General features: G+C 56.3%; 100 protein-coding genes and 1 riboswitch (2 of these 101 only partly in view). Of the genes, 57 read left to right on the top strand and 43 right to left on the bottom strand.

The annotated features are described in order from the left end of the window. Both rapA and ACMGG1_RS20860 read right to left on the bottom strand, forming a co-directional pair. Positions 1-1,342, bottom strand: the 5' portion of a protein-coding gene (rapA, locus tag ACMGG1_RS20865; protein ID WP_201895748.1) for an RNA polymerase-associated protein RapA. It extends 1,565 nt beyond the left edge of the window; only the first 1,342 of its 2,907 coding nucleotides appear in the window; the start codon lies at positions 1,340-1,342; its stop codon lies beyond the left edge, outside the window. Between the two features lie 268 nt (positions 1,343-1,610). Further along, the gene (locus tag ACMGG1_RS20860) at positions 1,611-3,974 is read right to left on the bottom strand and encodes a DNA polymerase II (RefSeq protein ID WP_414161462.1); all 2,364 of its coding nucleotides are present in this window, start codon (positions 3,972-3,974) and stop codon (positions 1,611-1,613) included. Positions 3,975-4,306: 332 nt separating this feature from the next. Between ACMGG1_RS20860 and ACMGG1_RS20855 the strand changes: the two genes are divergently transcribed. Then, entirely contained in the window at positions 4,307-5,074 is a 768-nt protein-coding gene (locus tag ACMGG1_RS20855) for a DedA family protein (RefSeq protein ID WP_187962274.1), read from the top strand. Positions 5,075-5,221: 147 nt separating this feature from the next. Here ACMGG1_RS20855 and ilvN (ACMGG1_RS20850) read toward each other — a convergent pair whose 3' ends face one another. From ilvN (ACMGG1_RS20850) to sgrR, 7 genes are all read right to left on the bottom strand, one after another. Then, positions 5,222-5,515 carry an acetolactate synthase small subunit gene (ilvN, locus tag ACMGG1_RS20850; protein ID WP_116691300.1) on the bottom strand — a complete coding sequence of 98 codons (294 nt, stop codon included), beginning with the start codon at positions 5,513-5,515 and terminating at the stop codon, positions 5,222-5,224. Positions 5,516-5,518: 3 nt separating this feature from the next. Continuing rightward, positions 5,519-7,213 (bottom strand): acetolactate synthase large subunit, encoded by a 1,695-nt coding sequence (ilvB, locus tag ACMGG1_RS20845; RefSeq protein WP_410529148.1) that lies wholly within the window; start codon positions 7,211-7,213, stop codon positions 5,519-5,521. Between the two features lie 111 nt (positions 7,214-7,324). Then, the gene (ivbL, locus tag ACMGG1_RS20840) at positions 7,325-7,438 is read right to left on the bottom strand and encodes an ilvB operon leader peptide IvbL (RefSeq protein WP_218167600.1); all 114 of its coding nucleotides are present in this window, start codon (positions 7,436-7,438) and stop codon (positions 7,325-7,327) included. An 88-nt stretch (positions 7,439-7,526) separates the two neighbouring features. Further along, on the bottom strand, positions 7,527-8,231 hold the full coding sequence (gene thiQ, locus ACMGG1_RS20835) for a thiamine ABC transporter ATP-binding protein ThiQ (RefSeq protein WP_041415214.1): 705 nt from the start codon (positions 8,229-8,231) through the stop codon (positions 7,527-7,529). Between the two features lie 114 nt (positions 8,232-8,345). Continuing rightward, positions 8,346-9,950 (bottom strand): thiamine/thiamine pyrophosphate ABC transporter permease ThiP, encoded by a 1,605-nt coding sequence (gene thiP, locus ACMGG1_RS20830; protein WP_201895746.1) that lies wholly within the window; start codon positions 9,948-9,950, stop codon positions 8,346-8,348. Continuing rightward, a complete protein-coding gene (gene thiB, locus ACMGG1_RS20825; RefSeq protein WP_201895745.1) occupies positions 9,926-10,912 on the bottom strand; it encodes a thiamine ABC transporter substrate binding subunit in 987 nt (328 codons plus the stop codon). Before thiB ends, thiP begins: the two co-directional genes overlap by 25 nt. Positions 10,913-10,970: 58 nt before the next feature. Then, positions 10,971-11,096: riboswitch (TPP riboswitch) on the bottom strand. A gap of 37 nt (positions 11,097-11,133) precedes the next feature. Further along, positions 11,134-12,795, bottom strand: a complete 1,662-nt coding sequence (gene sgrR / locus ACMGG1_RS20820) for an HTH-type transcriptional regulator SgrR (RefSeq protein ID WP_414160993.1) — start codon at positions 12,793-12,795, stop codon at positions 11,134-11,136. 90 nt (positions 12,796-12,885) lie between these two features. On the opposite strand from sgrR, the gene sgrT reads away from it, so the two are divergent. The 3 genes from sgrT to ACMGG1_RS20805 all read left to right on the top strand — a co-directional run bounded on the left by sgrT (position 12,886) and on the right by ACMGG1_RS20805 (position 16,038). Next, entirely contained in the window at positions 12,886-13,059 is a 174-nt protein-coding gene (gene sgrT / locus ACMGG1_RS20815; RefSeq protein ID WP_020825191.1) for a glucose uptake inhibitor SgrT, read from the top strand. Positions 13,060-13,218: 159 nt separating this feature from the next. Next, positions 13,219-14,424, top strand: coding sequence for a sugar efflux transporter (locus tag ACMGG1_RS20810; RefSeq protein WP_128865013.1), 1,206 nt, complete (start codon positions 13,219-13,221; stop codon positions 14,422-14,424). A gap of 141 nt (positions 14,425-14,565) precedes the next feature. Further along, complete coding sequence (locus tag ACMGG1_RS20805; RefSeq protein WP_020825193.1) at positions 14,566-16,038, top strand: DASS family sodium-coupled anion symporter; 1,473 nt, start codon at positions 14,566-14,568, stop codon at positions 16,036-16,038. Between the two features lie 134 nt (positions 16,039-16,172). Here the strand turns inward: ACMGG1_RS20805 and leuD are convergent, their stop codons facing one another. The 5 genes from leuD to leuL form a co-directional block, all read right to left on the bottom strand. Then, entirely contained in the window at positions 16,173-16,775 is a 603-nt protein-coding gene (gene leuD / locus ACMGG1_RS20800) for a 3-isopropylmalate dehydratase small subunit (RefSeq protein WP_020825194.1), read from the bottom strand. Positions 16,776-16,784: 9 nt separating this feature from the next. Beyond that, positions 16,785-18,185 (bottom strand): 3-isopropylmalate dehydratase large subunit, encoded by a 1,401-nt coding sequence (gene leuC, locus ACMGG1_RS20795; RefSeq protein WP_046374527.1) that lies wholly within the window; start codon positions 18,183-18,185, stop codon positions 16,785-16,787. A gap of 1 nt (position 18,186) precedes the next feature. Continuing rightward, entirely contained in the window at positions 18,187-19,278 is a 1,092-nt protein-coding gene (gene leuB, locus ACMGG1_RS20790; protein WP_041414192.1) for a 3-isopropylmalate dehydrogenase, read from the bottom strand. A gap of 2 nt (positions 19,279-19,280) precedes the next feature. Beyond that, a complete protein-coding gene (gene leuA, locus ACMGG1_RS20785) occupies positions 19,281-20,855 on the bottom strand; it encodes a 2-isopropylmalate synthase (RefSeq protein ID WP_020825197.1) in 1,575 nt (524 codons plus the stop codon). 89 nt (positions 20,856-20,944) lie between these two features. Continuing rightward, the gene (gene leuL / locus ACMGG1_RS20780) at positions 20,945-21,028 is read right to left on the bottom strand and encodes a leu operon leader peptide (RefSeq protein WP_104410921.1); all 84 of its coding nucleotides are present in this window, start codon (positions 21,026-21,028) and stop codon (positions 20,945-20,947) included. A 681-nt stretch (positions 21,029-21,709) separates the two neighbouring features. Between leuL and leuO the strand changes: the two genes are divergently transcribed. The 5 genes from leuO to cra all read left to right on the top strand — a co-directional run bounded on the left by leuO (position 21,710) and on the right by cra (position 28,680). Beyond that, positions 21,710-22,657, top strand: coding sequence for a transcriptional regulator LeuO (gene leuO / locus ACMGG1_RS20775; RefSeq protein ID WP_414160992.1), 948 nt, complete (start codon positions 21,710-21,712; stop codon positions 22,655-22,657). 464 nt (positions 22,658-23,121) lie between these two features. Further along, positions 23,122-24,924, top strand: a complete 1,803-nt coding sequence (locus ACMGG1_RS20770; protein ID WP_217331533.1) for an AMP-dependent synthetase/ligase — start codon at positions 23,122-23,124, stop codon at positions 24,922-24,924. 322 nt (positions 24,925-25,246) lie between these two features. Further along, a complete protein-coding gene (gene ilvI / locus ACMGG1_RS20765; protein ID WP_041414196.1) occupies positions 25,247-26,965 on the top strand; it encodes an acetolactate synthase 3 large subunit in 1,719 nt (572 codons plus the stop codon). Between the two features lie 2 nt (positions 26,966-26,967). Next, positions 26,968-27,459 (top strand): acetolactate synthase small subunit, encoded by a 492-nt coding sequence (gene ilvN, locus ACMGG1_RS20760; protein WP_004932806.1) that lies wholly within the window; start codon positions 26,968-26,970, stop codon positions 27,457-27,459. 216 nt (positions 27,460-27,675) lie between these two features. Then, entirely contained in the window at positions 27,676-28,680 is a 1,005-nt protein-coding gene (gene cra / locus ACMGG1_RS20755) for a catabolite repressor/activator (protein ID WP_020825201.1), read from the top strand. A 46-nt stretch (positions 28,681-28,726) separates the two neighbouring features. Here the strand turns inward: cra and ACMGG1_RS20750 are convergent, their stop codons facing one another. Continuing rightward, positions 28,727-29,167 (bottom strand): L-alanine exporter AlaE, encoded by a 441-nt coding sequence (locus tag ACMGG1_RS20750; protein ID WP_044554167.1) that lies wholly within the window; start codon positions 29,165-29,167, stop codon positions 28,727-28,729. Positions 29,168-30,036: 869 nt separating this feature from the next. On the opposite strand from ACMGG1_RS20750, the gene mraZ reads away from it, so the two are divergent. The 16 genes from mraZ to lpxC all read left to right on the top strand — a co-directional run bounded on the left by mraZ (position 30,037) and on the right by lpxC (position 47,887). Further along, the gene (gene mraZ, locus ACMGG1_RS20745) at positions 30,037-30,495 is read left to right on the top strand and encodes a division/cell wall cluster transcriptional repressor MraZ (RefSeq protein ID WP_041414198.1); all 459 of its coding nucleotides are present in this window, start codon (positions 30,037-30,039) and stop codon (positions 30,493-30,495) included. A 2-nt stretch (positions 30,496-30,497) separates the two neighbouring features. Then, positions 30,498-31,439 carry a 16S rRNA (cytosine(1402)-N(4))-methyltransferase RsmH gene (rsmH, locus tag ACMGG1_RS20740; protein WP_020825204.1) on the top strand — a complete coding sequence of 314 codons (942 nt, stop codon included), beginning with the start codon at positions 30,498-30,500 and terminating at the stop codon, positions 31,437-31,439. Then, complete coding sequence (gene ftsL, locus ACMGG1_RS20735; RefSeq protein ID WP_012005204.1) at positions 31,436-31,756, top strand: cell division protein FtsL; 321 nt, start codon at positions 31,436-31,438, stop codon at positions 31,754-31,756. The genes rsmH and ftsL overlap by 4 nt, the downstream gene beginning before the upstream one ends. A 42-nt stretch (positions 31,757-31,798) precedes the next feature. Next, positions 31,799-33,562 carry a peptidoglycan glycosyltransferase FtsI gene (locus ACMGG1_RS20730; protein ID WP_122077173.1) on the top strand — a complete coding sequence of 588 codons (1,764 nt, stop codon included), beginning with the start codon at positions 31,799-31,801 and terminating at the stop codon, positions 33,560-33,562. Beyond that, positions 33,549-35,036 (top strand): UDP-N-acetylmuramoyl-L-alanyl-D-glutamate--2,6-diaminopimelate ligase, encoded by a 1,488-nt coding sequence (gene murE, locus ACMGG1_RS20725; RefSeq protein WP_122077178.1) that lies wholly within the window; start codon positions 33,549-33,551, stop codon positions 35,034-35,036. Before ACMGG1_RS20730 ends, murE begins: the two co-directional genes overlap by 14 nt. After that, positions 35,033-36,394: a UDP-N-acetylmuramoyl-tripeptide--D-alanyl-D-alanine ligase gene (gene murF / locus ACMGG1_RS20720; RefSeq protein WP_414160991.1), complete on the top strand. Its 1,362-nt coding sequence runs from the start codon at positions 35,033-35,035 to the stop codon at positions 36,392-36,394. The genes murE and murF overlap by 4 nt, the downstream gene beginning before the upstream one ends. Continuing rightward, positions 36,388-37,470 (top strand): phospho-N-acetylmuramoyl-pentapeptide-transferase, encoded by a 1,083-nt coding sequence (mraY, locus tag ACMGG1_RS20715; RefSeq protein WP_414160990.1) that lies wholly within the window; start codon positions 36,388-36,390, stop codon positions 37,468-37,470. The genes murF and mraY overlap by 7 nt, the downstream gene beginning before the upstream one ends. Before the next feature lie 2 nt (positions 37,471-37,472). After that, a complete protein-coding gene (gene murD / locus ACMGG1_RS20710) occupies positions 37,473-38,792 on the top strand; it encodes a UDP-N-acetylmuramoyl-L-alanine--D-glutamate ligase (protein ID WP_414160989.1) in 1,320 nt (439 codons plus the stop codon). A gap of 2 nt (positions 38,793-38,794) precedes the next feature. Further along, positions 38,795-39,991: a cell division protein FtsW gene (gene ftsW, locus ACMGG1_RS20705; RefSeq protein WP_122080578.1), complete on the top strand. Its 1,197-nt coding sequence runs from the start codon at positions 38,795-38,797 to the stop codon at positions 39,989-39,991. Between the two features lie 3 nt (positions 39,992-39,994). Then, a complete protein-coding gene (gene murG / locus ACMGG1_RS20700) occupies positions 39,995-41,059 on the top strand; it encodes an undecaprenyldiphospho-muramoylpentapeptide beta-N-acetylglucosaminyltransferase (protein WP_046374518.1) in 1,065 nt (354 codons plus the stop codon). 83 nt (positions 41,060-41,142) lie between these two features. Then, positions 41,143-42,621, top strand: a complete 1,479-nt coding sequence (gene murC / locus ACMGG1_RS20695; RefSeq protein ID WP_337047773.1) for a UDP-N-acetylmuramate--L-alanine ligase — start codon at positions 41,143-41,145, stop codon at positions 42,619-42,621. Then, entirely contained in the window at positions 42,611-43,531 is a 921-nt protein-coding gene (locus ACMGG1_RS20690; RefSeq protein WP_046374517.1) for a D-alanine--D-alanine ligase, read from the top strand. The genes murC and ACMGG1_RS20690 overlap by 11 nt, the downstream gene beginning before the upstream one ends. A gap of 1 nt (position 43,532) precedes the next feature. After that, positions 43,533-44,384, top strand: a complete 852-nt coding sequence (gene ftsQ, locus ACMGG1_RS20685) for a cell division protein FtsQ (RefSeq protein WP_020825213.1) — start codon at positions 43,533-43,535, stop codon at positions 44,382-44,384. Beyond that, entirely contained in the window at positions 44,381-45,637 is a 1,257-nt protein-coding gene (gene ftsA / locus ACMGG1_RS20680) for a cell division protein FtsA (protein ID WP_004950148.1), read from the top strand. Before ftsQ ends, ftsA begins: the two co-directional genes overlap by 4 nt. A 74-nt stretch (positions 45,638-45,711) precedes the next feature. Then, positions 45,712-46,866: a cell division protein FtsZ gene (gene ftsZ / locus ACMGG1_RS20675; RefSeq protein ID WP_004950150.1), complete on the top strand. Its 1,155-nt coding sequence runs from the start codon at positions 45,712-45,714 to the stop codon at positions 46,864-46,866. Between the two features lie 103 nt (positions 46,867-46,969). Beyond that, complete coding sequence (gene lpxC / locus ACMGG1_RS20670; protein ID WP_037426060.1) at positions 46,970-47,887, top strand: UDP-3-O-acyl-N-acetylglucosamine deacetylase; 918 nt, start codon at positions 46,970-46,972, stop codon at positions 47,885-47,887. Positions 47,888-47,901: 14 nt separating this feature from the next. Here the strand turns inward: lpxC and ACMGG1_RS20665 are convergent, their stop codons facing one another. Further along, positions 47,902-48,426, bottom strand: coding sequence for a DUF721 domain-containing protein (locus ACMGG1_RS20665; RefSeq protein WP_020825215.1), 525 nt, complete (start codon positions 48,424-48,426; stop codon positions 47,902-47,904). A 26-nt stretch (positions 48,427-48,452) separates the two neighbouring features. Here ACMGG1_RS20665 and secM point away from each other — a divergent pair, with 26 nt between their 5' ends. The 3 genes from secM (at position 48,453) to mutT (ending at position 52,293) form a co-directional block, all read left to right on the top strand. Further along, the gene (gene secM, locus ACMGG1_RS20660; protein ID WP_046374516.1) at positions 48,453-48,986 is read left to right on the top strand and encodes a secA translation cis-regulator SecM; all 534 of its coding nucleotides are present in this window, start codon (positions 48,453-48,455) and stop codon (positions 48,984-48,986) included. A gap of 89 nt (positions 48,987-49,075) precedes the next feature. Then, a complete protein-coding gene (secA, locus tag ACMGG1_RS20655; RefSeq protein WP_414160988.1) occupies positions 49,076-51,787 on the top strand; it encodes a preprotein translocase subunit SecA in 2,712 nt (903 codons plus the stop codon). A gap of 101 nt (positions 51,788-51,888) precedes the next feature. Then, positions 51,889-52,293: an 8-oxo-dGTP diphosphatase MutT gene (gene mutT, locus ACMGG1_RS20650; protein ID WP_020825218.1), complete on the top strand. Its 405-nt coding sequence runs from the start codon at positions 51,889-51,891 to the stop codon at positions 52,291-52,293. A gap of 41 nt (positions 52,294-52,334) precedes the next feature. Here mutT and yacG read toward each other — a convergent pair whose 3' ends face one another. Genes yacG through coaE form a run of 3 tightly spaced genes read right to left on the bottom strand, consistent with a single transcriptional unit; the run spans position 52,335 to position 53,949 of the window. Further along, a complete protein-coding gene (yacG, locus tag ACMGG1_RS20645; protein ID WP_020825219.1) occupies positions 52,335-52,526 on the bottom strand; it encodes a DNA gyrase inhibitor YacG in 192 nt (63 codons plus the stop codon). 50 nt (positions 52,527-52,576) lie between these two features. Beyond that, positions 52,577-53,329, bottom strand: a complete 753-nt coding sequence (zapD, locus tag ACMGG1_RS20640) for a cell division protein ZapD (RefSeq protein WP_020825220.1) — start codon at positions 53,327-53,329, stop codon at positions 52,577-52,579. Positions 53,330-53,334: 5 nt separating this feature from the next. Further along, positions 53,335-53,949 (bottom strand): dephospho-CoA kinase, encoded by a 615-nt coding sequence (gene coaE / locus ACMGG1_RS20635; RefSeq protein WP_262255804.1) that lies wholly within the window; start codon positions 53,947-53,949, stop codon positions 53,335-53,337. A 458-nt stretch (positions 53,950-54,407) separates the two neighbouring features. Here coaE and ACMGG1_RS20630 point away from each other — a divergent pair, with 458 nt between their 5' ends. Then, a complete protein-coding gene (locus ACMGG1_RS20630; RefSeq protein ID WP_020825222.1) occupies positions 54,408-55,451 on the top strand; it encodes a GMP reductase in 1,044 nt (347 codons plus the stop codon). Positions 55,452-55,516: 65 nt separating this feature from the next. Here ACMGG1_RS20630 and hofC read toward each other — a convergent pair whose 3' ends face one another. From hofC to nadC, 4 genes are all read right to left on the bottom strand, one after another. Next, positions 55,517-56,716 (bottom strand): protein transport protein HofC, encoded by a 1,200-nt coding sequence (hofC, locus tag ACMGG1_RS20625; protein ID WP_217331536.1) that lies wholly within the window; start codon positions 56,714-56,716, stop codon positions 55,517-55,519. Beyond that, complete coding sequence (gene gspE, locus ACMGG1_RS20620) at positions 56,713-58,161, bottom strand: type II secretion system protein GspE (protein WP_414160987.1); 1,449 nt, start codon at positions 58,159-58,161, stop codon at positions 56,713-56,715. The genes hofC and gspE overlap by 4 nt, the downstream gene beginning before the upstream one ends. Next, the gene (ppdD, locus tag ACMGG1_RS20615) at positions 58,158-58,607 is read right to left on the bottom strand and encodes a prepilin peptidase-dependent pilin (RefSeq protein WP_020825225.1); all 450 of its coding nucleotides are present in this window, start codon (positions 58,605-58,607) and stop codon (positions 58,158-58,160) included. The genes gspE and ppdD overlap by 4 nt, the downstream gene beginning before the upstream one ends. Before the next feature lie 199 nt (positions 58,608-58,806). Next, positions 58,807-59,697, bottom strand: a complete 891-nt coding sequence (gene nadC, locus ACMGG1_RS20610; protein WP_020825226.1) for a carboxylating nicotinate-nucleotide diphosphorylase — start codon at positions 59,695-59,697, stop codon at positions 58,807-58,809. Between the two features lie 85 nt (positions 59,698-59,782). Here nadC and ampD point away from each other — a divergent pair, with 85 nt between their 5' ends. Both ampD and ampE read left to right on the top strand, forming a co-directional pair. Beyond that, a complete protein-coding gene (gene ampD / locus ACMGG1_RS20605; protein WP_409324909.1) occupies positions 59,783-60,379 on the top strand; it encodes a 1,6-anhydro-N-acetylmuramyl-L-alanine amidase AmpD in 597 nt (198 codons plus the stop codon). After that, positions 60,379-61,233 (top strand): beta-lactamase regulator AmpE, encoded by an 855-nt coding sequence (ampE, locus tag ACMGG1_RS20600; RefSeq protein WP_020825228.1) that lies wholly within the window; start codon positions 60,379-60,381, stop codon positions 61,231-61,233. Before ampD ends, ampE begins: the two co-directional genes overlap by 1 nt. A 70-nt stretch (positions 61,234-61,303) precedes the next feature. Here ampE and hemL read toward each other — a convergent pair whose 3' ends face one another. Continuing rightward, a complete protein-coding gene (hemL, locus tag ACMGG1_RS20595; RefSeq protein ID WP_116691284.1) occupies positions 61,304-62,593 on the bottom strand; it encodes a glutamate-1-semialdehyde 2,1-aminomutase in 1,290 nt (429 codons plus the stop codon). A gap of 179 nt (positions 62,594-62,772) precedes the next feature. On the opposite strand from hemL, the gene clcA reads away from it, so the two are divergent. Both clcA and erpA read left to right on the top strand, forming a co-directional pair. Further along, complete coding sequence (gene clcA, locus ACMGG1_RS20590) at positions 62,773-64,212, top strand: H(+)/Cl(-) exchange transporter ClcA (protein ID WP_414160986.1); 1,440 nt, start codon at positions 62,773-62,775, stop codon at positions 64,210-64,212. 89 nt (positions 64,213-64,301) lie between these two features. Further along, on the top strand, positions 64,302-64,646 hold the full coding sequence (erpA, locus tag ACMGG1_RS20585; protein WP_004950184.1) for an iron-sulfur cluster insertion protein ErpA: 345 nt from the start codon (positions 64,302-64,304) through the stop codon (positions 64,644-64,646). A 58-nt stretch (positions 64,647-64,704) separates the two neighbouring features. Here erpA and ACMGG1_RS20580 read toward each other — a convergent pair whose 3' ends face one another. The 4 genes from ACMGG1_RS20580 to mtnN form a co-directional block, all read right to left on the bottom strand. Then, positions 64,705-64,953, bottom strand: coding sequence for a hypothetical protein (locus ACMGG1_RS20580; protein WP_115060077.1), 249 nt, complete (start codon positions 64,951-64,953; stop codon positions 64,705-64,707). A gap of 226 nt (positions 64,954-65,179) precedes the next feature. Continuing rightward, positions 65,180-65,794, bottom strand: coding sequence for a TRIC cation channel family protein (locus ACMGG1_RS20575; protein ID WP_020825232.1), 615 nt, complete (start codon positions 65,792-65,794; stop codon positions 65,180-65,182). Further along, complete coding sequence (gene btuF / locus ACMGG1_RS20570; protein ID WP_129983319.1) at positions 65,794-66,600, bottom strand: vitamin B12 ABC transporter substrate-binding protein BtuF; 807 nt, start codon at positions 66,598-66,600, stop codon at positions 65,794-65,796. The genes ACMGG1_RS20575 and btuF overlap by 1 nt, the downstream gene beginning before the upstream one ends. A 1-nt stretch (position 66,601) precedes the next feature. Continuing rightward, complete coding sequence (mtnN, locus tag ACMGG1_RS20565) at positions 66,602-67,303, bottom strand: 5'-methylthioadenosine/S-adenosylhomocysteine nucleosidase (RefSeq protein ID WP_020825234.1); 702 nt, start codon at positions 67,301-67,303, stop codon at positions 66,602-66,604. Between the two features lie 129 nt (positions 67,304-67,432). Between mtnN and dgt the strand changes: the two genes are divergently transcribed. After that, entirely contained in the window at positions 67,433-68,950 is a 1,518-nt protein-coding gene (gene dgt, locus ACMGG1_RS20560) for a dGTPase (protein ID WP_020825235.1), read from the top strand. Between the two features lie 190 nt (positions 68,951-69,140). Then, entirely contained in the window at positions 69,141-70,580 is a 1,440-nt protein-coding gene (gene degP / locus ACMGG1_RS20555; RefSeq protein WP_020825236.1) for a serine endoprotease DegP, read from the top strand. Positions 70,581-70,639: 59 nt separating this feature from the next. Here the strand turns inward: degP and barA are convergent, their stop codons facing one another. Then, complete coding sequence (barA, locus tag ACMGG1_RS20550) at positions 70,640-73,372, bottom strand: two-component sensor histidine kinase BarA (protein WP_115060073.1); 2,733 nt, start codon at positions 73,370-73,372, stop codon at positions 70,640-70,642. 68 nt (positions 73,373-73,440) lie between these two features. On the opposite strand from barA, the gene rlmD reads away from it, so the two are divergent. The 8 genes from rlmD (at position 73,441) to ACMGG1_RS20510 (ending at position 84,600) form a co-directional block, all read left to right on the top strand. Further along, positions 73,441-74,790 carry a 23S rRNA (uracil(1939)-C(5))-methyltransferase RlmD gene (gene rlmD, locus ACMGG1_RS20545; RefSeq protein ID WP_414160985.1) on the top strand — a complete coding sequence of 450 codons (1,350 nt, stop codon included), beginning with the start codon at positions 73,441-73,443 and terminating at the stop codon, positions 74,788-74,790. A gap of 9 nt (positions 74,791-74,799) precedes the next feature. Further along, positions 74,800-77,031: a GTP diphosphokinase gene (gene relA, locus ACMGG1_RS20540; RefSeq protein ID WP_020825239.1), complete on the top strand. Its 2,232-nt coding sequence runs from the start codon at positions 74,800-74,802 to the stop codon at positions 77,029-77,031. A gap of 155 nt (positions 77,032-77,186) precedes the next feature. After that, positions 77,187-77,981, top strand: a complete 795-nt coding sequence (gene mazG, locus ACMGG1_RS20535) for a nucleoside triphosphate pyrophosphohydrolase (protein ID WP_414160984.1) — start codon at positions 77,187-77,189, stop codon at positions 77,979-77,981. Positions 77,982-78,356: 375 nt separating this feature from the next. Continuing rightward, positions 78,357-79,994, top strand: coding sequence for a glutamine hydrolyzing CTP synthase (pyrG, locus tag ACMGG1_RS20530; RefSeq protein ID WP_020825241.1), 1,638 nt, complete (start codon positions 78,357-78,359; stop codon positions 79,992-79,994). A 203-nt stretch (positions 79,995-80,197) separates the two neighbouring features. Next, positions 80,198-81,493, top strand: coding sequence for a phosphopyruvate hydratase (eno, locus tag ACMGG1_RS20525; protein ID WP_020825242.1), 1,296 nt, complete (start codon positions 80,198-80,200; stop codon positions 81,491-81,493). 297 nt (positions 81,494-81,790) lie between these two features. Continuing rightward, positions 81,791-82,981, top strand: coding sequence for an FAD/NAD(P)-binding oxidoreductase (locus ACMGG1_RS20520; protein WP_414160983.1), 1,191 nt, complete (start codon positions 81,791-81,793; stop codon positions 82,979-82,981). 10 nt (positions 82,982-82,991) lie between these two features. Beyond that, the gene (locus ACMGG1_RS20515) at positions 82,992-83,363 is read left to right on the top strand and encodes a hypothetical protein (RefSeq protein WP_020825244.1); all 372 of its coding nucleotides are present in this window, start codon (positions 82,992-82,994) and stop codon (positions 83,361-83,363) included. 46 nt (positions 83,364-83,409) lie between these two features. Next, on the top strand, positions 83,410-84,600 hold the full coding sequence (locus ACMGG1_RS20510; protein WP_400827671.1) for a methionine gamma-lyase: 1,191 nt from the start codon (positions 83,410-83,412) through the stop codon (positions 84,598-84,600). A 35-nt stretch (positions 84,601-84,635) separates the two neighbouring features. On the opposite strand, the gene hutH (ACMGG1_RS20505) is transcribed toward ACMGG1_RS20510, so the two are convergent. The 8 genes from hutH (ACMGG1_RS20505) to ACMGG1_RS20470 form a co-directional block, all read right to left on the bottom strand. After that, positions 84,636-86,159 (bottom strand): histidine ammonia-lyase, encoded by a 1,524-nt coding sequence (gene hutH / locus ACMGG1_RS20505; RefSeq protein WP_414161461.1) that lies wholly within the window; start codon positions 86,157-86,159, stop codon positions 84,636-84,638. Between the two features lie 10 nt (positions 86,160-86,169). Further along, positions 86,170-87,027, bottom strand: coding sequence for a quaternary amine ABC transporter ATP-binding protein (locus ACMGG1_RS20500; RefSeq protein WP_128864993.1), 858 nt, complete (start codon positions 87,025-87,027; stop codon positions 86,170-86,172). 5 nt (positions 87,028-87,032) lie between these two features. Further along, the gene (locus tag ACMGG1_RS20495; protein WP_048762945.1) at positions 87,033-87,878 is read right to left on the bottom strand and encodes an ABC transporter permease; all 846 of its coding nucleotides are present in this window, start codon (positions 87,876-87,878) and stop codon (positions 87,033-87,035) included. Positions 87,879-87,945: 67 nt separating this feature from the next. Next, the gene (locus ACMGG1_RS20490; protein ID WP_048762946.1) at positions 87,946-88,911 is read right to left on the bottom strand and encodes an ABC transporter substrate-binding protein; all 966 of its coding nucleotides are present in this window, start codon (positions 88,909-88,911) and stop codon (positions 87,946-87,948) included. A gap of 52 nt (positions 88,912-88,963) precedes the next feature. Then, positions 88,964-90,355: an amino acid permease gene (locus ACMGG1_RS20485; RefSeq protein WP_142815880.1), complete on the bottom strand. Its 1,392-nt coding sequence runs from the start codon at positions 90,353-90,355 to the stop codon at positions 88,964-88,966. 100 nt (positions 90,356-90,455) lie between these two features. Further along, a complete protein-coding gene (gene hutH / locus ACMGG1_RS20480; protein ID WP_128864992.1) occupies positions 90,456-91,991 on the bottom strand; it encodes a histidine ammonia-lyase in 1,536 nt (511 codons plus the stop codon). Next, the gene (gene hutU / locus ACMGG1_RS20475; protein ID WP_044554208.1) at positions 91,988-93,679 is read right to left on the bottom strand and encodes a urocanate hydratase; all 1,692 of its coding nucleotides are present in this window, start codon (positions 93,677-93,679) and stop codon (positions 91,988-91,990) included. Before hutU ends, hutH (ACMGG1_RS20480) begins: the two co-directional genes overlap by 4 nt. A 463-nt stretch (positions 93,680-94,142) precedes the next feature. Beyond that, positions 94,143-95,489, bottom strand: a complete 1,347-nt coding sequence (locus ACMGG1_RS20470) for an MFS transporter (RefSeq protein ID WP_414160982.1) — start codon at positions 95,487-95,489, stop codon at positions 94,143-94,145. Between the two features lie 321 nt (positions 95,490-95,810). Between ACMGG1_RS20470 and queE the strand changes: the two genes are divergently transcribed. Further along, a complete protein-coding gene (gene queE, locus ACMGG1_RS20465) occupies positions 95,811-96,482 on the top strand; it encodes a 7-carboxy-7-deazaguanine synthase QueE (protein ID WP_115060067.1) in 672 nt (223 codons plus the stop codon). Between the two features lie 29 nt (positions 96,483-96,511). Here queE and queD read toward each other — a convergent pair whose 3' ends face one another. Continuing rightward, entirely contained in the window at positions 96,512-96,871 is a 360-nt protein-coding gene (queD, locus tag ACMGG1_RS20460; RefSeq protein WP_262244749.1) for a 6-carboxytetrahydropterin synthase QueD, read from the bottom strand. 437 nt (positions 96,872-97,308) lie between these two features. Here queD and cysJ point away from each other — a divergent pair, with 437 nt between their 5' ends. The 3 genes from cysJ (at position 97,309) to ACMGG1_RS20445 (ending at position 101,628) form a co-directional block, all read left to right on the top strand. Continuing rightward, the gene (cysJ, locus tag ACMGG1_RS20455; RefSeq protein WP_414160981.1) at positions 97,309-99,108 is read left to right on the top strand and encodes an NADPH-dependent assimilatory sulfite reductase flavoprotein subunit; all 1,800 of its coding nucleotides are present in this window, start codon (positions 97,309-97,311) and stop codon (positions 99,106-99,108) included. Continuing rightward, positions 99,108-100,823 (top strand): assimilatory sulfite reductase (NADPH) hemoprotein subunit, encoded by a 1,716-nt coding sequence (gene cysI, locus ACMGG1_RS20450; protein ID WP_046374493.1) that lies wholly within the window; start codon positions 99,108-99,110, stop codon positions 100,821-100,823. The genes cysJ and cysI overlap by 1 nt, the downstream gene beginning before the upstream one ends. A gap of 70 nt (positions 100,824-100,893) precedes the next feature. Beyond that, the gene (locus tag ACMGG1_RS20445) at positions 100,894-101,628 is read left to right on the top strand and encodes a phosphoadenylyl-sulfate reductase (RefSeq protein WP_020825257.1); all 735 of its coding nucleotides are present in this window, start codon (positions 100,894-100,896) and stop codon (positions 101,626-101,628) included. A 61-nt stretch (positions 101,629-101,689) separates the two neighbouring features. On the opposite strand, the gene ACMGG1_RS20440 is transcribed toward ACMGG1_RS20445, so the two are convergent. Further along, the gene (locus ACMGG1_RS20440; protein ID WP_130016198.1) at positions 101,690-102,766 is read right to left on the bottom strand and encodes an aminopeptidase; all 1,077 of its coding nucleotides are present in this window, start codon (positions 102,764-102,766) and stop codon (positions 101,690-101,692) included. Positions 102,767-103,026: 260 nt separating this feature from the next. Between ACMGG1_RS20440 and cysG the strand changes: the two genes are divergently transcribed. The 5 genes from cysG to ACMGG1_RS20415 all read left to right on the top strand — a co-directional run bounded on the left by cysG (position 103,027) and on the right by ACMGG1_RS20415 (position 107,848). Continuing rightward, positions 103,027-104,457 (top strand): siroheme synthase CysG, encoded by a 1,431-nt coding sequence (cysG, locus tag ACMGG1_RS20435; RefSeq protein WP_130016199.1) that lies wholly within the window; start codon positions 103,027-103,029, stop codon positions 104,455-104,457. Between the two features lie 9 nt (positions 104,458-104,466). Beyond that, the gene (gene cysD, locus ACMGG1_RS20430; RefSeq protein ID WP_020825260.1) at positions 104,467-105,375 is read left to right on the top strand and encodes a sulfate adenylyltransferase subunit CysD; all 909 of its coding nucleotides are present in this window, start codon (positions 104,467-104,469) and stop codon (positions 105,373-105,375) included. Between the two features lie 11 nt (positions 105,376-105,386). Continuing rightward, a complete protein-coding gene (cysN, locus tag ACMGG1_RS20425; RefSeq protein ID WP_020825261.1) occupies positions 105,387-106,814 on the top strand; it encodes a sulfate adenylyltransferase subunit CysN in 1,428 nt (475 codons plus the stop codon). 1 nt (position 106,815) lies between these two features. Next, positions 106,816-107,445 (top strand): adenylyl-sulfate kinase, encoded by a 630-nt coding sequence (gene cysC / locus ACMGG1_RS20420; protein ID WP_122077254.1) that lies wholly within the window; start codon positions 106,816-106,818, stop codon positions 107,443-107,445. Positions 107,446-107,530: 85 nt separating this feature from the next. Continuing rightward, a complete protein-coding gene (locus tag ACMGG1_RS20415) occupies positions 107,531-107,848 on the top strand; it encodes a DUF3561 family protein (RefSeq protein WP_020825263.1) in 318 nt (105 codons plus the stop codon). A 52-nt stretch (positions 107,849-107,900) separates the two neighbouring features. Here the strand turns inward: ACMGG1_RS20415 and ACMGG1_RS20410 are convergent, their stop codons facing one another. From ACMGG1_RS20410 to ACMGG1_RS20400, 3 genes are all read right to left on the bottom strand, one after another. After that, entirely contained in the window at positions 107,901-108,623 is a 723-nt protein-coding gene (locus ACMGG1_RS20410) for an amino acid ABC transporter ATP-binding protein (protein ID WP_046374489.1), read from the bottom strand. Beyond that, positions 108,607-109,326, bottom strand: a complete 720-nt coding sequence (locus tag ACMGG1_RS20405) for an amino acid ABC transporter permease (protein WP_044554269.1) — start codon at positions 109,324-109,326, stop codon at positions 108,607-108,609. The genes ACMGG1_RS20410 and ACMGG1_RS20405 overlap by 17 nt, the downstream gene beginning before the upstream one ends. Before the next feature lie 101 nt (positions 109,327-109,427). Beyond that, a complete protein-coding gene (locus ACMGG1_RS20400) occupies positions 109,428-110,198 on the bottom strand; it encodes a basic amino acid ABC transporter substrate-binding protein (protein ID WP_122077257.1) in 771 nt (256 codons plus the stop codon). Positions 110,199-110,604: 406 nt separating this feature from the next. Between ACMGG1_RS20400 and ftsB the strand changes: the two genes are divergently transcribed. From ftsB to truD, 4 genes are read left to right on the top strand one after another with little or no spacing between them, the layout of a single operon-like run. Next, positions 110,605-110,925 (top strand): cell division protein FtsB, encoded by a 321-nt coding sequence (ftsB, locus tag ACMGG1_RS20395; protein ID WP_020825266.1) that lies wholly within the window; start codon positions 110,605-110,607, stop codon positions 110,923-110,925. A 3-nt stretch (positions 110,926-110,928) separates the two neighbouring features. Then, positions 110,929-111,636, top strand: a complete 708-nt coding sequence (gene ispD, locus ACMGG1_RS20390) for a 2-C-methyl-D-erythritol 4-phosphate cytidylyltransferase (protein ID WP_142815876.1) — start codon at positions 110,929-110,931, stop codon at positions 111,634-111,636. 10 nt (positions 111,637-111,646) lie between these two features. Further along, positions 111,647-112,120, top strand: a complete 474-nt coding sequence (ispF, locus tag ACMGG1_RS20385) for a 2-C-methyl-D-erythritol 2,4-cyclodiphosphate synthase (RefSeq protein WP_122077260.1) — start codon at positions 111,647-111,649, stop codon at positions 112,118-112,120. Positions 112,121-112,124: 4 nt separating this feature from the next. Next, on the top strand, positions 112,125-113,171 hold the full coding sequence (gene truD / locus ACMGG1_RS20380; protein ID WP_414160980.1) for a tRNA pseudouridine(13) synthase TruD: 1,047 nt from the start codon (positions 112,125-112,127) through the stop codon (positions 113,169-113,171). A 202-nt stretch (positions 113,172-113,373) separates the two neighbouring features. Here truD and ACMGG1_RS20375 read toward each other — a convergent pair whose 3' ends face one another. Beyond that, complete coding sequence (locus ACMGG1_RS20375) at positions 113,374-114,654, bottom strand: acyltransferase family protein (RefSeq protein WP_414160979.1); 1,281 nt, start codon at positions 114,652-114,654, stop codon at positions 113,374-113,376. 107 nt (positions 114,655-114,761) lie between these two features. Between ACMGG1_RS20375 and surE the strand changes: the two genes are divergently transcribed. Next, on the top strand, positions 114,762-115,343 hold the 5' portion of the coding sequence (gene surE / locus ACMGG1_RS20370) for a 5'/3'-nucleotidase SurE (protein ID WP_046374485.1). The gene runs 180 nt beyond the window's last position; the window shows 582 of its 762 coding nt (coding positions 1-582); its start codon is at positions 114,762-114,764; its stop codon lies off the right edge, out of view.

Here is a 115,343-nt window from a genome sequence, read left to right as displayed (position 1 = left end):
TGGCGGTCTGGTACTGGGTCGGCAACGGCAGTTTGATCTGGTGCAGGTTGCGGTGTGGGAAGCCTTTGACGCCGTTGCGCGTGTTACGGAACAGTACGCGGCTGGTGCCGTGGCGGTCCATCAGCATGGTGACCAGTTCCTGACGCGCCTGCTCGCTGTTTTCACCGTCGCTGTTGGCGGCTTTCAGCAGCGGTTCAATGTCTTGTTCGTCGATCAGCTCGCCGAGCAGGTTCAGCTTGTCGTCGGCCAGGCGCTCACCGCTGAGTAACAGGGTAACGGCATCGGCCACCGGGCGATATTTTTGCTGTTCGGCAACAAAATCGTGGTAGTCGTGGAAACGGTTCGGATCCAGCAGGCGCAGACGGGCGAAGTGGCTTTGTTGGCCAAGTTGCTCTGGCGTTGCGGTCAGCAGCAGCACGCCGGGAATGTGTTCTGCCAGTTGTTCGATCACCTGGTATTCACGGCTCGGCGCATCTTCGCTCCAGGCCAGATGGTGCGCTTCATCCACCACCAACAGATCCCACTGGGCATCGGCCAGTTCTTCCAGGCGCTGCTTGTTGCGGCGTACGAAGTCCAGCGAGCAGATCACCAGCTGTTCGGTTTCAAACGGGTTGCTGCTGTCGAGTTTGGCCTCTGAGTAACGGCTGTCGTCAAACAGAGAGAAATACAGGTTGAAGCGGCGCATCATTTCGACCAGCCACTGGTGCTGCAGGGTTTCCGGCACCACGATCAATACGCGCTCGGCGCGACCTGCCAGCAACTGCTGGTGGATAATCATCCCGGCTTCGATGGTTTTACCCAATCCAACTTCGTCCGCCAACAAAACGCGCGGCGCATGACGCTGGCCGACTTCATAGGCGATATGCAACTGGTGCGGGATCAGGCTGGCACGCATGCCACGCAGGCCGGCGAACGGCAGGCGATACTGCTCGCTCTGGTATTTACGCGCGCGAAAACGCAGGGCGAAACGGTCCATACGGTCGATCTGGCCGGCAAACAGGCGGTCCTGCGGTTTGCTGAAGGTCAATTTGCTGTCCAGCAGCACTTCGCGCATCGCCACACCGCTCTCCTGGGTATCCAGGCGGGTGCCGATATAGGTCAGCAGACCGTTATCCTCTTTGACCTCTTCGACCTGCAGTTCCCACCCTTCGTGGTTGCTGATGGTGTCGCCCGGGTTGAACATCACGCGGGTGATTGGCGAGTCATTTCTGGCGTAGAGGCGGTTTTCACCGGTTGCGGGGAAAAGCAGGGTAATCATGCGCGCATCCAGCGCCACGACGGTTCCCAGTCCTAATTCGCTTTCCGTATCGCTGATCCAGCGTTGACCAAGTGTAAAAGGCATATATTGTCGGCTCGATTCTTTTAAGTAAGTCTTGTTACCGGGCGGAGAGGGCCGCGGCACCCGTATCAAACGTCTGCTAATCCCGATTTATTTTAATATGGCGGGCAATAGCTATTCATCCCATGCATACATCGTCAGACGACATGGGGGGTGTGTGGGTCCAGAATTTGGGAAGGGCGCTATGGTAATGGAAGGCGGCGCGTTCGTCACCTGCAAAACCCGATGATTTTTCTTAACCCTTCACCAAACCCTGCTGGCGGGCGGAATGTTAAAACAGTCCCATCTGCCCGGTCACCAGCGTGGTAAAATCGTCATGCAAAAATGGCAGTATAGCGTCTGCTACCGGCTGCAGCTGGCGCTCCAGATAATGGGGATAATCAATCGCCGACTGCTGGGTCTCCAGCGGCTCCGGCCCGGCCACGGTCATGACATAGCTGATCCAGCCGCCGTTTTGGTATTGCAACGGTCGTCCCTGCTGACGATTATAGTCGTCGGCGATACGTGCTGCGCGCACATGCGGTGGAACGTTGCGCTGATAGTCGTCCAGCTTTCTGCGCAGACGCTTGCGGTAGACCAGCCGATCGTCGAAATCACCGTTAAGCGTTTGACTAACGTATTCACGCACAAAATCCTGGTAGGGCTGGCGTTTAAAAATGCGTTGATACAGCAGGCGCTGAAACTGCTGTGCCAGCGGTGTCCAGTCGGTGCGCACCGTTTCCAATCCCTTGTAGACCATCTCTTCGCTGCCGTCCGGCTGGGCGATCAGCCCGGCGTAACGTTTTTTGCTGCCCTGCTCGGCGCCGCGAATGGTGGGCATCAGGAAACGTGAATAATGGGTTTCAAACTCCAGTTCCAGCGCATTCTCCAGCCCGTACTCTTGCTGCAAATGCTGTTGCCACCATTGGTTCACCTGTTGCACCAGCTTTCGGCCTATTTGCGCCGCTTGCTGCTCGTCATGCGGTTGTTTGAGCCAAACGAAGGTCGAGTCGGTATCGCCGTAGATCACCTGATACCCCTGCGCCTCGATCAGCTCGCGCGTTTGCCGCATGATTTCATGGCCGCGCAGGGTGATCGACGAGGCTAATCGGGGATCGAAAAAACGACAGCCGCTCGATCCTAATACGCCATACAGCGCGTTCATGATGATCTTTAAGGCCTGCGACAAGGCTTTGTTCTGCTGACGTTTCGCCGCTTCACGGCCTTGCCAGATCTGCTCGACGATCGCCGGCAAACAGTGCTTGCTGCGTGAAAAACGCGCGTGGCGAAAACCGGGCACCGAGTCCGCATCGCCTGGGTTTCGCATGCCTTCGACCAAGCCGACCGGATCGATCAGGAAGGTGCGGATGATTGAGGGATACAGGCTCTTGTAATCCAGCACCAGCACCGAGTCATACAGGCCGGGTTGCGAATCCATCACAAAACCGCCGGGGCTGTGTTCCTCGGGCTGTTCACCCAGGTTGGGGGCCACAAAGCCCAGCCGGTGCATGCGCGGCATATACAGATTGCTGAAGGCGGCCACCGAACCGCCGCTGCGGTCGGCTGCCAGCCCGGTAACCGTGGCGCGTTCCAGCAGGAAGGTCAGCAACTCGGTTTTGGCAAAAATTCGCGTAACCAGTTCGCAGTCTTTCAGGTTGTAACGCGCCAGCGCGGGCTTGTCTTCGGCAAAGCGCCGGTCGATTTCTGCCATGCGCTGGTAAGGGTTATCGATAGACTTGCCTTCTCCCAGCAGCGTTTGCGACACGTGTTCCAGGCTGAACGACGGAAAGTTCCAGGTGGCGGATTTCAGCGCTTCAATGCCGTCGATAATCAGGCGACCGGCAGCGGAAGCGAAAAAGTGATTCTGTTTGAAACCGTGTTCGCGCCACTCCAGCAGGTTGCCGCCACGGCCCAGTCGCAGCGGGATCTGATAGCGTTCGGCGTGTTTTTGCAGCACGCGCAAATCGAACTGCACCAGGTTCCAGCCAATAATGGCGTCGGGATCGTGCCGCTCAAGCCATTGGTTCAGCCGTTCCAGCATTTGCGGACGGCTGACGCAGTACTCCAACTCAAAATCCAGTGGTTCATTGCCGCCGTTGGCGGGCCCAAGCATGTAAACCTGGCGCTGGCCGCAGCCTTCCAGGGCAATCGAGTACAGCTCGCCGTGGGCGGTGGTTTCAATGTCCAGGGAGACCAGCTTCAAGGTTGGGCGGTATTCCGGCGCCGGTTTCATTTGGCCGCCCTGCAGCGGGCCGTTGCCGTTGGCCTGGCCGCTGAACCACACCGGTGCGGTGATGAAACGCTCCATCAGGTAGCGTTCCGGTGGACGGATATCGGCCTCGTAGACATTGACGCCACCGTCTTTCAGCAACTTTTCCAGCTTGATCAATTGGCGATGCTGCCGGCAGTAAAGCCCCACCACCGGGCGATGGTGAAAGTCAGTCAACGGCAGGGGTTTCAGCTCCAGTTGCCGCTCCTCACGCAGCAGCAGTTCAGCGCACTGGCGCTGTTCGGCCGGGATAAAGGCTACGGAGATCTGCGGCGCCAGACGAAGTTGCTGCGGTCCATTGTCGGTCGCCAGCCAAAACTCCACCTCGGTGCCGGCAGGCGTATCACGCCAGTGGCGGGTGAGCAGAAAGCCCTGTTGGAGTGACATCATATACCCTTCGTATTTCAAGCTGCGGCGTTGTTGGCTGCGTGCGTTCACCCCAGTCACTTACTTGGGTAAGCTCCTGGGGACTCTCGCTCTTGCCGCCTAGCCGCAACTTGAAATCCATTGGGTATTCCCCTGATGCTCAAGGCGTGGTGTCGTTGGCTGTTTGCGAAAGCTTTGGTTCTGGTAGATAAATTATAGTATGGGTTTTTATACAGTAATTGTCCATGGCCGCACAGTTCTGCCAAAAAAGCATACAATTCACAGGTTGACTCGCTCCCGGCCGCACCGGACAATCCCACGCCCACGCGCTTTGGATAACGAACAGAGGTTTAATGGAAGCCTATTTACAGCACTTGATCACCCAGTCATTGGCTTTCACTCTGATGGTGGTCATGTTTGTCGCGTTTCTGGAATCGCTGGCGCTGGTGGGGCTGTTGCTGCCCGGCACGGTCATGATGGCCAGTATCGGTGCGTTGATCGGCAGCGGTCAGGTAGATTTCTATTATGCCTGGGCTGCGGGCATCGTGGGTTGCCTGTTGGGTGACTGGATTTCTTACTTTATCGGCCGCGCCTTCAAGGGGCCGCTGCACCGCTGGTCATTCTTGAAGAAGAACAAAGCGATGCTGGACAAGACCGAGCACGCGTTGCATCAACACAGTATGGCGACCATCCTGATTGGGCGCTTTGTTGGCCCAACGCGCCCGCTGGTGCCGATGGTGGCCGGCATGCTCGATTTGCCGCCGTATAAATTCGCGTTGCCTAACATCATCGGCTGTATTGCCTGGCCACCAGTCTATTTCTTCCCCGGTATTTTGGCCGGCGTAGCCATCGATATCCCTGCCAGCGCCAACAGTGCGTTATTTAAGTGGTTGCTGTTTGCGGTAGTGGTATTGATTTGGTTGGCCGCCTGGCTGAGCTGGCGATGGTGGCGCGAAGGCAAACGCAGCGCCGACCGGCTTGGCAAGTGGCTGTCACCGGTACGTCTGCGGATGGCCTGCGTCCTGAGCTGGGGATTGGCGATCGGCACCTTTTATTATCTGCACCAGCAACCGCTGATGCCGGTTTATCGTCACCTGCTGTGGAAGGTGTTGGCTGGCTGATATCCCCGTTGTCTTTCAAGCGGCAGCGTTGTTGGCTGCGTCCCTAAACCCCAGTTACTTACCTAAGTAAGCGCCTGGGGATTCAGGCTCTTGCCGCCTAGCTGTCACGTGAAATCCATAGTGGATAGGGTTTGGTGTTCTGCCACCTTACTGGAAGAAGGCTTCCAGCTGTTCAAACACCCGCACGTCTTCGCTGTGGCGTTTTACCTGCAGCACATCTTCGAGTTTTTCTACCTGGCTGATCATCTGCATCAGCCGTTGATCGTCCGCCACCAATAGCCAGATGCGGCTTTGTTTACCGTCTTTCAGCGGCAGGCAAAGAATGCCCTCCACGTTGAAGGCGCGGCGGGCAAACAGGCCGCAGACGTGCGACATCACGCCAGGGTGGTTACGTACCGCCAGTTCCAGGATCACCTGTGGGTTATTGCGTTGTTCTGACATGGCTTATTCTCCAATCATGTCGATGTTGGCAGCGCCCGGCGGCACCATCGGGAAAACTTTTTCATTAATATCAATCAGCGCATGGATCAGGCAAGGCCCTGGACGTTGGATCGCTTCGGCCAGTGCCGCCTGCGGATCTTCTGCGGCATTCAAATCGCAGGTGTCCATCCCGAAACCGGCGGCAATCTTGATAAAGTCGGTGCGCTTGGGATAGGCGGCGGCGAAAATGCGCTGCTGGTAGAACAGCGTTTGCTGCTGGTGCACCAGCCCCAACGCCTGGTTGTTCATCAGGATAATTTTCACGTCCAGGTCATGTTCGACGGCGGTCGCCATTTCCTGAATGTTCATCATCAGGCTGCCGTCACCGGAGAAACACAGCACCTTGCGCTGCGGTTCGGCCAGGGCAGCGCCGATCGCCGCCGGCAGGCCGAAGCCCATGGTGCCCAGCCCGCCGGAGGTCAGCCACTGGCGCGGTCGGCTCAGCGGATAGGCTTGTGCTACCCACATCTGATGCTGGCCCACGTCGGTGGTAATGATGGCGTTTTCGTCCACGCAGCGCGCGGCAGCCAGCACCAGCCCGTAGTGGCTCAGCGGATCTTCGGCGTTAGGCATGCTGAACGGGAACTCGCGCTTGAGATCATTGACGGTACTCAGCCATTCGCTGCGTGGCTGCGCTTCGATTTGAGGCAGCAGTTGTTGCAATACCTGGCCTACGTCGGCGTGAATGGCAATATTGGCCTGCTTTACCTTGCCCAGTTCGGCGCGATCGATGTCCACGTGAATGATGCTGGCGTTTGGACAGAATTGCTCGGTCTTGCCAATCGCCCGATCGTCAAAGCGCGCGCCCAGCACGATCAGTAAATCAGCCTCTTGCAGAATAAAGTTGGTACTGCGCGCCGCATGCATACCCAGCATGCCCAGCGACAACGGATGCTGCACCGGCATGGCGCCCAATGCCATCAGCGTCATGGTGGTGGGCAGGTTGGCGCGTTCAGCGAGCTCAATCGCCTGCTGATAGGCGTTGGCGCAGATGATGCCGCCGCCCAGATACAACACCGGGCGTTTGGCCTGATTGATCATCGCGGCGGCCTGCGCCACGGCGGTAGCTTCAAAGGTTGGCGCCGCATCGGGAACGGCGATCGGCGGCAGTTGGTCCAGGCTGATAACCGCCGTTTGAACATCTTTCGGTACGTCGATCCACACCGGGCCAGGGCGGCCGGATTCAGCGATGCGGAATGCGTCACAGATCACCTGTGGCAGTTCGCGGATATCGCGGACCAAATGGTTGTGCTTAGTGATTGGAATCGAGATGCCGTAGGTGTCCACTTCCTGGAAGGCGTCGGTGCCAATCATCGAAGAGGGAACCTGGCCGGTGATGCACACCAGCGGGATAGAATCGAGTTTGGCGTCGGCGATGGCGGTGACCAGATTGGTCGCGCCCGGGCCGCTCGAGGCGATACAAACCGCCGCTTTCCCGTTAGCGCGTGCCATACCCTGCGCCATAAAACCCGCCCCCTGTTCGTGGCGAGCCAGTACGTGATGAATACGGGTGCTTTGGCTCAGCGCGTCATACAGCGGCAGTGCCGCGCCGCCGGGAATGCCGGCGACGGTGGTGATGCCATGACGCTCCAGCAGATGAACGATCAACTCTGCGCCGGTGAAGCGGTTACCTTGATGTGGCGTGCCCGAAATTGCCATGTTCCTATCCTTTCTCAAGGCCGGTTTGCTTTTCTGGGCAGGGGGCTAAAACTAAAAACCCCGCCCGGTTTGCGCCGGCGGGGTTTGGGAATCGATGCGTTGATTCGGACCCTACGGCGCATTGCCGACGACCACCACCACACGCACGACGACCACCGCGGCTGGTAGCGCGGTAATTAGTAGGGTCGAAGTCAGCGAGGATGCGATCACAGGGAACCTTATCATCAGTAAAAAAAGTCAGGTTTTTATAAAACCACAGGCGAAAAATTCGCACAACTGGTTTATTTGCACAGCATAAAAAACGGGCGGAAGATCACGGTTTGTGTGAAATGCCCAGCACCTTGGCTTCCGGCGCGCTGCCGTCCAGCAGCGCCTGCGTCGGGCCGTCGTAAAAAATACGGCCGTCCACCACCAGCAGGGTCCGTGGCGCGATGCGTGCGGCGTCATCCAGGTTGTGCGATACCATCAACAGCGTCAGGTTTCGCTGGTCGCAAACTTCCTGCAGCAGTTGCAGCATCTCGTTGCGTAAAGCCGGATCGAGCGCTGAAAAAGGTTCGTCGAGTAACAGGATGGGCCGCTGGCGGATCAGGCAACGCGCCAGGGCGGCACGCTGGCGTTGGCCACCGGAAAGTTGTGACGGCAGGCGGGGCAAATGTTCTTCCAGCCCTACTTGCCGGGCAATTTGCGCCAACTGCCGCTTCTGCTCCTCATTCAGCCGCAGGCCGGGATCCAGGCCTAAACCGATGTTCTGCGCCACCGTCAGGTGGGCGAACAGGTTATTTTCCTGAAACAGCATCGAGACCGGGCGCTTGGCTGGCGGCGTGCCGGTGTGGTCGCTACCGTTGAGCAGCAACCTGCCGCTGGCGGACGGCAGAAAACCGGCGATCAGGCTGAGCAGAGTGCTCTTCCCCGCCCCGCTGGGGCCCAGCACCGCGACGCGTTCGCCCGGTTGAATACGCAGGTCGAAGCGCATTGGCAGGTGTTCATACAGGTAGGTCAGTTTTTCAAGCTTTAGCATATGTCCTTCATCTTTCACGTTGCCGCTGTGTTGGCTTTCTTCACTTATCCCAGTCACTTAGGGAACTAAGCTCCTGGGAATGCGCTCAGTCGCCGCCTTGCTGCAGCTTGAAATCTATCGGTCAGAGCGGCCCGGTAAGCGTTCGATCAGGGTAAACAGCAGGAAGCACAATAACAGCAACAGCAGCGCGGTGACCGCGCCGTCATTACTGCGGTAGGCGCCGATCTGCTGGTACAGGTAAAAAGGCAGGGTGCGGAAATGTTCGTTGCCAAACAGTGCCACCACGCCGAAATCGCCGATCGACAGTACGCAGGCGAAGGCCAGCGCCTGGGCCAACGGGCGGCGCAGCGCTTTCAGCTCAATCCAGCGTAGCCGCTGCCAGCCCTGAATATCCAGCGACAGGCACAGCGGATTATAACGTTCGGCCAGGTCGCGCATGGGGTTTTCCAACACTTTTAGCGCATAGGGCACGGCCATCAACGCATTGGTGAGGATCACCAGCGCGTACGGCGACTGCGGCAGCCCGACAGTGTCGCTCAACAGCAGGAAGAAACCGGTGGCCAGCACAATGCCCGGCATCGCCAGGATCACCATACCGCTCAACTCCAGCGCGTGCCCCCAACGCAGTCTCTGTTGCAGCTTCAGCTCACGGCTGCTCCACAGCAGCATCATGGTCAGCACGACACAAAGTACGCCCGCCCCCAGAGCGATGCGCAACGAAGTGAACAATGCCTGCCACAACACCTGTTGCTGCAGGACGCTAACCATCGTTTGATTGGCGCCGTCGGCGATCACCGCCAGCAGTGGGGGCAACAGCAGCAGCAACGCAGCGGCAATCAGCAAAAAGTCACTGATGCGTCGCCACAGGCTGTCTTCCGGATTACGCCAGATAGTGGCATGGGTATTGCCGACCGGCAGCGCCTGGCTCAGGCGCTGGCTGAAGATCACCAGCCCCAGGCAGCATGCCAGTTGGATCAGCGCCAGCAGCGCGGCGCGGCTGAGATCGTAGTCGTAACTGAGCGCCTGATAGATGGCCAGTTCGATGGTGGTTGCCTGCGGCCCACCTCCCAGCGACAGTACGGTGGCGAAGCTGGCGAAGCACAGCATAAAGATCAGCGCGCCGCTCGGCAGGATTTGACGGCGCAGCGCCGGCCACTCGACAAAGCGAAACTGCTGCCAACCGCTCATGCCGAGCTGGGCTGCCAATTGGCGCTGTTCAACCGGGATGTTTTCCAGCGCCTGCAGCAACAGACGTGTCGCCAACGGCAGGTTGAAGAACATGTGCGCCAGCAGGATGCCCTGCAGACCATAAGGCGTGAAACTGTAGTTAATGCCCAGCCAGCCACACAGCATTGCCAACCAGCCCTGGCGGCCATATATGCTGAGCAGGCCGAATACCGCCACCAGCACCGGCAGCACCAGCGTCATGGCGCAGAGCCGCAGCAGTAACTGACGACCGGGGAAACGGCGGCGATAGAGCGCCCGAGCCAGCAGTAGCGCGGGTAGCACCGAGATCAGCGCGGACAGCAGGGCCTGCCAAAACGTGAAGCGCACTACGTGCCACAGGTAGCTGTCTTGCCATATACCACGCCAATCGCTGTCCGGCGCGTGCCGCCACAGCGACCCCATCGCCAGCACGGCGATGGTCAGGATCAGGCCGGCGGCCAGCAGCCCCGGCCATAGCCAACGCGGGATCAGTGGCTGACGGCGGTTTGCCATGCCCGGATCCAGTTGCTGCGTTGTTTGGCTACATCTTCTGCGCTGTACTGCAGTGCGGTCTGCGGGACGGTCATTTGGTCAAATCCGGCCGGCAGTGAGGTCTTGATCACCGGGTACATCCAGTTGCCGGTAGGAATGGCGTTTTGGAACGCCGGGGATACCATAAATTGCATAAAGCGTTCCGCCAACTCAGGTTGCTTGCTGGCCTTGAGTTTGCCCGCCACTTCCACCTGCAGATAATGGCCTTCACTGAAGTTGGCCGCGGCGTAGCTGTCTTTTTTTTCTTCAATCAGATGGTAGGCTGGGGAGGTGGTGTAGCTAAGCACCAAATCGCCTTCGCCTTTCAGGAACAGGCCATAGGCTTCGCTCCAGCCCTTGGTCACGGTGACGGTTTTCTTCGCCAGCTTCTGCCAGGCTGCCGGTGCCTGATCGCCATACACTTTCTGCATCCACAGCAGCAGACCCAAACCTGGGGTACTGGTACGCGGATCCTCATAGATCACTTTCCAGTTCTGGCTGCTGTCGACCAGCTCATGCAGGCTTTTGGGCGGGTTTTTCAGCTTTTCTTTGTTGTAAACGAAGGCAAAGTAGCCGTAGTCATAGGGGACGAAGGTTTTGTCTTGCCAGCCGCCCGGTACGTTCAATTTGCTGCTGTCGACGTCGCTTGGCGCGAATAGCCCGGTTTGCTGCGCCGCCTGCAGCAGGTTGTTGTCCAGCCCCAGCACCACGTCGGCGGCGCTGTTTTTGCCTTCCATGCGCAGGCGGTTAAGCAGTGAGACACCGTCTTCCAGCGCGACAAATTTCAGCTCGCATTCGCATTGGGCCTCAAAGGCTTTTTTGACCGACGGGCCAGGGCCCCAGTCAGCGGCGAAGGAATCGTAGGTGTAGACCGTCAGCGTGGGCTTGGCGAACACCGGTGCGGCGCACAGCAACAGTAACAAGGGCAGGCTTTTTTTGACCACTTTGCACTCCTGAAAATTTAGGGGGGCAAGGGTATCTGAGGGGGCAAGCGGCTGATGCCGGATCGCTGGGCTCAAATCCCTCCGCCGGTATTGACCGGATCAGGTTCGACGGGTTTGTTCTCAGCAAAACCGGCCGCTTGCGTTTTCATTACGCTGCTGTCGTTTTGCACCCCGTTGAGACGGCGCCATTGTAAAGACTAACGGGCGCCGGTGAAAGGTGCTTATGCTTCCGGCGGCGCAAACCAGGCGGATTTGAAATCGAACCAACCCAGAGTGTTCATTCGCACGCCGCGCATGCTGCGCTGGCCATGCAGTTGCAGCCAGTGGTGGAACAGAGGATGCAATTGATGGCCGCTGACCAGACGTTGGCAAAAATCCGCCAGCGGCAGGGCATTGGCGCGCCACAGCGCCGCATCTTCGGACAAGTCCTCACTCATGCAGTGCTGCATCAGCGGCAGTTCATACAGGGTGGCGAACAGTGAGAACTCCAGCGGCAGGTAAAAGTTGGCGCTGCCGAGCCACAAATCGGTGCTCGCGTCGCCTTTATGCCAGGTAGCGTAATCGACAATCTGAATATTCAGCTTAATGCCGTGCTGCGCCAGCAGCGGCTCGATGGCCTGCTGAATGGCGTGGAACTCCGAGTGTTCGCTGTAGTAGGTCAGGGTCAGTTCGGTCAATCCGGCCGGTTTGGGCTGCAATGCCAGCGCGCGATTGTGGTGCCAGCGCGGCAGAATGCCGTAGGCCGGTGACCAATAGCGTTGATAAACAGGGCCGGCGTTGCTCAGGAGCGAAATAGGGTTGATCAGTTCGCATAACCAGCTGCGGATGACCGGATCGGCCGCCAGCGGGGAGCGCTGATCGAATAGCAGAAAATAGCAGCCTTCTTCCAGTCGACTTTCCAGCTCGTTTTTCCCGGTATCGTCCGCCTGGAGCTGTACGCCGGAGTGTACCAGTTCTTCGGTCACCTCTGGCAGCACCCAGATATTGACCTCGTCGATCAGTGCGCGATAGCCAAAGTAATCATCAAAGGCGTGAATTTTCATCTGGCTGCGGTGATTGCGCACCACGCTATAGGGGCCGGTACCGACCGGATGGCGCGAGAACTCCGGCAGGCTTTGCCACTCGCGCGGCAATATCATGGCGTGCACGCTGCCCAGCAGCCACGGCAGCCAGTAATCGGGGCTGTGCAGATGCACGTCAATCACGTAGGGCGTCGGCGACGTCACGCGTTCGATATGGGAGAACAGCGGTTGTGGCATCAACCGGCTGAGCGAACTGATGACATCTTCCATTTCCAGCTCGCGCCCATGGTGGAAATGAATGGCCGGGCGTAAATAAAAGCGCCAATGCAACGGCGTTAAAGCTTGCCAGTGATGAGAAAGATCGGATTCCAGTTCCCCGTTTTCCTCATTTATCCGCGTCAGGCCGCTGAAAATTTGTCTCGCCAAATGGGTTTCCGAGCGCCGCAGCGCCGAGCCCGGCAACAGATTGTACAGTTGCCGGTAATAGAGCACGCGCAGGATGTGTTTACCCTGACGAAAGCTGCGGCCCAGTTGGGACAGCAGCATCTGCCGCACCACATTTTTATCGCCGACCAGTTGCACCAGCTGATCGATACGATCCTGCTCCAGCAACTCCTCGGCACGCTGTTGCTGCAACGCCAGACCGGTATAGTGAAAGGTCAGTTGCGAACGCTTGCCGCGCCCCGATTCTGCCTGCCAGGTCAGCCAGCCCTGCTGCTGCATGGCGCCCAGTAGTGATCGCACGTGGCGACGCGAGCAGCTGAGCACTTCGGCCAGCTCCTGTAACGTGGTTTCGGTCGGTTCGCCATGGCAGCGCTGCCACAGGCGAATGAACTGCTGTTGCAATCTGGAAGTGGGCATAAAAGAGGAAGGCTCCGGCGGTAACCCATCAATTTATCTTTCCCTATATTACGCCGATAATTTTCCTCAATGAAAGGGGGAGGGCGACGGATGAAAGTTTTCTTGTCAAAACAGTTCTATCAGCGCTACTTCAGCGCAGTACGCCGGCAGCATGCTGACTGGTTGGGACTGGTACCTGAACAGGCGCGGCTGGAGATGTTGGCTCACCTGACCCAATGGGATATCGCGTCAATGACGGACAAGCAATACCGCGAGCACCTCTGAGGCTTCGGTAGCGAAAGTGTTTCTGAGTAATGGTGCTGTTCACCAGCCAGTGGGGTTATACCCACTGGTTTTTTTATTGTGGGCTGCGGGGATATTGTTGCAATTTTTTCCCCTTGGCCTAAGGTTCTGTCTTCCGCATTAAGGGCCTGAGACGAAGATATGAAACGACTGCATTGGCTGCCACGCCGCTTTAATCCCGTCTTTGCCGCTTTCCTGCTGATTGCTTTCCTTTCCGGTATTGCCGGAGCGCTATTGGCGCCGACCCTGAGCCTGTTTTTAACCACCGAGGTTAAGGTCCGGCCGCTGTGGGTGGGGCTGTTCTATACCGTTAACGCCATTGTCGGCATCGCGGTCAGTTTTCTGCTGGCCAAACGTTCGGACACGCGCGGCGATCGACGCAAGCTGATCCTGGTGTGCTGCCTGATGGCGGTCGGCAACTGCCTGCTTTTTGCCTTCAACCGTGACTATTTGACGCTGATTACGGCCGGGGTGCTGCTGTCGGCGATTGCCAACACCGCCATGCCACAGATTTTCGCACTGGCGCGGGAATATGCTGACAGCTCGGCACGTGAAGTGGTGATGTTCAGTTCGGTCATGCGTGCGCAGCTGTCGTTGGCCTGGGTGATTGGCCCGCCGCTTTCGTTTACGCTGGCGCTGAATTACGGCTTTACGGTGATGTTCGTTATTGCCGCGGCGACCTTTGCAATTTGTGCATTGCTGGTGTGGTTTACGCTGCCTTCGGTGCCGCGTGTCGCGCCGGTAGAACCTGCCGATACGCTAATCGCAGCCCCTTCGGCACCGATTGCCCCAGTCAGCGCCTGGCGGAACCCGGATGTCAGGCGGTTGTTTATCGCCTCGGTGCTGATGTGGACCTGCAATACCATGTACATCATAGACATGCCGTTGTATATCACCGCCGATCTGGGCCTGCCGGAGAACCTGGCGGGGCTGCTGATGGGCACGGCGGCCGGGCTGGAGATCCCGGCGATGCTGCTGGCCGGTTATTACGTCAAGCGCTTCGGCAAACGCAATATGATGCTGTTCGCCGTGGTGGCAGGCATCCTGTTTTATGCCGGGCTGGTGGTGTTCAAGTTCAAGCTGGCGCTGATGGTATTACAGCTGTTCAATGCCATCTTTATCGGCATCATCGCCGGTATCGGCATGCTCTATTTCCAGGACCTGATGCCAGGGCGGCCCGGTGCGGCGACAACGCTGTTTACCAACAGTATTTCTACCGGGGTGATCCTGGCCGGGGTGCTGCAGGGCGCGTTGGTGGAAAACCTGGGCCATTACGCGGTGTATTGGTTGGCGGCACTGCTGGCGGTGGCGGCGTTATGGATGAGCGCCCGCGTGCGAGAAGTGTGAGTGTAAACGTCGTCAATATTGACGCATGTCATTGAGAACATTACGCCAACGGCCCAAGCTAAACGAAACCGGAGCCCGATCGCTGTGCTCCCGCCCATCTTGCTGCTGAGATGCCGATCCGTTTAGAAAAGTGGGTATGTTATGGATAAACTAACACCGCTCAAACCTGTCCCTTCCCTGTGTGCCGTCGTCGTCGCTCTGCTTATCTGGTTTGTGATCCCGGTTCCCGAAGGGGTTGCGCCCAATGCCTGGCATCTGCTGGCGCTGTTTATCGGCACTATCATCGCCATCATTGGCAAGGCAATGCCGATTGGTGCGGTTTCGATAGTGGCCATCGCACTGGTGGCCGTAACCGGTGTCACTAACCCCGGCAAACCGGGCGCGGCGCTCAATGATGCGCTCAGCGGGTTCTCCAACCAGCTGATTTGGCTGATCGGTTTTTCGATCATGATCTCGCTTAGTCTGAACAAAACCGGGCTGGGCGCGCGCATTGGCTACTACTTTATTTCGTTGTTCGGTAAGAAGACGTTGGGGATCGCCTATGCATTGACGCTGGCGGAAACCACCCTGGCGCCGGTCACCCCAAGCAATACCGCCCGAGGCGGCGGGATTATCCACCCGATCATGAAGTCAATCGCCGACAGCTTCGGCTCGCGGCCCGATCTGAACACCTCCGGTAAAATTGGCCGCTATCTGTCGCTGGTGAATTACAACATCAACCCCATCACGTCGGCGATGTTTATCACCGCGACTGCGCCTAACCCGCTGATCGTCAGCCTGATCGCCAAGGGTACGCACGGCAACTTTGAGCTCTCCTGGTCAATGTGGGCAATTGCCGCTCTGGTGCCGGGCGTGTGTTCGTTGATCGTTATGCCGCTGGTCATTTATCTGTTGTATCCACCGGAGGTGAAAAGCACCCCGGACGCGCCGCGCTTCGCTCGCGACAAGTTACAGGCTTTGGGGCCAATCACATTGCCGGAGAAAATTACTCTGGCAGTGTTTGCCCTGCTGCTGGTGCTGTGGGCGGGTATCCCGGCGATGATCTTCGGCCCGGCGCTGGCGGTTAACCCCACCACGGCCGCGCTGATTGGTCTGGCGGTGCTGTTGGCGACCGGCGTGCTGAGTTGGGAAGACGTTTTGAAGCACAAAGGGGCCTGGGATACGGTGGTGTGGTTCTCTGCGCTGGTGATGATGGCCAGTTTCCTCGGCAAGTTGGGGTTGATTAGTTGGCTGTCGCAGACCGTGGGCAGCGGTATTGATCATATGGGGATGAGCTGGGTGGGCGGCACCGTGCTGTTAACCATCATCTATCTGTATTCGCACTACTTCTTTGCCAGCACCACCGCACACGTCACCGCCATGTTTGCCGCCTTCTTTGCCGCCGGCGTTGCGCTCGGGGCGCCACCGGCGCTGTTGGGCCTGATCCTGGCGTTTTCGTCTTCTCTGATGATGTCACTGACCCACTATGGTACCGGGACGGCGCCGATCATTTTCGGTTCCGGCTATGTGACGCTGGGCGAATGGTGGAAAGCCGGTTTTGTGATGAGCGTGATTAACCTGCTGATTTGGATGTTAATTGGCGGGGCCTGGTGGAAGTGGCTGGGTTATTGGTGATACCCGTCATACTTGAAGCTGCTGCGGTGTTGGCTGCGTAAGCGCACCCCTGTCACTTAGTTCGCTAAGCTCCAGGGGATTTACTTACTTGCCGCCTTGCCGCAGCTCCAATTATTTAGGGTATTAGCCGCTGATCAGTTCAGAAACGCGGGCTGCTGCGCCTCGTAGCGAGAAATATCCGCTTCGTGTTGCAGCGTCAGGCCGATGCTGTCCAATCCGTTAATCATGCAGTGGCGGCGGAAGCTGTCGATCTCAAACGGGTAGCTTTTGCCGCCGGCATTGACCGTCTGGTTCTCCAAATCGACCACGAATTCGACCCCTTCGTTGTCGGCAACCAGCTTGAACAGTTCATCAACCTGTTGTTCGCTCAAAGTAACCGGCAGCAGCTGGTTGTTGAACGAGTTGCCGTAGAAGATATCGGCGAAGCTGGGCGCTATCACCACTTTGAAACCGTAATCGGTCAGTGCCCACGGAGCGTGCTCGCGTGAGGAGCCACAGCCAAAGTTTTCGCGCGCCAGCAGGATGCTGGCACCCTTGTAGCGCGGCTTGTTCAGCACGAACTCAGGGTTTGGCTGCTGGCCGGCGTCATCGAGGAAGCGCCAGTCGTTAAACAGGTGCTGGCCGAAGCCGGTACGCGTCACTTTCTGTAAAAACTGTTTTGGAATGATGGCGTCGGTGTCGACGTTAGCCGCGTCCAGAGGCACGACCAAACCAATATGTTGAGTAAATTTAGACACGTTAGCCCCTTAGTGAATATCACGGATATCGGCGAAATGACCGGCAACGGCCGCCGCCGCCGCCATCGCCGGGCTGACCAGGTGAGTACGTCCACCGCGGCCCTGACGCCCTTCGAAGTTACGGTTGCTGGTGGATGCGCAGCGCTCACCGGGGTTCAGACGATCGTTGTTCATCGCCAGGCACATTGAGCAGCCCGGCAGACGCCATTCGAATCCGGCTTCAATAAAGATTTGATCCAGGCCTTCCGCTTCCGCTTGAGCTTTCACCGGGCCGGAGCCCGGCACCACGATCGCCTGTACGCCATTGGCAACCTTGCGGCCTTTGGCGATTGCCGCAGCCGCACGCAAATCTTCGATACGTGAGTTGGTACAAGAGCCGATAAACACTTTGTCGATCGGCACTTCGGTCAGCTTGATGCCCGGTTTGAGGTCCATATAGGCCAACGCTTTTTCTGCCGAGGCACGTTCAACCGGATCGCTGAACGATTCCGGCGCCGGGATTGCCTGATTAACGGCAATAACCTGTCCTGGGTTGGTACCCCAGGTAACCTGTGGCGCGATGTCTTCGGCGCGCAGGGTCACTACGGTATCAAATTTGGCGTCGTCATCTGACTTCATGGTGCGCCAGTAGGCGACGGCCTGTTCCCAGTTGTTACCGGTTGGGGCAAACTGACGGCCTTTCAGGTATTCAAAGGTGGTGTCGTCCGGAGCCACTAACCCGGCTTTGGCGCCCATTTCGATCGCCATGTTGCACAGGGTCATACGGCCTTCCATGCTCAGCGCTTCAATCGCTTTGCCACAGAATTCCACGACGTGACCGGTACCGCCGGCGCTGCCGGTTTTGCCGATGATCGCCAGCACGATGTCCTTGGCAGTAATGCCTTCGGCGGCATCACCGGTGACTTCAATCTTCATGGTTTTGGCGCGACCCTGTTTCAGGGTTTGGGTAGCCAGCACATGTTCCACTTCCGAGGTACCGATACCGAAGGCCAGTGAACCGAAGGCTCCATGCGTCGCGGTATGAGAGTCGCCGCAGACGATGGTCATGCCCGGCAGCGTCATGCCCTGCTCAGGGCCGATGACATGTACGATGCCCTGGAAAGGGTGGTTCAGGTCATACAGCGAGACGCCGAATTCAGCACAGTTCTTGATCAGCTCCTGCATTTGAATACGCGCCATCTCACCGCTGGCGTTGATGTCTTTGGTTTGGGTCGAGACGTTGTGGTCCATAGTGGCGAAGGTTTTGCCAGGTTGGCGCACCTTGCGGCCCATGGCGCGCAGACCGTCAAAGGCCTGTGGCGAAGTGACTTCGTGCACCAGATGGCGGTCGATATACAACAGCGGCGTTTCGTTCGGCGCTTCGTACACCACGTGGGCATCGTACAGCTTCTGATATAAGGTCTTGGCCATGTTATGCCCCCTGAGCTACAAAGCGGGCGATGATGTCACCCATTTCATCGGTGCTGATGGCTTTACCGGTACCGGCCAGATCGGCGGTGCGGTAACCCTGTTCCAGCGCCTGGTTGATTGCGCGTTCTACGGCATCCGCTGCTTCAGTGGCACCCAGGCTGTAACGCAGCAGCAGGGTGGCGGACAGGATCTGGGCGATTGGGTTGGCGATGCCTTTACCCGCGATGTCCGGTGCAGAACCGCCTGCGGGCTCGTATAAACCGAAGCCTTGCTCGTTCAGGCTGGCGGACGGCAGCATGCCCATCGACCCGGTAATCATTGCGCACTCGTCGGACAGGATATCGCCGAACAGGTTGGAACACAGCAGCACGTCGAACTGCGACGGGTCTTTGATCAACTGCATGGTGGCGTTGTCGATATACATATGCGACAGCGACACATCTGGGTAATCCTTGGCGACCTGATTGACCACTTCGCGCCACAGAATCGAGCTCTGCAATACGTTGGCTTTATCAATCGAGGTTACTTTATTGCGGCGCTTGCGGGCAGATTCGAAGGCGATGCGCGCAATGCGTTCGATCTCGAAGCGATGATAGACCTCGGTGTCAAAAGCGCGCTCCTGCATGCCCTGGCCTTCACGACCTTTCGGCTGGCCGAAGTAGATGCCACCGGTCAGTTCACGCACGCACAGAATATCGAAACCGCGGGCGGCGATGTCGGCCCGCAGCGGGCAGAACTCTTCCAACCCTTGATACAGGCGAGCAGGGCGCAGGTTGCTGAACAGTTTGAAGTGCTTGCGCAAGGGCAGCAAGGCACCGCGTTCAGGTTGTTCTGCCGGCGGCAAGTGTTCCCATTTCGGGCCACCTACTGAACCGAACAGGATGGCGTCGGCTTGCTCGCAACCGGCGAGGGTTGCCTGTGGCAGCGGACTGCCATGACGATCGATGGCAATACCACCGACGTCGTACTCGGCTTCGGTGATGCGGATATCAAAGCGCTGACGCACTGCGTTCAACACTTTACGCGCTTGGGCCATTACTTCCGGGCCGATTCCGTCTCCGGGCAAGACGGCAATGTGGTAGGTCTTCGTCATGTTCACACCGTTTCCTGATTATTTTGATGTTTGTTTTGCTGCAGACGCTGCTTTTCTTTTTCTACCTGCTGGGAGCGCCAAATATTATTCAGTACGTGAACCATCGCCTTGGCGGAGGATTCCACGATGTCGGTCGCCAGACCTACGCCATGGAAGCGGCGGCCGTTGTACGACACCACGATATCAACCTGGCCCAGCGCATCGCGCCCCTGGCCCTTGGCGGTTAATTGATATTTCACCAGTTCGATCGGGTAACCGGTAATACGGTTGATTGCCTGATAAACCGCATCAACCGGGCCATTGCCGGTGGCAGCTTCGGCTTTCTCTTCTTCGCCGCAGACCAATTTCACCGAGGCGGTGGCCATAATGCTGCTGCCCGACTGCACGCTGAAGTAATCCAGGCTGAAGTGCTCTGGCTCTTCCTGCTGCTTATTAATGAAGGCCAGCGCCTCCAGGTCGTAATCGAACACCTGGCCTTTTTTGTCGGCCAGCTTCAGGAAGGCAGCGTACAGATTGTCCAGGTTGTAGTCCTGTTCCTTATAGCCCATCTCTTCCATACGGTGTTTCACCGCAGCGCGACCGGAACGGGAAGTCAGGTTCAACTGTACATCCTTCAGACCTATGGTCTGCGGGGACATGATTTCGTAGTTTTCGCGATTTTTCAGCACGCCGTCTTGGTGAATACCGGAGGAGTGGGCGAAAGCATTGGAGCCGACGATCGCTTTGTTGGCCGGGATCGGCATGTTGCACAGCTGGCTGACAATCTGGCTGGTACGGAAGATTTCCTGATGATTGATGTTGGTGTGCACGTTCATGATGTCCTGGCGCACTTTGATCGCCATGATCACTTCTTCCAGCGAGGTGTTGCCTGCGCGTTCACCGATACCGTTCAAGGTCCCTTCAACCTGGCGGGCGCCAGCCTGTACTGCGGCGATGGAGTTGCCGACCGCCATGCCCAGATCGTCGTGGCAGTGAACGGAGATAATGGCTTTATCGATATTCGGTACGCGGTCATACAGGGTGGTGATAATACCGCCAAACTGGTTCGGGGTGGTGTAGCCCACGGTGTCCGGGATATTGATGGTGGTCGCGCCGGCATTGATAGCGGCTTCCACCACGCGACACAGGTTATCGATTGGCGTACGGCCGGCGTCTTCACAGGAGAATTCTACGTCGTCAGTGTAGTTACGGGCGCGTTTCACTGAGCGTATTGCCATCTCCAGCACTTCGTCGAACGAGCGCTTCAGTTTTGATTCAATATGCAGGGTCGAGGTGGCCAGGAACACGTGAATGCGGAACGCTTCGGCGACGCGCAATGCTTCGGCCGCGACGTCGATGTCTTTATCTACGCAACGAGCCAGGCCACAGACACGGCTGTTTTTAATCTGGCGAGCGATGGTTTGCACGGATTCGAAATCACCCGGTGAGGAGACAGGGAAGCCTACTTCCATGACGTCGACACCCATTCTCTCCAGCGCCATCGCTATCTGAATCTTCTCTTTCACGCTCAGGCTGGCCTGCAGCGCTTGCTCGCCATCACGCAAAGTTGTATCGAAAATAATGACTTGTTGGCTCATCGGGTGGTTCCTTATCGTGTTTATTTCACGCTAAGCGGGTAAAAAAAAACCCGCGCAGTAGCGCGGGTTTGTTATGAGGGTGGGCTGAATCAGCTCTGAACTCCGTCCACCGGCATACCGCGCAAACAAGATGCGTTAAGTAGTAGGCCTAGTAGACGGTAAGTGTGGTTCATGGCGGTTCAACTCTCTAAAATAATGTCGTTGCCTAATTTGATACGTTATTGGCTTAACTATGTCAACACATGATTGAAAATGAGGGTACTCCTTTAGTGCCCGATTAACGCACCCTGAGAAACAGACGATAGTTCGGAGAAAAATGACATTGTCAGAGAAAAGTTGAGGGCGGGTTTGCGGCCCAGTTAGCATAAACGAAATGAATATATATCCTCGCAATTGCTTCTGAGGGACAGTGCGTTAAAATTAAAGATGCAAAACAACGGGAGCCGTGCTAGCCAGAATTGAAGGTGGTGTTTTTGTATTGCTGGTATCAATGCTTTGCAGTGGTTTATGTTTTTTGTGAATTAGCCATAAGACTAAAGTGGCCGGTAAGTAACGGTTGTTTGATTGGGTGATGTGTTTTTAATGCGGTTTATCAGAGGAAGATGGATAATGATTTGTTACTGTAGGTTATTAAAAATAACAATTGCCGGATTTCTACCGGTAGGTGAATGATAAAGCTGTTGCAAACCGGATTTTGGCTTTTAACCATGCTTATAAACAGGACGATGCTTTAGCCCGATTTTAAATGAATGGGGCGAGAGATAACTAATTCTTCTCGGTGTGATTAATACCACAATTTTGTTGTTTTAATTATGCCTGGTGAATTATCTACACAGGACTTAGTGGAGTGGGATATGTCGGAATGTAATTCAGAAATTATTATTGATAAGGATGCCGCTGATATTCATTTACGCAGTGTCGACCTGAACTTGCTCACCGTATTCGATGCCGTGATGCAGATGCAAAACATTACCCGGGCGGCGGCCTTTTTGGGAATGTCACAACCGGCAGTCAGCAATGCGGTCGCGCGGTTGAAATTGATGTTTAACGACGAGCTGTTCGTGCGCTGTGGACGTGGTATTCAACCGACGGCGCGAGCTCGTCAGCTGTTTGGGCCCGTCAGACAGGCTTTGCAGTTGGTGCAAAATGAGCTGCCTGGCGCGGAGTTCGAACCCTTCACCAGTGAACGCGTTTTCTCCATCGCCATCTCCAGCCCGCTTGATCTGCGACTGGGTGCCGGAATAATCAATCATTTGAAGAAAATTGCCCCGCAAACTCACTTAAAAATCAAATCCTATATAAGCAATAATATCGACAATCAATTACGCTATCAGGAGGTCGAGTTTGTGATTGGCTATGCCCGCTTTGATCCAACAGAGTTTAAAAGTGTGGCTATTTTTGACGATGAGTTAGTGTTGGTTACCGCAAGAAAACATCCCAGAATTGAAAAAGACATTACGCCTGAACAGATTATGGCTGAGCAGCATGCTGTAGTTTCGCTGGAGAGTTTTTACTCTTTTAGCCAACCTTACTATATAGAAGAGGCAATGCAGCGCCTCGTGGCTCAGCAATGCACAGATTTATACAGCGTATTGAACATGGTTTCCAATACTCACATGATTGCTATTGTTCCGGCATGGTTGGCCCGGCAACAGTCGGAAGCATTACAATTGCAGTTTGTCCCATTGCCATGGAATGAAAACAAAGTTACCTGCTACCTCTCTTGGCATGAATCGGCAGAGCGCGACAAGGGGCATCAATGGATGAAAGCCCAGCTTGGCCGGTCTGATATGCCGGAGTAAATCAGTCTATTATTACCCCCATGGTGGTAATGTCCCATTGGGGGGTAATATGTACTGGCGATTTATTAAGAATTATCTTGGTGTTCTCTAAGGGGTTTCTTTATTTAAGCGTTCTGGATTGGTTCATTTAGAATAAGTTAGACAGTTTCATTAAAAAATATCGATATAAAATTATATACTGAAATGTTATTTATATTTGGTTTTTATCTCTGTTCCAGGGGCGGGCCTTTCGGTCTAGCATTTTGTGGCCTGGATAAAACCTTTTCCTCCCCTTTTTGTCCAACGGTGAGACGCGGTGTAATCAACCTGAGTTTTGGCTCACACTTCTACGCTGAAATCTCTTTTCCCGCCGCTATAGACTAGGTAGACTGCGCGAAAAAAAGTAAACACGTGTAAGCTGAGTTGTGAGGAGAGGTTATCCCACACTACGCTAACTGTTTGATTCATTTCAGGCTTAGAGCGCTATGATCAATAATCTGCTGCAATACCATTTGACTCACCGTATACAGCACCAAATTACTCACCGTGCCGATCGCACTGCTTTTCGCCAATGGTCTCCCCAGGGGGAGACCCAAATGACCTGGAAGCAGGTCGATACGCATATCAATCTCATCGCCAGTGCGCTGTTGGCATTGGGTGCCGACGTGCAGGAACGTATCGCGATTTTTGCCAATAACTGCATGGCCTGGTCGCTGGCGGATTTGGCCATTCTGCAATTACGGGGTGTGAGCGTGCCGCTGTATGCCACCAACACGCCGGCCCAGGCGGCTTTTATCATCAATGACGCCGATATCCGTATTCTGTTTGTCGGCGAGCAGGCTCAATTGGATGCCGCCATCGCGCTGCGCGGTGTATGTCCGCAGTTGAGCCACATTATTGTATTTGATGACAGCGTCGACCTGCATGGCTGTGAGATTGCCCAACACCTGAGCACCTTTGAACGTGAAGTTGACGTAGCGGCGTTCTCATCCCAATTGCAGCAACGCATAGCCGATTGCGATCTGCGGGATCTCTTCACGCTGATCTATACCTCCGGCACCACCGGCGAGCCCAAGGGCGTGATGCTGGATTATCGCAATCTGGCTGCGCAGCTTTATCTGCATGATGAGCGGCTGACGGTGAATGAAGAGGATGTGTCTCTCAGCTTCCTGCCGATGTCACACGTGTTTGAACGGGCCTGGAGCTTCTTCATCATGCACTCTGGCGCGCAAAACGTGTTCTTGCCGAATACCGATTGGGTGCGCGAAGCCATGGCGGCGGTGCGTCCGACGCTGATGTGCGCGGTGCCGCGCTTTTACGAAAAAATCTTCAGCGCAGTACATGAAAAGGTCGCGCGTGCGCCTTGGCTGCGTCGGGCATTGTTCCATTGGGCGATTGTCTGCGGTGAGCGCAAGTTCCTGCAGGAGCGCGCCGGTAAGCCATTGGGCAAGCTATTCGATCTTTCTCATCGCTGGGCCGATAAACTGGTGCTGAGCAAGCTGCGCGGTATCCTCGGCGGGCGTGTACGCTTCTTGCCGGCCGCGGGCGCCAAACTGGACGACAATGTCATCCTGTTTTTCCAGGCTATGGGCGTTAACATCAAATACGGCTATGGCATGACCGAAACCTGCGCCACCGTTTCCTGTTGGGAAGAGGGCAATTTCCGCTTTGGCTCGATTGGCAAGCCCTTGCCGGGGGTTGAAGTGCGTATCGGCGAGGAGAATGAAATTCAGGTGCGTGGGCCAGTGGTGATGCGTGGCTATTTCAATAAACCGCTGGAAACCGCCGCTTCCTTTACCGAGGATGGCTGGTTGAAGACCGGCGATGCCGGCGCCATGGATGAAGGCGGCAACCTGTTTATCACCGAACGCCTGAAGGATTTGATGAAAACCTCTGGCGGCAAGTACATAGCTCCGCAGATGTTGGAAGGCACGCTGGCGCAGGATCGCTTTATCGAGCAGGTGGCGATCATCGCCGATGCGCGTAAATTTGTTTCCGCCCTGATCGTGCCCAGCTTTGAATCTCTGGAAGAGTATGCGAAATCCATCAATCTGAAGTATCAGGATCGGATCGAGCTGTTGCGTCACAGCCATATTCTGGAAATGTTTGAAAGCCGCCTGCGTGAGATGCAAAAAGAGTTGTCGCGCTTTGAACAGGTAAAAAGATTTACCTTGTTGCCTGCCGCCTTCTCGATGGAGTTGGGCGAGCTGACGCCAACGTTGAAGCTGCGCCGTAAGGTCATTTCACAGCGCTATCAGCGTGAAATTGACTCCATGTACCAGGATTAGGTCAGAGATTGTCGCCGGACGGATTGTTCGGCGAAAAAAACAGCATAATTCTTGCCTGATATAGTTCTGTAATTCCTCGCCTGATTGAAACAATGCCTAGCCCGAGCCGCTGGCGGCTAGTGCATTGTTTCTGTAAACCCCAGATCTCCAGCCGCTTGGCAATAACCATTCCATTGCCAAGCCTTTTTGCTGTTTGCCTGCCCAATATTCTGACGTTATGTTAATCAGTTAGAACCAATCCACAAAAACTTTGGGGCAATGCCCCACAGCAGGCGCTACGTTCCGGCGCCAGACAAGAATAAGTAAGCCTGGAGGCAAACCCATGGAGATGTTGTCAGGAGCCGAGATGGTCGTCCGATCGTTGATCGATCAGGGCGTTAAGCACGTATTCGGATATCCGGGCGGGGCGGTACTCGATATTTACGATGCCCTGCATACGGTCGGAGGCATCGATCACATATTGGTGCGCCATGAGCAGGGCGCAGTGCATATGGCCGATGGCTATGCGCGCGCCACCGGTGAAGTCGGGGTGGTTCTGGTGACCTCAGGGCCGGGAGCGACCAATGCGATCACCGGCATTGCGACAGCCTATATGGACTCCATCCCGATGGTGGTGCTTTCCGGACAGGTTCCCAGCTCGCTGATTGGTTACGATGCCTTCCAGGAGTGCGACATGGTCGGGATTTCTCGCCCGGTGGTCAAACACAGTTTCCTGGTGAAGCGCACCGAAGATATTCCCGGCATTTTGAAGAAAGCCTTCTACCTGGCTTCTACCGGCCGCCCAGGTCCGGTGGTGATTGATCTGCCGAAAGACATCGTTGGCCCGGCAGTAAGAATGCCTTATGCCTACCCGCAGGAAGTGAGCATGCGCTCCTATAACCCGACGGTGCAGGGCCACCGCGGGCAGATTAAACGCGCATTGCAAACTATCCTTTCGGCCAAGAAGCCCGTTATGTACGTCGGCGGTGGCGCGATTAATTCGGCCTGTGACGGTGAACTGCTGGAGCTGGCGGAAAAACTGAATTTACCGGTTACCTGCACCCTGATGGGATTGGGCGCGTTTCCCGGCACGCACCGCCAGAGCGTCGGCATGCTCGGTATGCACGGGACTTACGAAGCCAACAAAACCATGCATCACTCTGACGTGATCTTTGCCGTCGGCGTGCGCTTTGACGACCGTACCACCAACAACCTGGCGAAATATTGCCCGGATGCCACCGTACTGCATATCGATATCGACCCTACCTCAATCTCCAAGACGGTTGATGCCGATATCCCGATCGTCGGTGATGCCAAGCAGGTGTTGACCCAGATGCTGGAATTGTTGGCGCAGGAAGACAAAACGCAGGATCACGATGCGCTGCGTGATTGGTGGCAGTCTATTGAACAGTGGCGTGCGCGCGACTGCCTGGGCTACGACAAGAACAGCGGCACCATCAAGCCGCAGGCCGTGATTGAAACCCTGCATCGGCTGACCAAGGGCGACGCTTACGTTACCTCCGATGTTGGCCAGCACCAGATGTTCGCTGCACTCTACTACCCGTTCGACAAGCCACGCCGTTGGATCAACTCTGGCGGGCTGGGCACCATGGGCTTTGGTTTGCCTGCCGCGCTGGGCGTCAAGCTGGCATTGCCTGATGAAACCGTGGTGTGCGTGACCGGCGACGGCAGTATCCAGATGAATATCCAGGAGCTTTCCACCGCATTGCAGTACAACCTGCCGGTGATCGTAGTGAACCTTAATAACCGCTATCTGGGGATGGTGAAGCAGTGGCAGGACATGATCTACTCAGGCCGTCACTCCCAGTCCTATATGGATTCCCTACCGGACTTCGTCAAGCTGGCGGAGGCTTACGGTCATGTGGGCATCGCCATTCGTACGCCGGATGAACTGGAAAGCAAACTGGCGCAGGCGCTGGCCGAAAAAGAGCGCCTGGTATTTGTCGATGTGACCGTCGATGAGACCGAACATGTTTACCCAATGCAGATCCGCGGTGGAAGCATGGACGAAATGTGGTTAAGCAAAACGGAGAGGACCTGATCATGCGCCGAATTTTATCTGTCTTGCTGGAAAACGAATCCGGTGCGTTATCGCGTGTGGTGGGTTTGTTCTCTCAGCGTGGTTACAACATCGAAAGCCTGACGGTCGCGCCGACCGACGACCCTACGCTGTCGCGTATGACGATCCAAACCGTCGGCGATGAGAAGGTGCTGGAGCAGATCGAAAAGCAATTGCATAAGCTGGTGGACGTGCTGCGCGTCAGTGAATTGGTGCAGGGCGCACACGTCGAGCGAGAAATCATGCTGGTGAAGCTGCAGGCCAGCGGTTACGGGCGTGAGGAAGTGAAGCGTTGTGCCGATATTTTCCGCGGCCAGATCGTTGACGTTACCGCTACGCTGTACACCGTTCAACTGGCCGGCACCAGCGATAAGCTGGATGCGTTCCTGAGTGCGGTGCGTGAAGTGGCCGAAATTGTTGAAGTGGCGCGTTCCGGTGTGGTCGGCGTATCGCGCGGCGATAAAATCATGCGCTGAGGGATGAGATTGGCGTAATCTGAGGGCGCGGCCAGGCTGCGCCCTTTGTTTTTCGGCGTTTTTTGCCCGTTTGCTGGCACCTTTCGGCAAAAGCGGTTGCTAGGCAGAGTTTTCTGCTGTTAGATCGCAGAGGCTGGATTGAATAACCGCACAGGATGCGATGGTTAATCCGGGCATGGTTTTCACTTCTATTTTCAGCGTCATTAAGGGGTTAACGTGAAACTGGATGAAATCGCGCGTCTCGCGGGCGTTTCGCGCACTACGGCCAGTTATGTCATCAACGGCAAGGCGAAGCAGTATCGTGTCAGCGATAAAACCGTCGAGAAAGTGATGGCCGTGGTCAGGGAGCACAACTATCACCCAAATGCCGTCGCGGCAGGGCTGCGCGCCGGGCGAACGCGCTCTATCGGTCTGGTGATCCCGGATCTGGAAAACACCAGCTACACCCGGATTGCCAACTATCTGGAGCGTCAGGCGCGCCAACGCGGCTACCAGCTGTTGATTGCCTGTTCGGAAGATCAGCCTGATAACGAAATGCGCTGCATCGAACATCTGCTGCAACGTCAGGTCGATGCACTCATCGTTTCCACCGCTTTGCCGCCAGAGCATCCATTCTATCAGCGCTGGGCCAACGATCCGCTGCCGATTATTGCCCTGGACCGTGCGCTGGATCGCGAGCATTTCATCAGCGTGGTGGGTGCCGACCAGGAGGACTCCTTCGCGCTGGCGCAGGAACTGCGTACCTTCCCGGCTGAGTCTGTGCTGTATCTGGGCGCGTTGCCGGAGCTTTCCGTCAGCTTCCTGCGTGAACAGGGCTTCCGTCAGGCCTGGCAGGATGACGAGCGTCATGTCGATTATCTGTATGCCAATAGCTATGAGCGAGAGGCTGCGGGCGTGCTGTTTGCCGAATGGCTGAAAACCCATCCGATGCCACAGGCATTGTTCACTACCTCATTCTCATTGTTGCAAGGGGTGATGGACGTGACCTTGAAGCAGCGTGGCCGCTTACCGACCGATCTGGCGATCGCCACCTTCGGCGACCATGAGCTGCTGGACTTCCTTGAGTGCCCGGTGCTGGCGGTTGCGCAGCGTCACCGTGACGTGGCCGAACGCGTATTGGAGCTGGTGCTGGCCAGTCTGGATGAGCCGCGTAAACCTAAACCGGGTCTGACGCGTATTCGCCGCAATCTGTTCCGCCGCGGCAGTCTGAGCCGAAAATAATCCTATAGCAGGGGCGCTTAACTGCGCTCCTGTTTCAAACTCCCCGTTATACGTAGCCTGTTACCCTGAACAGCCTTCTGCAGTATTCGAGAAAATACCCGTACACCACACCCATCGCCATCGATACCACAGCATTGCTGGCCACGGCCGTTATGATCTGCTGCCCGTCGGCACCGACGCTCCACAGGATCGCGGCATAAACCGGCGATTGGAAACTGACATAGGCCAGCAGATCGGCAAGGTTACGCAATAAAAAGGGGTATCGATCAGAACGCCTGGCGATGCGGATGAACAGGTCCCGATAGCGCCCATAGGGCCAGGCGATCAGGATATTCACCGGAATCGACAGCAAGCGGGACGAGAGCGATTGTTGAAAGCTCATGCCGGAGACCAGAATTTCTATCGCCATACCGGCGATAAAGCAATACACCACCAGAGCAAAGGTATCGGCGGCGGCACTGCGCCAGTGAGTGGCAGGCGAGAGCATGGTGCAATCTCCGGAATATTGGTTAATGTTCTGTTAAATTTATTTTTTATAGTTGTTAATTCTGGTTTTTTCTTTCATTTGTAGTTTACATTGCCAGTTGGTGTTGGATAAGTAGCTTAATATTTTTATTTGGCGGCGTTGGGTGGTTTTTGTGCTGAGGACAGACGACAGAATGTGGCGCGAAGGGATTAAAAATGGACTATTCCTAACTATTCAATTAAAACAATGGGTTGCATAATTTCTGACGATAAAGCTGTTTTCCACAGCAAAAATTGTGGTCATTAAACATGTAAGGAAATGAAACCATAATTGTAAACAGGTATTTTGGGAGTAATCTTACTAAATTGATTTGAATCGAAATTAACTCGCCTCGTAATATCCGAGTAATTTATTTTTCCATCTGGCTTATCAGCGGCACTTTAATTGAAGTAAAATAGCGGCCGACTTGAGGATGAATAACCGTTGTACGTTATTAACTCAATAGCTTACGCCGTATTTCGTTTGTAGGGCGAGTTAACGCCGAGCCTTGTCTGGCGCGGCTCGCGCTCGGTTACTGCGATGTGATTGCCGAGCTGAAAAATGAGACATCGATTGCAGAAGGAAGTATTGACTTAATTAATCGCCAATTTGTCAGGTTTTTAATCAGGTTCTTTCCGCTTAGAAAATTCTCCCCGTTTATCATGATGTTAATTTTTAATCATCTAATAAATAGCGTTCCTTTCGCGAGTCAGCTCCCAAAATGACCGAAGAAATATTGCCAAAGCGCTGGCGCTCTGGCTTGACAAGGTTTTCATACCCTCCGTAAACTCCATTATGTGGGAATTTGTGGGGTAAAGTGGTGAAAACGGTCGTGAAGGGGTAACTCAGGTATGTTCCGTGGAGCAACGATGGTTAACCTCGACAGCAAAGGGCGGCTTGCCGTACCCACCCGATATCGGGATTTGCTGAACGAGCAATCGCAAGGCCAAATGGTTTGCACCATTGACCTCCACCAGCCCTGCCTGCTGCTCTACCCACTGCCCGAATGGGAAGTTATTGAACAAAAGTTATCCCGTCTGTCGAGTATGAATCCCGCCGAGCGTCGCGTTCAGCGCCTGCTGTTGGGTCATGCCAGTGAGTGTCAGATGGACAGCGCCGGCCGTTTGCTGTTAGCCACTACGCTACGTCAGCACGCCGGGCTTACCAAAGAAGTGATGCTGGTCGGGCAGTTCAACAAGTTTGAACTGTGGGATGAACAGACCTGGTATCAACAAGTCAAGGATGATATTGACGCAGAACAGTCGACTCAGGAACCGTTGTCTGAGCGGCTACAGGACTTGTCGCTATAAGCATGTTGGAAAACTATAAACACACTACCGTACTGTTGGATGAGGCGGTTAACGGCCTCAACATTCGCAGTAACGGCATCTATATCGACGGTACTTTTGGCCGCGGTGGCCATTCGCGTCTGATTCTGTCCCAGCTTGGGCCGGAAGGACGTTTGTTGGCAATTGACCGCGACCCACAGGCGATTGCAGCCGCCAAGTCTATTGATGACCCTCGTTTTAGCATCGTACACGGCCCATTTTCAGAGTTGTCGCACTATGTGCGGGAACGCGAATTAGTAGGGAAGATTGATGGCATCTTGCTCGATCTGGGGGTTTCTTCACCGCAGTTGGATGACGCGGAACGCGGTTTCTCCTTCATGCGGGACGGTCCACTGGACATGCGCATGGACTCCTCAAGCGGTCAGTCAGCCTCCGAGTGGCTGATGAAAGCGGAAGCAGACGACATCGCCTGGGTGCTGAAAACCTTCGGCGAAGAGCGTTTTGCCAAGCGTATCGCTCGCGCCATCGTAGAAAGAAATCTCGTCGAGCCGATGACCCGTACCAAAGAGCTGGCGGACTTGATCGCCAACGCCAGCCCGTTCCGGGATAAGCACAAGCACCCGGCAACCCGCAGCTTCCAGGCGATCCGTATCTACATCAACAGCGAATTGGAAGAGATCGAACGTGCGCTGGACGGCGCGCTGGAAGTGCTGGCCCCGCAGGGCCGTCTGTCGATCATCAGTTTCCACTCGCTGGAAGACCGCATTGTTAAACGCTTCATGCGTCACCATAGCCGCGGCGCTCAGGTGCCGGCTGGTATCCCGCTGACGGAAGAGCAACTGCGCAGTATGGGCGGACGCACGCTGAAAGCGCTGGGCAAGATGATGCCTGGGGATGCTGAGGTGGCGGAAAACCCACGTGCACGTAGCTCAGTGCTGCGTATTGCCGAGAGGATGCCGGTGTGATTGGCAACGAACGCCACGGTCTGGTCGGCGTGATTGGCGGCGATTTGCTGCGTAACGCCAAGATCCCACTGATTTTGCTGATTGCTTCGTTGGTGTCTGCGGTTTTCGTCGTGACCACCGCGCACCGCACCCGCTTGCTGACTGCCGAGCGCGAGCAGTTGGTTCTTGAGAGAGACGCCCTGGACATTGAGTGGCGCAACCTGATTCTTGAAGAGAATGCCCTTGGGGATCACAGTCGGGTAGAACGCATCGCAACGGAAAAACTGCAGATGCAACATGTTGATCCATCTCAGGAAAATATCATCGTTAAACAATGAATGGTTTAACTGAAATCATTACACGGAGTAGAAAGGGAACGCATGAAAGCAGCACGCCCCGGTAAGTTGAAACGCCAGGAAGATCAGGCCAGCTTTGTAAGCTGGCGTTTTGCGTTGCTGTGCGGCTGTATTTTGCTGGCGTTGGTAGGGCTGATGCTGCGGGTGGCTTATCTGCAGGTGATTAACCCGGACCGCTTGGTAAAAGAAGGCGACATGCGCTCACTGCGCGTGCAGGAAGTACCGACTGCGCGCGGCATGATCAGCGATCGTTCAGGTCGGCCGCTGGCGGTAAGTGTGCCGGTGAATGCAATCTGGGCGGATCCGAAAGAGCTGAATGAGCGCGGTGGTATCACGCTGGATAGCCGCTGGAAAGCGTTATCCGATGCGCTGAATGTTCCGCTGGATCAGCTTTCTACCCGCATCAACGCCAACCCTAAAGGGCGCTTTGTCTATCTGGCGCGCCAGGTGAATCCGGCGATCGGCGACTACATTCGCAAGTTGAAACTGCCGGGTATTTACCTGCGTCAGGAATCCCGTCGCTACTATCCTTCCGGCCAGGTGACTTCGCACATCATTGGCGTGACCAACATTGACGGTCAGGGGATTGAAGGCGTCGAGAAGAGCTTTGACCGCTGGCTGACCGGGCAACCGGGCGAGAGAACCGTGCGTAAAGACCGCTTTGGCCGGGTCATCGAGGATATTTCTTCGGTGGACAGTCAGGCGGCGCATAACCTGGTGCTGAGCGTCGATGAGCGTCTGCAGGCATTGGTTTACCGCGAACTCAACAACGCCGTGGCCTTCAACAAGGCTGAATCCGGTACTGCGGTGCTGGTGGATGTGAATACCGGCGAAGTGTTGGCGATGGCCAACAGCCCGTCTTACAACCCGAACAATATGGCCGGTACGCCGAAAGAAACCATGCGTAACCGTGCTATCACCGATATTTTTGAGCCTGGTTCCACCGTAAAACCTATGGTGGTCATGACGGCATTGCAGCACGGCATTGTGAAAGAAAATAGCGTGCTGAATACCGTCCCTTACCGTATCAACGGCAAGGAAATCAGGGACGTTGCGCGTTACGCGGAACTCTCCCTGACCGGGATCTTGCAGAAGTCGAGTAACGTCGGCGTTTCACGGCTGGCGTTATCGATGCCGTCCTCAGCGTTAGTAGATACTTACTCTCGTTTTGGATTGGGAAAAGCGACCAATTTGGGGCTGGTCGGAGAAAGCAGTGGCATATACCCAAAAAAACAACGGTGGTCTGACATAGAGAGGGCCACCTTCTCTTTCGGCTATGGGCTAATGGTAACCCCGTTACAGTTAGCGCGAGTCTACGCAACGATCGGCAGTCTGGGCGTTTATCGCCCGCTGTCGATTACTAAAGTTGACCCACCGGTTGCCGGTGAGCGCGTCTTCCCCGAACCTCTGGTGCGCACCGTTGTGCACATGATGGAAAGCGTTGCCTTACCGGGCGGCGGTGGGGTGAAGGCGGCCATCAAGGGCTACCGCATAGCCATCAAAACCGGTACCGCCAAAAAAGTGGGCCCGGACGGCAAATACGTCAACAGATACATCGCTTATACCGCCGGCGTGGCGCCGGCCAGTAATCCTCGTTTTGCTCTGGTGGTGGTAATCAACGACCCGCAGGGTGGGAAATACTACGGTGGTGCGATCTCCGCGCCGGTGTTTGGCGCCATCATGGGCGGCGTATTGCGCACCATGAACGTTGAACCGGATGCGTTGCCTACCGTTGAGAAAAGCGATTTTGTAACTAACAGAAAAGAGGGTTCAGGTGGCAGATCGTAATTTGCGCGATTTACTCGCTCCGTGGGTGCCAACGGCTCCCGGGCGCGCGCTGCGGGAAATGACATTAGACAGCCGTATTGCGGCTGCCGGGGATCTGTTTGTCGCCGTTGTCGGCCATCAAACGGATGGACGCCGCTATATTCCGCAGGCCATCGCGCAGGGCGTTGCCGCTGTGATTGCCGAAGCTGAAGGCCAGGCCGAAGACGGCGCTATCACCCAAATGCACGGCGTGCCGGTGATTTACCTGAGCCAGCTCAACCAGCGCCTTTCCGCACTGGCCGGGCGTTTTTACCATGAACCGGCGGAACGTCTGCGTCTGGTCGGCGTTACGGGTACCAACGGCAAAACCACCACCACTCAGCTGCTGGCGCAGTGGGGCCAACTGCTGGGTGAAACCAGCGCCGTAATGGGCACCGTCGGCAATGGTTTGCTGGGCCAGGTTTGCCCAACAGAGAATACCACCGGCTCTGCGGTAGATGTTCAACACGTATTAAACGAGCTGGTCGATCGCGGCGCCACCTTCGCGGCGATGGAAGTTTCCTCCCACGGCCTGGTGCAAAACCGCGTGGCGGCGCTGCCGTTTGCCGCTGCGGTGTTCACTAACCTGAGCCGCGATCATCTGGATTACCACGGTGATATGGCCAATTACGAAGCGGCCAAGTGGTCGCTGTTCGCCAGTCACGAAGTGGGCCAGGCGATTATCAATGCCGATGACGAAGTCGGCCAGCGCTGGCTGAGTCAATTGCCGGATGCGGTTGCTGTCACCATGCAGGGCAACCTGCAGCCTGGCTGCCACGGTCGCTGGCTGAAAACCACCGCGGTTAACTATCACGATAACGGCGCTACTATTCGCTTCAGCTCAAGCTGGGGCGATGGTGAGATTGAAAGCCGCCTGATGGGGGCGTTTAACGTCAGTAACTTGCTGTTGGCGTTGGCGACCCTGCTGTCGTTGGGGTATCCACTGGATGAACTGGTGGCCACCGGTAATCAACTGCAACCCGTGTGTGGCCGCATGGAAGTTTTCAACGCGCCGGGTAAACCGACGGTGGTGGTCGATTACGCCCACACCCCGGATGCGCTGGAAAAAGCGTTGGAAGCCGCGCGCCTGCACTGCCAGGGGCAATTATGGTGCGTGTTTGGCTGCGGCGGCGATCGCGACAAGGGCAAGCGTCCACTGATGGGCGGCATCGCCGAACAGTTCGCCGATCGCGTCGTTGTTACCGACGATAACCCTCGTACTGAAGAACCGCAGGCGATCATCGCCGATATCCTGACTGGCTTGCTGGATGCCGGACGCGCTCTGGTGATCCACGGTCGTGCGGAAGCCGTAACCAGCGCCATCATGCAGGCGAAAGAACAAGACGTGGTGCTGGTGGCCGGTAAGGGTCACGAGGATTACCAACTGGTGGGGAATCGCCGTCTGGATTACTCCGATCGCACCACCGTCGCGCGTTTGCTGGGGGTAGTAGCATGATCCCTGTCTCCCTTCAGGCACTGGCCGACGTATTGAGCGCTGAACTGATCGGCGCCGATTGCCAAATCGTTGAGGTGACGACAGATACCCGTCAGGTAACCGCCGGTTGCCTGTTTGTGGCATTGAAAGGTGAGCGTTTCGACGCTCACGATTTTGCTGTTGATGCAGTAGCCGCAGGCGCCGGGGCGCTGCTGGTAAGTAAGCGCTTATTGGTGGATGTTCCGCAACTGGTGGTGAAAGACACCCGTCTGGCGTTAGGCCAACTTGCTGCCTGGGTACGCAAGCAGGTACCGGCCCGAGTCGTGGCGTTAACCGGCTCATCGGGCAAGACTTCGGTGAAAGAGATGGCCGCCGCTATCCTGCGTGAGTGCGGCGAAGTGCTTTATACCGCCGGCAATTTCAATAATGACATCGGCGTGCCTTTGACGCTGCTGCGTTTGCAGCCGCAGCACGACTTTGCGGTGATTGAGCTGGGCGCTAACCACATTGGCGAAATCGCTTATACCACCGCATTAACTTGTCCGCAGACCGCCCTGGTAAATAATCTGGCGGCCGCTCACCTGGAAGGCTTTGGTTCTTTGGCCGGTGTTGCCCAGGCGAAGGGCGAAATTTTTACCGGTTTGCCGGCTGACGGCGTGGCGATCATCAACGCCGACAACAACGATTGGCCGCATTGGCAGAGCATGCTGGAGGGGAAAACCGTTTGGCGATTCTCTCCGCAGGCGGCAGAAGGCGTCGATTTCTTCGCCAGCGATGTACAGGTCAACGGTGACGGCACACAGTTTACGCTGCACAGCCCGTTCGGCACTGCGCCTATCGCGCTGCCCCTTCCGGGGCGTCATAACGTCGCCAACGCGTTGGCGGCAACGGCACTGGCAATGTCGGCCGGAGCATCGCTCGAGGCCGTGTGTCAGGGGCTCAAACAACTGCAGGCGGTGCCGGGACGTTTGTTCCCGATTGCCCTGTCTGCCGGCAAGCTACTGTTGGATGACAGCTACAACGCCAACGTTGGCTCAATGACGGCCGCTGCACAGGTACTGGCGGAAATGCCGGGTTACCGCGTGATGGTGGTGGGCGACATGGCAGAGCTGGGGGCGGAAGCCGAAGAGTGTCACCGTCAGGTGGGCGAAGCGGCTCGGCTGGCGAGAGTCGATAAGGTGCTGGGCGTGGGGCCATTGAGCCAAACGCTGATTGCCGCCGCCGGTAACGGCGAACATTTTCAGGATAAGGCAGCGGTGACCGCGCGCGTGGCGGAGTTACTGTCGGAACATGCGGTAATTACCGTGTTAATCAAGGGTTCACGTAGTGCCGCAATGGAGCAGGTAGTACGCGCGTTACAGGAGAAAGCACCATGTTAGTTTGGCTGGCCGAGCATTTGGTCAAATATTATTCCGGCTTCAACGTCTTTTCCTACCTGACGTTCCGAGCCATTGTCAGCCTGCTGACCGCGCTGTTCCTTTCCTTGTGGATGGGGCCGCGGGTGATCAAACGCCTGCAGGAGATGTCCTTCGGCCAGGTGGTGCGTAACGACGGTCCAGAGTCGCATTTCAGCAAGCGCGGCACGCCGACCATGGGCGGCATCATGATCCTGACCTCCATCACCGTTTCGGTGCTGATGTGGGCCTATCCGTCCAACCCTTATGTTTGGTGCGTACTGTTCGTGCTGCTGGGTTACGGCATCGTCGGTTTCGTTGACGACTACCGCAAGGTGGTGCGTAAAGACACCAAAGGGCTGATCGCCCGCTGGAAATACTTCTGGCAGTCGGTGATTGCGCTGGTGGTTGCTTTCGCCATGTATGCCGTAGGTAAAGACACGCCAGCCACCGAGCTGGTTGTGCCGTTCTTTAAGGACATCATGCCTCAGCTTGGCCTGTTGTACGTGCTGCTGGCTTACTTTGTCATCGTGGGGACCAGCAACGCGGTCAACCTGACCGACGGGCTGGACGGCCTGGCGATTATGCCGACGGTGTTCGTGGCTGCCGGTTTTGCACTGGTAGCCTGGGCAACCGGTAACATGAACTTCGCCAACTACCTGCACATTCCATATTTGCGTCACGCCGGTGAACTGGTGATCGTCTGTACCGCCATTGTCGGCGCCGGCCTGGGCTTTTTGTGGTTCAACACCTATCCGGCCCAGGTCTTCATGGGCGACGTGGGTTCGTTGGCGCTGGGCGGCGCGTTGGGCACCATTGCGGTGCTGCTGCGCCAAGAGTTTTTACTGTTGATTATGGGCGGCGTGTTCGTGGTTGAAACGCTGTCGGTGATTTTGCAGGTGGGGTCGTTCAAGCTGCGCGGGCAACGTATTTTCCGCATGGCGCCGATTCACCACCACTATGAATTGAAAGGCTGGCCGGAACCACGCGTGATCGTGCGCTTCTGGATTATTTCGCTGATGCTGGTGCTGATTGGCCTGGCGACGCTGAAGGTGCGGTAACTATGGCGGATTATCAGGGTAAGAAAGTGGTCATCATCGGGCTGGGCCTCACCGGCCTGTCCTGTGTTGATTTCTTTATGGCGCGCGGCGTAACGCCACGCGTTATGGATACCCGCATTTTACCTCCAGGGCTGGACAAGCTGCCTGAAAGCGTTGAGCGTCACCTGGGTGATTTGAATCAGGATTGGCTGTTGGCGGCGGATTTGATCGTCGCCAGCCCGGGCATGGCATTGGCGACCCCGGCATTGAGCGCTGCTGCAGAGGCGGGCGTAGAGATTGTCGGCGATATCGAATTGTTCTGCCGTGAAGCCCAGGCACCGATCGTGGCGATTACCGGTTCCAACGGTAAAAGCACCGTCACCACCCTGGTGGGTGAAATGGCAAAAGCCGCAGGTTGGGCGGTGGGCGTCGGTGGCAATATCGGCCTGCCTGCGTTGAGCCTGCTGCGTCAGGAATGCCAACTGTACGTGCTGGAGCTGTCGAGCTTCCAACTGGAAACCACTTACAGCCTGCACGCGGCTGCGGCGACCATTTTGAACGTCACCGAAGATCATATGGATCGCTATCCGTTTGGGCTGCAGCAATACCGTGCCGCCAAGCTGAAGGTCTATGAAAATGCCAGCCTGTGCGTGGTCAATGCCGACGACGCATTGACGATGCCGATTCGCGGGGCGGATCAGCGTTGCATCAGCTTTGGCGCCGATGTAGGTGACTATCACCTGAACCGCCAACTGGGCGAGACCTGGTTGCGCGTGCGCGGCGAGAAAATCCTGAACACCCGCGAAATGAAGCTGACTGGCCGCCATAACTACACCAATGCGTTGGCGGCGCTGGCACTGGCCGATGCGGTGAACATCCCGCGCGCTTCCAGCCTGAAAGCGTTGACCACCTATACCGGTTTGGTGCACCGCTTCCAATTGGCCTGGGAACATAACGGCGTTCGCTGGATTAACGATTCTAAAGCCACCAACGTTGGCAGTACCGAAGCGGCGTTGAATGGTCTGCAGGTGGACGGCACCTTGCACCTGCTGTTGGGCGGCGACGGTAAATCTGCCGATTTCTCCCCGCTGGCGCGCTACCTGCAAGGCGATAACGTTCGCCTTTACTGCTTCGGCCGTGATGGCGAACAGTTGGCTCAGCTACGGCCGGAGGTCGCTACGCTGACCGAGACTATGGAACAGGCGATGCAGACGATAGCCGGCCGGGTGCAACCTGGCGATATGGTGCTGCTGTCACCCGCCTGTGCCAGCCTGGATCAGTTCCGCAATTTTGAAGTACGCGGCGACGAGTTTACTCGTTTGGCACAGGAGCTTGGCGGATGAGACTGCGCTTGCCGAACTTCGGGCTGACAGAGCTCTTTAAAAACTGGGTGGCGGGATCGCGAGATAACGATTCGGTCAATATGGTGCTGTACGACCGTACCCTGCTGTGGCTGACCTTTGGGTTGGCCATTATCGGTTTTGTGATGGTGACTTCGGCTTCGATGCCGATCGGTCAGCGCCTGGCGGACGATCCGTTCTTGTTTGCCAAGCGTGATGCGTTGTACCTCGGGCTGGCGTTCGGTCTGTCGATGGTAACCTTGCGCATTCCGATGGAAGTCTGGCAGCGCTACAGCAACATCATGCTGCTGTTGTCGATTGTGATGCTGTTGATCGTATTGGTGGTCGGCAGCTCGGTAAACGGGGCATCGCGCTGGATCTCGCTGGGGCCGCTGCGTATTCAGCCGGCAGAGCTGTCCAAGCTGTCGCTGTTCTGTTACCTGGCGAGTTATCTGGTGCGCAAAGTAGAAGAGGTGCGCAGCAACTTCTGGGGCTTCTGCAAGCCGATGGGCGTTATGGTGGTGTTGGCCGTGCTGCTGCTGGCTCAGCCGGACCTCGGTACCGTGGTGGTGCTGTTTATCACCACGCTGGCAATGCTGTTCCTGGCCGGCGCGAAAATGTGGCAATTCCTGGCGATTATCGGATCCGGAGCCTTCGCGGTAGTGCTGTTGATCATCGCCGAACCTTACCGTATGCGCCGTGTGACTTCGTTCTGGAATCCGTGGGCCGATCCGTTCGGCAGCGGCTACCAGCTGACCCAGTCGCTGATGGCCTTTGGCCGTGGTGAATTCTGGGGACAAGGGCTGGGTAATTCGGTGCAGAAACTCGAGTATTTGCCGGAAGCGCACACCGACTTTATCTTCTCGATTTTAGGCGAAGAGCTGGGCTATATCGGTGTGGTTTTTGCATTGTTAATGGTATTCTGCGTCGCTTTTCGTGCTATGTCGATTGGCCGCCGTGCGCTGGAGATTGATCAGCGCTTTTCTGGCTTCTTGGCCTGCTCAATTGGCGTGTGGTTTAGCTTCCAGGCGCTGGTCAACGTCGGTGCCGCTGCCGGAATGCTTCCCACTAAAGGCTTAACGTTACCGCTGATAAGCTATGGCGGTTCGAGCCTGTTGATTATGTCGACGGCGATCGTGCTGTTGCTGCGTATTGATTATGAAACGCGTCTGGCTAAAGCCCAGGCGTTTGTGAAGAGGTAAGGGATGAGCGGGAAACCTAAGCGTTTAATGGTGATGGCGGGCGGTACCGGCGGACACGTGTTCCCGGGACTGGCGGTCGCACATCATCTGATGGCGCAGGGCTGGCAGGTGCGCTGGCTTGGAACCGCAGACCGAATGGAAGCCGATCTGGTGCCAAAGCACGGGATCGAGATTGATTTCATCCGTATTTCCGGCCTGCGTGGCAAAGGGCTGAAGGCCCAACTGAGCGCGCCGCTGCGTATCTGGCAAGCCGTACGTCAGGCGAAGGCGATTATGCGTAGCTACCAACCGGACGTGGTGCTGGGAATGGGGGGGTACGTTTCTGGTCCTGGCGGTTTGGCCGCATGGCTGTGCGGCATCCCGGTGGTGCTGCATGAACAAAACGGCATTGCCGGGCTGACCAACCGTTGGTTGGCGCGCATTGCCAAGAAGGTCCTGCAGGCCTTCCCTGGCGCGTTCCCCAATGCGGACGTGGTGGGCAACCCGGTACGCACTGACGTATTGGCGCTGCCGCTGCCGGCAGAGCGATTGACGGGGCGTGAAGGGCCCATTCGCGTACTGGTGATTGGCGGCAGTCAGGGTGCCCGGGTGCTGAATCAGACAGTTCCTGAAGTCGCGGCGAGATTGGGCGATAGAATTACGCTCTGGCATCAGGTAGGCAAAGGTGCGCTGGAAAATGTGTTGCGCGACTACGAGAGGGTAGGGCAGACGCAACACAAAGTGACCGAGTTTATTGATGACATGGCGGCGGCGTACGCTTGGGCTGATGTCGTGGTGTGCCGCTCCGGCGCGCTAACGGTCAGCGAGATCGCCGCTGCGGGCCTTCCTGCGATCTTCGTGCCTTTCATGCACAAAGACCGCCAACAGTATTGGAATGCTCGCCCGCTGGAAGAAGCCGGTGCGGCGAAGATTATCGAGCAACCGCAGTTTAACGCCGATGTGGTGGCGGAGCTGCTGGCTGGCTGGGATCGTCCTACGCTGCTGGCCATGGCCGAAAAGGCCCGTGCCGTAGCCATTCCTGATGCTACCGAACGCGTAGCTGCGGAGCTGGTGCGCGTCGCCAAATAATATGCAGGGGTCCGGTTCGCCGGGCCTGAATTAAAGAATGTCATGTAGGGGCCCGGCATGCCGGACCTGGATTAGAGAGAGTGATGAATACACAACAACTGGCGAAACTACGTACTATCGTGCCCGAGATGCGACGCGTCCGGCACATTCACTTTGTCGGCATCGGTGGCGCCGGCATGGGTGGTATCGCCGAAGTGTTGGCCAATGAAGGTTATCAAATCAGCGGTTCTGACCTGGCACCGAATCCGGTAACCCAGCAGCTGAGCGCGCTCGGGGCGACGATTTACTTCCATCACCGTCCGGAGAACGTACTGGATGCCAGCGTAGTCGTGGTTTCTACCGCGATTTCTGCCGACAACCCGGAAATTGTCGCCGCTCGTGAAGCGCGTATTCCGGTAATCCGCCGCGCAGAGATGTTGGCCGAACTGATGCGTTTTCGTCACGGCATCGCCGTTGCCGGTACGCATGGCAAGACCACGACCACGGCAATGGTGTCGAGCATTTATGCCGAAGCCGGTCTGGACCCGACCTTTGTTAACGGCGGGCTGGTGAAAGCGGCAGGAACTCATGCGCGTTTGGGCTCCAGCCGTTACCTGATTGCGGAAGCGGATGAGAGCGATGCTTCTTTCTTGCATCTGCAACCGATGGTGGCGATTGTCACCAATATCGAAGCCGACCATATGGAGACCTACCAGGGCGACTTCGAAAACCTGAAGCAGACGTTTATTAACTTTTTGCACAACCTGCCGTTCTACGGCCGTGCGGTGATGTGTATTGACGATCCGGTGGTGCGTGAATTGCTGCCACGCGTGGGTCGCCATATCACCACTTACGGTTTCAGCGACGATGCCGACGTTCGCATCGAGAGCTACCGTCAGGTTGGAGCCCAGGGCCACTTCACCCTGAGCCGCCAGGACAAGCCGCTGATGACGGTGACGCTGAATGCGCCGGGTCGTCACAACGCGTTGAACGCGGCGGCGGCAGTGGCGGTGGCAACGGAAGAGGGCATTGACGACGCAGATATCCTGCGTGCGTTGGCCAGCTTCCAGGGGACCGGTCGCCGCTTTGATTTCCTCGGCGAATTCCCGCTGGAGCCGGTAAATGGCAAAAGCGGCAGTGCGATGCTGGTGGACGATTATGGCCACCACCCGACCGAGGTCGACGCGACGCTGAAAGCCGCACGTGCAGGCTGGCCGGACAAGCGTCTGGTGATGATTTTCCAGCCGCACCGTTACACGCGTACTCGCGATCTGTATGACGACTTTGCCAATGTGCTGTCGCAGGTGGACGTGCTGCTGATGCTGGACGTTTACTCTGCCGGTGAAACGGCAATTCCAGGGGCGGACAGCCGCTCGCTGTGCCGTACCATCCGCAGCCGCGGCAAGCTGGATCCGATTCTGGTGTCTGATGCGGATACCGTGCCGGAAACCCTGGCAGGGTTGCTGCAAGCGGACGATTTAGTGCTGGTGCAGGGCGCAGGCAACGTGGGGAAAGTCGCACGCAAACTGGCTGAGCTGAAGCTGCAGCCACTGAAAAAAGAGGAGGAACATCATGGCCGATAAAGTTGCCGTACTGCTGGGTGGCACCTCCGCTGAACGTGAAGTGTCATTGCAATCCGGTGCCGCCGTGCTGGCCGGGCTGCGTGAAGCCGGTATCGACGCTCACGGCATCGATATCCGTGATTTCCCGGTCACCCAGTTGAAAGAACATGGGTTTACCAAAGTATTTATCGCGCTGCATGGCCGAGGCGGTGAAGACGGCACCCTGCAAGGCATGCTGGAGTTCCTCGAACTGCCTTATACAGGCAGTGGCGTGATGGCTTCGGCACTGACCATGGACAAGTGGCGCACCAAAATGGTGTGGCAGTCGATGGGCCTGCCGGTGGCGCCTTATGTTGCGCTGAACCGTCAGCAATATGCCGGTGCAGAAAAAGAGGCGCTGATCGCGCGCGTAGAGGCCTTGGGCCTGCCGCTGATCGTCAAGCCGAGCCGTGAAGGCTCCAGCGTTGGTATGAGCAAAGTTACCGAGCGTGGCGCTCTTGAGGCGGCTCTGGAAGAAGGTTTCCGTCATGACGACGACGTGCTGGTCGAGAAGTGGCTGAGCGGTCCGGAATACACGGTAGCGATGCTGGGTGATCGGGTATTGCCTTCCATCCGCATTCAACCGGCCGGCGTGTTTTACGATTACCAGGCCAAGTACATCTCGGACGATACCCAGTATTTCTGTCCGAGCGGCCTGGGTGCGGAACAGGAAGCCGAAATGGCGTCTCTGGCGTTACGCGCCTATCGTGGGCTGGACTGCAGCGGCTGGGGCCGCGTTGATGTGATGCAGGATAGCGATGGCAGCTTCTATCTGCTTGAGGTGAATACCTCGCCGGGCATGACCAGTCATAGCCTGGTGCCGATGGCAGCGCGCCAGTCTGGTTTAAGCTTCTCGCAGCTGGTAGCGAGAATTTTGGAATTGGCCGACTGATATGTCGCAAGCTGCCCTGAATGCGCGTGAACGCGAGGTGGACAACAACCCGCGACGCAGCAATGGAACCCAGTTGGCGGGAATGATTTTCCTGCTGATGGTGTTGGGAACGGTCCTGTGGAGTGGGTGGGCGGTGATTGGCTGGATGAAAGACGCCAGCCGCCTGCCGCTGTCACGACTGGTGGTGACCGGTGAACGTCACTACACCACCAACGACGATATTCGTCAGGCTATCCTGGCGCTGGGATCGCCGGGGACGTTCATGACGCAGGATGTGGATATCATCCAGCAGCAGATTGAACGCCTGCCGTGGATCAAGCAGGCCAGCGTGCGCAAGCAGTGGCCGGATGAGCTGAAGATCCACCTGGTGGAATATGTCCCGGTGGCGCGATGGAATGATTTGCACATGGTAGATGCCGAAGGCAAATCCTTCAGCGTGCCTGCAGAACGAATTGGCAAACAGAAGTTGCCGTTGCTGTATGGTCCGGAAGGGAGCGAACAGGATGTTCTTGAAGGTTACCGGACCATGAGCAGCATGTTAGCGGCCAGCAAATATACGCTGAAAATGGCGGCCATGAGCGCCCGCCATTCCTGGCAGCTGGCTTTGGATAATGATGTTCGGCTGGAGCTGGGACGCGACGATCGCACCGGACGCCTGCAGCGCTTTATCGAGCTTTACCCGGTATTGCAGCAGCAGGGACAGGCAGAAAGCAAGCGAGTCAGTTATGTCGACTTACGCTATGAGGCCGGTGCATCGGTAGGTTGGGCCCCCGTGTTTATCGACCCGCAGGCTGCAGGCGATCGGCAGAACAGTAATCAGCAACAGAATCAGGCACAGGCAAAACAACAATGATCAAGTCGACGGACAGAAAACTGGTAGTTGGACTGGAGATCGGTACTGCAAAAGTCTCCGCATTGGTAGGGGAAGTTCTGCCCGATGGCATGGTCAACATTATCGGGGTGGGCAGTTGCCCGTCTCGCGGTATGGATAAGGGTGGCGTTAACGACCTGGAGTCGGTAGTGAAGTGCGTACAGCGCGCTATCGATCAGGCCGAACTGATGGCGGATTGTCAGATTTCTTCGGTTTACCTCGCATTATCGGGTAAACACATCAGCTGCCAGAACGAAATAGGGATGGTTCCTATTTCCGAAGAGGAAGTGACACAGGAAGATGTGGAGAACGTGGTGCATACCGCTAAATCGGTACGCGTCCGTGATGAACACCGCATCCTGCACGTCATCCCTCAGGAATACGCCATCGATTATCAGGAAGGCATCAAAAACCCGGTTGGGTTGTCCGGCGTGCGTATGCAAGCCAAGGTGCACCTGATCACCTGCCATAACGATATGGCTAAGAACATCGTTAAGGCAGTAGAACGTTGTGGTCTGAAAGTTGACCAACTTATTTTCGCCGGTCTGGCCGCCAGCTATGCGGTACTGACCGAAGATGAGCGCGAGCTCGGCGTTTGTGTAGTGGATATCGGCGGCGGCACCATGGATATGGCGGTGTACACCGGCGGTGCGCTGCGCCACACCAAAGTGATCCCTTACGCCGGGAACGTGGTCACCAGCGATATCGCTTACGCCTTCGGCACGCCGCCGACAGACGCGGAAGCGATCAAAGTTCGACACGGCTGTGCGCTTGGGTCGATTGTTAGCAAGGATGAAAGTGTAGAGGTGCCAAGCGTTGGAGGACGTCCTCCTCGGAGTCTGCAAAGACAGACACTGGCTGAAGTGATTGAGCCACGCTACACCGAACTGTTGAATCTGGTTAACGATGAAATTTTGCAATTGCAGGAGCAACTGCGTCAGCAAGGGGTGAAGCATCATCTGGCAGCGGGTATTGTGCTGACCGGTGGTGCCGCCCAGATTGATGGCCTGGCAGCCTGTGCGCAACGGGTGTTCCACACCCAGGTACGCATCGGCCAACCCTTGAACATCACGGGTCTGACGGATTATGCGCAGGAGCCTTACTACTCTACGGCGGTAGGTCTGCTGCACTATGGAAAAGAGTCTCACCTGAGCGGTGAGGCAGAAGTAGAAAAACGCGCCTCGGTGGGCAATTGGTTTAAACGTATCAATAGCTGGCTGAGAAAAGAGTTTTAATGTTTCAACAAAGAGATCATGCTGAGTAATCTTTTTATGATCTCGCAGCGACAGGCACAAAACGGAGAGAAACTATGTTTGAACCAATGGAACTAACCAATGACGCGGTGATTAAAGTCATCGGCGTCGGCGGTGGCGGTGGCAACGCCGTTGAACACATGGTGCGCGAGCGCATCGAAGGTGTTGAATTCTTTGCCGTGAATACAGACGCTCAGGCGCTTCGTAAAACGGCAGTTGGCCAAACCATCCAGATCGGTAGCGGTATTACCAAAGGTCTGGGTGCAGGCGCGAACCCTGAAGTGGGTCGCAATTCAGCGGAAGAAGACCGTGAAGCCCTGCGCGCCGCACTGGATGGTGCAGACATGGTCTTCATTGCAGCCGGCATGGGCGGCGGTACCGGTACCGGTGCAGCGCCAGTCGTCGCTGAAGTTGCTAAAGACCTGGGTATTCTGACAGTGGCCGTGGTGACCAAGCCTTTCAATTTTGAAGGCAAGAAACGCATGGCGTTCGCTGAGCAGGGTATCGCAGAATTGTCCAAACATGTGGACTCACTGATCACTATCCCGAACGACAAGCTGTTGAAAGTTCTGGGTCGCGGTATTTCTCTGTTGGACGCGTTTGGTGCGGCTAACGACGTGCTGAAAGGCGCGGTACAGGGTATTGCCGAACTGATCACCCGTCCGGGCCTGATGAACGTCGACTTCGCCGACGTGCGCACCGTAATGTCCGAAATGGGCTACGCGATGATGGGTTCCGGCGTTGCCTGTGGTGAAGACCGTGCTGAAGAAGCTGCGGAAATGGCGATCTCCAGCCCACTGCTGGAAGATATCGACCTGTCCGGCGCTCGCGGCGTGCTGGTCAACATCACCGCCGGCTTCGACCTGCGCTTGGATGAGTTCGAAACCGTGGGTAACACCATTCGTGCTTTCGCTTCCGACAACGCGACCGTGGTAATTGGTACGTCGCTGGATCCGGAAATGAACGACGAACTGCGTGTAACCGTGGTTGCGACCGGTATCGGTATGGACAAACGTCCGGAAATCACTCTGGTCACCAATAAACAGGCCAGCCAGCCAGTGATGGATCATCGCTACCAGCAGCACGGCATGTCGCCGCTGCCGCAGGAAGTGAAACCTGCTGCCAAGGTGGTTAACGATCCGACTGCGCAGCCTAATAAAGAGCCCGACTATCTTGATATTCCAGCCTTCCTGCGCAAGCAGGCAGACTAAGAATATCCTGAGAATTTGGAATCTCCGCTCTTTGTGCTAAACTGTCCCGCCAGCCATGCTGTATGCTTGGCTGGTAGGATTGATAACATTGCGAGATAAAACGATGATCAAACAAAGGACATTAAAACGTATTGTTCAGGCGACTGGTGTCGGTTTACATACCGGCAAGAAAGTCACGCTGACAATGCGACCCGCGGCGGCTAATACCGGGGTCATCTATCGTCGCACTGACTTGAATCCACCGGTTGATTTTCCGGCTGATGCAAAATCCGTGCGTGATACCATGCTCTGTACCTGCCTGGTCAATGAGCATGACGTGCGTATTTCTACCGTTGAGCATCTTAATGCCGCGCTGGCTGGGTTGGGCATCGACAACATCGTTATCGAAGTTGACGCTGCTGAAATCCCTATCATGGACGGCAGTGCCAGTCCGTTCGTCTTCCTGTTGCTGGATGCCGGCATTGAAGAACTGAACTCTGCGAAGAAATTCCTGCGTCTGAAAGACACCGTGCGTGTTGAAGATGGCGACAAGTGGGCCGAGCTGTCCCCGCATAACGGGTTCCGCCTGGACTTCACCATCGACTTCAACCACCCGGCGATCGACGCCAGTACGCAACGCTACCGCCTTGATTTCTCTGCCGACTCGTTCGTGCGTCAAATCAGCCGTGCGCGTACTTTCGGCTTCATGCGTGATATCGAATATTTACAGTCCCGTGGCCTGGCCCTGGGCGGCAGCTTTGACTGCGCTATCGTGGTAGATGATTACCGCGTGCTGAACGAAGACGGCCTGCGCTTCGAAGACGAATTCGTGCGTCACAAAATGCTGGACGCCATCGGCGACCTGTTCATGTGCGGCCATAATATCATTGGCGCGTTTACCGCGTACAAGTCTGGTCATGCGCTGAACAACAAGCTGCTTCAAGCAGTTCTGGCGAAACAGGAAGCGTGGGAATACGTCACCTTCCAGGACGAAGCCGAAATGCCACTGGCATTCAAAGCTCCGTCAACCGTATTGGCATAAGTCGATACCGCTGATTACTTATCACGACTGGTAGCGTTGGCACTCTCTCCGGCCAACGACGCCAGTCGTTCTAATATCTTGCGCAGTTTTTCCGGGCTCCGGCTCGCTAATACCCTTAATTCCCCAGCACTTTCCTGACTCAGATGACGCATAGGCACGCTTGACTGCGTATTTCCTGCCGTTTTTGCGGCGTCCTGCACCAGGTTGTTCCCTTTTGCCATCAAGGCCGGATTAATCCTGATGTCGATCGACGACAATGATGGTAGAATTTGCGCTCGTAGTGCTGATAATAAAGCCGGTTGTTCGTAACGTAGACGCATCATCCAGCTGGCATTTGCCGTTTCTAGCACTAAAATACCCTGTCGGAAATTTGCGACGCGGCACCAAGGATGCAGTTGAACGGGCAACAGGCCTTTAACTGCACGGTTAAGCTTAAGCAACGCGACTGCGCGTTGTTGGACGTTATGCAGTGGCCCTTTGTCTTCTGCAGACGCGTCGTCGAACAGGGAATCTAATAATTGTGGACGGCTATCGCGCATAATGGGCTCCGGCGGATTATAAACTCGTGATCGGTATTCTAAATCGTTGGCGACAATTTGGCAGACGTTATTTCTGGCCCCATCTCCTTTTAGGGATGGTTGCGGCCACGCTTGGCGTACCTACCAATCTGACCGGCAACCCCGATCAAGCCGCTCTGCCGAGCACCTCGTCCAGCCTGAACCGGCAAAACTCTGCCAGTGGCGCCTTCAATAGCCTGGCGTTACTGCAAGAAGCGCACCGTCGTCCGACCTTTAGCGTCGACTATTGGCACCAGCATGCGCTTCGTACCGTCATTCGTCACCTCTCTTTTGCGCTTGCGCCGCAGGCCGTTTACGCGCGGGTGCAGGAAAGCGAAGCGGAGGTGACCGAACCCCCATTGCAGGTAGCGCAACTGGCGCTGCTTTCTACCCTTAATGCGCTGCTGACGCACGAGCCGAAGCCGCCGACCATCATTCGCACCACTCACCACGCCGTGCTGCCCGCTGTTGCGCAGCATCAGGCCGGGTTGTGGCTTGCGCAAGTGCAGGGCATTCGCGCCGGACCTGCAGCCTTAAGCTGATTTCTTGCCCCTCGGGCGACAAAAAAACCTAAAAAATAACATCAAGTTGACTGCCTGTGTTGGCCGTCATGACAGAGATATCAAACATCATGTTAGTGAAATTATTGACCAAAGTTTTTGGTAGCCGTAACGATCGTACGCTGCGCCGCATGCGCAAATCGGTTGAGCTGATCAACCAGATGGAACCGGACATGGAAAAACTGTCCGATGACGAACTGAAAGCCAAGACCAACGAGTTCCGCGCGCGCCTGGAAAAGGGTGAAGTGCTGGAAAACCTGTTGCCTGAGGCCTTCGCGGTAGTGCGTGAGGCGAGCAAGCGCGTCTTCGGCATGCGTCACTTCGACGTGCAGCTGCTGGGCGGCATGGTGCTGAATGACCGCTGTATCGCAGAGATGCGCACCGGTGAAGGTAAAACCCTGACCGCAACCCTGCCAGCCTATCTGAACGCCCTGAGCGGTCGTGGCGTGCACGTGGTAACCGTCAACGACTATCTGGCACAGCGTGACGCCGAGAACAACCGCCCGCTGTTTGAGTTCCTCGGCTTGAGCATCGGCATCAACCTGCCGGGCATGCCGGCACCGGCCAAGCGTGAAGCCTATGCCGCGGACATTACCTACGGCACCAACAACGAATACGGTTTCGACTATCTGCGCGACAACATGGCGTTCAGTCCGGAAGAGCGCGTTCAGCGCAAACTGCACTATGCACTGGTGGATGAGGTTGACTCCATCCTGATCGATGAAGCGCGTACACCGTTGATCATCTCTGGCCCGGCTGAAGACAGCTCCGAGATGTACATCAAGGTTAACAAGCTGATCCCTAAACTGATCCGTCAGGAAAAAGAAGATTCGGATTCCTTCCAGGGCGAAGGCCACTTCTCGGTTGACGAAAAGGCGCGCCAGGTGCACCTGACCGAACGCGGCCTGATCCTGATCGAAGAAATGCTGATGGAAGCCGGCATCATGGACGAAGGGGAGTCACTGTACTCACCGACCAACATCATGCTGATGCACCACGTGACCGCGGCTCTGCGTGCCCATGTGCTGTTTACCCGTGACGTTGACTACATCGTAAAAGACGGTGAAGTCATCATCGTCGACGAACACACCGGCCGTACCATGCACGGCCGTCGCTGGTCCGATGGCCTGCACCAGGCGGTGGAAGCCAAAGAAGGCGTGGAAATCCAGAACGAAAACCAGACCCTGGCCTCCATCACCTTCCAGAACTACTTCCGCCTGTACGAGAAGCTGGCTGGGATGACCGGTACCGCCGACACCGAAGCTTTTGAATTCAGCTCGATCTACAAGCTGGATACCATTGTGGTGCCGACCAACCGTCCAATGCTGCGTAAAGACATGCCGGATCTGGTCTACATGACCGAGCATGAGAAGATTGGCGCCATCATTGAAGATATTCGTGAGCGTACCGCTAACGGCCAGCCGGTTCTGGTCGGTACGATTTCAATCGAGAAATCCGAAGTGGTTTCGCGTGAGCTGGAGAAAGCCGGTATCGCCCATAAGGTGTTGAACGCCAAGTTCCACGCCATGGAAGCGGACATCGTTGCTCAGGCCGGCCAGACCTCTGCGGTTACCATCGCTACCAACATGGCCGGTCGTGGTACCGACATCGTGTTGGGCGGCAGCTGGCAGGCAGAGATTGCCCAGTTGGAAGATCCAACCGAAGAGCAAATCGCGGCGATTAAAGACGCCTGGAAAATCCGTCACGATGCTGTACTGGCAGCCGGTGGCCTGCACATCATTGGTACCGAGCGTCATGAATCACGCCGTATCGATAACCAGTTGCGCGGCCGTTCCGGTCGTCAGGGGGATGCCGGTTCATCCCGCTTCTACCTGTCGATGGAAGATGCCCTGATGCGTATTTTCGCCTCCGATCGCGTTTCCAACATGATGCGTAAATTGGGGATGAAAGAAGGTGAGGCCATTGAGCACCCATGGGTCACCAAAGCGATTGCCAACGCCCAGCGTAAAGTAGAAAGCCGCAACTTCGACATTCGTAAGCAACTGCTGGAATACGATGACGTGGCCAACGATCAGCGCCGCGCGATCTACAGCCAGCGTAACGAACTGCTGGACGTGTCTGACGTTAGCGAAACCATTGCCAACATCCGTGAAGACGTGTTCAAAACCACTATCGACGGCTACATTCAACCGCAGTCGCTGGAAGAAGAGTGGGATATTCAGGGGCTGACCGAACGTCTGAAAAACGATTTCGATCTGGATATGCCTATCGCCGAATGGTTGGATAAAGAGCCTGAGCTGCACGAAGAAACGCTGCGTGAGCGTATTCTGGAAAAAGCCAAGGAAGAGTACCAGCGTAAAGAAGAAGTGGTTGGCACCGAGATGATGCGCAACTTCGAGAAAGGCGTGATGCTGCAGACGCTGGATTCCCTGTGGAAAGAGCATCTGGCGGCCATGGACTACCTGCGTCAGGGTATCCATCTGCGCGGTTATGCGCAGAAAGATCCTAAGCAGGAGTACAAGCGCGAGTCCTTCAACATGTTCGCTACCATGCTGGAATCACTGAAGCATGAAGTGATCAGCGTGCTGAGCAAGGTTCAGGTGCGGATGCCGGAAGAGGTTGAAGCCTTGGAACTGCAGCGTCGTGAAGAAGCCGAGCGTCTGGCCAAACAGCAGCAGCTGAGCCACTATGAAGAAAACGCGCTGGTGACTGAAGATCCTAATGCACCGACCATCGCAGAACGTAAAGTGGGTCGTAACGATCCGTGCCCATGCGGTTCCGGTAAAAAATACAAACAGTGTCACGGTCGTCTGCAGAACTAAGCCGACACTGTTTAACGAATAAAACCCAGGGGTTCAGCGTGCTGAGCCCCTGTTTTTTGGGGCTGCATTCCGCGTTCCAACGACTCAATCAGGAGGATGCGATGAAACATCTGAATATCGCCGTCGGCATCATTCGTAATGCCCAGCAGGAAATCTTCATTACCCGCCGCGCGGCCGATTCGCATATGGCCGGTTTCTGGGAGTTTCCCGGCGGCAAAATTGAACAGGGGGAGACGCCGGAACAGGCGCTTAGCCGTGAATTATTGGAAGAGACCGGCATTGAAGCCCAGCGTGCGGAGTTGTTGGACGTGCTTGAGCATCAGTTTAGCGATCGCATCGTCACGTTGAATTTCTATCTGGTGGAAGCCTGGGCCGGTGAACCCTTCGGTCGCGAAGGCCAGCCTATGCGCTGGGTAAAGCAGGCTGACCTGCGGGAAGAAGAGTTCCCTCAGGCCAATATCAGCATTATCAAACTGCTGGTGGAGCAGGCTAACGCCGCGCAGTAATACAACCGGCCTGGCGGCTGCCGGGCCGATCAGAACGACGATCAGCGATCGTCTGCTTCACTCCACTCTTCGCTTTCGGAAAGATCGCTGTTGCTTGGAATGCGCTTCTCTTCATCGGCCCATTCGCCCAGATCAATCAACTGACAGCGTTTGCTGCAAAACGGACGAAATGGGCTCACCTCTCCCCAAACCACACCTTTGCCACAGGTTGGGCATTTCACTACGGTAGTCATATCTATTCCTTACTCCCTTCCAACGCGTGAAAGGTCTTGATGTCATTGGGTCAGCAACAGGCCAACTCAAAGGTTAGTCGTTCCGGCACCACGCCGAGCTCACTGTCCAGCGGCAGAAAGCGAATCGCATAGCGCGTCTTATGGCCGGAAATTTGTGGGTAAAGCTGGTGCGCCAGATTGATGCGTAAGCGCAGCAGATCCGCCCCCTCGGCGTTATCCTGGAAAAAACCGTTCAGGCTGATCTGATTGCGAAATGGCCCGGCCTGACGGATCAGATCCAGCACCATAGTCAGTGCCTGGTTTAATGGTTCCAGCGTTTGCAACCATTCGGCTACGTCGTTATCTCGCTCTTGCTGTGGTGCATGCATCCACATGTGCAGCGTCGGCAAGTCAAAGCTGCAGCACCCACCGGGGATGCTCAGGCGTTGCCGTACCAGACTAATCAACCGATCTTCGCGCAGCGCCTGACCCAGTCGCGGCGCAGACATCAGTGCGGCACCACGTTGCTTCAACTGGTTGCGTAACTGATCCACCAGCGACATATCGACGCCCGGAACATCGGCCCACGCCAGCAATTTTTGCTGCTGACGTTCCAGCTCTTTCAGTAGCTCGGTACGTACTTCACCGCGCTCCAGCACGTCCAGCAGATCGGCGATGGTGCGGAAAAAGGTCAGGGCGATGGCCGTTTCGCTTAAGGCTCGCTGGCCATGCAGCTGTTGCAGCAAAAATTCCATGCGCAGCCAGGTGCGCATTTTTTCATTCAACGGATGTTCAAAAAGAACGCTTGGGGAAACATCACTCATTCAGTTTAATCCTGTCGGGTCGCTGATGCCGCCAGCTCAAGGTAACGGCAATGCAGTGCGGCAACCAATGGCTCTATCCCCTGAGCGGTGCCGCTATTATCAATGATGTCGTCTGCAGCGGCCAGGCGCTGCTCACGCGTGACCTGTGCGGACAGTATGTTCTGTGCCTGCTGACGGCTGATGCCGTCGCGGGCGATGGTTCTGGCCAACTGAGTCTCGCTGTCGACGTCAACCACCAGCACGCGATCGGCGCGCGCCTGCAGGTTGTTCTCGACCAGCAATGGCACCACCCAGAGAGCGTAGGGGCTGGTGACTTGCGCCAGTTGACGTTGAGTTTCCTGATGAATCAGCGGGTGCAGCAGTTGGTTTAGCCAACGCTTTTCATCAGGGTTACTGAAGATACACTGACGTAAGGCGGCACGGTTCAGTGAACCGTCCGGCTGCAACATTTCATTACCAAAACGTTCGGCGATGGCAGCCAGTGCCGGGGTTCCTGGCTCGACAACCTGTCGGGCGATAATGTCAGCATCGACCACCGTCACGCCGTGGCGAGCGAAGGCGTCTGCCACGGTGGACTTACCGCTGCCGATACCCCCTGTCAACGCAACAATGTAGGCCATGGTAGGGAATGCACCTGAGGTTCATAAAAAAATAATAGACGAATCATAAAGCGATCGCACAGAAGTGCAAGTAAGCCGGCGGCGCTTGCCGTGCCGCTTAGGCTGTACGGTGATAAAAAGCGCAGCCGGAAAGGGAAAATGAGCGGGAGGTCACACTGCGGTGTCGCAGGTAAATTTGTCGGATTGTAGCGCAAAAAAAGGAGAATTCGCAGTCTTGTCCGGCGATTATTAGCGCGTATGATAGCGTCACTGGAACTGGCATTAATCTATACCCGTCATTCTTCAAGCTGCAGGTGTGTTGACTGCGCGCGTTCACCCGAATCACTTACATAAGTAAGCTCATCGGGACTCTCGCCCTTGTCGCCTTCCTGCAACTCGAATTATTTAGGGTATACCCCGTCGCTTTTCAAGCCATTGCGTTTTGCGATCCGTCGCCATAAACCAGGAAATCATAAGTCATGCGTATTGAAGAAGATTTGAAGTTAGGCTTTAAAGATGTGCTGATTCGCCCAAAGCGTTCCACGCTGAAAAGCCGCTCAGAAGTTGAACTGGAACGTCAGTTTACCTTCAAACATTCTGGCTGTAGCTGGTCTGGTGTGCCGATCATTGCCGCCAACATGGACTCGGTCGGTACCTTCAGCATGGCAGAGGCCTTGGCTTCCTTCGATGTTCTCACCGCCGTACACAAACACTACACCGTAGAGCAGTGGGCCGCCTTTGTGCAGCGCGTACCGGCATCGGTGCTGCGCCACGTGATGGTTTCAACCGGCACGTCCGACGCTGACTTTGTGAAAATGCAACAGATCCTGGCGCTATCACCCGAGCTGAAGTTTATCTGTATCGACGTAGCCAATGGTTATTCCGAGCATTTTGTCGCTTTCCTGCAGAAAGCGCGTGAAGCCTGTCCAAAACATGTTATCTGTGCCGGTAACGTCGTCACCGGAGAAATGGTGGAAGAACTTATCCTGTCCGGCGCCGACATTGTTAAAGTCGGTATTGGTCCAGGCTCTGTCTGCACGACCCGCGTGAAAACCGGCGTCGGTTATCCGCAGTTGTCTGCGGTGATCGAATGCGCTGATGCGGCGCATGGCCTCGGCGGCCAAATCGTTAGCGATGGCGGTTGTTCGGTGCCGGGCGACGTAGCGAAAGCCTTTGGCGGCGGTGCTGATTTTGTCATGCTGGGCGGCATGCTGGCCGGCCACGACGAGTGCGAAGGCACCATTGTGGAAGAGAACGGTGAGAAATTTATGCTGTTCTACGGCATGAGCTCCGAGTCGGCGATGAAACGCCACGTCGGCGGCGTTGCCCAGTACCGTGCGGCCGAAGGGAAAACTGTCAAACTGCCGTTGCGTGGCGAAGTTGAGTTCACCGTCCGCGACATTCTTGGCGGCCTGCGTTCCGCTTGCACCTACGTCGGCGCGGAACGTCTGAAAGAGCTGACCAAGCGCACCACCTTTATCCGCGTTGCAGAGCAGGAAAACCGCGTCTTCGGCAGCAAGTAAGCGGCGCGTATCGATACCAGCAATTTGTGGGCGCAGTTCAATGCTGCGCCCAATCACTGACGGACTTACCCCAAAACATTCCCCAACTGAAATATCGGCAGATACATGGCGATCACCAATGTGCCGACGATCCCGCCTACCACCAGCATTAACAGGGGCTCCAGCGTTTGCGCCAGGGTATCGGCCAGCTCAAAGGTTTGCTGTTCATGCCACGCGGCCAGTTTGCCCAATAGGGTATCTAACGAACCGGATTCTTCGCCCACGCGTACCAGTTGCTGGCACAGCGTTGGGAAAAGCGCCTGCTGTTCCAGGGCGCGATGAAAAGTCTGCCCTTGCGAAATCTGTTGCCTGATGTTGTCAATTGCCTGGCGATAAAACAGGTTATCCACCGACAGCGCCGCCGCAGCCAACCCGTCAACCAGGCTGAGCCCAGCTTGCTGAGTCATGGCCAGAATACGGAATATTTGGCTCAGGCAGCCGCCTTTAATCAAGTGCGCAATCAGTGGCAGACGCAACAGCGCCGCCTGTTCGCGCCTGCGCCATTGAGGCTGCGGATGCAGACGACGAAGATAGGTGTATGACATACAGACCAGAATCGCCGTTAGCCAGGGACCGCTGTCGATCAGCAGGGTGGAAAGGTTCAGCAATCCTTGGGTAAACCACGGCAGCGGCGCATTGAATGACTGATAGACGCCGGCAAATTCCGGCAACACCATCACCAGCATCAAAATGCTTACCAACAGCGCCACCGCGCAGATAAACAAAGGGTAACGCAGCGCCTTGATGACTTTCTTTTGCAGTTTTTGCTGTGCTTCCTGTTGTTGGGCCAGTTGCAGGCAGCATTCGTCCAGGTGACCGGTCAGCTCGCCAATGGCGATTAGCTGGCGGTAGATCAAAGGAAACACGGCATGTTGCTCAGCGATAACTTCAGAAAATGGCTGGCCCTGGCGTACCTGTTCACTCACTTCCCGCAGCAGGCAGCGCCAGGCAGCTGACGGGTGCTCTGCCGCCAGCAATTGTAACCCGCTGACCAGCGGCAATCCGGCCTGTAGCAATGTTGCCAACTGGCGGGTGAACTGAATCAGGGGTTCACCGCGCCATTGACCCGGTGAAATACGTTTCCCGCTGTTGATCTGGCAGGGTTGCAGTCCTTGTTCGATCAACCACTGGCTGACCTCATTCTTCTTACCGCTCATCAGCTCACCCTCACGCAGTTGTCCGTGCGGGTCAATGGCCTGCCAGAGGAAAAGGCGCAGCGTTTTCACTGAGCGCCTCCGCCGTCGGCAATCACACCTACAATGCGGTATACCTCCTCCAGCGAGGTGACGCCCTGGGCGACCAGCGTTAGTCCGGCTTGCAGCAGCGTGGTCTGCCCCTGCTGCCGGGCGATTTCAGCCAACATGTTGGGGGCGGCCCCCTCCAGCAGGCCGGCTTGCACCTCTGGGGTAATGGTCAACAGTTCATATACCCCGGTGCGGCCATAGTAGCCGCTGAAGCAGTGCTCGCAGCCATCGGCCTTCCAGGGCAGCAGAGGTGTTGCCCAAATGGCTGCGGGAAAACGTACGGGCAGGCTTTGTTGATAGCGGCAGTGGCTGCATAACTTTCGCACCAGACGTTGTGCGATCACCAGCTTCAGACAGGCGGCAATCAGGTAGCCCGGGATGCCCATATGAGTCAGGCGCGTCAGGGTTTCGCTGGTGGAATTGGTGTGCAAGGTGGAAAGCACCAGGTGGCCGGTTTGAGCGGCTTTTACTGCGATCTCAGCCGTTTCCCGATCGCGGATCTCACCGATCATGATGACGTCCGGATCCTGTCGCAGCAAGGCGCGTAATACGCGGGAGAAATCCAGTTCCGTTTTGGCGTTGGTCTGCGTCTGATTGATACCGAACAGGGGAATTTCAATCGGATCCTCGACGCTGCATAAATTACTCTGCGCGTCATTCAACTGACGCAGACCGCCGTATAGCGTGACGGTTTTGCCGCTGCCGGTGGGGCCGGTGACCAGGATCATGCCCTGCGGGCAGGATAAGGCAGAGGAAAACTGCACCAGTGCTGTCGGATCCATACCCAACCGATTCAACGGCAGCTCCTGGCGTTCAGTTTGCAAAATTCGCAGCACCACTTTTTCGCCGTGCAGGGTGGGCAGGGTGGCGATACGCATGGAGTAGCTAGCGTTATCCAACCGGACGCTGAGCTGACCATCCTGCGGCAGGCGGCGCTCGGCGATGTCCAACTGCCCCATGATTTTCAGTCGAGCCGTGAGGCGAGCCGCGAGCGTGAATGGCGGTGAGGTTATCACCTGCAACACGCCGTCGATGCGTAGCCGGATACGGAGAGTCTGCTGGTAAGGTTCGAAATGAATGTCCGAGGCTCGTCGCTGAATGGCGATGCGGAGCGTCTGATTGATAAACTGCACCACGGGTGCGTCACTGTCGTCGTTTAATGATGCCGCGTCGAATTGCTCTTCCGAAGTGGGCTGCTCGAGCCTATCGCCCTGCATTTGCCGCCTGTTCAGTTCCAATTCCAGCCTGGCTGCCGGCCACTGTTCCAGATGAATGCGTTTGCCGGTGGCAAAACGCAGGGCTGATAATAGCGCTTGTGGTGCCTCCGTCGTCAGGGCCACGTTCAGGCACTGGTCATCCTCACTAAGAGCCAATGCCTGGTAGCGTTGGCATAGCGTATGGATTTCATCGCTGATTGCCGTACTCATGATGTCGGCGCCGCGGCGGTAGTGTCAAAACGGAAAACTTCCTGACAGGTTTCCTGCAGATTGCTGTTTTCGCTGGTGCACAGGCGTGTCCAACGCGTCAGGCCGCTGGCATTTTGGGTTGGCGTCAGTGCGACCGTCAATCCCTGCAGCGTTTGCGAGCCGGTCAGCGAGATCACGCCCTGGCTGACCTGAACCGCGCTGACGTAACGTGAGGCGTCGCCGGTAGGGATGCCTTTGCTACCGGCGTTACAGCCGGTCGGCGTGCCGCTGTCGAGCACGCACAGTTCAACGGCCAGCTTATACGGCGTCATGGCTTGCAGCATGTCGGTCATCGCTGCCTTTTGGATATAGCGCTGATAGGCAGGAATACCTATGGCGCTCAGTATGGCGATAATGGCGATCACCACCATCAGTTCTATCAGGGTAAAACCGCGCTGCGTTTCCATCCGTTGCTTCCTCCATGTCAATGTGGAGGCCAGAGTAATCAGGCCAGCGGGACGCTTCGAGCGGGTGATGGCTGTTTTTAGGCGCAGTTCCACAGCATTCGATCGAGGTTGCAGCAGAGGGGAAAAGAGATGGGGCGAGCTTCGCAGTTTTGATGAAAGAACACCTCCCCGGTAGTTCAGGGAGGTGCGGAGAGAGGGGTTATTTGAAGCGCATGGACAGATCGAGGGCGGTCACATGTTTGGTCAGCGCGCCTACAGAAATATAGTCCACGCCGGTTTCGGCGAAGGTACGCAGGGTTTCGCTGGTCACGTTGCCGGACACTTCCAGCTGTGCACGGCCCTGAGTTTGCGTCACGGCGGCGCGCATCATGTCGACGCTGAAATTGTCCAGCATGATAATGTCTGCACCGGCGTCCAGCGCCTGCTGCAGTTCATCCAGCGATTCGACTTCCACTTCGACCGGCACCTCGGCATGCAGCCAGAATGCTTTTTCGACCGCTTTTTTAATCGAGCCGGAGGCAATGATGTGGTTTTCCTTGATCAGGAAGGCGTCGGACAGCCCGAGACGGTGGTTGCTGCCGCCGCCGCACAATACGGCATATTTCAGCGCGGTGCGCAGCCCTGGCAGGGTCTTGCGGGTATCGAGCAGGCGGGTTTTCGTCCCCTGCAACAGTGCCACATAGCGGCTGACTTCGGTTGCTACGCCGGAAAGCGTCTGCACAAAGTTCAGCGCAGTGCGCTCACCGGTAAGCAGCACCCGTGCCGGGCCGGTCAGTTTGCAAAGCGCTTGGTCTGGCACCAGGCTATCACCGTCCGCCACCAGCCAATCCACTTTCACCTGGTTGCCCAACTGGATAAAGACTTCATTCAGCCAGCGTTTTCCGCAAAAAATACCGGGTTCGCGGGTGATGATCGTGGCTTCGGCCTGGGTATCGGCCGGCAACAATTGCGCGGTAATATCGCGTTCGGCATCGACTTCGCCTCCCAGGTCTTCACGCAGCGCCTGGGCAACGGCATAGGGGATATCGCTTTCAATTCGTTCAAGAAGCTCGGTGCGGCGAGTGTCGGCACTGTAGCGGCGTGTCGGCATAGAAAACTCCGAAATGGACGGTAAGATCGTAGGGGGAACATGCTACTCTGTTGCCGTGACAAGTACCACCGCCCAGAGGTGTCTGATGCAGTTAGAACAAGGCTGGATTGTCGGGGTAACCCGGGTTGTCTCGCCGCATTGCGATCTTCGCCCGAATGAGGAGGCGCCTTCGCTGCTGGTGATCCACAATATCAGCCTGCCGCCCGGCGAGTTCGGCGGCCCCTATATCGATCGGCTGTTTACCGGTACTCTTGATCCTGCGGATCACCCCTATTTTTCTGATATTCATCAACTACGCGTTTCGGCGCACGGCCTGATCCGTCGCGACGGTGAAATCATTCAGTATGTGCCCTTTGACCGACGAGCCTGGCACGCGGGCGTATCGTCGTATCAGGGACGAGAGCGCTGTAACGATTTTTCGATCGGCATTGAACTGGAAGGTACCGATCATGTGGCGTTCACGCCGCAGCAATACCAAAGTCTGAACGCGGTGACCGCGCTGCTGATCCGGCATTATCCGACGTTGGCGGCGCATATCACCGGGCACAGTGACATTGCCCCAGGCCGTAAAACCGATCCCGGCCCGGCGTTTGATTGGGATTTATATCTGGCATCTCTGGAACAACCTGGCGGGCCAGATGACGCTATGCTTGGAACAATGGAAAGGGAGAGGAGTCGCTAATGACGCTGTTTACGCTGTTACTGGTTCTGGCGTGGGAACGTTTATTCAAGCTGGGTGAGCATTGGCAGTTGGATCATCGCCTTGAGGTGGTATTTCAACGGCTGCATCGGTTTTCACTGGCGCAAACGCTGCTGATGACGCTGGCCTGGATGGTGGTGGTGGCAGGGATTTTATGGCTGTCCCAGGGACTGTTTTTCGGCGTAGTGACGCTGTTGCTGTGGATCGTCATTGATTTGCTGTGTGTCGGCGCAGGGATCAAGCGTAAACACTATCGGGCCTATCTGAAGGCCGCTCGGCAGGGGGATGCCCATGCCAGCGATCAAATGGCGGAAGAACTGGCGTTGATCCACGGTTTGCCGGTGGATTGCAGCGAAGAGTTGCGCTTGCGTGAACTGCAAAATGCGCTGCTGTGGATTAACTTCCGTTATTATCTGGCGCCGCTGTTTTGGTTTGTGGTCTGCGGGCCTTACGGGCCGATCGCGCTGGCAGGCTACTCTTTCCTGCGCGCTTACCAGACCTGGTTGGCACGCCATAACACGCCGCTGGAGCGTTCGCAGTCAGGCATCGATCATCTGCTGAACTGGCTGGACTGGATCCCGGTGCGTCTGGCCGGCGTGGCTTACGCGTTGTTTGGTCACGGTGAAAGAGCGTTACCGGCGTGGTTTGCGTCTCTGGGCGATCGTCACTCTTCGTCGTATCAGGTGCTGACGCGGTTGGCGCAGTTTTCACTGGCGCGCGATCCCCATATGGATCCGGTGCAGACGCCAAGGGCAGCGGTCAGCCTGGCGCGTAAGGTGACGATGATTATCGTGGTGGTGGTGGCGCTGCTGACCATTTACGGAGCCTTGCTCTAAAGCCAGAGCGGGGGGCACGATGGAAATAAAAACGGGCGCCAGGCGCCCGTTTTTATTGGCTTGATGCGTCTTACAGTTTGGCGAAGCAGCGACGTGCGGCATCGATGGTGCGCTGAATGTCTTCCTTGCTGTGCGCAACGGACATAAAGCCGGCCTCAAAGGCAGAAGGCGCCAGATACACCCCTTCCTCCAGCATCAGGTGGAAGAAGCGCTTAAAGCGTTCTACGTCGCACTGCATCACGTCCTGGTAGCAGGTCACTGCCGGTGCATCGGTAAAGAACAGGCCAAACATCCCGCCAACGTGGTTAACCACCAGCGCGATGTTTTCTTCTTCAGCCGCGTGCAGCAGGCCAGCCGCCAGCATATCGGTCAGTTCGGTCAGGGTCTGGTGGATACCGACCTGAGAGACTTCGGTCAGACAGGCGTAGCCGGCCGCCATCGCAATCGGGTTGCCTGACAGGGTGCCCGCCTGATAGACCGGCCCGGTTGGCGCCAGCGCATCCATCACTTCACGGCGGCCCCCAAAGGCGCCGACAGGCATGCCGCCGCCGATGATTTTACCCAAACAGGTCAGGTCCGGCACCACGCCATAATGAGCCTGAGCCCCGGCCAGCGCCACGCGGAAGCCGGTCATGACTTCGTCGATAATCAACAATGCACCGTACTTGTCGCACAGTGCACGCAGGCCCGGCAGGAACTCCGGCAGTGGCGGAACGCAGTTCATGTTGCCGGCGACCGGCTCGACGATGATGCAGGCGATCTCGGAAGGATATTGTTCAAATGCAGCCTGCACCGAATCCAGATCGTTAAAGGTACAGGTCAGGGTATGCTTGGCGAAATCGGCCGGTACGCCCGGGGAGTTAGGCTGGCCCAGGGTCAGCGCGCCGGAGCCGGCTTTGACCAGCAGGCAGTCGGCGTGGCCGTGGTAGCAGCCTTCAAATTTGATGATTTTGTCGCGGTTGGTGTAACCGCGTGCCAGACGGATGGCGCTCATAGTGGCTTCGGTTCCCGAGTTCACCATCCGCACCATGTCCATGGTCGGCACCAGTTCGGTAACCAGCTCCGCCATTTTAACTTCCATCTCGGTCGGCGCGCCAAAGCTCAGGCCGCGCTGCGCCGCTTCAATGACCGCATTGCGGATCGCCGGGTGGTTGTGTCCCAGCACCATCGGGCCCCAGGAACCGACGTAGTCGATATAACCTTTGCCGTCGACGTCGAACAGGTAAGCCCCGTCCGCCCGTTCGATAAACAGCGGCACACCGCCAACGCCGTTGAATGCACGCACCGGAGAGTTAACCCCGCCTGGGATTACCTGTTTTGCCTCGGCATACAGACTTTCGGACTTGCTGTTTAAGCTCATAGAACGGCTCCTGGATTCTCTTTTGAATGATTTGACCGCGCTATTCTAGTGAAGTGTTCGTCGATATGAAACGATCACAGTCAGATACCTATTTAGAGGGGCGATCGATTAGCGGGTGGGTTAGAATAATCAACTAGCCTATTTGTATTACATTTAATTCCATTAATGAATAACCCATTATGACTGAATTACAGCAACAGCCGCGGGTGGCGCAGGCCCCACGTCTAAAACGCAGTGACGCAGTGCGCGAGCTTTTACGTCGGGATAAAACGCCGGTGGCGATCCTGTTTATGGCGGCGCTGGTGGGCACCCTGGCGGGGCTGCTCGGGGTGGCCTTTGATAAGGCGGTAGATTGGGTGCAGCAGCAGCGCTTTTCCGCGCTGGCGCAGGTCGCCGATTATTGGATCCTGGTTTGGCCGCTGGCCTTTATTCTTTCCGCCGCGCTGGCGATGTTGGGATATTACCTGGTACGTCGCTTTGCTCCTGAGGCAGGGGGATCGGGCATACCGGAGATCGAAGGGGCATTGGAAGAGCTGCGTCCGGTGCGCTGGTGGCGGGTGATCCCGGTAAAATTTATCGGCGGTATGGGCACCTTGGGCGCGGGTATGGTGCTGGGCCGCGAAGGGCCTACGGTGCAGATGGGCGGCAACGTCGGGCGCATGGTGCTGGATATCTTCCGCATGCGCGGTGCCGAAGCGCGCCATTCTTTGTTGGCAACCGGTGCAGCCGCCGGCCTGTCTGCGGCCTTTAACGCCCCGCTGGCGGGCATTTTGTTTATCATTGAAGAGATGCGGCCGCAGTTCCGCTACAACCTGATTTCGATTAAAGCGGTGTTTATCGGCGTCATCATGTCGAGCGTGGTGTTCCAGCTGTTCAACGGGGAAGGTTCGGTGATTGCGGTGGGCAAGCTTTCCTCGGCGCCGATCAATACCCTTTGGCTGTATTTGGTGCTGGGGGCAATATTTGGTGCGGTGGGGGTGATGTTCAACGCGTTGGTCTTCCGCACTCAGGATATGTTCGCTCGCCTGCACGGCGGAAAAATGCGCAAAATTTTGCTGATGGGCGGTTTGCTCGGCGGTATTTGCGGCATTCTGGGGCTGATCCAGCCCGAAGCCGCTGGCGGCGGTTTTGGCCTGATCCCGATCGCCGCAGCGGGCAACTATAGCGTCGGCATGCTGATGTTTATTTTTATCACCCGGGTGATCACCACGCTGCTGTGTTTCGGTTCCGGCGCACCGGGCGGCATTTTTGCGCCAATGCTGGCGTTGGGTACGCTGTTTGGCACCGCCTTTGGCCTGGCCGGCGGGCATTTGTTCCCCGAGTACGGCATCGAAGCCGGCACCTTCGCTATTGCCGGCATGGGCGCCCTGTTTGCTGCCACGGTGCGTGCGCCGTTGACCGGGATCGTGCTGGTGCTGGAGATGACCGACAATTACCAGCTCATCCTGCCAATGATAATTACCTGTCTGGGTGCTACGCTGGTGGCGCAGTTCCTCGGGGGCAAGCCGTTGTATTCCTCCATATTGGCCCGCACCTTACAACGGCAGGAAGCGTCGCAGGCCAGCGAGGCGGCCGATAAAACAGGTAAAGAAAATACAACAAATGCGGTGAATACTTGAACGCAACACTCAGGTATTGGATAATCATTAACATTAATCCGGCCGCCATTGTAGCGACCTGATGCAGAACAATGTTGGGAGTAAAGAGTATGAGTGATGAAACAGCACTGCCCCTGCAATTTACCGAGGCAGCAGCAAGCAAGGTTAAAGTCCTGATTGCTGATGAAGAAAATCCGAATCTGAAGTTGCGGGTTTACATTACCGGTGGCGGTTGCAGCGGATTCCAATACGGCTTCACTTTTGACGACAAGGTCAACGATGGTGATATGACTATCGAGAAGCAGGGCGTCGCGCTGGTGGTTGACCCGATGAGCCTGCAGTATCTGGTGGGCGGCTCGGTCGACTATACCGAAGGCCTGGAAGGCTCGCGCTTCGTGGTGACTAACCCGAACGCCAAAACCACCTGCGGCTGTGGATCTTCCTTCAGCGTCTGATCCTGCGTGCAGCAGTACTAAACCCGCCAACCTCACCGGTTTGCGGGTTTTTTTATGGCTACCATTCTACGGTGACCAATTCTCGATAGGTTTCACTGCCGCTTTCGTTTTGTAACCTGCTACGGGTTACCTTAGGTTGGGCGTCGGTCGCATTGCCGCATTTCACCTGAGGGACTGTGTCGCTGACATCTACGCTGCACATAGGCATTAAGGTCAGGCTGACGCCGATTTTGCCGCTGGTGGTACCGGCGTAAGCGAGAGAGCTGCACAGCAGTACGCTGAACAATAAGATAATATTTTTCATCATTAGGACAAAGCCATCCGTAAGCAATCACATAATGGCTTATCGGCAAAAAGTTAATAAAATTTAACAGGGCGGAAGAATGGTTAACTTGAACTTAAAAAGTTTATTACATTGTTTTCCCTGATTTTTTCAGACGCAGATAATAACATTTGTTTATTAATTGGTCGAATATTCTGCTCTAGGGAGTGGGGGCGTGATAAGACTCCGCCCGGTATCGGGCGGAGTGGGATTAGCGCTCGAGGATAAATGCGGGCAGTTTCAGGTGCCAGCGAATGGCCGCCAGCCTGATGGCTAGCGTGATGACCATGCCAAGCATCATCGCCTGCTGCAGCGGCATACCGAAAGTGGCGAAGGCCGTGGCATGTACGATGCCGCCGATAATACAGGCAGTAGCGTAAATTTCGGTTCGCAGGATCATGGGGATTTCACGCGCCAGCACATCGCGGATAATGCCGCCGCCAACGCCGGTGATCACGCCCATACAGATTGCCACTAATGGGCTGGCATCGGCGGCAAAGGCTTTATTTACCCCGATGCCGACGAACACCGCCAGCCCGACGGCATCCAGCACCGGCAAGATCCATTTAGGCAAGCGGCGCGGTTGGCGCACCAGCAGCAGCGTCAGTACGCAGGTGATCATCGCCACCACCAGATCGGTTGGATCCTTTACCCAAAATACCGGCCCGTTAGCCAATGCCATGTCGCGAATGGTGCCGCCACCGACCGCAGTGACCACGCCAAGCACCAGCACGCCAAAGGGATCCATCCGCAGCTTGCCCGCCAGCAATACGCCGGAAATGGCGAAAACCGCCGTACCCAGGATATCCAACCAAAACACCAGCATTAACGGATCTCCGCCAGTTGGCTGCACAGCTGTTGCGCAGCCAGCATGATGCGGGGGCCGGCGCGGTTGAACCAGTCGCCATTGAGCGCAATCACCGGTACCTGCAGTTGCGGCGCCCAGAAGGCTTTTACGCTGGCAATCTCTTTTTGGTCGCCGGTAATAACGATGGCCTGGGGTTGACGCGCCAACACCTGCTCACGACTGATTTGCGGCCATGGCATGCGGCTGTCGGCAAAGATGTTTTCCGCACCGCACAGCGACAACACCTGGCTTTGCAGGGTGGCACCGGAAGTGGTGAACAAGGGCTGGGTGCCGAATTGCAGCAGGACCCGTCTTGGCTGAGTGTGAGGATATTTGTTTTTCAGGTCGGCAATTTGCTGACGAAGAGCCTCTGCGGCCAGATGCGCCTGTTCAGGATGCGGGCTGTATTGGGCCAGTTGATCCAGCGAGCGGGGGATATCATCCAGAGTAGTGGCGTCGGCATAGAAAATCGGAATGCCGAATGCGGCAAGCTGATCCAGCACTCGCTGCGGATTGCCACCGCGCCAGGCGAGGATCAGATCCGGCTTTAGCGCCAGTACCCGCTCCAGATTGATGCCTTGCCAGGAGGCGACCTGCTCGAGTTTCTTGGCTGCTGGCGGATAATCTGAATAGGCGCTCACCGCCAGCAGCGTGTCGCCCATGCCGGCGGCATAGGCAAGTTCGGTGGTATTGGGTGCCAGGCTGATCACGCGCTGGGCAGCGCCGACAGGCAGCGCCACCCATAATGCCAGCAGCCACAACAGGGCTGAAAAGCGTCGCGTCACATTAACCGCGCTTAGCCAGGGTCTGCAGCATGGCGTTAACCATCAGCGTGGATTGCTGAGCGGCCACCACCAGGAACTCGTCGAAGCTCATGTGCGATTCACTGTCGGCAACGTCAGAGATTGCGCGTACCACGACAAACGGGGTGCCGAACAGGTGGCAAACGTGGCCCACGGCCGCCGCTTCCATTTCTACTGCCGCCACGCTCGGGAAAGTCGCGCGAATGCGGGCCAAAGGCTCTGCGCCGTTAATGAAGGCATCGCCGCTGCAGATCAGGCCGCGTACGGCGTTCAGATCCAGTTGCTTGATGCAGCTTTCTGCCAGGGCAATCAGCGCGTCGTCCGCGACAAACGCCGCCGGGCAGCCGGCCATTTGGCCTGGTTCGTAACCGAAAGCGGTCACGTCGGCATCGTGATAACGCACTTCTTCGGACACCACGATATCGCCGACCTTCAGCGTGCTGGCCAGGCCACCGGCAGAACCGGTGTTGATCACCACGTCCGGCTTGCAGTGTTCCAGCAGCAGGGTGGTCCCCATGGCCGCAGAAACCTTACCGATGCCGGACTTCAGCAACGCCACGTCAACGCCGCCGATCTGGCCGGTATAGATTTCACAGCCCGCGCGTTGAATGGTCTGACGGTTTTCGATTTGATCGCGCAGCAGGGTGACTTCCTGCTCCATTGCGCCGATGATGCCTACTTTCATAAATAACACTCGCTGATTGGGTGTGGGAATTGCGCCATAGTCTATCATGGCTCTCATAGAGAGATAATGCGTTGCATATGCCGTCGGGAATTGTTATCACGGGGGCTGGGCGCAACGGCGGAGAAACAGATGTCCGGGATCGACTTTAAGCAGAAAATCAGCTTCCAACGGCCCTTCAGCAACCCCATTGAAGCCGAAGAAGAATACGACATAGTGCGGCAGTTCGAGAGCGATCGCGGGCGTATTGTCAATTCCGCCGCCATTCGCCGTCTGCAGCAAAAAACCCAGGTGTTCCCGCTCGAACGCAACGCCGCGGTGCGCAGCCGCCTGACGCACTCCATGGAAGTGCAACAGGTAGGGCGGCATATCGCCAAAGAGATCCTTAATCGTTTCAAACAGGCAGGGCGGATCGACGAGCTCGGCCTGACCAAACTGCTCGATCCTTTTGAAAGCATTGTCGAAATGGCCTGCTTGATGCACGACATCGGTAATCCGCCTTTTGGCCATTTTGGCGAGTCGGCAATTAACGACTGGTTTGCGCAGCGGCTGGATCCTGCCAGCTGCGGCAGTGAGCCCGCCAGTAACGATCGCTGCCAGGTCAGCGTATTGCGTCTGCACGAAGGTGAGAGCGATCTTAACCGCCTGCGCAGCCGCATTCGTCACGATCTCAGCCACTTCGAAGGTAATGCCCAGGCCATCCGGTTGGTGTATACCCTGCTCAAGCTTAACCTGACCTATGCACAGGTGGGCTGTATCCTGAAATATACCCGCCCGGCCTACTGGGCCAGCGATATTCCAGCCAGCCACAACTACCTGATGAAAAAACCGGGCTTTTATCTGGCGGAAGAGGCATTTGTCGATCGGTTGCGGCGTGAGTTGAATATGGGCGAGTTCGACCGTTTCCCTCTGACCTATATTATGGAAGCCGCTGATGATATTTCGTACTGCGTGGCGGATTTGGAAGACGCGGTGGAAAAAAACATTTTCACCGTCGAACAGCTTTACCAGCATTTAACTCAGGAGTGGGGTGAGGTAACGCCGGGCGATCTGTTTGATAAAACCGTGGCCAGTGCTTTTCGCAAGATCGATCGCGGGGGGGCGCGTCGCAGCACCGAAGATCAATTCTTCATGTATTTACGAGTTTTCACCGTGGCGCGTTTGGTCCCGCATGCGGCGCAGCGTTTTATTGATAATCTGGATGCGGTTTTCCAGGGAAACTTTAATCAGGCGCTGTTGGAAGATTCCAGCCCGGCTTACCAACTGCTGAAAATATTCAAGAATGTGGCCTTCAAACACGTCTTCAACCATCCTGAAGTCGAACAGCTGGAGCTGCAGGGCTACCGGGTGATCAGCGGCCTGCTGGATATCTATAGCCCGTTGCTGGCAATGTCTTTGGCGGACTTTACCCGGCTGGTACAGGAAGACAGCCATCGTGCTTATCCGATAGAAACGCGCCTGTTTCACAAGCTTTCGACCAAACATCGTCTGGCGTATATCGAAGCGATTGAAGGTTTGCAGCACCTGTCACCCGAGCAATTGGCGATCCGGGAGTATTATTTCCGCGCGCGTTTGCTGCAGGATTATATCAGCGGCATGACCGATCTTTATGCCTATGACGAATACCGCAGATTAATGGCAGCGGAATAATTCATTCCGCTAATAAATATTATTTTAAGCAGTTTGCTTGGCGCCGTGAGCTTATTTGGAGTTTTGTAAAGACGGACAATATTTGTTTACTATTACCAATAATCTGCGCCGGAACTTCGGGTTATTAATAGGCTCTCACTATGCACAAAGACCCTAATACTTTCTGATCGACTTTAGAAGAGACACACAGATGAAAAAAACCGCATTAGTTCTGAGCGCATTGGCATTCAGTATTGGTATGGCGATGGGCCCGATGACGGCCGTCGCCGCAGAAACCGCGTCTTCCAGCACCCAGCAATTGCCAAGCCTGGCACCGATGCTGGAAAAAGTGATGCCTTCCGTGGTGAGCATTAATGTTGAAGGCAGCACCACGGTCAATACGCCGAAAATGCCGCAGCAGTTCCAACAGTTCTTTGGTGAGGATTCACCGTTCTGCCAGGACGGTTCGCCATTCCAGGGCTCGCCGATGTGCCAGGGCGGCGCTGGCGCTGAACCGGGGGCGCCTGATCAGGGCACACAGCAAAAATTCCAGGCGCTGGGCGCCGGGGTAGTGATTGACGCGGCCAAGGGCTACGTCGTCACCAACAACCACGTGGTGGATAACGCCAACAAAATCCAGGTTCAACTGAGCGACGGTCGCAAATTTGACGCCAAGGTGATCGGCAAGGATCCGCGTTCCGATATTGCGTTGATCCAACTGAAAGACTTCAAGAACCTGACGGCGATCAAGATGGCGGACTCCGAGCAACTGCGAGTCGGTGATTACACCGTGGCGATCGGCAACCCCTATGGACTGGGTGAAACAGCCACTTCCGGTATCGTTTCTGCACTGGGCCGCAGTGGGTTGAATATCGAAAACTACGAGAACTTTATCCAGACCGATGCGGCGATTAACCGCGGTAACTCGGGTGGCGCCTTGGTGAACCTTAACGGCGAGCTGATCGGCATTAACACCGCGATCCTGGCGCCGGACGGCGGCAACATCGGTATCGGTTTCGCTATCCCGAGCAACATGGTGAAAAACCTGACCGCGCAAATGGTCGAGTACGGTCAGGTCAAACGCGGTGAATTGGGCATTATGGGTACCGAACTGAACTCTGAACTGGCGAAAGCGATGAAAGTGGACGCGCAGCGCGGGGCATTCGTCAGCCAGGTGATGCCGAAGTCTTCTGCCGCCAAAGCGGGTATCAAGGCCGGTGACGTGATTGTCACCATGAACGGTAAAGCGATTTCCAGCTTTGCGTCGTTCCGCGCGGAGATCGGCACTCTGCCGGTAGGCAGCAAAATGTCGCTGGGCATTCTGCGCGACGGCAAGCCTGTTACCGTGGACGTTACGCTGGAACAAAGCGCCCAGACTCAGGTTGAGTCCGGCAATATTTACACCGGTATTGAAGGTGCCGAACTGAGCAATGGCCAGGTCGGCAACCAGAAAGGCGTGAAGGTAGATAGCGTTAAAGCCGGCAGCGCTGCCGCCCGTATTGGGCTGAAAAAAGGTGACGTGATCCTGGGCGTTAACCAACAGCCAATCCAGAACCTGGGTGAACTGCGCAAGATCCTCGACAGCAAACCTTCGGTGCTGGCGCTGAATATCCTGCGTGGTGACACCAGCCTGTACCTGTTGATGCAGTAATGACCCCAGGTTTTTACCAAAAAGGCACGCTACGGCGTGCCTTTTTATTGCCTGTTACTTCAGGCCAAATGAGCGCGCGCGGCCTGGCAGACCAGCTCAATCTCATCCAGCAGCTCCAGCCATTCCGGCTCCAAATCATTGCTGCTTACCCCCCGACGCAACTGCTGTTCAATGTAGAAACACAGCTGTTTCAGTCGCGGTACGCCGCTGTAGCTGCAACTGCCGTGCAGTTTGTGGATCAAATCCAGAATGTCGGCGTCCGGCGTGCCGTCGAGCATCGCTTGCACGCGTTCGCTAACCTGTGGCAGGAAGTCGAGCAGCATCTGCAAAAGGTCACGGGCCAGATCGGGCTTGTTGGCCGCCTGACGCAGCGCCAGGGCCCAGTCGAGCGACAACGGCGGTTCATTAACGGGAACGGGTGCCGGCGTTACCGGGTCGGGTTCGCCGCTGTGATAGCGGGCCAACACGCGGGTCAGCATGGCTTCGTCAATCGGTTTGGCCAGATAGTCATCCATGCCGGCCTGCAGCAAATGTTCGCGTTCGCCGCTGACCGCATGGGCGGTGACGGCGACGATCGGCGTTGAATTGTGGTGCGGCAGTTGGCGGATCAGCTCGCTGGTTCGAATACCGTCAATGTTGGGCATCTGGATATCCATTAGGATCAAATCCAGCACGTTATCGCGCGCCAGCAGCAGCGCTTCTTCCCCGCTTTCACACAGCAGGGTCTTTTCCACCTGTTCGGCCAGCAGGGTGCCGATCAGTTTCAGGTTGGCCGGATTATCGTCAACCGCCATCACCGTTAGCGGCAGGCGTTTACGTTCCGGCAGCGCAGTGATGCGCGGCGGCGTTTCCATGCGCAGCAGCGGGAACAGGCGATTACTGGTGATTGGCTTGATCAGGCAACCGGCGGCGCCCTGTTGTTTAAGCATTTCGGCGTTGATTTGCGACTGGCAAGGCAGCGCCAGAATCACCCGGTCGGCGACTTTCAAAGCCGCCAGCAGCTTGCTTTCGTGCTGGGCCATATTGTCGCGGAAGGGGATTGGCACGCCCACCAGCAGGAAATCGTAATGTTTCTTCGGCAGTTGGGCCAGCGTAGGTGAATGGGTAATCACCAGTTGGGTGACGTTCAGCATATTGAGCGTCGCCTGCGCTGCCATCGGGTTGGCTTCGATATACCCCAACGTCTTGCCTTGCAGATCCGGCAGGCTTGGCGGCAGCGACAGCATGCCTTCGTGCAGATCGAGCGTGATGTGGAACCAGAAGGTCGAGCCGCGATTCAACTGGCTGTGGAAGCAGATATCGCCGCCCATTTCTTTCACCAGCTTCTGGGTGATCACCAGCCCCAGGCCGGTGCCGCCGTGACGGCGTGAAATACTGGCGTCCGCCTGACGGAACGCCTGGAACAGCTGTGACTGTTGTCGTTCGGAGATGCCGATGCCGGTGTCGTGGATTTGTACTTCCAGCTCAATCTGGCGGTCTTGCAGGCCGCGCAGTTCGACACGGATATCGATGTTGCCGGTTTCGGTAAACTTGATCGCGTTGCCCAGCAGGTTGGTAATGATCTGCTGTAACCGCAGCGAATCGCCGATCACCTGCTCTGGAACGTCGTTGTGCACGTCCAGCGTCAGCTCCAGCCCTTTTTCGTGGGCGCTCGGTGCCAACAGCACAATGACCTCGTCGAGGGTTTCACGCAGTGAGAACGGAATATGTTCCAGCACCAGCTTGCCGGCCTCCAGTTTGGAGAAGTCCAGCACGTCGTTAATGATGGTCAGCAAGTTGTTGGCCGAGCGCTCGATGGTTTGCAGGTAGTCGGTTTGGGTGACGCTCATTTCTGTTTTCAGCATCTGGCGGGTAAAGCCTATCACGCCGTTGAGCGGAGTACGCAGCTCGTGCGACATGTTCGCCAGGAATTCGGATTTGATGCGGGCCGCTTCCTGGGCGCGTTTTTTCGCCAGATCCAGCTCGACGTTCTGGATCTCCATTTGCTCCAGGGTTTCGCGCAGGTCGGAGGTCGCCTGATCGATGTTCTGCTGCATCTCTTCATGGTAGGCCGTGAGCGACATCGCCATTGAGTTGATGCCGTTCTTCAGCATATGCAGTTCGCCCAGCATAAAGCCTTCGACACGGCTGTCGAGCTGACCGCGGCGGATGCGATCGACGGTATTGACCATATTGCGGATCGGGCCGGTGACGTCGCGCATCAGACGGTAAGCGAACAGAATGGCGATACACATGCACAACAACAGCAGCAGGGTGGAAACGAAGACCTCTTTGTATTGCTGCAGGCGAACCGACTGCAGATCCAGCTCGATCGCCACATAACCCAGGCGGTTGTCCTGCTGGAGATCGCTGCTGGCAGCCTGGTCCGGGTACTGGCTCTCTGACAGGATCGGGGTGCGCAGGATCAACGAGTCACCGCGCCGGGTCAGCATCAGATCCGTGGGGATCGGAACCCCCTTCGGCAACTGCAATTGGGTAAAATTGTGATGGTAATTGGAGGTGACAAACAGATTATTCTGCGCATCAAATACCGTAATTGAACGCACAATATCTGAATGACGGCGGTGTAACAGACTGACCAACTGCCTGACCGACTCGCGGCTGCGGAACGTCATGCCGTACTCGCTGGCTACTGCCAACGGTTCGATAATGCTGGCGCCGGCGTCAACCAGTTGTTCTTGCAATTCATTGTAGCGATGCACTACGAAGAAAGTGCTGAGCAACAGACCAATCAACAGCGTTGGGGCCAGAATCAGGATCATCATGCGCGCCCGCAGGCTGTATTTGGTCATGGGTTTCCAATGTGGGAGAATTGCCGGACAATCTCTACTTTAAATGAACCAGCACTCAATCGACAAATATGGCGCAATTCTACTCTCCGAAACGTCGCGTGACGACCCGGCAAAATTCTCCCGTGCTAACACTGACGGTAGACAACCTCGATCCCTTTGGTCAGGGCGTGGCGCACCACAACGGCAAAGCGATTTTCGTCCCGGGGGTATTACCGGGCGAGCAGGCGGAAGTCCAACTCACGGAAGAAAAAAACAAGTTTGCCAAAGGCAGGTTAAAGCGCCTGCTCAGCCGCAGCCCGCAACGTGTCGAACCGCGCTGCCCACACTTTGGCGTGTGCGGCGGTTGCCAGCAGCAACACGCGGATGAAAGCCTGCAGCAGCAGAGCAAGGCGGCGGCCCTGGTGCGAATGATCGCTCGCGAAACCGGCGTTACGCCGCTGCAGGAGCCGGTGATCGCCGGTCCACAATACGGCTATCGCCGTCGCGCCCGTCTCGGGCTGTTGTGGCAGCCCAAACAGCAGCGTCTGGCAATGGGCTTTCGCCAGGCGGCGTCCAGCGATCTGGTGCCGGTGACGCGGTGCCCGGTGCTGCATCCTGAACTGGAACAATTACTGACGCCGTTGCGATCTTGTCTGAGCGCATTGCAGGTCGCCAGACGACTCGGGCATGTCGAACTGGTGCTGGCAGATAACGGCCCGGTACTGGTTCTGCGCCATCTCGACGCCTTGAAAGAGGATGACCGCCAGGCCTTGCAGGCTTTTGCGCGGACAAAAAACGTAACCATTTATTTGGCGCCGGACAGCGATAGCCTCGAAAAACTGTGCGGTGAAACGCCGTATTATCAGGTCGACGGGCTACGCTTAGACTTCAGCCCGCGTGACTTTATTCAGGTAAATGACCACGTAAATCAGCAAATGGTGGCCCAGGCCCTTGAATGGCTCAGTATTCAACCCAATGATCGGGTATTGGATCTGTTCTGCGGCATGGGCAATTTTACCCTGCCGTTGGCGCGACGCGCCGCTGCGGTGGTAGGCATAGAAGGTGTTGCCACACTGGTAGCGAATGGGCAATATAATGCACATAAGAATAGGCTGAATAACGCCAGCTTCTTCCATGAAAATCTGGAAGAAGACGTTGAGCAACAACCTTGGGCAGCACAAGGATTTGATAAAGTGATGCTGGACCCTGCCCGTGCGGGCGCGGCCGGAGTGATGTCACATATTGTTAAACTGGCGCCAGAGCGGGTGGTTTATGTTTCCTGTAACCCGACCACGCTGGCACGCGACAGCAAAGTGCTGCTGAGCGCCGGTTATCGTCTTGCACGTGTGCGGATGTTGGATATGTTTCCGCATACGGGGCATCTTGAGTCAATGGCGCTGTTTATTAACGGTTCTGCGCCAGAGGTCGCTGCAAAGTAGGGAGAGGGTATGGTTGCGGTAAGAAGTGCACATCTGAACACGGCTGGTGAATTTGCTCTCGACGAGTGGATTGCCAGCTTGGGGCTACCTAACCCGCAGTCATGTGAGCGATTAGCCGCAACCTGGCGTTACTGTGAGCAGCAGACCCAGAACCATCCTAATGCGCCGCTGTTGCTGTGGCGCGGGCTGGAAATGGTCGAGATCCTCTCTACTCTGAGCATGGATAACGACAGCATGCGCGCCGCGCTGCTGTTCCCGCTGGTGGACGCCGGCATCGTGCAGGAAGAAACCCTGACCGAAGAGTTCGGCAAGGGCATCACCTATCTGGTGCATGGCGTACGCGATATGGACGCCATCCGCCAACTGAAAGCCACTCAAAACGATTCGATGGCCTCCGAACAGGTCGACAACGTGCGCCGCATGCTGTTGGCGATGGTGGAGGATTTCCGCTGCGTGGTCATCAAGCTGGCGGAGCGTATCGCTCACCTGCGCGAAGTGAAAGATGCGCCGGAAGACGAGCGCGTGCTGGCGGCAAAAGAGTGTTCGAATATCTATGCGCCGCTGGCTAACCGTCTGGGTATCGGGCAGCTCAAATGGGAACTGGAAGATTTCTGCTTCCGCTACCTGCATCCGGACGAGTACAAACGCATCGCCAAGCTGCTGCACGAACGCCGCATCGATCGCGAACAGTTTATTGACGATTTCGTCGCCTCGCTGCGTAATGCGATGGTCGATGAAGGCGTCAAGGCGGACATCTACGGCCGTCCAAAACACATTTACAGCATCTGGCGCAAGATGCAGAAGAAGGCGTTGGCGTTTGACGAGCTGTTTGACGTGCGCGCGGTACGCGTGGTGGTCGAACGCTTGCAGGACTGCTATGCCGCGCTGGGGATTGTGCATACCCACTTCCGCCATCTGCCGGATGAGTTCGACGACTACGTCGCCAACCCGAAACCCAACGGTTATCAGTCGATCCACACCGTAGTACTGGGTCCGCGCGGGAAAACGCTGGAAATTCAGATCCGCACCCGGCAGATGCATGAAGATGCAGAACTGGGTGTCGCCGCGCACTGGAAATACAAAGAGGGTGCGGTTGCGACGGTTCGCTCAGGCTACGAGGAACGTATCGCCTGGCTGCGCAAACTGATCGCCTGGCAGGAAGAGATGGCGGACTCCGGCGAGATGCTCGACGAGGTTCGCAGCCAGGTGTTCGACGATCGGGTTTATGTATTCACCCCGAAAGGCGACGTGGTGGATCTGCCAGCCGGCTCTACGCCGCTCGACTTCGCTTACCATATTCACAGCGACGTCGGCCACCGTTGCATCGGTGCCAAAATTGGCGGCCGCATCGTGCCCTTTACCTATCAGCTGCGGATGGGAGACCAGATTGAAATCATCACCCAGAAGCAGCCGAACCCAAGCCGCGACTGGCTGAACCCGAACCTCGGTTATATCACCACCAGCCGTGGACGCTCCAAGATCCACAACTGGTTCCGTAAGCAGGATCGCGATAAAAATATCCTTGCCGGTCGCCAGATGCTGGACAGCGAGCTGGAACACCTCGGTATCAGCCTGAAAGAGGCCGAGAAGCTGCTGATCCCGCGTTACAACATGAATTCGCTGGATGAAATACTGGCGGCGATTGGCGGCGGTGATATTCGCCTGAATCAGATGGTGAATTTCCTGCAGGGCAAGTTCAACAAACCGAGCGCCGAAGAGCAGGATCGCGAAGCGCTGCGGCAGTTGGTGCAGCAGAAAGCGCCGCCGGCAACCCGCAGCAAGGACAACGGCCGGGTGGTGGTGGAAGGGGTAGGCAACCTGATGCACCACATTGCCCGTTGCTGCCAGCCGATCCCGGGCGACGATATTATCGGTTTTATCACCCAGGGGCGCGGCATCTCCATTCACCGTGCGGACTGTGACCAACTGGTGGATCTGCAATCGCACGCGCCGGAACGTATCGTGGATGCGGTGTGGGGCGAAAGCTATTCCAGCGGTTACTCGCTGGTGGTGCGCGTGATGGCCAACGATCGCAGCGGCCTGTTGCGTGACATCACCACCATTTTGGCCAACGAAAAGGTCAACGTGCTGGGCGTCGCCAGCCGCAGCGACACCAAAAAACAGCTGGCAACCATCGATATGGACATTGAAATCTACAACCAACAGGTACTGGGCCGGGTGTTAGCCAAGCTCAATCAACTGCCGGACGTGATAGACGCCAAACGCCTGCACGGCAGCTAAATCAGCTGCGTCTTTCGGGCCACATCATTGTTGGCCAGGCTCCGTGGCTTCAGTTATCGTAGGGGGCGAACCTATTCGCCCCGATTGACCCGGGCGCAGCACGCTGCGCCGCTACATTAATGACCGGCGCCGATTCTTTTGTCAGAGACTTTCTTATGACCCAATCTTCTCCACTGCACCGCTTGCTGAACATCATGAAAACGCTGCGCGATCCGCAGGTCGGTTGCCCATGGGACCGCAAACAAACCTTCGCCACCATCGCTTCTTACACGCTGGAAGAAACCTACGAGGTACTGGACGCTATCGAACGTCAGGACTACGGCGATCTGCGTGACGAACTGGGGGACCTGCTGTTCCAGGTGGTGTTCTACGCCCAGATGGGCCAGGAGCAGGGGCTGTTTGACTTCGACGAGGTGTGTAACGCCATCAGCGATAAGCTGGAACGCCGTCATCCGCACATTTTCGGGGAAGCCGAGGCTGCCGACACCGAGGCCGTTGCGGCCCGCTGGGAGCAGTTGAAGGCCGGTGAGCGTGCAGAGAAAGCGCTGCATTCTGCGCTGGATGACATTCCTCAGGCGCTGCCGGCGCTGATGAAGGCGCACAAGATTCAGAAACGCTGCGCTTCGGTCGGTTTTGACTGGCATACGTTGGGCCCGGTGCTGGACAAGGTGTACGAAGAGATTGACGAAGTGATGCATGAAGCGCAGCAGGCGGTAGTCGACGAACAGAAACTGGAAGAGGAAATCGGCGATCTGCTGTTCGCCACGGTGAATTTATCGCGCCATCTTGGCCATAAGGCAGAAAATGCGTTGCAGGCAGCCAACCGCAAGTTCGAGCGCCGTTTCCGTCAGGTAGAAGAGATTATCCAACGGCGTGGGCTGCAGATGGGCGAAGCAACGCTGGAGCAGATGGAAGAGGCGTGGCAGCAGGTTAAGCGCCAGGAAAACTAATCTGCCGCTCGGGTGTCCTAGGATTGCCGCAGTAGCTTAATCTTGATCGGCGACAAGGTTCACCCAAGCTGAAACGGTTAAGCTCAGAGTCATAGTTTGCTGAACCGTGGCTTACCGACAGCAAAACGCCAACAAACTGAAATCTAAGGCGTTTTATTGTCTCGAAAGGGCGGAAAAATAAATTTTTCTGTGCTAACTCCTTGTTTTAAAAAGACAGGTCCTGGCAGGCCGATAGAGTAAACCCTGATGAACCCCTGATGGTGACAGAGATGATGGACAGTAAAACGATCGTTTGTAGGTCTGGAGAGGTTCGGGTATACTACTTTCCCGTCTTGGTTCTTCCATCGTCTTTAAACCTAAACTCTCAGGTTCAGCATGACAACTAATTATATTTTTGTGACCGGCGGGGTCGTATCCTCTCTGGGTAAAGGCATTGCCGCAGCCTCTCTGGCGGCTATTCTTGAAGCCCGTGGCCTCAACGTTACCATCATGAAACTGGACCCGTACATCAACGTGGATCCGGGCACCATGAGCCCGATTCAGCATGGGGAAGTTTTCGTCACCGAAGACGGCGCAGAAACCGATCTGGATTTGGGTCACTACGAGCGCTACATCCGCACCAAAATGTCGCGCCGCAACAACTTCACCACCGGTCGCATTTACTCCGACGTTCTGCGTAAAGAACGCCGTGGCGACTATCTGGGCGCAACCGTACAGGTCATCCCGCACATCACCAACGCGATCAAAGAGCGCATCCTCGAAGGCGGCGAAGGCCACGACGTGGTGTTGGTTGAGATCGGCGGTACCGTCGGCGATATCGAATCGCTGCCGTTCCTGGAAGCCATCCGCCAGATGGCCGTGGAAGTGGGCCGTGAGCACACCCTGTACATGCACCTGACTCTGGTGCCGTACATGGCCGCTGCCGGTGAAGTGAAAACCAAACCTACTCAGCATTCCGTAAAAGAACTGCTTTCCATCGGTATTCAGCCAGATGTGCTGATTTGCCGTTCCGATCGCACAGTTCCTGCTAACGAACGCGCGAAAATCGCACTTTTCTGTAACGTGCCGGAAAAAGCCGTTATCTCCCTGAAAGACGTTGATTCTATTTATAAAATCCCAGGCCTATTGAAATCTCAGGGGCTTGATGATTATATTTGTAAACGATTCAGCCTCAACGCGCCGGAAGCCAACCTGGCCGAGTGGGAGCAGGTTATTTACGAAGAAGCCAATCCGGGCGGCGAAGTGACTATCGGTATGGTCGGCAAATATGTCGAACTGCCGGATGCTTATAAGTCGGTGATTGAAGCGCTGAAACACGGCGGCCTGAAAAATCGTCTGACCGTGAACATCAAGCTGATCGACTCGCAGGATGTTGAAACCCGCGGCGTAGAAGTGCTGAAAGGTCTGGATGCGATCCTGATCCCAGGCGGCTTCGGCTACCGTGGCGTAGAAGGCAAGGTGATGACCGCGCGTTATGCGCGTGAAAACAACATCCCTTATCTGGGCATCTGCCTGGGTATGCAGGTGGCGCTGATGGAGTTCGCCCGCAACGTTGTGGGTATGGAGAACGCCAACTCAACCGAGTTTGTGCCAGACTGTAAGTACCCGGTGGTGGCATTGATCACCGAATGGCGTGACGAAGACGGCAACGTCGAAGTCCGTACCGAAGAAAGCGATTTGGGTGGCACGATGCGAGTCGGTGGCCAGCAATGTCACCTGACCGACAATAGCCTGGTACGTCAGATGTACGGCGAACCGACCATTGTTGAACGTCATCGTCACCGTTATGAAGTTAACAACATGCTGTTGAAGCAAATTGAAGCCGCCGGGCTGTTGGTTGCCGGCCGTTCCGCAGACAACAAGCTGGTTGAGATTATCGAACTGCCGAATCACCCGTGGTTTGTAGCTTGTCAGTTCCACCCGGAATTTACTTCGACGCCGCGTGATGGTCATCCGTTGTTCGCCGGCTTTGTGAAGGCCGCTGGTGAGTATCAGAAGCGCCAGGTGAAATAAAATATTTGGTAGGCGGCGCGCAGTATATTTACCCCAAATAATTGGGGTTACATCAAGGCGGCAAGAGACTGAGTCCCGATGAGCTGACATAAGTCAGTGATTCGGGTGAATGAACGTAGCCAACACAGATGTAGCCTCAAGTATGAAGGGTATGCGCGCTGTTTGTCTGGAGTTTTAGTTTAACTTGTACTGAGGAAAACCTAATGTCCAAAATCGTTAAAGTCATCGGTCGTGAAATCATCGACTCCCGCGGTAACCCGACTGTTGAAGCCGAAGTGCATCTGGAAGGCGGTTTCGTAGGTCTGGCTGCTGCGCCGTCAGGTGCTTCTACCGGTTCCCGTGAAGCACTGGAACTGCGTGACGGTGACAAGTCTCGTTTCCTGGGTAAAGGCGTACTGAAAGCCGTTGCTGCAGTAAACGGCCCGATCGCTCAGGCAGTATTGGGCAAAGATGCCAAAGACCAGGCTAACATCGACAAGATCATGATCGACCTGGACGGTACTGAGAACAAATCCCAGTTCGGCGCTAACGCCATTCTGGCGGTTTCCCTGGCAGCGGCTAAAGCGGCTGCAGCTTCCAAAGGTATGCCGCTGTATGAGCACATCGCTGAGCTGAACGGCACCCCAGGCAAATTCTCTATGCCACTGCCTATGATGAACATCATCAACGGCGGCGAGCACGCTGACAACAACGTCGACATTCAGGAATTCATGATTCAGCCGGTTGGCGCGAAAACCCTGAAAGAAGCCGTTCGCATCGGTTCTGAAGTTTTCCATCACCTGGCGAAAGTGCTGAAGGCCAAAGGCCTGAACACTGCTGTAGGTGACGAAGGCGGCTACGCACCAAACCTGGGTTCCAACGCCGAAGCGCTGGCTGTTATCGCTGAAGCGGTAAAAGCAGCAGGCTACGAGCTGGGCAAAGACGTGACCCTGGCGATGGACTGTGCGGCTTCCGAGTTCTACAAAGACGGTAAATACGTCCTGGCCGGCGAAGGCAACAAAGCCTTCACTTCCGAAGAGTTCACTCACTTCCTGGAAGAGCTGACCAAACAATATCCAATCGTGTCTATCGAAGACGGCCTGGACGAATCTGACTGGGATGGTTTCGCATACCAGACCAAAGTGCTGGGTGACAAAATCCAGCTGGTGGGCGACGACCTGTTCGTTACCAACACCAAGATCCTGAAAGAAGGCATTGAGAAAGGCATCGCTAACTCCATCCTGATCAAATTCAACCAGATCGGTTCTCTGACCGAAACTCTGGCTGCTATCAAGATGGCGAAAGACGCAGGCTACACCGCGGTGATCTCTCACCGTTCAGGTGAAACCGAAGACGCAACCATCGCCGACCTGGCTGTGGGTACTGCGGCTGGCCAGATCAAAACCGGTTCTATGAGCCGTTCTGACCGCGTTGCTAAATACAACCAACTGATCCGTATCGAAGAAGCGCTGGGTGCACGCGCTCCGTTCAATGGCCTGAAAGAAGTTAAAGGTCAGTAATAACGGTTTGGTTCGTTGCTAAATGAAACCCGCTCCGGCGGGTTTTTTTATCACTGGTTATTTACATAAGTGATAGTGAGTTATTTATTATTATTGAACTAATATCGTATTATCTGTTTTTTAACTTGATGTATTAATTATAATAATAAAATTCCTATTTTATATATTCTCTTTTCTATTGCTTTATATTTTTTCGTTACTAGACTGCCAGTAAGGCAGAAGAATTAAGCCTGTATTCCTGCCTCCATTCGTTTCCCTAAAAATTGCCGAGCCGCGACTCGGCTGGGTGAGGGCTTGATGCGAAACAGGATTGTGATAGTCGGTGGGGGTACCGGAGGGACCATATTGGCCAATTTACTGGCCACGAAATTACATCGGGAAATATTGAATAATAAAGTTGAGTTATTGATGATTTCGGATTCTCCGATTCATTATTATAAACCCGCTTTTATGTACGTTGCCTTTAACGCTTTTTTCAAACAGGAATTAACCCGCTCACAGCAAAGCCTGCTGCGTCCGGAAATTCAGTTTATTGTCGATAAAGCGGAGCGCTTTGATTTAACTCAGCGAGTGATCCATACCCGCAGTGGCAAACAGTACCCGTATGATTTTCTGGTGTTTGCCACCGGCTGCGTGCCCTGGCCGGAGCGTATCGAAGGGTTGGCGCGGGCAGGCGATCATTTTTACCAATATCAGGCCGCCCGCCAGCTGGCACAAAAGCTGTCGAGCATCGAAAAAGGCCGAATTTTTATCACCGTCTCCTTCCCCGAAACGCCCAATGTGCCGCACCAGTGCGGTATTGCCCCGATAGAAACCACCCTGATGCTCGATGATTACCTGCGTCGACGCGGAGTGCGTAAAGCGGTTGAAATTGTTTATACCTACCCCAGTGTTTCGCAGTTGCTGCGTAACTGCCTGTTTTTACAGCGTCCAACCGCAGAGGCCTTGCCCGGTATTTTCGCCGCGCGGGATATTCGCCATCAGCGCGGGTTTACTCTCAGCCGGGTGGATGAGCAGCAGAAAATCGCTTTTTCCGCCGAAGGTGAGCAACAGCCGTTCGATATTTTGATGGCGACTCCGCCAATTCGTGCGGTAGAGGCGGTGCGGAACACGGGGCTGAGCGAGGGGCATAAAGGGGAAGGCTGGTTGCCGACCGACCATCAGACGCTGCAGGTCTATGGCCAACAAGGGGTCTATGTTATCGGCGATACGGTGGATTTGCCGGTCAGCAAGGCCGGTGGCTCCTGCCACAATCAGGCGCCGGTGATTGCCGACAATATCGTGGCGGAACTGAGGCTGGGCCAGACCGTTAGCCACTACGACGGCAAGGTGCAGGCCATTGCTCAAATGGGGCTGCAAGCCGGGATGCCGCTGGTTTACGACTACCGCAACGATGTGCTGCCGACGCCTTCAACCAAAGTCGGCGGCATGCTGCGCAACGGTTTTAATCGCGGACTCTACTGGGCGACGGTACGCGGGCTGATTTAACGGAGGGCCTATGAACGCATCTGAACATGAACCCCTGGCGGCTTTGCTGGAGAAGCTACAGCCGCTGCTGGCCGGTGGTCGGCTCGATAACGTGGTCGATCTGTTGTCGCTGCTGTCTGACCTGGTGGATATCGCCGATAACGCGCTGGTGGAAAAACTCTCCGGCGTCTTTGAAGGCCTGGTGGCTGCGGGATGGGAGGGCGGAATGGCGTTGAAAATGGCGCATACCGAGTTGCAGTTGGATCCCTCACCCGTCAATTTTCGTGCGCTGTACGCCTTGTTGCGGCAGCCGGATACCTTACTGGGCTTGATGCTGGTGCTGCGTACTTTGCAAATCGTTGGCCAGCGTATGCGCAGCAGCGCACTGCCCACGGACGTTTGAACGAACTAAGCATCATTGTTTTCACTCACTCAGGTAAGGAGTTGTCATGTCTGCCACCTTCAGGCAAGCCTTTGCAACACGCGCGATCCATCACGGTTACGATCCCCAGCAGTATCTGGGAGCGCTCTGTCCCCCGGTGTTTATGAGCTCGACCTTTACGTTCCCGACGGCGGAATATGGCGGTGCCTGCTTTGAAGGCACTGAGCCGGGGTATTTTTATTCACGCATCGCCAACCCGACCCTCAACCTGCTGGAACAGCGGATAGCCAATCTGGAGGGGGGCGAAGCTGCGGTGGCGTTTTCCTCCGGTATGGGCGCGATTACCGCCTGCTGCTGGACACTGCTCAATCCGGGCGATGAGCTGATCGTTGACGAGACGATTTACGGCTGCACCTTCAGTTACTTTCATCACGGATTGGCGCGCTACGGCGTGAAAATAACTCACGTCGACCTGACCCGCCCGGAGCGTCTGGCGGCGGCGATCGGCCCCCGGACCCGTATGGTGTATTGCGAAACGCCGGCCAACCCGAATATGCGTTTGGTCGATATTACCGCAGTCGCCGAAATTGCTCACCGCCAACAGGCGCTGTTACTGGTGGATAACACCTATTGCACCCCGTATCTGCAACGGCCGCTGGAACAGGGGGCTGATATAGTGGTGCACTCCGCAACCAAATACATCGGGGGGCATGGCGATCTGTTGGCCGGACTGGTGGTGACGCGCCAGGATTTGGCGCAGGACATCCGTTTAGTTGGGCTGAAAGACATGAACGGTGCGGTGCTGTCTGCCCAGGATGCCGCATTGCTGCTGCGCGGGCTGAAAACCCTGCCGTTGCGTATGGAACGCCATTGCGACAACGCCCAGCGTTTGGCGGAAATGCTGGCTCAGCATTCGGCGGTAGAACGTGTCTATTATCCCGGGCTGGAGGATTTTCCCCAGTATGAGTTGGCGCAGCGGCAAATGGCGCGGCCAGGCGGCATGCTGGCGTTTGAACTCAAAGGCGGTATGGCGGCGGGCATTCGCTTCCTCAATGCGCTGCGTTTGATCTTGCGCGCGGTCAGCCTGGGGGATTGCGAATCGCTGGCGCAGCATCCCGCCAGCATGACCCACTCGGCCTACAGTCCCGAAGAGCGGCAGCGTCACCATATCAGCGACGGGCTGATACGCTTGTCCGCCGGTCTGGAAGATCTTGGCGACCTGCAGGCCGATATCCGCCAGGCCTTGGCGCAAAGCTAGCCTTGATGCCCCCGCCCAGTGGGAAGGGGCAAGCGTTAGCCAAGTGCAGGGGCAATCTCCGCCAGCGCCTGTTCGTCCTGCAACAGCGCGGCGCTGCTGGCAATGTCGGGCGCCAGCCAGCGATCCTGATGGTAAGGTTCTACCCTTTGACGCAGCAGTCGCCAGGCGCGCCTGGTACCTTCGCCGACGCGTTGCGGTTGCAAAAACTCGAAGGCCTGCGCCGCCAACAGATATTCAATCGCCAGGATCTGGTTAACGTTGGCCAACAGCTTATGCAGCCGCAATGCCGCACCGGTTCCCAGACTGAGGTGATCTTCCTGCAGCGCCGAAGTGACATAATTATCCACTACGCAAGGCTGGGCCAGCTGACGGTTCTCTGCGCACAGCGATGCCGCCACGTATTGAGCGATCATCATGCCGGAGTTGACGCCCGGCTCACTGACCAAAAATGGCGGCAAACCGCTGACCAGCGGGTTAATCAGACGATCGATGCGCCGTTCCGCAATACCGCCGAGTTCGGCGATAGCGATCGCCAACACATCGGCGGCCATCGCGACCGATTCGCCGTGCGGATTGGCCTGTGACATGACGCGGAAATTATCCGGTGTGCCAAGCAGCAGCGGGTTATCGGTGGTGCCGTTCAGCTCGGTTTCAATCTGTCGTTCGGCATGAGCCATCTGATCGCGGCAGGCACCGTGCACCTGTGGAATCGAGCGGATGCTCAGCGCATCCTGAGTGCGAATACCTTTGCTGGCGGCAATCACTTCGCTGCTGTGCAGTAGCGCCCGCAGATTGGCGCCCACCCGTTGCATGCCAGGATGCGGTTTCAACGCCAGTATTTCCTCGTCGAAGGCGGCAATTTGTCCACGCAGGGCTTCAAAGCTCATGGCACCCAATACGTCTGCCCAACGCGCCAGTCGCCAGGCGTCGGCCAGCGCCAGGCAGCTCAGTCCAGTCATGCAGGGCGTACCATTGACCAGACACAGGCCATCTTTGGCCCCGAGCGGTGGCAGCGCTATGCCTTCTTCCGCCAGCGCCTGAGCGGCGGGGACGATTTGCCCGCGATAGCTGACCTCGCCGAGCCCGAGCAGGGCAACGCCGACGTGCGCCATATGGGTCAGATAGCCGACCGATCCCTGCGACGGCACCTGAGGCGTGACGCCGTGGTTAAGCAGCGCCAGCAGCGCCTCAACCACCGACCGGTGGATGCCGGATTTACCGTGGCTGTAGTTCACGATAGCGCAGCAAATAATGGCGCGGGTCTGTTCGTCGCTCAGCGGTGTACCTACCCCACAGGCGTGGCTCATCAGGGTATTGCGCGATAGCTGTGCCAACTGTTCGCCGTGCAGCGCCTGGTTACAGAGCGCGCCCAGGCCGGTATTGACGCCGTAGGCGCGTTGTTCACTGGTGACGATTTGCTGAACGATAGCCTGCGCGTTCTCAATACGTGCCCAGGCCGCGTCAGACAGGCTGAGCGGCACCCTATGGCGCGCCACCGCCACCACGTCCTGCCAGCGCAGCGGCTGGCGGTCGATCTCTACTGACGAAGGATAGTGCATTTGGGTTTCCTCAAGCATGGGCCACCCTCATCGGGCGGGGCTTTTGCACATTTTCATCCAGCGCCAGACGGCGTTGCACGAAGCGGTTAACGTATTCGTCGGCCGGGTTGTTAAGAATGTCCTGCGGCGTGCCGACCTGGATCAGTTTGCCGTCCTTAAGGATCGCGATCCGGTTGCCGATGCGAACCGCCTCATCGAGATCGTGGGTGATAAACACCAGCGTTTTGTGCAGCTCTTTTTGCAGCGCCAGCAGTTGATCCTGCATCTCGGCGCGAATCAACGGATCCAGTGCGCTGAAGGCTTCGTCCAGCAAAATGATGTCGGTATCGGTGGCCAGCGCACGCGCCAGCCCGACGCGTTGGCGCATGCCGCCGGAGAGTTGATGCGGATAGGATTTCTCATAGCCCTTCAGCCCTACGGTGTTGATCCAGTGCAGCGCACGCTCCTGATACACCTCTTTATTCTCCCCCCGCACTTTCAGGCCATAGCCCACGTTGTCCAGCACCGTTTTGTGCGGCAGCAGGCCAAAGCTCTGAAACACCATGCTGATCTTGTGGCGACGGAAGTGCTCAAGCTGCTTTTCGTCGTAGCGCAGGATATCTTCACCGTCTACCAGGATCTGGCCGCTGGTGGGATCGATCAGACGGTTGAAGTGGCGTACCAAGGTGGATTTTCCCGATCCGGACAGGCCCATGATCACGAAGATCTCACCGGCTTCGATCGACATCGACAGATCGTGCACGCCGATCACGCAGTCCGTCGCGGCCTGCACTTCCTGCTTGGTTTTTCCTTGTTGGCTCAGTGCCAGCGCCGCCGCCGTTTTATGGCCGAAGATCTTGTAGACGTTTTTGATTTCTATTTTGTTCATCGGGGTTACCTCGCAACGGCGGTGTGGCCGTAAGCCTGAGTGATGCGATCAATGACCACGGCCAGAATGACGATCGCCAGCCCGGCTTCCAGTCCCAGCCCGACGTTCAGCGTCTGAATGCCCACCAACACGTCTTCCCCCAGCCCACGAGCGCCGATCATTGACGCGACCACTACCATCGACAACGACATCATGGTGGTCTGGTTGATACCGGCCATGATGCTCGGCAGCGCCAGCGGCAACTGGACGCCGAACAGCTTCTGCCAGCGGTTGGCGCCAAAGGCGGTGACGGACTCCATCACTTCCTTGTCCACCTGGCGGATGCCCAAATCGGTCAGGCGGATCAGCGGTGGCGTGGCATAGATCACCGTCGCCAGAATGGCCGGCACCTTGCCCAGGCCGAACAGCATCAATACCGGGATCAGGTAGACGAAGCTCGGCATGGTTTGCATCACGTCCATCAGCGGCATCATTACCGCCCGTACGCGATCGCTACGCGCCGCCAATATGCCTTGCGGAATGCCGATAATCACCGCCAGCAGCGTGGCGACCAGCACCAGCGCCAGGGTTTGCATCAATTTGTCCCACATCCCGGCGGTACCGACCAGCAGCAACAGGCCGACGATCACCAGGGTTGGCAGCCAACGACGGGTGGCGTGCCAGGCCAGTAGCCCGACCACGGCCAGCATCACCCACCATGGGGTGGCGCGCAGCAGGCTTTCGAGGTGGATCACCGCCCACAGCAAGGTGTCGGAGATCTTGCGGAACATATCGCCATAGTTGGTGACCAACACGTCGACCCAGCGGTTGATCCAATCGGCGATGGAAAAGGTAAAGCGTTCTGGAAACATAAATTTTCCCCTGTCTGGCCCGAAACCTATCCGATTACGGGTGGGTGTTCACGGAATGCCAAAGCGCTTACAAGGAAGCCTCAATTTTTTTCGCTGCGTCTTCGCTGACCCACTGTTTCCAGATATCCGGGTGCTGCTTGAAGAACTCCAGCGCCAGCTTCTGGGAGCTGATGCGTTCCTTGCTCATGCGCGCCAGATTCTGATTAATCAGACTGAGCGGCAGATTCACTTTTGACAACACCTGCACCAGCTCAGGCGCCTGCTGGTTAAACACGCTGGAAATGCCGACCTTGATGTGGATATTCTTGTCCACGCCCGGTTCTTCCAGTTTCACCAGATCGAGCTGGCCCATGATCGGGGTAGGGGACCAATAGTAGAAGAGGATAGGTTCGCCGCGACGGTAGCTGGAAAGAATAGCGGTATCCAGCGCAGGGCCGGTGCCTGGGCGGAAGTTGGTGAATTTGTCGTCCAACTTGAATTTTTTCAGGATCGCGCTGTTGTCCAGTTCGCAGGTCCAGCCGGCGGGGCAGTTGTAAAAGCGGCCTTTGTCCGGCTCTTCCTGATCGCGAAACACCTGCACGTATTTGGCGAGATCCGGGATGCTTTTCAGATCCGGCGCCAGCGGTTTCAACTTACGCTTGGCATCGCCTTCAATCACATAACGTGGCACGTACCAGCCTTCAACTGCGCCGACAATGGGGGCGCCGACGCTGACCGCTTTACCCGCTTTCTCGGCCTTGTTCCAGACCTCACTGCGGCCGATCCACTCTTCGGCGAAAATCTGAATGTCGTTGGTGCCGACCGCCTGCTCCATGGTGATGGAGTTACCCGGCAGCGCGTCGGTTTTACAGTCGTAACCCTTTTGCAGTACGTATTGCATCACGTCGGTCAGCAGCATGCCGCTTTCCCAGTTCAGTCCGGCGAACTTGACCGGTTTACCGGATTCGCACCAGCCTGCTGCGCGTGCGGAGAGGCTGCCTGTCATCAGCCCGAGCGCGATCAGCGGTATCCATAATTTGTGTCGTGTTTGCATGTTGATACTCCACGTTAATGACGAAGAGCCCGGGAACGGCGGGCTCGTGAGACTAATACTGTGGTGAGGACGTGACGGGTGAACCCCCGCCTTTTTTACGTACCCACAACCAGTAAGCCAGGGTAAGGAAGGCTACCCACACCAACCCCACGTACAGGGCAATGCGGCTGTCTTCGAAGTAACCGAGCAGGCCGATGACGAACAGCATAAATATCGTCGCCAGTGCCGGTGCGACCGGCCACCAGGGAACCGGGAAGCTCAGCTTGCTGACCTCTTGCGGCGTCAGCGTGCGGCGCATGGCAATTTGTGACAGCAGGATCATCAACCAAACCCAAACGGTGGCGAAGGTGGCGATGGAGGCGATGATCATAAACACCTGTTTTGGGATCAGGTAATTGAGCACCACCCCCAACAGCAGGGCAATGGACATCACCAGCACCGTCATCCAGGGCACGCCGTTACCGGTCAGGCGAGTGAAGCTTTTGGGTGCCTGACCTTCCTGCGCCATGCCGTACATCATGCGGCCGGCACCGAAGATATCGCTGTTGATGGCGGAAATGGCGGCGGTGATCACCACCACATTCAGCACGTTGGCGGCGGAACTGATCCCCAGATTGCTGAAGATCTCAACAAACGGGCTGCCGTTTTGGCCGATGCTGTTCCAGGGATAGATCGCCATCAGCACCAGCAGCGTCAGCACGTAGAACAGCAGAATGCGAATCGGTACCGCATTGATCGCTTTCGGCAGCACCTTCGCGGGGTCTTTCGCCTCGCTGGCGGTAATGCCGATGATCTCAATGCCGCCGAAGGCAAACATCACCACCGCCAGCGAGGCAACCACGCCGCCGATGCCGTTAGGCATAAAGCCACCGTGCTGCCACAGGTTGCTGAGGCCGGTGGCATGCTGAGTCTGACCGAAGCCAAACAGCATCACCGCCGCGCCGCCGATGATCATCGCGACGATTGCAGCCACCTTGATCAACGACAGCCAGAACTCCATTTCGCCGAACACTTTCACGCTGCACAGGTTGAGCGCGCCGATGAACATGATGATGCTGAGTACCCACACCCATTGGGCAACGTCCGGGAACCACAGCCCCATATAGATGCCGAAGGCGGTGACGTCAGCCAGGGCAACAATCACCATTTCGAAGGTATAGGTCCAGCCGGTGAGGAAACCGGCCAAGGGGCCAAGGTAATGGCTGGCATAATGACCGAAGGAGCCGGAGACCGGCTGATGCACCGCCATTTCACCCAGCGCGCGCATCACCATAAAGACCGCCGCGCCGCCGACCAGATAAGCCAGCAGCACCGCAGGACCGGCCAACTGGATGGCTCCGGCGGAGCCGTAGAACAGACCGGTGCCGATGGCCGAGCCGAGCGCCATAAAGCGGATATGCCGCGCGTTTAGTCCGCGTCTGAGTTGTTTTGTTTCGTTATGCATGTTGCTTCCCGTCGAGTTTTTACGGCAGAACAGGCACGCGCTATCCGCACCGGGTGGAACGCACCCGGTGGGACAGAACAAACTGCGTGGTAGGTTTTATTTATGCCTGGCTAGGCAGCAATGCCGCAGGCATCAGCGAGGTCAGATGACCGGTTGCCAACAGCAGGCTGGCAGCTTCAATGTCGGGGGCGAAGAAACGATCCTTGTCATAGTAACTGACTTGCTCGCGCAGCACGCGGCGTGCCTGCTCCAGACTTTCGGTGGTTTTCAGGCCCTTGCGCAAATCCAATCCCTGGCAGGCCGCCAGCCATTCGACGGCCAGAATACCGCGCACGTTATCCGCCATTTCCCACAGGCGGCGTCCTGCAGCCGGTGCCATGGAAACATGGTCTTCCTGGTTGGCGGAGGTCGGGATGCTGTCGACACTGGCCGGATGCGCCAGCGCTTTGTTTTCGCTGGTCAGTGCCGCGGCGGTAACCTGGGCAATCATAAAGCCGGAGTTCACGCCGCCGTTGTCCACCAGGAATGGGGGCAGTTGCGACATGTGTTTATCCATCATCAGCGAGATACGACGTTCGGACAGCGAGCCGATTTCGGCAAATGCCAGCGCCAGATTGTCGGCAGCCATCGCGACCGGTTCGGCGTGGAAGTTGCCGCCGGACAGCACATCGCCCTGTTCTGCGAATACCAATGGGTTGTCGGATACCGCATTGGCTTCGACCTCCAGCACTTCGCTGGCCTGGCGGATCTGCGTCAGGCAGGCACCCATCACCTGCGGTTGGCAGCGCAGGGAGTAGGGATCTTGTACCTTTTCGCAGTTGCGATGCGAGTCGGACACTTCGCTGCGTTCGCCCAGCAGATGGCGGTAAGCGGCGGCGGCATCGATCTGGCCACGTTGGCCGCGTACGGCGTGAATACGTGCGTCAAACGGGCTGCGAGAACCCAGAGCGGCTTCCACCGTCAGGCTGCCGGTGACCGTGGCTGCGGCGTACAGGTCTTCTGCGTCAAACAGGCCGCGCAGCGCGAAGGCGGCGGAAACCTGGGTGCCGTTCAGCAGCGCCAGGCCTTCTTTGGCCGCCAGCGTGAGCGGCTTCAGGCCTGCTTTGGCCAGTGCCTCGGTGGCAGGCAGCCATTCGCCTTGATAGCGGGCCTTGCCTTCGCCCAGCAGCACCAGACTCATGTGTGCCAGCGGAGCCAAATCGCCGGAGGCGCCCACGGAGCCCTTCAGCGGGATATGCGGATAGACTTCGGCGTTGACCAAGGCCATCAGCGCCTGGATCACTTCCAGACGGATGCCGGAGAAACCGCGCGACAGGCTGTTGATCTTCAACACCATAATCAGGCGAACCAGGTTGTCGTCGGTCGGCGCGCCAACGCCAGCAGCATGTGACAACACGATCGAACGTTGCAGATTTTCCAGGTCTTCAGGTGCAATGCGTGTAGACGCCAGCAGGCCGAAACCGGTATTGATGCCGTAGGTGGTGCGGTTTTCTTCGACAATGCGTTCAACGCAGGCCACGCTCTGCTGGATAGCGGCGTAGGCATTGTCGTCCAACGTCAGGGTCACCGGGTATTGATAAACGTCGCGTAGTTGAGCCAGAGTCAGTTGGCCTGGGCGGATAGTCAGCGCTTTCATGCTTTGTCTCCTTGAGTCGCGGCCACCATCGGCAGGTTCAAACCTTGCTCACGGGCGCATTCAATCGCAATGTCGTAACCGGCATCGGCATGACGCATCACACCAGTGGCAGGGTCATTATGCAACACGCGGGCGATACGTTCGGCGGCTTCGTCGGTGCCGTCACAAACGATAACCATACCGGAATGCTGCGAGAAGCCCATGCCGACGCCACCGCCGTGGTGCAGGGAAACCCAGGTCGCACCGCTGGCGGTATTGAGCAGGGCGTTAAGCAGCGGCCAGTCGGAAACGGCGTCCGAACCGTCCTGCATAGATTCGGTTTCGCGGTTCGGGCTGGCGACCGAGCCGGAGTCCAGATGGTCACGGCCGATCACGATCGGTGCGGACAGTTCGCCACTGCGTACCATTTCGTTGAAAGCCAGGCCCAGCTTGGCGCGCTGGCCCAGACCGACCCAACAGATACGTGCCGGCAGGCCCTGGAAGCTGATGCGTTCGCGCGCCATATCCAGCCAGCGATGCAGATGTTCATCATCCGGGATCAGCTCTTTAACCATGGCGTCGGTTTTGTAGATGTCTTGCGGATCGCCGGACAGTGCAGCCCAGCGGAACGGGCCGATACCGCGACAGAACAGCGGACGGATATAGGCAGGCACGAAGCCTGGGAAATCGAAGGCGTTATTGACGCCCATTTCTTTCGCCATCTGACGAATGTTGTTGCCGTAGTCGAAGGTCGGTACGCCCATTTTCTGGAACGCCAACATGGCTTCGACGTGTTCAGCCATCGACTGCTTGGCGGCGGTCACCACCTGCGCAGGTTCGGTTTGTGCACGTTCGCGATACTCTTCCCAGCTCCAGCCTTTTGGCAGATAGCCGTTCAGCGGATCGTGGGCGCTGGTCTGGTCGGTGACCATGTCCGGGCGCACGCCGCGGCGCACCAGTTCTGGCAGAATGTCTGCCGCATTGCCGCACAGGGCGATGGAGATGGCTTTGCCTTCGGCGGTGTATTTCTTGATGCGAGCCAGCGCGTCGTCCAGATCTGTCGCTTGTTCATCGACATAACGGGTCTTCAGACGGAAATCGATACGGCTTTGTTGGCATTCGATGTTCAGTGAACAGGCGCCTGCCAGCGTAGCGGCCAGCGGTTGCGCGCCGCCCATACCGCCCAGACCGGCGGTCAGCACCCAGCGGCCCTGCAGGCTGCCGTCGTAATGCTGGCGACCCGCTTCCACGAAGGTCTCGTAGGTGCCCTGGACGATGCCCTGGCTACCGATATAGATCCAGCTGCCGGCGGTCATTTGGCCGTACATGGCCAGGCCTTTGGCGTCCAGTTCGTTAAAGTGTTCCCAGGTGGCCCAATGTGGCACCAGGTTAGAGTTGGCAATCAGTACGCGTGGCGCGTTGCTGTGGGTTTTGAATACCCCGACCGGTTTGCCGGACTGAACCAGCAGCGTTTCGTCTTCTTCCAACGTTTTCAGGGTGGCGACAATTTTGTCGTAGCAGTCCCAGTCACGCGCGGCGCGGCCAATACCGCCGTACACCACCAGCTCATGCGGGTTTTCCGCCACTTCCGGATCGAGGTTGTTCATCAGCATGCGCAACGGCGCTTCGGTCAGCCAGCTTTTTGCATTTAATTTTGTGCCGCGTGGCGCGCGTACATCGACATTGCGAACTTTGTTATTTGCAGTCACAGCATTTTCCTCAAACAGTATCGGTGCAGATCCCATGGTGCGGTGGGGTGAATCACCACGCCATAACAATGCGTAGGGTTTATTAACATATACTTGTATGTACAAGCATATGCAACACCGACCAGTGAGCGGCTAAAAAGGCATAAGGGAAAGTTATTTTTGTTTTAAATCAATGCGATAGTTTTCGTTTTGACGCCTGAGCTATTAGGCTCGCACTGAAGAACAGTGAGCTATTCAACAAAAATGAATTAAAAATGGGTCATTTTTGAGCGGCTAATCACAATAAATTTACATACCCATTACAAGTTAGGGCGAGCGATAAAAAAGTCCTATCGCTGGAGGGGGTGAAGCCGTTGACAGAGTGCTGTGTTGTTTTGTGGTAGGGGCGCCGCATGCTGCGCCCAATAGCATAATCAATGGGTTAAATCGGGTCGAACATGTTCGACCCCTACCGGTTTAGCCCTTATACGGGTTTGTCAGCCGGTCGCAGCGTCGCGCTTCGGGTCATTTTGAAAACTGTAGCGATGGCGGCGATCAGCGCTGGCACGCACAGGAACATCAAAATGCTCTGCACTTCCCATTGCATGGCCAGCAACTGTGCCCCCATCATGGTGCCCGCCACGCCGCCAAAGCGGCCGATGCCCTGCATCCAGGCTATGCCGGTTGCGCGACTGTGGGTCGGGTAGAAGGTGGCCGCCAGCGTTTGCAGACCGGATTGCGCACCGTTCATGGTGATGCCCATCAGGAAGATAAAGGTACCCAGCAGCACGATATGGCTGTCCTCGGTCGCCATTGCCACAATCAGCAGGGCGGTAATGACAAAGCCGCTCGACACCACCTTATGGGCGTTCCAGCGGTCCATCAGCCAGCCGGCCACCAGAATGCCAAGCGTGCCGCCGAAGGTGAACAGCGAGGTCAAAATGGCCGACTGCTCCAGTTGATAGCCCAGTCCCTGCATCAGGATCGGCATCCAGCTCAGCAGCACGTAATAAATTACCAGGCCCATAAAGTACGTCAGCCACAGCATCAGCGTGCCAGTCAGATAAGGGCGGGTGAACAACAGGCCGACGCTGGTTTTGGACTGTGCCAATTTCTCTTCATACAGATAAAAGCGCGTCACGTTATCGAGATTCTGGCTGACAAAACGCTGGGCAATACGTTTGATTTTTGCCGCATCCTTACCGCGGTTCACCATGTATTTCACCGATTCCGGCAGGAACAGGATCAACAATACCGTCAGCGCCAACGGAGCGATCGCCCCCAGCAACAGCACGCTATGCCAGCCATACGCCGGGATCAGCCAAGACGAAATCGCACCACCGCCGGCCGCACCCAGCGGGAAGCCGCAGTACATGGTGTTAATCGCCAGGGAACGGCAGCGTTGTGGCGCATATTCGGAAATCAGCGTGATGGCGTTCGGCATCGCCGCCCCTAATCCCAGGCCGGTGAGGAAGCGCCACAGCGTCAGGCTATTGAGCGAGCCAGCGTAGGCGGTAGCCAGGCTCGACAGGCCGAAGAACAGACAAGAAAACACCAGCACCCGTTTGCGGCCGATACGATCGGAAATCGGTCCGGCGACCAGAGCGCCAAGGGACAGGCCCAGCAGCGCGGCGCTCAGCACCGGGCCCAGATCCTGTTTAACAATGCCCCAGTCTTTGGCGACCGAAGGAGCGATATACCCCATGGCCGCCGTGTCAAAGCCATCAATGGCCAGGATCAGGAATCCCAAAATGATCAAGGTCCAGTGAAACAGCGAAAATTTGCTGTCATCGATGGCCTGCTGAATATTCAACTCGGTGGAATGAGCCATGGCAACCTCTAACGCAGATGTGATTGTGTGGATAAATCGCCGGAACTGATGCCCGGCTTGTGCTTGCCTGTCTATACATCTGCGCGCAGGCGCTTTATGTCAAATATATTTATCTTATGCGTTAAATAAATGTTGTTTTTGCGAAGCAGATTACATCGTAAACACAAGGAGATTGCTCAGTAAGCAAATAAAATGAAGCGGATAGCCGGTGAGATACGCTGGCGAAGGCGGGTAGGATAAAATTTAATACAATTTCGCCCGTTTGGTCGCCGGGCTGGAATCTGCGATAATCCCTTTTTACCTTTCCAGATTGAGAAACCGATGCAGTACCCGATTAATGAAATGTTCCAAACCTTGCAGGGCGAAGGCTTTTTCACCGGCGTTCCAGCCATCTTTATTCGCTTGCAGGGCTGCCCGGTAGGATGCAGCTGGTGCGACACCAAACATACCTGGGAAAAGGAAGCCAATCGGGAAGTCGATATGCAGCGGATCCTGGTGAAAACCGAAGAGAGCGACGCCTGGGGCAGCGCCAACGCCGAGCAGCTGTTGGCGGTGATGCGTCAACAGGGTTATACCGCACGCCACGTGGTAATCACCGGCGGCGAGCCCTGCATCTATGATCTGACTCCGCTGACCCAGTTGCTGGAAGACAACGGCTACGGCTGCCAGATTGAGACCAGCGGCACCCACGAAATCCGGTGTTCGGCGAAAACCTGGGTGACGGTATCCCCCAAGGTGAATATGCGCGGCGGCATGAAGGTGTTGGATCAGGCTTTGCAGCGCGCTGATGAAGTGAAGCACCCGGTTGGGCGTGAGCGTGATATCGAAGCATTGGATGCGCTGCTGGCGACGCTGCATGATGAGAAGCCGCGTATTATCGCGCTGCAGCCGATCAGCCAGAAGGAAGAGGCGACTCGCCTGTGCATCGAAACCTGCATTGCGCGCAACTGGCGCCTGTCGATGCAGACCCATAAATATCTGAACATCGCATAAAATTCAGGGCGCCATTGGGCGCCCTTTCTTTAACCTTTATACACGCATCCCGCGGTACAGGTTTCTTTCACCATCACCGCAGTCAGCTCCGGCAACTGGGGTTTGAGCTGTTGCCAGATCCAGGCGGCAAGCACTTCGCTGGTGGGATTTTCCAATCCTGGAATATCGTTCAGATAATGGTGATCCAGGCGCTCCCAAATAGGGGAGAACACGGATTTAAGCTCGGCGAAATCCATCACCCAACCGGTATGTGCATCCACTTCACCGGTTACTTCCAGACGCACCATAAACGAATGCCCGTGCAGACGGCCACATTTATGGCCCTCAGGTACGTGCGGCAAACGGTGTGCGGCTTCAAACTGAAAATCTTTAAACAGCGTGGTTGCCATTATTACGGCCTCATTGACTCAAAAACCGCCGAAGTTTACCGGAAACGGAGCCTGCTTGCCATTTATACCGCTATGGTCTACCGCTGCTGTGGACAATGCACGGTTAACACTTTTTTTGTTTGGTAGCGACTGGACCTATCGGTTGGGGTAATGAGTGGTAAATGCGATTCATTCAAATAACGTTAAAAAAACAGCTTTATTTTCAGGGCGATAAAAATCTCTGCTTAGCGCTTTAAGCACTATCCGTTACCAGAAAAACAGCTTAGTCATTTTGGTTATTAATTATTGCTATCCCTTATTTAATCGTTGCTATTGTGCTCGGTAACCTTACAAACTCTCCTGATCTTTTCAGGACCGCAGACTGAACGAAAAGACAGCGACTGACACTGGCGAGCACCTGGCTGGATAGGTGCCAAGTATAGGAAATAAGTACTGCAATGACGACTCAGGCTCCTCCAACATCGATGCTCCCGCTGACACCCGAACAGCTGGCGCGCCTGCAGGCGGCGATTGGTGAATATTCACCGACGCAGCTGGCGTGGCTGTCAGGTTATTTCTGGGGAATGGTTAATCAACAGCCTGGTGCGGTAGCCATTGCGCCGCCTGCCGCCGCTGCCGCCAGCATCACGCTGATTTCCGCCTCGCAGACCGGCAATGCTCGCCGCCTGGCGGAACAATTGCGCGACGATCTGTTGGCCGCCAAGCTGAGCGTCACGCTGGTTAACGCCGGCGACTACAAATTCAAGCAAATTGCCCAGGAACGTCTGCTGGTGATCGTCGCCTCCACCCAAGGGGAAGGTGAGCCGGCGGAAGAGGCGGTTGCCCTGCATAAATTCCTGTTCTCCAAGAAAGCGCCGAAGCTTAACGAAACCGCGTTTGCGGTCTTTGGCCTGGGGGACACTTCCTACGAAAACTTCTGTCAGTCGGGTAAAGATTTCGACGGCAAACTGGCCGAACTGGGTGCTGAGCGTCTGGTCGAGCGGGTAGATGCCGACGTGGAATATCAAGAGCTGGCTACCGCCTGGCGTAATCAGGTGGTGGAGGTGTTGAAAGCGCGCGCCCCGGCTGAAAATGCCGCACCGGGCGTGCTGGCCAGCGGTGCGATTGACCTGATCGACAGCAGCCCGTACAGCAAAGAACAGCCGCTGACCGCACAACTGGCAGTGAAGCAAAAAATTACCGGCCGCGCCTCAGACAAAGACGTGCGCCATATTGAAATCGACCTGGGTGATTCTGGTCTGCGTTACCAACCGGGCGATGCGCTGGGCGTGTGGTTCGATAACGACCCGGCGCTGGTGGATGAACTGGTGCAACTGCTGTGGCTGAAGGGCGACGAACCGGTGGAAGTGGAAGGAAAAACCTTGCCGCTTTCGCAAGCGTTACGCAGCCATTTTGAACTGACGCAGAACACCACGCTAATCGTCGATAAATACGCGGCTCTGTCGCGCGACGAGAAGCTGATTGGTTTGTTAGCGGATAAAGCCGCGCTGCAGCATTACGCGCACAACACGCCGATTGTCGACATGGTGCGACAGGCGCCAGCCGATCTTAACGCCGAGCAGTTGATTGGCCTGCTGCGTCCGTTGACGCCGCGCCTGTATTCCATTGCCTCGTCGCAAGCCGAAACTGAAAACGAAGTGCACGTGACCGTCGGCGTGGTGCGTTACGACATCGAAGGGCGCGCCCGCGCAGGCGGTGCCTCCAGTTTCCTGGCCGATCGGCTGGAAGAAGATGGTGACGTGCGGGTGTTCATCGAACATAACGACAATTTCCGCCTGCCGGCCAACCCGGAAACTCCGGTGATCATGATTGGGCCAGGCACGGGCATTGCGCCGTTCCGCGCCTTTATGCAACAGCGTGATGCTGACGGTGCCGGCGGCAAGAACTGGTTGTTCTTCGGCAACCCGCACTTTACTGAAGACTTTTTGTATCAGGTCGAATGGCAGCGCTATGTGAAAGATGGCCTGCTGACTCGCATCGATCTGGCCTGGTCACGCGACCAGCAGCATAAAGTCTATGTCCAGGACAAACTGCGCGAACAGGGCGCGGAAGTGTGGCGTTGGATCCAGGAAGGCGCGCACATTTACGTCTGTGGCGATGCGAACCGCATGGCAAAAGACGTGGAAAACACATTACTGGAACTGGTGGCCGAGCACGGTGGCATGGATACCGAGCTGGCGGATGAATTTTTAAGTGAGCTGCGCCTTGAGCGCCGTTATCAGCGAGATGTCTACTGATGAGTGATAAACACCCGGGGCCTCTGGTGGTCGAAGGCAAATTGGCCGATGCCGAGCGTTTGAAGAAAGAAAGTAACTTCCTGCGCGGCACCATCGCCGAAGACTTGAAAGACGGCCTGACCGGCGGTTTTAACGGTGACAACTTCCTGCTGATCCGCTTCCACGGAATGTACCAGCAGGACGACCGTGATATCCGCGCCGAACGCGCCGAACAGAAGCTGGAACCGCGCCACGCCATGATGCTGCGTTGCCGTCTGCCGGGGGGGATTATCTCCCCACAGCAGTGGCTGGGCATTGATAAATTCGCGCAGGAAAGCACGCTGTACGGCAGCATCCGCATCACCAACCGTCAGACTTTCCAGTTCCATGGCATTGTGAAGGGCAACGTTAAGCCGGTTCACCAGCTGTTGGGTCGTCTGGGATTGGACGCGCTGGCTACGGCTAACGACGTCAACCGCAACGTGCTTTGCACCTCTAACCCGGTGGAGTCCGAGCTGCACCAGGAAGCCTACGAGTGGGCGAAAAAGATCTCCGAACATCTGCTGCCGCGTACCCGCGCCTATGCTGAAGTGTGGCTGGATCAGGAAAAAGTGGCGACCACCGACGAAGAACCGATCCTCGGGGCGACTTATCTGCCGCGCAAATTCAAAACCACGGTGGTGATCCCACCGCAAAACGACGTCGATCTGCACGCCAACGACATGAACTTTGTCGCGATTGCCAAAAACGGCAAGCTGGTGGGCTTTAACCTGCTGGTAGGCGGCGGCCTGTCGATTGAACACGGCAACAAGAAAACCTATGCGCGCAAGGCCAGCGAATTTGGCTATATCCCGCTGGAGCATACGCTGGCGGTCGCCGAAGCGGTGGTAACCACTCAGCGCGACTGGGGTAACCGTACCGATCGCAAGAACGCCAAAACCAAATACACGCTGGAACGCGTTGGGGTTGATACCTTCCGTGCCGAAGTGGAAAAACGGGCCGGTATCACCTTTGAACCGATCCGCCCGTACGAATTTACCGGCCGCGGCGATCGCATTGGTTGGGTTAAAGGCATTGATAACCAGTGGCACCTGACGCTGTTTATCGAGAATGGCCGTCTTCTGGACTATCCGGGACGCCCGTTGAAAACCGGCGTTGCCGAGATCGCCAGGATCCACAAAGGGGATTTCCGTCTGACGGCCAACCAGAACCTGATCGTTGCCGGCGTACCGGAAAGCGAGAAGGCGAAGATCGAAGCGATCGCTCGTGAACACGGATTGATCGACGACGGGGTCAGCGTGCAGCGTCAAAACTCGATGGCCTGCGTATCCTTCCCGACCTGCCCATTGGCGATGGCGGAGGCCGAGCGTTTTCTGCCGGCGTTCGTCACTAAAGTGGAAGGGATCCTGCATAGCCACGGTGTGGGTGACGAGCACATCGTATTGCGCATTACTGGCTGTCCGAACGGCTGTGGCCGCGCGCTGTTGGCGGAGATTGGCCTGGTCGGTAAAGCGGTTGGCCGCTATAACCTGCATTTGGGTGGCAACCGGGAAGGTACGCGTATTCCGCGCATGTACCGTGAAAATATCAACGAAGAAGAAATTCTGCGAGAGATTGACCAACTGGTGGGCCGCTGGGCCACAGAGCGTAACGCGGGCGAAGGCTTCGGTGATTTCACTATTCGCGCCGGGGTGGTCAAGCCGGTAATTGATTCGGCGCAGGATTTCTGGGACTGACGCCGTTTGGCCCCGCTTTCACCGGGGGCCGATCCGCGCGGTATGATTCAAGCATCAGGAGGCTGGCAACATGGCTGAATTCGATCTGGCGGCGCTGAATGCGCTGCCCAAGTCTGGGCAGGCGTTGGCACTGGCGGTAGTTAATGGCCAGTTGGAAACGCTTTCCGCCGAGCAACGCGTGGAATGGGCGCTGGAACATCTGCCCGGTGAGTTTGTGCTCTCTTCAAGTTTCGGCATTCAGGCAGCGGTATGTCTGCATTTGGTTACGCGGATCAAACCGGACATTCCGGTGATCCTCACCGATACCGGCTATCTGTTCCCGGAAACCTATCAGTTTATCGATCAGCTGGTCGACAAACTGAAGCTGAACCTGCAGGTGTTTCGTGCCGAGCAGTCGCCCGCCTGGCAGGAGGCTCGCTACGGGAAACTGTGGGAGCAGGGCGTTGAAGGTATCGAAAAATATAACCTGATCAACAAGGTTGAGCCGATGAACCGCGCATTGGAAACTCTGGGCGGGCAAACCTGGTTCGCTGGCCTGCGCCGCGAACAATCCGGCAGCCGCGCCAATCTGCCGGTACTGGCGGTGCAACGTGGGGTGTTCAAGATCCTGCCGATTATCGACTGGGACAACCGCAAGATTTATCAATACCTGACCGAGCACGGCCTCAGTTATCACCCGCTGTGGGAACAAGGCTATCTGTCAGTGGGGGACACTCACACCACGCAGAAGTGGGAACCAGGCATGAGTGAAGAAGAAACCCGTTTCTTTGGCCTGAAGCGTGAGTGTGGCCTGCACGAAGGCTAATCACGTATCAACATCGTCAAAGGGCTCAGCATTCGCTGGGCCCTTGGCGTTTTCAGAGAGACTACTTTTTCTGTTTTTGTGCTTTGGGTGGGTGCGCCTGAGCCAGTTCTTTCATCAGCGGCAGCAAAATCTGCACGCTCTCGCGGCTGCGCTTGTCGATACGCCCTGGCAGATTGCGTTCCAGATATTGCAGGTTATCGTACTGCGGGCGATGCCAGGTGATGCCCTGCGGGAAGTGCGGGCTCACGGCGCGTTGCTGATAACCATCTTTATCGCCCAGTGACCAGTTGGTGGCTTCGACCGACAGCACCGGGATGCCTGCTTTATCAAACACTTCCTGATCGGAACAGCAGCCGGTGCCTTTCGGGTGTGCTTTGCTCCCCGGGTTGGTGGCGGCAGCGATGCCGTAGCGGTGGGCAATATCCAGTGCGCGATCGCGGCTCTGTTTCGCCAGCTTTGGCGGCGTATTGAGACCGGCGTTGAAATACAGGCGATCGCCGGTAATCAGGCTGTCGAGGTTAATCACCAGTAGGGTATTGCGTTTCTCTTCGTCGCTCATGCGCTGCAGGTAGTTCTGCGCGCCCAGCGAACCCAGTTCTTCGGCGCTGGTGGCGACAAAGCGCAGGCCGTAAGCGGTGGGGATGTTCTTAAGGCGTTCCGCCAGTTCCAGCATCACGCCGACGCCAGAGGCATTGTCGTCGACGCCCTGCAGCGTCAAGCCGCCGAGATTGTTGTCCAGATCGGCGTCGCTTCGCGGCGTGTAGGTATCGAAATGCGCCACGACCAGAATCTGCTGAGGAAGGCTGCCATTTTTAGCGGCGATCACCGAGCTGGCGGTGATGTTATTCCAGTTCTTCTTGCCGTCTTTACTGGTGTACAGATAGCGGGTGTTGAAACTGCGGATATCGCTCTGATACCCCATCTTGCTGAACTGCTGTTTCAGATAGTCTGCGGTGAGCAATTCCGCCGGGCTACCGGCCATGCGGCCAGGAAAATAAGTGGCGATGTGGCGAGTCTGCTCGGCGGCGAATTTGCCCATCGGGGCCTCTTTTGCGGGCTGAGTGGCGGCAGAAACGCTGAAAACACCGCCGAGCGCTGCCACCAGCAGGCCGGTTTTCAGGTAAAAGCGGGAAAACATACCGAAAAATCCTTCTTTGATATCGACGAGACCGATTATTTTTGCGGTGTCCAGTATGAGACGGTCGGCAAGATTAAACAATTTCTCCCGCTCTTAAATTTGGCGTAAATGCGCAAACCTTAGTCGCAATTATCGCCGGTTAAGCCGTGTGCTGCGGTCTATATTCCATAAAGTAACTAGTCATTCCTTTTCGTCATTTCAGAGGCCAAATCTCAGCCCGTATAGTCACACTATCATTCTGCATATATGAAAAGGCTGTTGTGGACTATCTACCTATATTTGCCGACCTGAAACAACGCCCGGTGTTGGTCGTTGGCGGCGGCGAAGTGGCTGCGCGCAAAGTGGATCTACTCCTGCGCGTCGGGGCTGAAATACGGATAGTTGCGCAGTCACTCTCACCCATACTCGAAGAACTGCATCAGCAGGGGCGCATCCGCTGGCAGGGGCAGGCTTTTGCCATTCAGCAACTGGATGAGGTGTTCCTGGTGATTGCCGCAACCGACGACAGCGCGCTGAATGCCGAGGTGTTTGCCGAAGCGGATAAACGCCGGGTGCTGGCTAACGTGGTCGACGATCAGCCGCGCTGCTCGTTCATCTTTCCGTCGATTATCGATCGTTCACCGCTGGTGGTTGCCGTCTCTTCCAGCGGCCAGGCACCGGTGCTGGCACGTATGCTGCGTGAAAAACTCGAAGCTTTGTTGCCCGCCAGCCTGGGGCAGATGGCGGAGGTGGCCGGGCGTTGGCGCGGCCAGGTAAAACAGCGACTGAATGCGATCGGCGAACGTCGTCGCTTCTGGGAAAAAACATTCGGCGGACGTTTTGCCACGCTGGTGGCCAATGGCCAGTCCGCACAGGCCGAGCGGCAGTTGGAGCAGGATTTACAGCAGTTTGCCCAGGACGGCGAAGGCACCCAGGGCGAAATTGCGCTGGTGGGCGCAGGGCCGGGCGACGTGGGGTTATTGACCCTGCGCGGGCTACAGGTGATGCAGCAGGCCGATGTGGTGCTCTACGACCATCTGGTCAGCGATGAGATTCTGGATCTGGTGCGTCGCGATGCCGAGCGCATCTGCGTGGGCAAACGTGCCGGAGCACACTCGGTGATCCAGGAAGAAACCAACCGCCTGTTGGTGGAACTGGCGCAGCAGGGCAAGCGCGTGGTGCGATTGAAAGGCGGGGATCCCTTTATCTTTGGCCGCGGCGGCGAAGAGCTGCAGGTGGCCGCCGCCGCGGGCATTCCGTTCCAGGTGGTGCCGGGCGTTACCGCAGCGGCCGGAGCAACGGCCTATGCCGGCATTCCGCTGACGCACCGCGATCATGCGCAGAGCGTGACTTTTATTACCGGTCACTGCCGTCCCGACGGCGACGGGCTGGACTGGGCAGACTTGGCGCGAGCGCGTCAGACTCTGGCTATCTACATGGGCACCATGAAGGCGGCGGACATCAGCCAGCGTCTGATAGCCCACGGACGCGCGGCCACCACGCCGGTGGCGGTGATCAGCCGCGGCACGCGTGCGGATCAGCTGGTGCAAACCGGCACGCTGCAACAGCTTGAAAAATTGGCTCAACAGGCACCTTTGCCGGCGCTGCTGGTGATCGGCGAAGTGGTAGAGCTGCATCATCAAATTGCCTGGTTTGGGCATCAACCGCAGACGGAAGGGGCATCGCGGCCCGCCGTCGTGAATTTGGCTTAAGGATCTGTTATGGACGAAAAACGACTCACTCATTTGCGGCAATTGGAGGCGGAGAGTATCCATATCATCCGTGAAGTCGCCGCTGAATTCGGCAACCCGGTGATGCTCTACTCCATCGGTAAAGACTCTTCCGTGATGCTGCATCTGGCGCGTAAAGCCTTTTTCCCGGGTACGCTGCCGTTCCCGTTGCTGCATGTGGATACCGGTTGGAAATTCCGTGAAATGTACGAATTCCGCGATCGCACTGCGAAAGAGTACGGCTTTGAACTGCTGATCCACAAGAACCCGGAAGGCGTGGCGATGGGCATCAACCCGTTCGTTCACGGCAGCGCCAAGCATACCGATATCATGAAAACCGAAGGCCTGAAGCAGGCGCTTAACAAATACGGTTTTGATGCCGCCTTTGGCGGTGCCCGCCGTGACGAAGAGAAGTCACGTGCCAAAGAGCGTATCTATTCATTCCGTGACCGCTTCCACCGTTGGGACCCAAAAAACCAGCGCCCGGAGCTGTGGCACAATTACAACGGCCAAATCAACAAGGGCGAGAGCATTCGCGTGTTCCCGCTGTCGAACTGGACCGAGCTGGATATCTGGCAATACATTTTCCTGGAAAAAATCGACATCGTGCCGCTGTATCTGGCAAAACCGCGTCCGGTGGTAGAACGCGACGGCATGTTGCTGATGGTGGACGACGATCGTATCGATCTGCAGCCTGGCGAAGTGATCAGCCAGCGCATGGTGCGTTTCCGCACGCTGGGCTGCTGGCCGCTGACCGGTGCGGTGGATTCCGAAGCGGAGACGCTGCCGGAGATCATCGAAGAGATGTTGGTGTCCACCACCAGTGAGCGCCAGGGACGGATGATCGACCGCGATCAGTCCGGCTCGATGGAGCTGAAAAAGCGTCAAGGGTATTTCTAAGGAGCCGCCGGATGAACAATGCAATTGCACAACAAATCGCTGAGCAGGGTGGGGTCGAATCTTACCTGCATGCGCAGCAACACAAAAGCCTGTTACGGTTCCTGACCTGCGGCAGCGTCGATGACGGCAAAAGCACCCTGATCGGTCGCTTGCTGCATGATACCCGTCAGATCTACGAAGATCAGCTGTCTACGCTGCACAGCGACAGCAAACGCATCGGCACCCAGGGCGAGAAACTGGATTTGGCGCTGCTGGTCGATGGCCTGCAGGCCGAGCGCGAGCAGGGCATTACCATCGACGTAGCCTATCGTTATTTCTCGACCGAAAAGCGTAAATTTATTATTGCCGATACGCCGGGGCATGAGCAGTACACCCGCAATATGGCGACCGGGGCCTCGACCTGCGATCTGGCGATCCTGTTGATCGACGCACGCAAAGGGGTTCTGGATCAAACCCGCAGGCACAGTTTTATCGCCACGCTGTTGGGCATTCGCCATCTGGTGGTGGCGGTCAATAAAATGGACCTGGTGGATTACCAAGAGTCGGTGTTCGAACAGTTTAAACAGGACTATCTGACCTTCGCCCAGCAGTTGCCGAACGATCTCGACATCAAGTTTGTGCCTTTGTCGGCGCTGGATGGCGACAACGTGGCCAGTGAAAGCGCCCAGATGCCTTGGTACAGCGGCCCGACGCTGCTGCAGGTGCTGGAGAGCGTGGATGTGATCAGCGAACGCGAGACGCAACCGCTGCGTTTCCCGGTGCAGTATGTCAACCGTCCTAACCTGGATTTCCGGGGCTATGCGGGCACGCTGTCCGCCGGTGTAGTGCGCGTAGGGCAACGCGTGAAGGTATTGCCTTCCGGTGTGGAATCTACCGTAGCGCGTATTGTGACCTTTGATGGCGATCTGCAGGAAGCGGTGCCGGGCGAGGCGATCACGCTGGTGCTGGCAGATGAAGTGGATATTAGCCGCGGCGATCTGCTGGTCGATGCCGGGGAAACCCTGAAAGCGGCGCAAAGCGCGCTGGTGGACGTGGTGTGGATGGCTGAAAAACCGTTGTTGCCGGGCCAAAGCTATGACATCAAAGTGGCCGGCAAAAAGACCCGTGCGCGGGTAGAAGGCATACGCCACCAGGTGGAAATCAACTCGCTGGCGCAGCATCAGGCGGACACTTTACCGCTCAACGGCATCGGTCTGGTCGAACTGACCTTCGATGAACCGCTGGTGCTGGACAGCTATCAACGCAACCACGATACCGGTGGGCTGATCTTTATCGATCGCCTGAGCAACGTCACCGTGGGGGCTGGTTTGATCCGCGAAACCTTGCAGGACGCTCAGGCATCAGCCGGCGACTTCAGCGCATTTGAACTGGAACTGAATGCTCTGGTGCGTAAACACTTCCCACATTGGGGCGCGCGCGACCTGATTGGGGGAAAATAACGTGACCGACGCTCAACTGCGGCCGACCGGGCCGGATGATGACAACGTGGTCTGGCATCCGCATGCGGTAACGCGTGCGGATCGCGAAGTCCGCAACGGCCACAAAGGCGTGGTGCTGTGGTTTACCGGGCTGTCCGGCTCGGGAAAATCTACCGTTGCCGGCGCGCTGGAACAGGCACTGCACGCCTATGGTGTCAGCACCTATCTGCTGGATGGTGACAACGTGCGTCACGGCCTGTGCCGCGACCTGGGTTTTTCCGACGACGACCGGCGCGAAAATATTCGTCGCGTGGGCGAAGTGGCGAAACTGATGGTGGACGCCGGCCTGGTGGTGTTGACCGCTTTCATTTCCCCACATCGCGCCGAACGGCAGATGGTGCGCGAACTGCTGGATGAAGATCGTTTTATCGAGGTGTTTGTCGACACGCCGTTGGCGGTTTGTGAAGTGCGCGATCCGAAAGGATTGTACAAAAAAGCCCGTGCCGGCGAGCTGCGTAATTTCACCGGCATCGACTCGGTTTACGAGGCGCCACAACGGCCGGATATTCACCTTGATGGCCAACAATTGGTAACAAATTTGATTGCGCAATTGTTAGACGTGCTGCGTGGTCGGGCTATTATCAAACCCTGAATTCAGAAAAGCGTGTGGCGTTTTTGCGCCATACGCTTTTTACGCTAAGCCCGCCGGAGAGCGCGCCGAATAACCAGGGATCGCTATGCAAAATGTCTCGCCTATCTTGATTGACGCAAACCAGGAGAAAGAGGAGCCCTCTTATTCTTTCCTGGGCGGTGTCTGCGGCTTTGTTTTCTACTGGCTGGCCTTCGCAGTGCCGTTTTTGGTTTATGGCTCCAACACCCTTTTCTTCCTGCTCTACACCTGGCCGTTCTTCCTGGCGCTGATGCCGGTTTCGGTGCTGATTGGCATCACGCTCAGCATGCTGCTGCGTGGTCGGTTGATTTTTACACTGTTGCTGACCGGGACCATCGTTCTGTGCCTGTTCTGGCTGGTGTTCAGCTTTTTGACCGGTTGGTGAGGGGAAGGGCGCAGTCGCCTGCGCCCGAAGCATTGCAAAGCCGTGCCGAAGGTTACAAAACTTTGCTCAGAAAAGCCTGAGTGCGCGGATTGGCCGGCTGGCTGAAAATCTGCTGTGGCGAACCTTCTTCCTGAATGATCCCTTGATCGATAAACAGCACCCGATCGGCCACTTCACGGGCAAAGCCCATCTCATGCGTCACCACCACCATCGTCATGCCTTCGTGCGCCAATGACTTCATCACCGCCAGCACTTCGCCGACCAGCTCGGGATCCAGTGCGGAGGTCGGTTCGTCGAACAGCATGATTTTCGGTTCCATCGCCAGCGCGCGAGCAATGGCGACCCGCTGTTGCTGACCGCCGGACAGGCTGTTGGGATAAGCGTCGATTTTGTCCAGCAGGCCCACCTTTTGCAGCAGCGCCTCTGCCCGCAGTATGGCCTCTGCGCGCGACAGCTTTTTCACGCCCATCGGCGCCATGATGATGTTTTCCAGCACCGTCATGTGCGGGAACAGGTTAAAGCGTTGAAACACCATGCCGACGCTCTCACGCATCTTATTGAGATCGGTTTTCTGGCTGTGTATGGCAAAACCATTCACCAGGATCTCACCGCCGGACAGCGTTTCCAGCGCATTGATACAGCGCAGGAAGGTACTTTTACCGGAGCCGGACGGGCCGATGACGCAGACCACTTCGTTGGCTGCGATTTCGCAGGAAATACCACGCAGCACGTGGCTTTCGCCGAATTGTTTTTGCAGGTTATGTACGCGAATCACTTTTCCCGAACCTCTTTTCCATGTGTTGCACCATCAGCGAAAGCAGGAAGGTGAGGACCCAATAGACCAGCGAAATGGTCAGGTAGGGCTCCCAATAGGTGGCATAGGCGCCGGAAACCGTGCGGGCGGCATAGGCCAGATCGGCAAGACCGATGGCGGAGGCCAGCGAAGAGTCTTTGACGATGGCAATGGCATTGTTGCCCAGCGGCGGCAGCATGCGGCGAAACGCCTGCGGCAGGATCACTTTGCGCATGGTTTTGCCGTAGCTCATGCCCAGCGAACGCGAAGCTTCCATCTGACCGCGATCGATAGACTGAATGCCGGCGCGGAAAATTTCCGAGACGTAAGCACCCGCGTTCAGCGTAATCGCCACCACGCAGGAGAGAAATGCGCCGTAATCGGAGCGCAACGCGCGGGCGAAATCGGTGCTCATCAGGCCGCTGGTGACCAGCAGACCGTCACGTGGGTTGATAAACAGCGGTACCAGCGCGAAATGCACCACCATAATCTGGACAAACAGCGGCGTACCGCGGAAGGCGCTGATGTAGATGCGCACCGGCCACTGAACGCCATAATGCAGTATCGGTTTCCAGATGCCGTGTGGTGCCTGCGCCAGACGACCGAGCCCGAGGAGCAGCCCCCAGGTGGTGCCCAGTATCACGCAGATAATGGTGCATTTGATGGTCATCCAGGCGCCTTCCATAAACAGCGGGGCGTACTCCTGGATTATCTCCCAACGGAAATTCAAGGTCGGATCCTTCTTAAAAAAGTCTTCAGACTGCTGTGTTGACGAACGACGATCGATTATTCGGCGGGCAGCGTGGGGACGTTGCTGTCAAACCAGGTCTGGTAGATTTTGGCGTAGGTGCCGTCGGCGATGATTTTCTTCAGGCCGGCGTTGATTTTGCCACGCAGTTCGTCATTGCCTTTGGCCACGGCGATACCGAAATACTGACGTTCGAATTTGGCATCGGACACCAGTTTGAACTCTTTTTCCGGATGGGTTTTGATATAGAACTTGGCCACGCCGACGTCGCCCACGGCCGCGCCGATACCGTCTTCATACAGCTCTTGCAGCATTAACGGGGTATTGTCGAAACGTTTGATGGCGGTGTTGTTTTTGCCTAACACGTCGGACACCACGATGTCGCCGGTGCTGGAGTTGACTACGCCGACCTTCAGCGCTTTCAAGGCGGCAATCGAGTCTACGCCAGAGTCTTTGGGGACCACGATAGCCTGCTCTGCCGGGAAGTAAGGTGCAGAGAAATCAACCATTTGTTTGCGTTTATCGGTAATGGTGATGCCGGAAATTATGATGTCACGATCGCCGGAGTTCAGCGTGGCGAAAATACCTTCCCACGGCGTATTCACCAGTTTGACCTGAAAGCTCTCGGCCTTGGCTACCGCCTTGATGATATCGATATCAAAGCCTTCCAGCTGTTTACTGCTGTTTTCGAATTCGAACGGACGGTAGGTGCCGCCAGAGCCGACGACGTAGGTAGGTTCAGCCGCCAGGACGGAGGCCGACAGGGTGGCAGCCAGACAGGCGCCAATCACAACTAAAGATTTAAACATCGCTATCCCCGGTAATTAAAAATGATCCATTGGATTTATTTATGCACTATGAGTGCATAAAAATAATCTTTAATGAATAAAAACACAACTCCTACCTGATGATGAAATTTTTAATGGTGTTAAATATGCAGTTTATGCTTGTCGCTGGCGAATGCTTTGGTGAAATCAGCGGGTAGCCAGTTTTTCTTACTGCATAACCGGAAAAAACGCTGAAGGAGAAAAATGCAGAGGCGTTGGTTGGTTTTTCTGCGGTGAAAGTGGTTTTTTTTGCCGCTTTCGAAGTGAATTTAGGTTATAAACTCAGGAAATTATCATCCTACTCTTAATTTGGCGGCGAAATGCCGTTCTCTGTGTGGAGTCCAACGAAAAGTTGTGGGATGATTGGTCGGTTTTTCAGGGGGCGGAGATGGGAAAACTTACGCTGCTATTGCTGGCATTGCTCGGTTGGTTACAGTATTCACTGTGGCTGGGCAAAAATGGTATTCACGATTACGTGCGGGTCAATGAGGATGTTGCGCTCCAACAGGGCAGCAATGCTAAATTGAAAGCGCGTAACGATCAGCTGTTCGCCGAGATCGACGATTTGAACGGCGGTCAGGAAGCGATCGAAGAGCGTGCGCGCAATGAGCTGAGCATGATTAAGCCCGGTGAGACTTTCTATCGTCTGGTTCCTGACCAATCCAGACGCAACGCGGCGTCCGCCTCGCAAAATAACCTACAAAAGTAACGCATGAATCACTCCGCAGGAACCTTTCCATCGGTGATCGCCGTCCTGCCCGCTGCCGGTATTGGCAGCCGCATGCAGGCTGATTGCCCAAAGCAATATTTAACCATCGGCCACCAAACCATTCTCGAACACGCGATCCACGCGCTGCTGCGCCATCCGCGTATTTCGCAGGTGATTGTGGCGATAGGTCCCGACGATCAGCAATTCCATCAGTTACCGATAGCGCAGGATCCCCGCGTGCAGACTACCATTGGCGGGCAGCAACGCGCCGACTCGGTAATGGCCGGCTTGCAGCTGGCCGGCGAGGCAAAATGGGTGCTGGTGCACGACGCGGCGCGCCCCTGTCTGCATGCCGACGATCTCGACCGCCTGTTGGCGATTACCGAACATAGCGACGTAGGGGGCATTCTGGCGGCGCCGGTGCGTGACACCATGAAGCGCGCAGAGCCTGGCCACGGGGCCGTTTCTCATACGGTAGAACGTCAGGACCTGTGGCATGCGTTAACGCCGCAGCTGTTCCCACTGGCGTTGCTCAAGCAGTGCCTGCAGCGCGCGCTGGATGACGGGGCGACGGTGACCGACGAGGCGTCGGCCCTGGAGCACTGCGGCTATCATCCGCTGCTGGTCAATGGGCGTTCGGACAATATTAAGGTCACGCGGCCGGAAGATTTGGCGCTGGCAGCATTCTATTTAACTCAGTTAGACAATTAAGGAGCGCATCATGCGTATCGGCCACGGTTTTGACGTACACAAATTTGGCGGCGAAGGCCCGTTGGTGATCGGTGGCGTTCGTATTCCTTATGAAAAAGGTTTGCTAGCCCACTCCGATGGCGACGTAGCACTGCACGCCGCGACCGATGCCCTGCTGGGCGCGGCGGCGCTGGGGGATATCGGCAAGCTGTTCCCGGATACTGACCCGGCCTTCAAAGGTGCCGATAGCCGCGAGTTGCTGCGCGAAGCCTGGAAACGCATCCGTGCCAAGGGGTATCGTCTGGGCAACCTGGACATCACTATTATTGCCCAGGCCCCTAAGATGGCCCCGCATATCCCGCAGATGCGCATTTTCCTGGCGGAAGACCTGCAATGCCATATGGACGACGTTAACGTTAAGGCTACCACCACCGAACAACTCGGTTTCACCGGGCGTGGCGAGGGTATTGCCTGCGAAGCGGTTGCCTTGTTGATCAAGGACTAAGCGCATGGATATGGCTAACCTGACCTGGCTGCATGGCCAGCCGCAAAGCACCGGCGTGCTGAAGGCCAACCCGGAAGATTTCGTGGTGGTGGAAGACCTGGGCTTTGAGCCGGATGGTGAAGGCGAACACGTGCTGGTGAACATCCGCAAAAACGGTTGTAACACCCAGTTCGTCGCTGATTATCTGGCGCGCTTTGCCGGTATTCATGCCCGCTCCGTCAGCTACGCGGGCTTAAAAGATCGCCATGCGGTAACCGAACAGTGGTTCTGTTTGCATCTGCCAGGGAAAGAGACGCCGGACTTTACCCAGTTCTCACTGGAAGGCTGTGAAGTGCTGGCCAGCGCCCGCCACCTGCGCAAAATGCGGATTGGCACCTTGAAAGGCAATGCCTTTACTCTGGTGCTGCGTCATATCTCCGATCGTCAGGATGTAGAACAACGCCTGCAGGTGATTGAGGCCGGCGGTGTACCGAATTACTTCGGCAGTCAGCGCTTTGGGCGCGGCGGTAACAACCTAGTGATGGCGCGCCGTTGGGCGAATGACGAGATCCGGGTGAAAGAACGCAGCAAGCGTAGCTTTTATCTTTCTGCCAGCCGCAGCGCGCTGTTTAACCTGATCGCCAGCCGGCGATTGGCCAACCAGCAGCAACATACCGTGCTGGAAGGGGATGCCCTTCAGCTTAGCGGTCGGGGTAGTTGGTTTGTTGCCAAACCGGAAGAGCTGGAAGCGTTGCAGCAACGCCTGGAAGCCGGTGAGCTGATGATCACCGCTCCTTTACCCGGTGATGGTGAACCGGGCACCGCCGGGGAAGCGTTGAGCTTTGAACAGCAGTGTCTGCTGGAACAGCCGGAGCTGATGTCGCTTTTAAAGCGCGAACGCGTAGATCCGGCCCGCCGAGCCTTGCTGTTACAGCCGAAAGATATGCAGTGGGACTGGTGGGACGATGCCACCGTCGAACTTCGTTTCTGGCTGCCGGCCGGCAGTTTCGCCACCAGCGTGGTGCGTGAAATTATGCGGCAGGACAGTAGCGATGCGGATATTAGCGAGTAATAATCAAGAAACCTGCGCAAGCAGGTTTCTTGATTATTGACAAAGGGGGATAAAACCGTGGTTTTTCCTCCTTTGTGTTATCAGCCGAAATCAATAAATTGACTTTCCTGATCTATTTTAAAAACCTTTAGCGCCTGCCGCCAAATATTATATGTCTGTCAGCTGTCTCAAACCTGCGTAAGCAGGTTTCTTATCTGAGACTTTAGCGTTGATTGGCAAATTTTTTTTCTTCTTTTAATTTTATTTCCTTCACATTGGCTTGTGATTGATCGGAAAAGCGATTTTTTAACCATTCATAACAGGGCTTCTCAAAGAAGCGATGAGTAAGTTGTGATAGGAGTAACGTCAACGCAACAAAGATCAGCAGTTTTATTACGAATGGTAAATTTAGTGGAGAGAGTGCTGCCCCCATAATCAAAATAATAGGAGTATGTATAAGGTAAACAGAGTAGCTGATATCACCGAGCCAGGCTGGAATTCGGCTGCTGATAACCTGATGAAACCATGAACTCAGAGTCGCCAAACTTAAAATGAGCAATGCGATAAGTGGAATAGGTAAGAAGCTGAATTTTCCAATCGGATTTTTTTGATAAACTAGGTATACAACGGTTGCGAAAAGAATGACGTCAATGCAACCAATGATAGATTTCTGTATGTGGTTAAGTTCTACCTGACTCATTCCTTGCGCCATTCGACAAACTGCGATCCCCAGCGTGACGCCAGCGATGCATCTAACAAAACCTGAGGTGACAATACCGTACATCATTTCATGAGCGATCATCAATGAACCGAATGATGTATATAAAACGGTGTAACACATTAAAGAAATGAATAGCAGCATATTGGTTTTTACGCGACGGATACACCAGGGAACCAAAAAGACGGAAACCCAAAACTCAACCGAGATTGACCAGCTAGGATCATTCCAATTCCAGTTGTTGACAAAACCCATATTCTGAAGAAGAAAGATATTAGCAATGCCCGAAATAAATGGCTCGTCAAAGGGAAACCCGCGTAGCGTCAGCAGATAAATGATACCAACTATAGCCATAGTGGCAATATGCAGCGGGTACATACGTGCAAAGCGATAAAAGATAAATTTTCTATCACTCATTAAGCCTGATGATATGGCTTGGCTATAAACGTGTGACAATACAAAACCCGAGAGGATAAAAAAGAAATCAACGGAGATATATGCATTTTGGAATGGATAGTTATGCCAGCTATATTGGCTACCAAAAAAATGGCTTAGCGCGACAGTTAACGCAAATACACCACGTAAACCATCTAAGTATTTTAGTCTTATTATTGACATTGGGCAGATAAACCTTGAATTCATTGACCTAAAATTATACTTGAGTGCGACTGTAATGTCAGATTTTCGTAAGGATTGTGTGATGATCTTCAGGTCTTCCCCGTGGAACTGTGGGTAGCATTGGGGGCTTTTCCCATGGTCACTGGACATGGCGGGGGCAGTAAACATAATATCTGCTGATTAAGCGCCTCCTTTTGGGCGGTCATACCGAGTAGTTAAATCCCAGGCTGCGTTGAGCGGTGCCTGGTTGAGAGATAAAAAGAAGACAACCTCTTATGCGGATATTGCTGAGTAATGACGACGGTGTTACCGCCCCAGGCATTCAGGTGCTGGCGGCAGCGCTGCGAGAGTTTGCTGAGGTGCAGGTTGTGGCACCCGATCGTAACCGCAGCGGTTCTTCCAATGCGCTGACGTTGGAATCCCCATTGCGCACCCTGACGATGCCCAATGGGGATATCGCCGTACAGCAAGGAACACCGACCGATTGCGTATATCTGGGAGTGAATGCCCTGATGCAACCTGCGCCGGATATCGTGGTTTCCGGTATCAATGCCGGCCCCAATCTGGGCGATGACGTGATCTACTCCGGCACCGTGGCTGCCGCCATGGAAGGGCGCCATTTGGGCTTGCCTGCGCTGGCCGTGTCGTTGAACGGTCATCAGCATTATGCAACCGCGGCGGCGATCACCTGCCGGGTGCTGCGTGCCCTGTTGCGTGAACCGTTACGCACCGGAAAAATTCTGAATATCAACGTGCCGGACTTACCGTTGGATGAGATAAAAGGCATTCGCGTGACCCGCTGCGGCAGTCGCCATCCGGCCGACAAAGTGTTCTGCCAACAGGATCCTCGTGGGCAA

The organism is Serratia sp. BNK-12 (genome assembly GCF_047456085.1).
In the GTDB taxonomy this organism is placed as follows: domain Bacteria; phylum Pseudomonadota; class Gammaproteobacteria; order Enterobacterales; family Enterobacteriaceae; genus Serratia; species Serratia liquefaciens.
This window is presented reverse-complemented; position numbering and strand designations above follow the sequence as displayed.

What these genes read in the sequence shown, in the direction of transcription:
- ACMGG1_RS20860 (WP_414161462.1), bottom strand. Translation starts at nt 3,974, where the DNA reads ATGTCACTCCAACAGGGCTTTCTGCTCACCCGCCACTGGCGTGATACG.
- ACMGG1_RS20855 (WP_187962274.1), top strand. Translation starts at nt 4,307, where the DNA reads ATGGAAGCCTATTTACAGCACTTGATCACCCAGTCATTGGCTTTCACT.
- ilvN (WP_116691300.1), bottom strand. Translation starts at nt 5,515, where the DNA reads ATGTCAGAACAACGCAATAACCCACAGGTGATCCTGGAACTGGCGGTA.
- ilvB (WP_410529148.1), bottom strand. Translation starts at nt 7,213, where the DNA reads ATGGCAATTTCGGGCACGCCACATCAAGGTAACCGCTTCACCGGCGCA.
- ivbL (WP_218167600.1), bottom strand. Translation starts at nt 7,438, where the DNA reads ATGATAAGGTTCCCTGTGATCGCATCCTCGCTGACTTCGACCCTACTA.
- thiQ (WP_041415214.1), bottom strand. Translation starts at nt 8,231, where the DNA reads ATGCTAAAGCTTGAAAAACTGACCTACCTGTATGAACACCTGCCAATG.
- thiP (WP_201895746.1), bottom strand. Translation starts at nt 9,950, where the DNA reads ATGGCAAACCGCCGTCAGCCACTGATCCCGCGTTGGCTATGGCCGGGG.
- sgrR (WP_414160993.1), bottom strand. Translation starts at nt 12,795, where the DNA reads ATGCCCACTTCCAGATTGCAACAGCAGTTCATTCGCCTGTGGCAGCGC.
- sgrT (WP_020825191.1), top strand. Translation starts at nt 12,886, where the DNA reads ATGAAAGTTTTCTTGTCAAAACAGTTCTATCAGCGCTACTTCAGCGCA.
- ACMGG1_RS20810 (WP_128865013.1), top strand. Translation starts at nt 13,219, where the DNA reads ATGAAACGACTGCATTGGCTGCCACGCCGCTTTAATCCCGTCTTTGCC.
- ACMGG1_RS20805 (WP_020825193.1), top strand. Translation starts at nt 14,566, where the DNA reads ATGGATAAACTAACACCGCTCAAACCTGTCCCTTCCCTGTGTGCCGTC.
- leuC (WP_046374527.1), bottom strand. Translation starts at nt 18,185, where the DNA reads ATGGCCAAGACCTTATATCAGAAGCTGTACGATGCCCACGTGGTGTAC.
- leuB (WP_041414192.1), bottom strand. Translation starts at nt 19,278, where the DNA reads ATGACGAAGACCTACCACATTGCCGTCTTGCCCGGAGACGGAATCGGC.
- leuA (WP_020825197.1), bottom strand. Translation starts at nt 20,855, where the DNA reads ATGAGCCAACAAGTCATTATTTTCGATACAACTTTGCGTGATGGCGAG.
- leuL (WP_104410921.1), bottom strand. Translation starts at nt 21,028, where the DNA reads ATGAACCACACTTACCGTCTACTAGGCCTACTACTTAACGCATCTTGT.
- leuO (WP_414160992.1), top strand. Translation starts at nt 21,710, where the DNA reads ATGTCGGAATGTAATTCAGAAATTATTATTGATAAGGATGCCGCTGAT.
- ACMGG1_RS20770 (WP_217331533.1), top strand. Translation starts at nt 23,122, where the DNA reads ATGATCAATAATCTGCTGCAATACCATTTGACTCACCGTATACAGCAC.
- ilvI (WP_041414196.1), top strand. Translation starts at nt 25,247, where the DNA reads ATGGAGATGTTGTCAGGAGCCGAGATGGTCGTCCGATCGTTGATCGAT.
- ilvN (WP_004932806.1), top strand. Translation starts at nt 26,968, where the DNA reads ATGCGCCGAATTTTATCTGTCTTGCTGGAAAACGAATCCGGTGCGTTA.
- ACMGG1_RS20750 (WP_044554167.1), bottom strand. Translation starts at nt 29,167, where the DNA reads ATGCTCTCGCCTGCCACTCACTGGCGCAGTGCCGCCGCCGATACCTTT.
- mraZ (WP_041414198.1), top strand. Translation starts at nt 30,037, where the DNA reads ATGTTCCGTGGAGCAACGATGGTTAACCTCGACAGCAAAGGGCGGCTT.
- rsmH (WP_020825204.1), top strand. Translation starts at nt 30,498, where the DNA reads ATGTTGGAAAACTATAAACACACTACCGTACTGTTGGATGAGGCGGTT.
- ACMGG1_RS20730 (WP_122077173.1), top strand. Translation starts at nt 31,799, where the DNA reads ATGAAAGCAGCACGCCCCGGTAAGTTGAAACGCCAGGAAGATCAGGCC.
- murF (WP_414160991.1), top strand. Translation starts at nt 35,033, where the DNA reads ATGATCCCTGTCTCCCTTCAGGCACTGGCCGACGTATTGAGCGCTGAA.
- mraY (WP_414160990.1), top strand. Translation starts at nt 36,388, where the DNA reads ATGTTAGTTTGGCTGGCCGAGCATTTGGTCAAATATTATTCCGGCTTC.
- murD (WP_414160989.1), top strand. Translation starts at nt 37,473, where the DNA reads ATGGCGGATTATCAGGGTAAGAAAGTGGTCATCATCGGGCTGGGCCTC.
- murG (WP_046374518.1), top strand. Translation starts at nt 39,995, where the DNA reads ATGAGCGGGAAACCTAAGCGTTTAATGGTGATGGCGGGCGGTACCGGC.
- murC (WP_337047773.1), top strand. Translation starts at nt 41,143, where the DNA reads ATGAATACACAACAACTGGCGAAACTACGTACTATCGTGCCCGAGATG.
- ACMGG1_RS20690 (WP_046374517.1), top strand. Translation starts at nt 42,611, where the DNA reads ATGGCCGATAAAGTTGCCGTACTGCTGGGTGGCACCTCCGCTGAACGT.
- ftsQ (WP_020825213.1), top strand. Translation starts at nt 43,533, where the DNA reads ATGTCGCAAGCTGCCCTGAATGCGCGTGAACGCGAGGTGGACAACAAC.
- ftsA (WP_004950148.1), top strand. Translation starts at nt 44,381, where the DNA reads ATGATCAAGTCGACGGACAGAAAACTGGTAGTTGGACTGGAGATCGGT.
- ftsZ (WP_004950150.1), top strand. Translation starts at nt 45,712, where the DNA reads ATGTTTGAACCAATGGAACTAACCAATGACGCGGTGATTAAAGTCATC.
- lpxC (WP_037426060.1), top strand. Translation starts at nt 46,970, where the DNA reads ATGATCAAACAAAGGACATTAAAACGTATTGTTCAGGCGACTGGTGTC.
- ACMGG1_RS20665 (WP_020825215.1), bottom strand. Translation starts at nt 48,426, where the DNA reads ATGCGCGATAGCCGTCCACAATTATTAGATTCCCTGTTCGACGACGCG.
- secA (WP_414160988.1), top strand. Translation starts at nt 49,076, where the DNA reads ATGTTAGTGAAATTATTGACCAAAGTTTTTGGTAGCCGTAACGATCGT.
- mutT (WP_020825218.1), top strand. Translation starts at nt 51,889, where the DNA reads ATGAAACATCTGAATATCGCCGTCGGCATCATTCGTAATGCCCAGCAG.
- yacG (WP_020825219.1), bottom strand. Translation starts at nt 52,526, where the DNA reads ATGACTACCGTAGTGAAATGCCCAACCTGTGGCAAAGGTGTGGTTTGG.
- zapD (WP_020825220.1), bottom strand. Translation starts at nt 53,329, where the DNA reads ATGAGTGATGTTTCCCCAAGCGTTCTTTTTGAACATCCGTTGAATGAA.
- coaE (WP_262255804.1), bottom strand. Translation starts at nt 53,949, where the DNA reads ATGGCCTACATTGTTGCGTTGACAGGGGGTATCGGCAGCGGTAAGTCC.
- ACMGG1_RS20630 (WP_020825222.1), top strand. Translation starts at nt 54,408, where the DNA reads ATGCGTATTGAAGAAGATTTGAAGTTAGGCTTTAAAGATGTGCTGATT.
- gspE (WP_414160987.1), bottom strand. Translation starts at nt 58,161, where the DNA reads ATGAGTACGGCAATCAGCGATGAAATCCATACGCTATGCCAACGCTAC.
- ppdD (WP_020825225.1), bottom strand. Translation starts at nt 58,607, where the DNA reads ATGGAAACGCAGCGCGGTTTTACCCTGATAGAACTGATGGTGGTGATC.
- nadC (WP_020825226.1), bottom strand. Translation starts at nt 59,697, where the DNA reads ATGCCGACACGCCGCTACAGTGCCGACACTCGCCGCACCGAGCTTCTT.
- ampD (WP_409324909.1), top strand. Translation starts at nt 59,783, where the DNA reads ATGCAGTTAGAACAAGGCTGGATTGTCGGGGTAACCCGGGTTGTCTCG.
- ampE (WP_020825228.1), top strand. Translation starts at nt 60,379, where the DNA reads ATGACGCTGTTTACGCTGTTACTGGTTCTGGCGTGGGAACGTTTATTC.
- hemL (WP_116691284.1), bottom strand. Translation starts at nt 62,593, where the DNA reads ATGAGCTTAAACAGCAAGTCCGAAAGTCTGTATGCCGAGGCAAAACAG.
- clcA (WP_414160986.1), top strand. Translation starts at nt 62,773, where the DNA reads ATGACTGAATTACAGCAACAGCCGCGGGTGGCGCAGGCCCCACGTCTA.
- erpA (WP_004950184.1), top strand. Translation starts at nt 64,302, where the DNA reads ATGAGTGATGAAACAGCACTGCCCCTGCAATTTACCGAGGCAGCAGCA.
- ACMGG1_RS20580 (WP_115060077.1), bottom strand. Translation starts at nt 64,953, where the DNA reads ATGATGAAAAATATTATCTTATTGTTCAGCGTACTGCTGTGCAGCTCT.
- ACMGG1_RS20575 (WP_020825232.1), bottom strand. Translation starts at nt 65,794, where the DNA reads ATGCTGGTGTTTTGGTTGGATATCCTGGGTACGGCGGTTTTCGCCATT.
- mtnN (WP_020825234.1), bottom strand. Translation starts at nt 67,303, where the DNA reads ATGAAAGTAGGCATCATCGGCGCAATGGAGCAGGAAGTCACCCTGCTG.
- dgt (WP_020825235.1), top strand. Translation starts at nt 67,433, where the DNA reads ATGTCCGGGATCGACTTTAAGCAGAAAATCAGCTTCCAACGGCCCTTC.
- degP (WP_020825236.1), top strand. Translation starts at nt 69,141, where the DNA reads ATGAAAAAAACCGCATTAGTTCTGAGCGCATTGGCATTCAGTATTGGT.
- barA (WP_115060073.1), bottom strand. Translation starts at nt 73,372, where the DNA reads ATGACCAAATACAGCCTGCGGGCGCGCATGATGATCCTGATTCTGGCC.
- rlmD (WP_414160985.1), top strand. Translation starts at nt 73,441, where the DNA reads ATGGCGCAATTCTACTCTCCGAAACGTCGCGTGACGACCCGGCAAAAT.
- relA (WP_020825239.1), top strand. Translation starts at nt 74,800, where the DNA reads ATGGTTGCGGTAAGAAGTGCACATCTGAACACGGCTGGTGAATTTGCT.
- mazG (WP_414160984.1), top strand. Translation starts at nt 77,187, where the DNA reads ATGACCCAATCTTCTCCACTGCACCGCTTGCTGAACATCATGAAAACG.
- pyrG (WP_020825241.1), top strand. Translation starts at nt 78,357, where the DNA reads ATGACAACTAATTATATTTTTGTGACCGGCGGGGTCGTATCCTCTCTG.
- eno (WP_020825242.1), top strand. Translation starts at nt 80,198, where the DNA reads ATGTCCAAAATCGTTAAAGTCATCGGTCGTGAAATCATCGACTCCCGC.
- ACMGG1_RS20520 (WP_414160983.1), top strand. Translation starts at nt 81,791, where the DNA reads ATGCGAAACAGGATTGTGATAGTCGGTGGGGGTACCGGAGGGACCATA.
- ACMGG1_RS20515 (WP_020825244.1), top strand. Translation starts at nt 82,992, where the DNA reads ATGAACGCATCTGAACATGAACCCCTGGCGGCTTTGCTGGAGAAGCTA.
- ACMGG1_RS20510 (WP_400827671.1), top strand. Translation starts at nt 83,410, where the DNA reads ATGTCTGCCACCTTCAGGCAAGCCTTTGCAACACGCGCGATCCATCAC.
- hutH (WP_414161461.1), bottom strand. Translation starts at nt 86,159, where the DNA reads ATGCACTATCCTTCGTCAGTAGAGATCGACCGCCAGCCGCTGCGCTGG.
- ACMGG1_RS20500 (WP_128864993.1), bottom strand. Translation starts at nt 87,027, where the DNA reads ATGAACAAAATAGAAATCAAAAACGTCTACAAGATCTTCGGCCATAAA.
- ACMGG1_RS20495 (WP_048762945.1), bottom strand. Translation starts at nt 87,878, where the DNA reads ATGTTTCCAGAACGCTTTACCTTTTCCATCGCCGATTGGATCAACCGC.
- ACMGG1_RS20490 (WP_048762946.1), bottom strand. Translation starts at nt 88,911, where the DNA reads ATGCAAACACGACACAAATTATGGATACCGCTGATCGCGCTCGGGCTG.
- ACMGG1_RS20485 (WP_142815880.1), bottom strand. Translation starts at nt 90,355, where the DNA reads ATGCATAACGAAACAAAACAACTCAGACGCGGACTAAACGCGCGGCAT.
- hutH (WP_128864992.1), bottom strand. Translation starts at nt 91,991, where the DNA reads ATGAAAGCGCTGACTATCCGCCCAGGCCAACTGACTCTGGCTCAACTA.
- ACMGG1_RS20470 (WP_414160982.1), bottom strand. Translation starts at nt 95,489, where the DNA reads ATGGCTCATTCCACCGAGTTGAATATTCAGCAGGCCATCGATGACAGC.
- queE (WP_115060067.1), top strand. Translation starts at nt 95,811, where the DNA reads ATGCAGTACCCGATTAATGAAATGTTCCAAACCTTGCAGGGCGAAGGC.
- queD (WP_262244749.1), bottom strand. Translation starts at nt 96,871, where the DNA reads ATGGCAACCACGCTGTTTAAAGATTTTCAGTTTGAAGCCGCACACCGT.
- cysJ (WP_414160981.1), top strand. Translation starts at nt 97,309, where the DNA reads ATGACGACTCAGGCTCCTCCAACATCGATGCTCCCGCTGACACCCGAA.
- cysI (WP_046374493.1), top strand. Translation starts at nt 99,108, where the DNA reads ATGAGTGATAAACACCCGGGGCCTCTGGTGGTCGAAGGCAAATTGGCC.
- ACMGG1_RS20445 (WP_020825257.1), top strand. Translation starts at nt 100,894, where the DNA reads ATGGCTGAATTCGATCTGGCGGCGCTGAATGCGCTGCCCAAGTCTGGG.
- ACMGG1_RS20440 (WP_130016198.1), bottom strand. Translation starts at nt 102,766, where the DNA reads ATGTTTTCCCGCTTTTACCTGAAAACCGGCCTGCTGGTGGCAGCGCTC.
- cysD (WP_020825260.1), top strand. Translation starts at nt 104,467, where the DNA reads ATGGACGAAAAACGACTCACTCATTTGCGGCAATTGGAGGCGGAGAGT.
- cysN (WP_020825261.1), top strand. Translation starts at nt 105,387, where the DNA reads ATGAACAATGCAATTGCACAACAAATCGCTGAGCAGGGTGGGGTCGAA.
- ACMGG1_RS20415 (WP_020825263.1), top strand. Translation starts at nt 107,531, where the DNA reads ATGCAAAATGTCTCGCCTATCTTGATTGACGCAAACCAGGAGAAAGAG.
- ACMGG1_RS20405 (WP_044554269.1), bottom strand. Translation starts at nt 109,326, where the DNA reads ATGGAAGGCGCCTGGATGACCATCAAATGCACCATTATCTGCGTGATA.
- ACMGG1_RS20400 (WP_122077257.1), bottom strand. Translation starts at nt 110,198, where the DNA reads ATGTTTAAATCTTTAGTTGTGATTGGCGCCTGTCTGGCTGCCACCCTG.
- ftsB (WP_020825266.1), top strand. Translation starts at nt 110,605, where the DNA reads ATGGGAAAACTTACGCTGCTATTGCTGGCATTGCTCGGTTGGTTACAG.
- ispD (WP_142815876.1), top strand. Translation starts at nt 110,929, where the DNA reads ATGAATCACTCCGCAGGAACCTTTCCATCGGTGATCGCCGTCCTGCCC.
- ispF (WP_122077260.1), top strand. Translation starts at nt 111,647, where the DNA reads ATGCGTATCGGCCACGGTTTTGACGTACACAAATTTGGCGGCGAAGGC.
- truD (WP_414160980.1), top strand. Translation starts at nt 112,125, where the DNA reads ATGGATATGGCTAACCTGACCTGGCTGCATGGCCAGCCGCAAAGCACC.
- ACMGG1_RS20375 (WP_414160979.1), bottom strand. Translation starts at nt 114,654, where the DNA reads ATGTTTACTGCCCCCGCCATGTCCAGTGACCATGGGAAAAGCCCCCAA.